The sequence below is a fragment of the Streptomyces sp. NPDC090445 genome (assembly GCF_044769385.1).
GTDB lineage: Bacteria > Actinomycetota > Actinomycetes > Streptomycetales > Streptomycetaceae > Streptomyces.
In genome coordinates, this window is the sequence record NZ_JBIVXV010000008.1 from 57074 (window position 1) to 168066 (window position 110993).

Annotated in this window: 109 protein-coding genes, 5 tRNA genes, 1 pseudogene and 1 riboswitch (2 of these 116 running past the window's edge); of the genes and pseudogenes, 47 read left to right on the forward strand and 68 right to left on the reverse strand. The window is 72.7% G+C overall.

Annotated elements, in window-relative coordinates:
• The 8 genes from ACIQUT_RS18770 to ACIQUT_RS18805 form a co-directional block, all read left to right on the forward strand.
• Nucleotides 1-503 carry the 3' portion of a hydroxymethylglutaryl-CoA lyase gene (locus ACIQUT_RS18770; protein WP_403564027.1) on the forward strand. The gene continues 439 nt to the left of window position 1, outside the view, so the window shows 503 of its 942 coding nt (coding positions 440-942); its start codon lies off the left edge, out of view; the stop codon is at nt 501-503.
• 7 nt (nt 504-510) lie between these two features.
• Nucleotides 511-1671, forward strand: a complete 1161-nt coding sequence (locus tag ACIQUT_RS18775; RefSeq protein WP_403564028.1) for an acyl-CoA dehydrogenase family protein — start codon at nt 511-513, stop codon at nt 1669-1671.
• Between the two features lie 130 nt (nt 1672-1801).
• Nucleotides 1802-2845, forward strand: coding sequence for an ABC transporter substrate-binding protein (locus ACIQUT_RS18780; protein ID WP_403564029.1), 1044 nt, complete (start codon nt 1802-1804; stop codon nt 2843-2845).
• A 127-nt stretch (nt 2846-2972) separates the two neighbouring features.
• A complete protein-coding gene (locus ACIQUT_RS18785; protein ID WP_403564030.1) occupies nt 2973-3887 on the forward strand; it encodes a siderophore-interacting protein in 915 nt (304 codons plus the stop codon).
• Nucleotides 3888-4059: 172 nt separating this feature from the next.
• Nucleotides 4060-5541 carry a pyridoxal phosphate-dependent decarboxylase family protein gene (locus tag ACIQUT_RS18790; RefSeq protein ID WP_403564031.1) on the forward strand — a complete coding sequence of 494 codons (1482 nt, stop codon included), beginning with the start codon at nt 4060-4062 and terminating at the stop codon, nt 5539-5541.
• On the forward strand, nt 5525-6844 hold the full coding sequence (locus ACIQUT_RS18795; RefSeq protein WP_403564032.1) for a lysine N(6)-hydroxylase/L-ornithine N(5)-oxygenase family protein: 1320 nt from the start codon (nt 5525-5527) through the stop codon (nt 6842-6844). Before ACIQUT_RS18790 ends, ACIQUT_RS18795 begins: the two co-directional genes overlap by 17 nt.
• Nucleotides 6841-7425: a GNAT family N-acetyltransferase gene (locus ACIQUT_RS18800; protein WP_403564033.1), complete on the forward strand. Its 585-nt coding sequence runs from the start codon at nt 6841-6843 to the stop codon at nt 7423-7425. The genes ACIQUT_RS18795 and ACIQUT_RS18800 overlap by 4 nt, the downstream gene beginning before the upstream one ends.
• On the forward strand, nt 7422-9203 hold the full coding sequence (locus ACIQUT_RS18805) for an IucA/IucC family protein (RefSeq protein ID WP_403564034.1): 1782 nt from the start codon (nt 7422-7424) through the stop codon (nt 9201-9203). The genes ACIQUT_RS18800 and ACIQUT_RS18805 overlap by 4 nt, the downstream gene beginning before the upstream one ends.
• A gap of 89 nt (nt 9204-9292) precedes the next feature.
• Here ACIQUT_RS18805 and ACIQUT_RS18810 read toward each other — a convergent pair whose 3' ends face one another.
• Nucleotides 9293-10891: a beta-N-acetylhexosaminidase gene (locus tag ACIQUT_RS18810; RefSeq protein WP_403564035.1), complete on the reverse strand. Its 1599-nt coding sequence runs from the start codon at nt 10889-10891 to the stop codon at nt 9293-9295.
• Nucleotides 10892-10942: 51 nt separating this feature from the next.
• Here ACIQUT_RS18810 and ACIQUT_RS18815 point away from each other — a divergent pair, with 51 nt between their 5' ends.
• The 3 genes from ACIQUT_RS18815 to glmS all read left to right on the forward strand — a co-directional run bounded on the left by ACIQUT_RS18815 (nt 10943) and on the right by glmS (nt 14144).
• Nucleotides 10943-11857, forward strand: coding sequence for a DUF4429 domain-containing protein (locus ACIQUT_RS18815; RefSeq protein WP_403564036.1), 915 nt, complete (start codon nt 10943-10945; stop codon nt 11855-11857).
• Nucleotides 11858-11965: 108 nt separating this feature from the next.
• Nucleotides 11966-12241: a hypothetical protein gene (locus ACIQUT_RS18820; RefSeq protein ID WP_403564037.1), complete on the forward strand. Its 276-nt coding sequence runs from the start codon at nt 11966-11968 to the stop codon at nt 12239-12241.
• Nucleotides 12242-12326: 85 nt separating this feature from the next.
• The gene (gene glmS / locus ACIQUT_RS18825; RefSeq protein WP_403564038.1) at nt 12327-14144 is read left to right on the forward strand and encodes a glutamine--fructose-6-phosphate transaminase (isomerizing); all 1818 of its coding nucleotides are present in this window, start codon (nt 12327-12329) and stop codon (nt 14142-14144) included.
• 76 nt (nt 14145-14220) lie between these two features.
• Here the strand turns inward: glmS and ACIQUT_RS18830 are convergent, their stop codons facing one another.
• Both ACIQUT_RS18830 and ACIQUT_RS18835 read right to left on the reverse strand, forming a co-directional pair.
• A complete protein-coding gene (locus ACIQUT_RS18830; protein ID WP_403564039.1) occupies nt 14221-14790 on the reverse strand; it encodes a GPR1/FUN34/YaaH family transporter in 570 nt (189 codons plus the stop codon).
• Nucleotides 14791-14887: 97 nt separating this feature from the next.
• Nucleotides 14888-15418, reverse strand: coding sequence for a universal stress protein (locus ACIQUT_RS18835; RefSeq protein ID WP_403564040.1), 531 nt, complete (start codon nt 15416-15418; stop codon nt 14888-14890).
• 340 nt (nt 15419-15758) lie between these two features.
• On the opposite strand from ACIQUT_RS18835, the gene ACIQUT_RS18840 reads away from it, so the two are divergent.
• From ACIQUT_RS18840 to ACIQUT_RS18855, 4 genes are all read left to right on the forward strand, one after another.
• Nucleotides 15759-16235, forward strand: coding sequence for a hypothetical protein (locus ACIQUT_RS18840; protein WP_403564041.1), 477 nt, complete (start codon nt 15759-15761; stop codon nt 16233-16235).
• Between the two features lie 373 nt (nt 16236-16608).
• Nucleotides 16609-17781 carry a helix-turn-helix domain-containing protein gene (locus ACIQUT_RS18845; protein WP_403564042.1) on the forward strand — a complete coding sequence of 391 codons (1173 nt, stop codon included), beginning with the start codon at nt 16609-16611 and terminating at the stop codon, nt 17779-17781.
• A gap of 115 nt (nt 17782-17896) precedes the next feature.
• A complete protein-coding gene (orn, locus tag ACIQUT_RS18850) occupies nt 17897-18499 on the forward strand; it encodes an oligoribonuclease (protein ID WP_403564043.1) in 603 nt (200 codons plus the stop codon).
• A 106-nt stretch (nt 18500-18605) separates the two neighbouring features.
• Nucleotides 18606-18678 (forward strand) — tRNA-His (locus ACIQUT_RS18855).
• Between the two features lie 68 nt (nt 18679-18746).
• Here ACIQUT_RS18855 and ACIQUT_RS18860 read toward each other — a convergent pair.
• The gene (locus ACIQUT_RS18860; protein WP_403564044.1) at nt 18747-19574 is read right to left on the reverse strand and encodes an NAD(P)H-binding protein; all 828 of its coding nucleotides are present in this window, start codon (nt 19572-19574) and stop codon (nt 18747-18749) included.
• Nucleotides 19575-19714: 140 nt separating this feature from the next.
• Here ACIQUT_RS18860 and ACIQUT_RS18865 point away from each other — a divergent pair, with 140 nt between their 5' ends.
• Nucleotides 19715-20209: a MarR family winged helix-turn-helix transcriptional regulator gene (locus tag ACIQUT_RS18865; protein WP_403564045.1), complete on the forward strand. Its 495-nt coding sequence runs from the start codon at nt 19715-19717 to the stop codon at nt 20207-20209.
• A gap of 46 nt (nt 20210-20255) precedes the next feature.
• On the opposite strand, the gene ACIQUT_RS18870 is transcribed toward ACIQUT_RS18865, so the two are convergent.
• The 7 genes from ACIQUT_RS18870 to ACIQUT_RS18900 form a co-directional block, all read right to left on the reverse strand.
• Nucleotides 20256-20558: a hypothetical protein gene (locus tag ACIQUT_RS18870; RefSeq protein ID WP_403564046.1), complete on the reverse strand. Its 303-nt coding sequence runs from the start codon at nt 20556-20558 to the stop codon at nt 20256-20258.
• Nucleotides 20559-20645: 87 nt separating this feature from the next.
• The gene (locus tag ACIQUT_RS18875) at nt 20646-21356 is read right to left on the reverse strand and encodes an NADPH-dependent F420 reductase (RefSeq protein ID WP_403564047.1); all 711 of its coding nucleotides are present in this window, start codon (nt 21354-21356) and stop codon (nt 20646-20648) included.
• A gap of 128 nt (nt 21357-21484) precedes the next feature.
• Nucleotides 21485-22144 (reverse strand): disulfide bond formation protein B, encoded by a 660-nt coding sequence (locus tag ACIQUT_RS18880; protein WP_403564048.1) that lies wholly within the window; start codon nt 22142-22144, stop codon nt 21485-21487.
• 16 nt (nt 22145-22160) lie between these two features.
• Nucleotides 22161-22325 carry a DUF5993 family protein gene (locus ACIQUT_RS18885; protein WP_403564049.1) on the reverse strand — a complete coding sequence of 55 codons (165 nt, stop codon included), beginning with the start codon at nt 22323-22325 and terminating at the stop codon, nt 22161-22163.
• Between the two features lie 63 nt (nt 22326-22388).
• A complete protein-coding gene (locus tag ACIQUT_RS18890) occupies nt 22389-23813 on the reverse strand; it encodes a sensor histidine kinase (protein ID WP_403564050.1) in 1425 nt (474 codons plus the stop codon).
• The gene (locus tag ACIQUT_RS18895; protein WP_179176199.1) at nt 23810-24499 is read right to left on the reverse strand and encodes a response regulator transcription factor; all 690 of its coding nucleotides are present in this window, start codon (nt 24497-24499) and stop codon (nt 23810-23812) included. Before ACIQUT_RS18895 ends, ACIQUT_RS18890 begins: the two co-directional genes overlap by 4 nt.
• A gap of 179 nt (nt 24500-24678) precedes the next feature.
• Nucleotides 24679-24921, reverse strand: coding sequence for a hypothetical protein (locus ACIQUT_RS18900; RefSeq protein ID WP_403564051.1), 243 nt, complete (start codon nt 24919-24921; stop codon nt 24679-24681).
• 1 nt (nt 24922) lies between these two features.
• Between ACIQUT_RS18900 and ACIQUT_RS18905 the strand changes: the two genes are divergently transcribed.
• The gene (locus ACIQUT_RS18905; RefSeq protein WP_403564052.1) at nt 24923-25138 is read left to right on the forward strand and encodes a hypothetical protein; all 216 of its coding nucleotides are present in this window, start codon (nt 24923-24925) and stop codon (nt 25136-25138) included.
• A gap of 27 nt (nt 25139-25165) precedes the next feature.
• Here the strand turns inward: ACIQUT_RS18905 and ACIQUT_RS18910 are convergent, their stop codons facing one another.
• Together ACIQUT_RS18910 and ACIQUT_RS18915 are read right to left on the reverse strand one after the other, a co-directional pair.
• Nucleotides 25166-26041 carry a spermidine synthase gene (locus tag ACIQUT_RS18910; RefSeq protein WP_403564053.1) on the reverse strand — a complete coding sequence of 292 codons (876 nt, stop codon included), beginning with the start codon at nt 26039-26041 and terminating at the stop codon, nt 25166-25168.
• 166 nt (nt 26042-26207) lie between these two features.
• Nucleotides 26208-26603, reverse strand: coding sequence for a hypothetical protein (locus ACIQUT_RS18915; protein WP_403564054.1), 396 nt, complete (start codon nt 26601-26603; stop codon nt 26208-26210).
• Between the two features lie 286 nt (nt 26604-26889).
• On the opposite strand from ACIQUT_RS18915, the gene ACIQUT_RS18920 reads away from it, so the two are divergent.
• Nucleotides 26890-28182, forward strand: coding sequence for a tetratricopeptide repeat protein (locus ACIQUT_RS18920; RefSeq protein WP_403564055.1), 1293 nt, complete (start codon nt 26890-26892; stop codon nt 28180-28182).
• Between the two features lie 92 nt (nt 28183-28274).
• Here ACIQUT_RS18920 and ACIQUT_RS18925 read toward each other — a convergent pair whose 3' ends face one another.
• Entirely contained in the window at nt 28275-28871 is a 597-nt protein-coding gene (locus tag ACIQUT_RS18925) for a histidine phosphatase family protein (RefSeq protein ID WP_403564056.1), read from the reverse strand.
• A 115-nt stretch (nt 28872-28986) separates the two neighbouring features.
• On the opposite strand from ACIQUT_RS18925, the gene ACIQUT_RS18930 reads away from it, so the two are divergent.
• The 4 genes from ACIQUT_RS18930 to ACIQUT_RS18945 are packed head-to-tail and all read left to right on the forward strand — an operon-like array spanning nt 28987 to nt 33893.
• The gene (locus ACIQUT_RS18930; protein ID WP_403564057.1) at nt 28987-29907 is read left to right on the forward strand and encodes a phosphatase PAP2 family protein; all 921 of its coding nucleotides are present in this window, start codon (nt 28987-28989) and stop codon (nt 29905-29907) included.
• On the forward strand, nt 29846-30976 hold the full coding sequence (locus tag ACIQUT_RS18935; RefSeq protein WP_403564058.1) for a hypothetical protein: 1131 nt from the start codon (nt 29846-29848) through the stop codon (nt 30974-30976). The genes ACIQUT_RS18930 and ACIQUT_RS18935 overlap by 62 nt, the downstream gene beginning before the upstream one ends.
• Nucleotides 30967-32541 carry a hypothetical protein gene (locus ACIQUT_RS18940; protein WP_403564059.1) on the forward strand — a complete coding sequence of 525 codons (1575 nt, stop codon included), beginning with the start codon at nt 30967-30969 and terminating at the stop codon, nt 32539-32541. The genes ACIQUT_RS18935 and ACIQUT_RS18940 overlap by 10 nt, the downstream gene beginning before the upstream one ends.
• 2 nt (nt 32542-32543) lie before the next feature.
• On the forward strand, nt 32544-33893 hold the full coding sequence (locus ACIQUT_RS18945) for an AAA domain-containing protein (protein ID WP_403564060.1): 1350 nt from the start codon (nt 32544-32546) through the stop codon (nt 33891-33893).
• A 103-nt stretch (nt 33894-33996) separates the two neighbouring features.
• Here ACIQUT_RS18945 and ACIQUT_RS18950 read toward each other — a convergent pair whose 3' ends face one another.
• On the reverse strand, nt 33997-34482 hold the full coding sequence (locus ACIQUT_RS18950; protein WP_403564061.1) for a MarR family winged helix-turn-helix transcriptional regulator: 486 nt from the start codon (nt 34480-34482) through the stop codon (nt 33997-33999).
• 41 nt (nt 34483-34523) lie between these two features.
• Between ACIQUT_RS18950 and ACIQUT_RS18955 the strand changes: the two genes are divergently transcribed.
• The 4 genes and pseudogenes from ACIQUT_RS18955 (at nt 34524) to ACIQUT_RS18970 (ending at nt 36253) form a co-directional block, all read left to right on the forward strand.
• On the forward strand, nt 34524-34955 hold the full coding sequence (locus tag ACIQUT_RS18955; RefSeq protein WP_403564062.1) for an NADPH-dependent FMN reductase: 432 nt from the start codon (nt 34524-34526) through the stop codon (nt 34953-34955).
• A gap of 88 nt (nt 34956-35043) precedes the next feature.
• Nucleotides 35044-35391: a hypothetical protein gene (locus ACIQUT_RS18960; RefSeq protein ID WP_403564063.1), complete on the forward strand. Its 348-nt coding sequence runs from the start codon at nt 35044-35046 to the stop codon at nt 35389-35391.
• 212 nt (nt 35392-35603) lie between these two features.
• Nucleotides 35604-36189 (forward strand): annotated as a pseudogene (locus ACIQUT_RS18965) (hypothetical protein).
• Nucleotides 36180-36253: transfer RNA gene (locus tag ACIQUT_RS18970), tRNA-Lys, on the forward strand. Before ACIQUT_RS18965 ends, ACIQUT_RS18970 begins: the two are co-directional and overlap by 10 nt.
• Nucleotides 36254-36320: 67 nt before the next feature.
• Here the strand turns inward: ACIQUT_RS18970 and ACIQUT_RS18975 are convergent.
• Nucleotides 36321-37559 carry a M6 family metalloprotease domain-containing protein gene (locus ACIQUT_RS18975; protein ID WP_403564064.1) on the reverse strand — a complete coding sequence of 413 codons (1239 nt, stop codon included), beginning with the start codon at nt 37557-37559 and terminating at the stop codon, nt 36321-36323.
• Between the two features lie 344 nt (nt 37560-37903).
• Between ACIQUT_RS18975 and ACIQUT_RS18980 the strand changes: the two genes are divergently transcribed.
• The gene (locus tag ACIQUT_RS18980) at nt 37904-39748 is read left to right on the forward strand and encodes a putative bifunctional diguanylate cyclase/phosphodiesterase (protein ID WP_403564065.1); all 1845 of its coding nucleotides are present in this window, start codon (nt 37904-37906) and stop codon (nt 39746-39748) included.
• Between the two features lie 387 nt (nt 39749-40135).
• Here the strand turns inward: ACIQUT_RS18980 and ACIQUT_RS18985 are convergent, their stop codons facing one another.
• Nucleotides 40136-41077 carry a hypothetical protein gene (locus ACIQUT_RS18985; protein ID WP_403564066.1) on the reverse strand — a complete coding sequence of 314 codons (942 nt, stop codon included), beginning with the start codon at nt 41075-41077 and terminating at the stop codon, nt 40136-40138.
• Nucleotides 41078-41295: 218 nt separating this feature from the next.
• Between ACIQUT_RS18985 and ACIQUT_RS18990 the strand changes: the two genes are divergently transcribed.
• Entirely contained in the window at nt 41296-41901 is a 606-nt protein-coding gene (locus ACIQUT_RS18990) for an ALF repeat-containing protein (protein ID WP_403564067.1), read from the forward strand.
• A 212-nt stretch (nt 41902-42113) separates the two neighbouring features.
• On the opposite strand, the gene ACIQUT_RS18995 is transcribed toward ACIQUT_RS18990, so the two are convergent.
• Both ACIQUT_RS18995 and ACIQUT_RS19000 read right to left on the reverse strand, forming a co-directional pair.
• Nucleotides 42114-43799, reverse strand: coding sequence for a glycosyl hydrolase family 18 protein (locus ACIQUT_RS18995; RefSeq protein ID WP_403564068.1), 1686 nt, complete (start codon nt 43797-43799; stop codon nt 42114-42116).
• 258 nt (nt 43800-44057) lie between these two features.
• Entirely contained in the window at nt 44058-45248 is a 1191-nt protein-coding gene (locus tag ACIQUT_RS19000; RefSeq protein WP_403564069.1) for an LLM class flavin-dependent oxidoreductase, read from the reverse strand.
• A gap of 229 nt (nt 45249-45477) precedes the next feature.
• On the opposite strand from ACIQUT_RS19000, the gene ACIQUT_RS19005 reads away from it, so the two are divergent.
• Nucleotides 45478-46236 carry an IclR family transcriptional regulator gene (locus ACIQUT_RS19005; protein WP_403564070.1) on the forward strand — a complete coding sequence of 253 codons (759 nt, stop codon included), beginning with the start codon at nt 45478-45480 and terminating at the stop codon, nt 46234-46236.
• A 147-nt stretch (nt 46237-46383) separates the two neighbouring features.
• Here ACIQUT_RS19005 and ACIQUT_RS19010 read toward each other — a convergent pair.
• The 5 genes from ACIQUT_RS19010 to ACIQUT_RS19030 all read right to left on the reverse strand — a co-directional run bounded on the left by ACIQUT_RS19010 (nt 46384) and on the right by ACIQUT_RS19030 (nt 53930).
• Nucleotides 46384-46457, reverse strand: a tRNA-Lys gene (locus tag ACIQUT_RS19010).
• 67 nt (nt 46458-46524) lie between these two features.
• The gene (locus tag ACIQUT_RS19015; RefSeq protein ID WP_403564071.1) at nt 46525-48243 is read right to left on the reverse strand and encodes an AMP-binding protein; all 1719 of its coding nucleotides are present in this window, start codon (nt 48241-48243) and stop codon (nt 46525-46527) included.
• Nucleotides 48244-48307: 64 nt separating this feature from the next.
• Nucleotides 48308-48901, reverse strand: a complete 594-nt coding sequence (locus ACIQUT_RS19020; RefSeq protein WP_403564201.1) for a lytic polysaccharide monooxygenase — start codon at nt 48899-48901, stop codon at nt 48308-48310.
• 410 nt (nt 48902-49311) lie between these two features.
• Nucleotides 49312-52410, reverse strand: coding sequence for an SPFH domain-containing protein (locus ACIQUT_RS19025; RefSeq protein ID WP_403564072.1), 3099 nt, complete (start codon nt 52408-52410; stop codon nt 49312-49314).
• Nucleotides 52407-53930 (reverse strand): peptidoglycan-binding protein, encoded by a 1524-nt coding sequence (locus ACIQUT_RS19030; protein ID WP_403564202.1) that lies wholly within the window; start codon nt 53928-53930, stop codon nt 52407-52409. The genes ACIQUT_RS19025 and ACIQUT_RS19030 overlap by 4 nt, the downstream gene beginning before the upstream one ends.
• 216 nt (nt 53931-54146) lie before the next feature.
• Here ACIQUT_RS19030 and ACIQUT_RS19035 point away from each other — a divergent pair.
• Nucleotides 54147-54220: transfer RNA gene (locus tag ACIQUT_RS19035), tRNA-Lys, on the forward strand.
• A gap of 119 nt (nt 54221-54339) precedes the next feature.
• Here the strand turns inward: ACIQUT_RS19035 and ACIQUT_RS19040 are convergent.
• The 13 genes from ACIQUT_RS19040 to ACIQUT_RS19100 all read right to left on the reverse strand — a co-directional run bounded on the left by ACIQUT_RS19040 (nt 54340) and on the right by ACIQUT_RS19100 (nt 68050).
• Nucleotides 54340-55098 (reverse strand): class F sortase, encoded by a 759-nt coding sequence (locus ACIQUT_RS19040; RefSeq protein WP_403564073.1) that lies wholly within the window; start codon nt 55096-55098, stop codon nt 54340-54342.
• Between the two features lie 10 nt (nt 55099-55108).
• Nucleotides 55109-55987: a hypothetical protein gene (locus ACIQUT_RS19045; protein WP_403564074.1), complete on the reverse strand. Its 879-nt coding sequence runs from the start codon at nt 55985-55987 to the stop codon at nt 55109-55111.
• A gap of 79 nt (nt 55988-56066) precedes the next feature.
• Complete coding sequence (locus ACIQUT_RS19050) at nt 56067-56846, reverse strand: HAD-IIA family hydrolase (RefSeq protein WP_403564075.1); 780 nt, start codon at nt 56844-56846, stop codon at nt 56067-56069.
• 158 nt (nt 56847-57004) lie between these two features.
• On the reverse strand, nt 57005-58549 hold the full coding sequence (locus ACIQUT_RS19055) for an alkaline phosphatase family protein (RefSeq protein ID WP_403564076.1): 1545 nt from the start codon (nt 58547-58549) through the stop codon (nt 57005-57007).
• Nucleotides 58550-58775: 226 nt separating this feature from the next.
• Nucleotides 58776-59867, reverse strand: a complete 1092-nt coding sequence (locus tag ACIQUT_RS19060; protein ID WP_403564077.1) for a 2-aminoethylphosphonate ABC transporter substrate-binding protein — start codon at nt 59865-59867, stop codon at nt 58776-58778.
• Between the two features lie 79 nt (nt 59868-59946).
• Complete coding sequence (locus ACIQUT_RS19065; RefSeq protein ID WP_403564078.1) at nt 59947-60744, reverse strand: ABC transporter permease; 798 nt, start codon at nt 60742-60744, stop codon at nt 59947-59949.
• Complete coding sequence (locus ACIQUT_RS19070; protein ID WP_403564079.1) at nt 60731-61582, reverse strand: 2-aminoethylphosphonate ABC transporter permease subunit; 852 nt, start codon at nt 61580-61582, stop codon at nt 60731-60733. Before ACIQUT_RS19070 ends, ACIQUT_RS19065 begins: the two co-directional genes overlap by 14 nt.
• Nucleotides 61575-62627: an ABC transporter ATP-binding protein gene (locus ACIQUT_RS19075; RefSeq protein WP_403564080.1), complete on the reverse strand. Its 1053-nt coding sequence runs from the start codon at nt 62625-62627 to the stop codon at nt 61575-61577. The genes ACIQUT_RS19070 and ACIQUT_RS19075 overlap by 8 nt, the downstream gene beginning before the upstream one ends.
• On the reverse strand, nt 62624-63307 hold the full coding sequence (locus ACIQUT_RS19080; protein WP_403564081.1) for a phosphonatase-like hydrolase: 684 nt from the start codon (nt 63305-63307) through the stop codon (nt 62624-62626). Before ACIQUT_RS19080 ends, ACIQUT_RS19075 begins: the two co-directional genes overlap by 4 nt.
• Nucleotides 63304-64425: a TIGR03364 family FAD-dependent oxidoreductase gene (locus ACIQUT_RS19085; RefSeq protein WP_403564082.1), complete on the reverse strand. Its 1122-nt coding sequence runs from the start codon at nt 64423-64425 to the stop codon at nt 63304-63306. The genes ACIQUT_RS19080 and ACIQUT_RS19085 overlap by 4 nt, the downstream gene beginning before the upstream one ends.
• A gap of 129 nt (nt 64426-64554) precedes the next feature.
• Entirely contained in the window at nt 64555-65304 is a 750-nt protein-coding gene (locus ACIQUT_RS19090; protein WP_403564083.1) for a GntR family transcriptional regulator, read from the reverse strand.
• 81 nt (nt 65305-65385) lie between these two features.
• Nucleotides 65386-65919 (reverse strand): hypothetical protein, encoded by a 534-nt coding sequence (locus tag ACIQUT_RS19095; protein WP_403564084.1) that lies wholly within the window; start codon nt 65917-65919, stop codon nt 65386-65388.
• A 988-nt stretch (nt 65920-66907) separates the two neighbouring features.
• Nucleotides 66908-68050, reverse strand: a complete 1143-nt coding sequence (locus ACIQUT_RS19100; protein WP_403564085.1) for an ROK family protein — start codon at nt 68048-68050, stop codon at nt 66908-66910.
• 131 nt (nt 68051-68181) lie between these two features.
• Between ACIQUT_RS19100 and ACIQUT_RS19105 the strand changes: the two genes are divergently transcribed.
• Nucleotides 68182-69324, forward strand: a complete 1143-nt coding sequence (locus ACIQUT_RS19105; RefSeq protein ID WP_403564086.1) for a Gfo/Idh/MocA family oxidoreductase — start codon at nt 68182-68184, stop codon at nt 69322-69324.
• Between the two features lie 130 nt (nt 69325-69454).
• Entirely contained in the window at nt 69455-70651 is a 1197-nt protein-coding gene (locus ACIQUT_RS19110; protein WP_403564087.1) for an ALF repeat-containing protein, read from the forward strand.
• Nucleotides 70652-70775: 124 nt separating this feature from the next.
• Here ACIQUT_RS19110 and ACIQUT_RS19115 read toward each other — a convergent pair whose 3' ends face one another.
• The 4 genes from ACIQUT_RS19115 to ACIQUT_RS19130 form a co-directional block, all read right to left on the reverse strand.
• The gene (locus ACIQUT_RS19115; RefSeq protein WP_403564088.1) at nt 70776-71636 is read right to left on the reverse strand and encodes a fumarylacetoacetate hydrolase family protein; all 861 of its coding nucleotides are present in this window, start codon (nt 71634-71636) and stop codon (nt 70776-70778) included.
• A 173-nt stretch (nt 71637-71809) separates the two neighbouring features.
• Nucleotides 71810-72493, reverse strand: coding sequence for a YidC/Oxa1 family membrane protein insertase (locus tag ACIQUT_RS19120; RefSeq protein ID WP_403564089.1), 684 nt, complete (start codon nt 72491-72493; stop codon nt 71810-71812).
• Nucleotides 72494-72649: 156 nt separating this feature from the next.
• Nucleotides 72650-72913 carry a DUF6412 domain-containing protein gene (locus tag ACIQUT_RS19125; protein ID WP_403564203.1) on the reverse strand — a complete coding sequence of 88 codons (264 nt, stop codon included), beginning with the start codon at nt 72911-72913 and terminating at the stop codon, nt 72650-72652.
• Between the two features lie 195 nt (nt 72914-73108).
• Nucleotides 73109-73945: a class E sortase gene (locus ACIQUT_RS19130; protein WP_403564090.1), complete on the reverse strand. Its 837-nt coding sequence runs from the start codon at nt 73943-73945 to the stop codon at nt 73109-73111.
• Nucleotides 73946-73992: 47 nt separating this feature from the next.
• Between ACIQUT_RS19130 and ACIQUT_RS19135 the strand changes: the two genes are divergently transcribed.
• The gene (locus tag ACIQUT_RS19135) at nt 73993-75000 is read left to right on the forward strand and encodes an SEC-C metal-binding domain-containing protein (protein ID WP_403564091.1); all 1008 of its coding nucleotides are present in this window, start codon (nt 73993-73995) and stop codon (nt 74998-75000) included.
• 9 nt (nt 75001-75009) lie between these two features.
• On the opposite strand, the gene ACIQUT_RS19140 is transcribed toward ACIQUT_RS19135, so the two are convergent.
• The 3 genes from ACIQUT_RS19140 to ACIQUT_RS19150 form a co-directional block, all read right to left on the reverse strand.
• A complete protein-coding gene (locus ACIQUT_RS19140) occupies nt 75010-75468 on the reverse strand; it encodes a very short patch repair endonuclease (RefSeq protein ID WP_403564092.1) in 459 nt (152 codons plus the stop codon).
• Between the two features lie 31 nt (nt 75469-75499).
• Complete coding sequence (locus ACIQUT_RS19145) at nt 75500-76003, reverse strand: hypothetical protein (RefSeq protein WP_403564093.1); 504 nt, start codon at nt 76001-76003, stop codon at nt 75500-75502.
• A gap of 345 nt (nt 76004-76348) precedes the next feature.
• The gene (locus ACIQUT_RS19150) at nt 76349-76888 is read right to left on the reverse strand and encodes a GNAT family N-acetyltransferase (protein WP_403564094.1); all 540 of its coding nucleotides are present in this window, start codon (nt 76886-76888) and stop codon (nt 76349-76351) included.
• A gap of 158 nt (nt 76889-77046) precedes the next feature.
• Between ACIQUT_RS19150 and ACIQUT_RS19155 the strand changes: the two genes are divergently transcribed.
• Complete coding sequence (locus ACIQUT_RS19155; protein WP_403564095.1) at nt 77047-77235, forward strand: hypothetical protein; 189 nt, start codon at nt 77047-77049, stop codon at nt 77233-77235.
• Nucleotides 77236-77400: 165 nt separating this feature from the next.
• The gene (locus ACIQUT_RS19160) at nt 77401-77700 is read left to right on the forward strand and encodes a hypothetical protein (protein ID WP_403564096.1); all 300 of its coding nucleotides are present in this window, start codon (nt 77401-77403) and stop codon (nt 77698-77700) included.
• A 410-nt stretch (nt 77701-78110) separates the two neighbouring features.
• Here ACIQUT_RS19160 and ACIQUT_RS19165 read toward each other — a convergent pair whose 3' ends face one another.
• The 5 genes from ACIQUT_RS19165 to ACIQUT_RS19185 form a co-directional block, all read right to left on the reverse strand.
• Nucleotides 78111-79523 (reverse strand): DUF445 domain-containing protein, encoded by a 1413-nt coding sequence (locus ACIQUT_RS19165; protein WP_403564205.1) that lies wholly within the window; start codon nt 79521-79523, stop codon nt 78111-78113.
• Between the two features lie 787 nt (nt 79524-80310).
• Nucleotides 80311-81018: a DUF1707 domain-containing protein gene (locus tag ACIQUT_RS19170; RefSeq protein ID WP_403564097.1), complete on the reverse strand. Its 708-nt coding sequence runs from the start codon at nt 81016-81018 to the stop codon at nt 80311-80313.
• Nucleotides 81019-81139: 121 nt separating this feature from the next.
• The gene (locus tag ACIQUT_RS19175; RefSeq protein ID WP_403564098.1) at nt 81140-82099 is read right to left on the reverse strand and encodes an ATP-binding cassette domain-containing protein; all 960 of its coding nucleotides are present in this window, start codon (nt 82097-82099) and stop codon (nt 81140-81142) included.
• A gap of 108 nt (nt 82100-82207) precedes the next feature.
• Nucleotides 82208-83008: an ABC transporter permease gene (locus ACIQUT_RS19180; protein WP_403564206.1), complete on the reverse strand. Its 801-nt coding sequence runs from the start codon at nt 83006-83008 to the stop codon at nt 82208-82210.
• A 130-nt stretch (nt 83009-83138) separates the two neighbouring features.
• Nucleotides 83139-83966, reverse strand: a complete 828-nt coding sequence (locus tag ACIQUT_RS19185) for an ABC transporter permease (RefSeq protein ID WP_403564099.1) — start codon at nt 83964-83966, stop codon at nt 83139-83141.
• Between the two features lie 190 nt (nt 83967-84156).
• On the opposite strand from ACIQUT_RS19185, the gene ACIQUT_RS19190 reads away from it, so the two are divergent.
• Complete coding sequence (locus ACIQUT_RS19190; protein ID WP_403564100.1) at nt 84157-86577, forward strand: transglycosylase domain-containing protein; 2421 nt, start codon at nt 84157-84159, stop codon at nt 86575-86577.
• 38 nt (nt 86578-86615) lie between these two features.
• On the opposite strand, the gene ACIQUT_RS19195 is transcribed toward ACIQUT_RS19190, so the two are convergent.
• From ACIQUT_RS19195 to ACIQUT_RS19205, 3 genes are all read right to left on the reverse strand, one after another.
• Complete coding sequence (locus ACIQUT_RS19195; RefSeq protein WP_403564101.1) at nt 86616-86936, reverse strand: DMT family transporter; 321 nt, start codon at nt 86934-86936, stop codon at nt 86616-86618.
• A 33-nt stretch (nt 86937-86969) separates the two neighbouring features.
• Nucleotides 86970-87035: riboswitch (guanidine-III (ykkC-III) riboswitch) on the reverse strand.
• Between the two features lie 98 nt (nt 87036-87133).
• Nucleotides 87134-87478, reverse strand: a complete 345-nt coding sequence (locus tag ACIQUT_RS19200; RefSeq protein WP_403564102.1) for a GroES family chaperonin — start codon at nt 87476-87478, stop codon at nt 87134-87136.
• A 43-nt stretch (nt 87479-87521) separates the two neighbouring features.
• Nucleotides 87522-87842: a DUF3618 domain-containing protein gene (locus ACIQUT_RS19205; protein WP_403564207.1), complete on the reverse strand. Its 321-nt coding sequence runs from the start codon at nt 87840-87842 to the stop codon at nt 87522-87524.
• Between the two features lie 123 nt (nt 87843-87965).
• On the opposite strand from ACIQUT_RS19205, the gene bcp reads away from it, so the two are divergent.
• The 4 genes from bcp to ACIQUT_RS19225 all read left to right on the forward strand — a co-directional run bounded on the left by bcp (nt 87966) and on the right by ACIQUT_RS19225 (nt 90037).
• Nucleotides 87966-88433, forward strand: a complete 468-nt coding sequence (gene bcp, locus ACIQUT_RS19210) for a thioredoxin-dependent thiol peroxidase (RefSeq protein ID WP_403564103.1) — start codon at nt 87966-87968, stop codon at nt 88431-88433.
• 161 nt (nt 88434-88594) lie between these two features.
• Complete coding sequence (locus ACIQUT_RS19215; protein WP_403564104.1) at nt 88595-89242, forward strand: HNH endonuclease signature motif containing protein; 648 nt, start codon at nt 88595-88597, stop codon at nt 89240-89242.
• Entirely contained in the window at nt 89239-89892 is a 654-nt protein-coding gene (locus tag ACIQUT_RS19220; protein ID WP_403564105.1) for an HNH endonuclease, read from the forward strand. The genes ACIQUT_RS19215 and ACIQUT_RS19220 overlap by 4 nt, the downstream gene beginning before the upstream one ends.
• Before the next feature lie 61 nt (nt 89893-89953).
• A tRNA-Leu gene (locus ACIQUT_RS19225) sits at nt 89954-90037 on the forward strand.
• Between the two features lie 88 nt (nt 90038-90125).
• Here ACIQUT_RS19225 and rdgB read toward each other — a convergent pair.
• The 4 genes from rdgB to ACIQUT_RS19245 form a co-directional block, all read right to left on the reverse strand.
• Complete coding sequence (gene rdgB / locus ACIQUT_RS19230; RefSeq protein WP_403564106.1) at nt 90126-90746, reverse strand: RdgB/HAM1 family non-canonical purine NTP pyrophosphatase; 621 nt, start codon at nt 90744-90746, stop codon at nt 90126-90128.
• A gap of 54 nt (nt 90747-90800) precedes the next feature.
• Nucleotides 90801-91181 carry a hypothetical protein gene (locus tag ACIQUT_RS19235; RefSeq protein WP_403564107.1) on the reverse strand — a complete coding sequence of 127 codons (381 nt, stop codon included), beginning with the start codon at nt 91179-91181 and terminating at the stop codon, nt 90801-90803.
• A 156-nt stretch (nt 91182-91337) separates the two neighbouring features.
• Nucleotides 91338-92069, reverse strand: coding sequence for a ribonuclease PH (gene rph / locus ACIQUT_RS19240; RefSeq protein WP_403564108.1), 732 nt, complete (start codon nt 92067-92069; stop codon nt 91338-91340).
• Nucleotides 92070-92245: 176 nt separating this feature from the next.
• Complete coding sequence (locus ACIQUT_RS19245) at nt 92246-92479, reverse strand: PTS glucose/sucrose transporter subunit IIB (protein ID WP_179175925.1); 234 nt, start codon at nt 92477-92479, stop codon at nt 92246-92248.
• Between the two features lie 246 nt (nt 92480-92725).
• Here ACIQUT_RS19245 and ACIQUT_RS19250 point away from each other — a divergent pair, with 246 nt between their 5' ends.
• Nucleotides 92726-94027, forward strand: coding sequence for a PTS transporter subunit EIIC (locus ACIQUT_RS19250; RefSeq protein WP_403564109.1), 1302 nt, complete (start codon nt 92726-92728; stop codon nt 94025-94027).
• Nucleotides 94028-94386: 359 nt separating this feature from the next.
• A complete protein-coding gene (locus ACIQUT_RS19255; protein WP_403564208.1) occupies nt 94387-95598 on the forward strand; it encodes a PTS transporter subunit EIIC in 1212 nt (403 codons plus the stop codon).
• 98 nt (nt 95599-95696) lie between these two features.
• Here ACIQUT_RS19255 and ACIQUT_RS19260 read toward each other — a convergent pair whose 3' ends face one another.
• Nucleotides 95697-96449, reverse strand: coding sequence for an MBL fold metallo-hydrolase (locus tag ACIQUT_RS19260; RefSeq protein ID WP_403564110.1), 753 nt, complete (start codon nt 96447-96449; stop codon nt 95697-95699).
• 225 nt (nt 96450-96674) lie between these two features.
• On the opposite strand from ACIQUT_RS19260, the gene ACIQUT_RS19265 reads away from it, so the two are divergent.
• Both ACIQUT_RS19265 and ACIQUT_RS19270 read left to right on the forward strand, forming a co-directional pair.
• On the forward strand, nt 96675-97097 hold the full coding sequence (locus tag ACIQUT_RS19265) for a hypothetical protein (RefSeq protein WP_403564111.1): 423 nt from the start codon (nt 96675-96677) through the stop codon (nt 97095-97097).
• Nucleotides 97097-97465 (forward strand): DUF488 domain-containing protein, encoded by a 369-nt coding sequence (locus tag ACIQUT_RS19270; protein WP_403564112.1) that lies wholly within the window; start codon nt 97097-97099, stop codon nt 97463-97465. The genes ACIQUT_RS19265 and ACIQUT_RS19270 overlap by 1 nt, the downstream gene beginning before the upstream one ends.
• 189 nt (nt 97466-97654) lie before the next feature.
• Here the strand turns inward: ACIQUT_RS19270 and ACIQUT_RS19275 are convergent, their stop codons facing one another.
• The 7 genes from ACIQUT_RS19275 to clpS form a co-directional block, all read right to left on the reverse strand.
• Complete coding sequence (locus ACIQUT_RS19275; RefSeq protein WP_403564113.1) at nt 97655-98605, reverse strand: PLP-dependent cysteine synthase family protein; 951 nt, start codon at nt 98603-98605, stop codon at nt 97655-97657.
• Entirely contained in the window at nt 98605-98883 is a 279-nt protein-coding gene (locus tag ACIQUT_RS19280) for a MoaD/ThiS family protein (RefSeq protein ID WP_403564114.1), read from the reverse strand. The genes ACIQUT_RS19275 and ACIQUT_RS19280 overlap by 1 nt, the downstream gene beginning before the upstream one ends.
• Before the next feature lie 79 nt (nt 98884-98962).
• The gene (locus tag ACIQUT_RS19285; RefSeq protein ID WP_403564115.1) at nt 98963-99070 is read right to left on the reverse strand and encodes a putative leader peptide; all 108 of its coding nucleotides are present in this window, start codon (nt 99068-99070) and stop codon (nt 98963-98965) included.
• A 77-nt stretch (nt 99071-99147) separates the two neighbouring features.
• Nucleotides 99148-99570 carry a Mov34/MPN/PAD-1 family protein gene (locus ACIQUT_RS19290; RefSeq protein WP_403564116.1) on the reverse strand — a complete coding sequence of 141 codons (423 nt, stop codon included), beginning with the start codon at nt 99568-99570 and terminating at the stop codon, nt 99148-99150.
• A gap of 144 nt (nt 99571-99714) precedes the next feature.
• Entirely contained in the window at nt 99715-101166 is a 1452-nt protein-coding gene (locus tag ACIQUT_RS19295; protein WP_403564117.1) for an amino acid permease, read from the reverse strand.
• A 298-nt stretch (nt 101167-101464) separates the two neighbouring features.
• Nucleotides 101465-102076 carry a DUF2017 domain-containing protein gene (locus ACIQUT_RS19300; RefSeq protein WP_403564118.1) on the reverse strand — a complete coding sequence of 204 codons (612 nt, stop codon included), beginning with the start codon at nt 102074-102076 and terminating at the stop codon, nt 101465-101467.
• Nucleotides 102076-102390: an ATP-dependent Clp protease adapter ClpS gene (gene clpS, locus ACIQUT_RS19305; RefSeq protein ID WP_179175915.1), complete on the reverse strand. Its 315-nt coding sequence runs from the start codon at nt 102388-102390 to the stop codon at nt 102076-102078. The genes ACIQUT_RS19300 and clpS overlap by 1 nt, the downstream gene beginning before the upstream one ends.
• A gap of 80 nt (nt 102391-102470) precedes the next feature.
• On the opposite strand from clpS, the gene ACIQUT_RS19310 reads away from it, so the two are divergent.
• Nucleotides 102471-103799, forward strand: coding sequence for a nicotinate phosphoribosyltransferase (locus ACIQUT_RS19310; RefSeq protein ID WP_403564119.1), 1329 nt, complete (start codon nt 102471-102473; stop codon nt 103797-103799).
• Nucleotides 103800-104387: 588 nt separating this feature from the next.
• Nucleotides 104388-104993: an isochorismatase family protein gene (locus tag ACIQUT_RS19315; protein WP_403564120.1), complete on the forward strand. Its 606-nt coding sequence runs from the start codon at nt 104388-104390 to the stop codon at nt 104991-104993.
• An 84-nt stretch (nt 104994-105077) separates the two neighbouring features.
• Here ACIQUT_RS19315 and ACIQUT_RS19320 read toward each other — a convergent pair whose 3' ends face one another.
• The gene (locus ACIQUT_RS19320) at nt 105078-105395 is read right to left on the reverse strand and encodes a hypothetical protein (protein ID WP_403564121.1); all 318 of its coding nucleotides are present in this window, start codon (nt 105393-105395) and stop codon (nt 105078-105080) included.
• A gap of 133 nt (nt 105396-105528) precedes the next feature.
• Nucleotides 105529-107946, reverse strand: coding sequence for an immune inhibitor A domain-containing protein (locus ACIQUT_RS19325; RefSeq protein ID WP_403564122.1), 2418 nt, complete (start codon nt 107944-107946; stop codon nt 105529-105531).
• A gap of 385 nt (nt 107947-108331) precedes the next feature.
• Here ACIQUT_RS19325 and ACIQUT_RS19330 point away from each other — a divergent pair, with 385 nt between their 5' ends.
• Complete coding sequence (locus tag ACIQUT_RS19330; RefSeq protein WP_403564123.1) at nt 108332-108679, forward strand: hypothetical protein; 348 nt, start codon at nt 108332-108334, stop codon at nt 108677-108679.
• A 27-nt stretch (nt 108680-108706) separates the two neighbouring features.
• Here the strand turns inward: ACIQUT_RS19330 and ACIQUT_RS19335 are convergent, their stop codons facing one another.
• Nucleotides 108707-109381 (reverse strand): RDD family protein, encoded by a 675-nt coding sequence (locus ACIQUT_RS19335; protein ID WP_403564124.1) that lies wholly within the window; start codon nt 109379-109381, stop codon nt 108707-108709.
• 88 nt (nt 109382-109469) lie between these two features.
• A protein-coding gene (locus ACIQUT_RS19340; protein WP_403564125.1) for an RDD family protein crosses the window boundary here: on the reverse strand, nt 109470-110993 show its 3' portion. The gene runs 141 nt beyond the window's last position; the window shows 1524 of its 1665 coding nt (coding positions 142-1665); its start codon lies beyond the right edge, outside the window; its stop codon occupies nt 109470-109472.

The window sequence follows — 110993 nt, forward strand, 5'->3', positions numbered from 1 at the left end:
AGGCGCATGTGCGGGGCTACCTGTCCATGTGCTTCGGCGACCCCTGGGAGGGCGCGGTCCCGGTCCACCAGGTGGTCCGCGTCGCCAAGGCCCTGCTCGACCTGGGCTGCGACGAGCTGAGCCTCGGCGACACCATCGGCGTCGCCACTCCCGGGCACGTACAGGCGCTCCTGTCCGAGCTCAACGAGGAGGGCGTGCCGACCGACCGGATCGGCGTGCACTTCCACGACACCTACGGCCAGGCGCTCTCCAACACCCTTGCCGCGCTCCAGCACGGCGTGACCACGATCGACGCCTCCGCGGGCGGCCTCGGCGGCTGCCCGTACGCGAAGAGCGCGACCGGGAACCTCGCCACCGAGGACCTGGTGTGGATGCTCGACGGCCTCGGCATCGAGACCGGGGTCGACCTGGCCGCCCTCACCGCCACGAGCGTGTGGATGGCCGAACAGCTGGGGCGTCCGAGCCCCTCCAGAACCGTCCGCGCCCTCTCCCACAAGGAGTAACGAAGACATGTCCCTCGACCACCGGCTCTCCCCCGAGCACGAGGAACTCCGCCGCACCGTGGAGGCGTTCGCGCACGACGTCGTCGCGCCCAAGATCGGCGACTTCTACGAGCGGCACGAGTTCCCCTACGAGATCGTCCGCGAGATGGGCGCCATGGGCCTGTTCGGGCTGCCCTTCCCCGAGGAGTACGGCGGCATGGGCGGTGACTACCTCGCCCTCGGCATCGCCCTGGAGGAGCTGGCCCGCGTCGACTCCTCGGTGGCCATCACCCTGGAGGCGGGCGTCTCCCTGGGCGCCATGCCGCTCTACCTGTTCGGCACGGAGGAGCAGAAGCAGCAGTGGCTGCCGAAGCTGTGCTCGGGCGAGATGCTCGGCGCGTTCGGCCTGACCGAGCCGGGCGCGGGCAGCGACGCCGGCGGCACCCGCACCACGGCCGTCCGGGACGGCGACGAGTGGGTCATCAACGGCTCGAAGTGCTTCATCACCAACTCGGGTACGGACATCACCGGCCTGGTCACCGTCACCGCCGTGACGGGGCGCAAGGCGGACGGGCGCCCGGAGATCTCCTCGATCATCGTGCCGTCCGGGACCCCGGGCTTCACGGTGGCGGCCCCGTACTCGAAGGTGGGCTGGAACGCCTCCGACACCCGCGAGCTGTCCTTCGACGACGTCCGGGTGCCGCTGGCGAACCTGGTGGGCCAGGAGGGCCGCGGGTACGCCCAGTTCCTGCGGATCCTCGACGAGGGCCGGATCGCGATCGCGGCGCTGGCCACGGGCCTGGCGCAGGGCTGTGTGGACGAGTCGGTCAAGTACGCGAAGGAGCGCCACGCCTTCGGCCGGGCCATCGGCGACAACCAGGCCATCCAGTTCAAGCTGGCGGACATGGAGATGCGCGCGCACATGGCTCGAATCGGGTGGCGCGACGCGGCCTCCCGCCTCGTGGCGGGCGAGCCGTTCAAGAAGGAGGCGGCGATCGCGAAGCTGTACTCCTCGACCGTCGCGGTCGACAACGCGCGTGAGGCCACGCAGATCCACGGCGGCTACGGGTTCATGAACGAGTACCCGGTGGCCCGGATGTGGCGCGACTCGAAGATCCTGGAGATCGGCGAGGGCACCAGTGAGGTGCAGCGCATGCTCATCGCCCGGGAGCTGGGCTTCTCCGGCTGAATCCGGACATAGCACGAGGGGGCCCTGAAAAAACTTAGGGCCCCCTTACCGTTTTCAGCCAAGGTTAGGCTAACCTTCCCACCGAACGGCCCAGTGGCCGCCCCGGCACGTACTGAAAGCGGACACCAAAATGCCCAAGTCCCGTACCTCCCCCTTCACCCGACGCGGCCTCATCGCCGCCGGCGGTGCTCTCGGCCTCGTCGCGGCGCTGACCGCGTGCGGCGGCTCCGGCTCGGCGAAGGGCGAGGGCGACAAGGACAAGGGTGCGGCGGCCTCGGGCGCCTGGACCTTCAAGGACGACCTCGGCAAGGACGTCAGCCTGAAGGCGCAGCCGAAGAACGTCGTGGCCTACACCGGCACCGCCGCCGCGCTCTACGACTACGGCGTCCAGGTCAAGGGCGTGTTCGGCCCGACCAAGACCGCCGACGGCAAGCCGGACGTGACGGCCGGCTCGATGGACATCTCCAAGGTGGAGATCCTCGGCAACGTCTACGACGAGTTCAACGTCGAGAAGTACGCCGCCCTCCAGCCCGAGCTGCTGGTCACCAACACCTGGGACGGCACGTACTGGTACGTCCCCGAGGCCTCCAAGGACAAGATCCTGAAGCTGGCCCCGGCCGCCGCGGTCGGCGTGGGCGGCGACGCCTCCATGGACAAGGCCCTGCAGCGCACGGCCGACCTGGCCAAGGCCCTCGGTGCCGACCTGAACACCAAGAAGACCACCGACGCCAAGGCCGCCTTCGAGGCCGCCGCCGGCAAGGTCCGCGAGGCCACCAAGGCCAACCCGGGCATCAAGGTGCTCGTCGGCTCCGGCACCGCCGACCTGTTCTACGTCTCCACCCCGAAGACCTCGGCCGACCTGAAGTACTTCGAGACCCTGGGCGTCGAGTTCGTCGTCCCGGAGCAGGACAAGCTCGACCAGGGCGGCTTCTTCGAGAGCCTCAGCTGGGAGAACGCCGGCAAGTACAAGGCCGACCTGGTCCTGCTCGACAACCGCACCGGCACCGCGCAGCCGGAGGACCTGAAGGCCAAGCCGACCTGGACCGAGCTGCCCGCCGTCAAGGCCGGCCAGGTCGCCCCGCGCGTGACCGAGCCGATCTACTCCTACGAGAAGTGCACCAAGATCCTGGAGGACCTCGCCAAGGCCATCCAGGGCGCCAAGAAGGTCAGCTGACCACCGGCCTGACGGCATCACAGGCCTGACGCTACGACCGGCCTGACTGCACGACCGGCCACCGGCGCCGGGCCCGCGGCAACCGCCTCGGGCCCGGCGCCCACCCGACTTCCCAGGGGGACTCCGCATGACCGCCACCGCTCCCGAGAGCGCCGGGGCCGCGGCCACCGAGGCCGTGGCCCACTTCCGCTTCTTCACGATGGAAGTGCTCCGCACCCGCCGCCTCGGCCACTCGTTCCTGCGGGTCACCTTCGGCGGCGAGTCCCTCGCGGGCTTCCGCTCGGGCGGCCGGGACCAGAGCCTGTCGCTGTTCCTGCCGCCCGCCCACCGGGAGCACACCGAGCTTCCGTCCACGGACGAGGACACCTGGTTCGCGGGCTGGCGCGGGATGCCGGACGAGGAGCGCCCGGTGATGCGCTCCTACACCGTGCGCGAGCAGCGCACGGCGGACGGCGGCGCGGTCGAGGTCGACATCGACTTCGTGCTGCACGGGGACTCCTCCCCGGCCTCCTCCTGGGCCGGGCGGGCGGTGACCGGCCGCCGGATCCTGGCGATCGGGCCGGCCGTCGCGGAGAACAAGTCCGTGCGCTTCCAGCCGCCCGCCGGCACCGACGCGCTGGTGATGTACGCGGACGAGACCGCGCTGCCCGCGGCCGCCGCGATCCTGGAGGGGCTCGACGCCGGCATCCGGGTCACGGCCTTCTTCGAGGTCCCGCACGCCGACGACCGGCTCGACCTCGCCGCCCCGGCCGGTTCGGACATCACCTGGATCGTGCGGGAGGCCGGCCCGGGCCGCGCCGGGCGCGTCGTGGACACGGTGCGCGCGGCCGGACTGCCCGCCTCCGAGGCCTCGTACGCCTGGCTGGCGGGTGAGGCCGGCACGATCCGCGCCGTACGCCGCCACCTGGTGCAGGAACGTTCCATCGACCGGCGCGCGGTGCGTTTCACCGGCTACTGGCGCCTGGGTGCGAGCGAGGAGGAGCTCCTCGCCGAGGCGTACGCGGGCCGGGCGCCCAGCGAGGACCCCGGCGCCGCGCTGTAGCGGACTCCCGGCGGCCGCAGGCCCCTTCGCAGCGCCCCCGGACACCTGCAGCCGCTCTTCGGCGGGCCCTGGCTTTTCGGCCAGGGCCCGCCTCTATTTGGCTTGCAACTTAGGTTAGGCTAACCTAAGCACCATCTTCCCCACCCTTCCCCCCCTGCCCGGAGGAAAGTTGATGCGCTCGCATCTCCTGAACGAGACGACCTCGGAGCACTACCGCCGCTCCGTCACCGAGGGCGTCGAGCGCGTCGCGGCCAAACTCGCGACCGTCCAGGGTCCCCACACCGGGATATCGGTCGACGAACTCGCCCCGGTCATCGACGGGATCGACCTGGACCGGCCGCTGGACGACCCGGCCGCCGTCCTGGACGAGCTGGAGGAGGTCTACCTGCGGGACGCGGTGTACTTCCACCACCCGCGCTACCTGGGCCACCTCAACTGCCCGGTCGTCATCCCCGCCGTCCTCGGCGAGGCGATCCTCTCGGCCGTCAACTCCTCCCTGGACACCTGGGACCAGTCCATCGGCGGCACCCTCATCGAGCGCCGCCTCATCGACTGGACCGCCGGCCGCATCGGCCTCGGCCCGGCCGCGGACGGCATCTTCACCTCCGGCGGCAGCCAGTCCAACTTCCACGCACTGCTCCTCGCCCGCGACGAGGCCTGCCGGAAGGTCATGCAGGGCAGCGGGCGCGCCCTGGCCAAATCCGAGGTGCTGCCCCGGCTGCGCATCTTCACCTCCGAGGCCAGCCACTTCAGCGTCAAGAAGTCGGCCGCCATGCTCGGACTCGGCTACGAGGCCGTCATCGCCGTCCCGGTCGACCGCAACCGCCGCATGGACACCTCCGTCCTCGCCCTGGAGCTGGAGGAGTGCGTCCGCGAGGGCCTGTACCCGATGGCCGTCGTCGCTACCGCCGGCACCACCGACTTCGGGTCCATCGACCCGCTCCCCGAGATCGCCCGCCTGACCGCCGAGCACTCCGCGTGGATGCACGTGGACGCCGCCTACGGCTGCGGACTGCTGGTCTCCCCCACCCGCCGGCACCTCCTCGACGGCATCGAGCACGCCGACTCGGTCACGGTCGACTACCACAAGTCCTTCTTCCAGCCCGTCAGCTCCAGCGCGATGCTGGTCCGCGACCGCGACACCCTCAAGCACGCCACGTACCACGCGGACTACCTCAACCCGCGCCGCATGGCCGAGGAGCGGATCCCGAACCAGGTCGACAAGTCCATCCAGACCACCCGCCGCTTCGACGCGCTCAAGCTCTGGATGACCCTGCGCACCATGGGCGCCGACGGCATCGGGCAGCTCTTCGACGAGGTCATCGACCTGGCCGCCGCCGGCTGGGACATCATCGACGCCGACTCCCGCTACGAGGTCGTCGTCCGCCCGCAGATCTCCACCCTGGTCTTCCGCTACACCCCCGAGGGCGACGTGCGCGCCGACCTCGTCGACGAGGCCAACCTGCACGCCCGCAAGGCCCTGTTCGCCTCCGGTGAGGCCGTCGTCGCCGGCACCAAGGTCGACGGCAGGCAGTACCTGAAGTTCACCCTCCTCAACCCGCAGACCACCACGGCCGACATCAAGGCCGTGCTCGACCTCCTCGCGTCCCACGCCGAGCAGTACCTGGGAGAATCCCTTGCAGTCGTCTCGTGAGCCCCGCTCCCCCCGCCGGCCCTTCGATTTCATCGGTGTCGGCCTCGGTCCCTTCAACCTGGGACTCGCCTGCCTGACCGCGCCGATCGACGAGCTCGACGGCCTCTTCATCGAGACGAAGCCGCACTTCGAGTGGCACGCCGGGATGTTCCTTGACGGCGCGCACCTGCAGACGCCGTTCATGTCGGACCTGGTCACCCTGGCCGACCCCACCTCGCCCTTCTCCTTCCTGAACTACCTGAAGGACCAGGACCGGCTGTACTCCTTCTACATCCGGGAGAACTTCTACCCGCTGCGGACCGAGTACAACGAGTACTGCCGCTGGGCCGCCGACCGGCTCGACAACGTGCAGTACTCCACCTCCGTCACCGAGGTCACGTACGACGAGCAGGCGGGCCTGTACGCGGTCACCACCGACCGCGGCGAGACCCACCTGACCCGCCGCCTCGTCGTGGGCACCGGCACCACGCCGTACGTCCCGGCCGCCTGCGGGCAGCTCGCCGGCGACTTCATCCACAACTCCGTCTACATGCAGAACAAGGCGGAGCTGCAGAAGAAGAAGTCCATCACGCTGGTGGGCTCGGGCCAGAGCGCCGCGGAGATCTACTACGACCTGCTGTCGGAGATCGACGTCCACGGCTACCGGCTCAACTGGGTCACCCGCTCCCCGCGGTTCTTCCCGCTGGAGTACACCAAGCTGACGCTGGAGATGACCTCCCCGGAGTACGTGGACTACTTCCACGCCCTCCCGGAGGAGACCCGCTACCGCCTGGAGAAGGAGCAGAAGAGCCTCTTCAAGGGCATCGACGGCGCACTGATCAACGACATCTTCGACCTGCTCTACCAGAAGAAGGTCGGCATGCCGGGCCCCGTGCCCACCACCCTGCTGACCAACACCTCGCTGAACTCGGCGGCGTACGACACCGCCACCGGCACGTACACCCTGGGCCTGCGCCAGGAGGAGCAGGAGCGGGACTTCTCCCTCGACACCGAGGGCCTGATCCTCGCGACGGGCTACTCGTTCGGGCTGCCGGAGTTCCTGGCGCCGGTCCACGACCGCCTCAACTTCGACGGCCACGGCCGCCCCGACGCGGCCCGCAACTACAGCATCGACGTGACCGGCCGCGAGGTCTACCTGCAGAACGGCGCCGTCCACAACCACTCGATCACCTCGCCCGACCTGGGCATGGCCGCGTACCGCAACGCCTACCTCGTCAAGGAGATGCTGGGCCGCGAGTACTACAAGGTCGAGAAGTCCATCGCGTTCCAGCAGTTCGCGGCCCCGGAAGGCACGCACATATGAGCACCACCGAGCCCCTGTATTCCCGCACCGACGCCGCCCTCGGCACCTTCGCCATCCGCCCCCTGGACCCGTTCTCCGACGCGGAGCTGCTCCACGGCTGGGTGACCCACCCCAAGGCGGCGTTCTGGATGATGCAGGACGCCTCGCTGCCGGACGTCGAGCGCGAGTACATGAAGATCGCGGCCGCCGAGCACCACGACGCGTACATCGGCCTCCACGAGGGCCGCCCGGCCTTCCTGATGGAGCGCTACGACCCGAGCGAGCTGGAACTGGTCGGCCTGTACGACGCCCGGCCCGGCGACGTCGGCATGCACTTCCTCGTCGCGCCCAGCGACACCCCGCTGCACGGCTTCACCCGCGCCGTGATCACCACCGTGATGGCGGCCCTGTTCGCCGACCCGCAGACCCGCCGCGTCGTGGTCGAGCCGGACGTGCACAACACGGCCGTGCACGCCCTCAACGAGGCCGTCGGCTTCGTCCCGGAGGGCCCGGTGCAGAAGCCGGAGAAGGAAGCCCTGCTGAGCTTCTGCACCCGCGAGCAGTTCGAGACGGCCACCGGCCTGACGGGAGCGACGGTATGAGCCTCTCCGACGCGATCTCCCACCTCTCCCCCGAGCTGTGGGAGCGGGCGAACCGCGCCCTGGTCCGCAAGGCCCTGGCCGAGTTCTCCCACGAGCGCCTGCTCACCCCGAAGCCGCTCGGCGACGGGTCGTACGCGGTCCTCAGCGACGACGGCACCGTGGAGTACCGCTTCACGGCCACCCGCCACGAGCTCGACCACTGGGCCGTGGACGAGTCCTCGGTCACCCGCCTCCAGGACGGCACCGAGCTCCCGCTGGACGCCCTCGACTTCCACATCGAGCTGCGCGAGGCGCTGGGCCTGAGCGCCGAGGTCCTGCCGGTCTACCTGGAGGAGATCTCCTCCACGCTGGCGGGCTCGGGCTTCAAGTACACCAAGCCGCAGGTGCCGTCCGCCGTCCTGGCGAAGTCCTCGTTCCAGGACATCGAGACGGGCATGACCGAGGGCCACCCCTGCTTCGTGGCCAACAACGGCCGCCTCGGCTTCGGCGTCCACGAGTTCCGCGCGTACGCCCCGGAGGCGGCGAGCCCCGTCCACCTGGTGTGGGTGGCGGCCCGCAAGGACGTCTCCACCTTCACGGCGGGCGCCGGCCTGGAGCACGACTCCTTCATGCGGGCGGAGCTGGGCGAGGAGACCCTCGCGGTCTTCGCGGAGCGGATGGCCGCACAGGGCCTGGACCTGGCGGACTACCACCTGCTGCCCATCCACCCCTGGCAGTGGTGGAACAAGACCACGGTGACCTTCGCCGCGGAGATCGCGGGCCGCCGCCTGGTGCTGCTGGGCGAGGGCACGGACAGCTACCTGGCGCAGCAGTCCATCCGCACCTTCTTCAACACCAGCGCCCCCGAGAAGTACTACGTCAAGACGGCGATCTCGGTCCTCAACATGGGCTTCATGCGCGGCCTGTCCGCGGCCTACATGGAGGCCACCCCGGCGATCAACGACTGGCTGCACCGCCTGATCGAGGGCGACGAGGTGCTGCGGTCGGTGGACTTCTCGATCATCCGCGAGCGGGCGGCGATCGGCTACCACCACCGCCAGTACGAGCGCGCCACGGACCGCTACTCGCCGTACCGCAAGATGCTGGCCGCGCTGTGGCGCGAGTCCCCCGTCGCCTCCCTGCAGGAGGGCGAGCGCCTGGCGACCATGGCCTCGCTGCTCCACGTGGACTCCGAGGGCCGGTCCTTCGCCGGCGCCCTGATCGCCGAGTCGGGCCTGACCCCGGCGGAGTGGCTGCGCCACTACCTGCGGGCCTACCTGGTCCCGCTGCTGCACTGCTTCTACCAGTACGACCTGGCGTACATGCCGCACGGCGAGAACACCATCCTCGTCATCGAGAACGGCGTGGTGAAGCGGGCGATCTTCAAGGACATCGCCGAGGAGATCGTGGTCATGGACCCGGACGCGGTCCTGCCGCCGGCGGTGGAGCGGATCCGGGCGGACATCCCGGAGGACATGAAGCTGCTGTCGGTCTTCACGGACGTGTTCGACTGCTTCTTCCGCTTCCTGGGCCCCATCCTCGCCACGGAGGGCGTCTGCGAGGAGGACGTGTTCTGGCAGGCGGTCGCGGACTGCGCCCACGCCTACCAGGACTCGATGCCGCAGCTCGCGGAGCGCTTCGAGCGGTACGACCTGTTCGCGGAGGAGTTCCAGCTGTCCTGCCTCAACCGGCTCCAGCTGCGCAACAACAAGCAGATGGTCGACCTCGCCGACCCGTCGGCCGCCCTGCAGCTGATCGGCAACCTCAAGAACCCCGTCGCGCCCTTCGCGCGCCGGTAGGCACGAGGCGGGCCCGCCGTGCGACTACGGTCCCTCGCACGGCGGGCCCGCCTCCCGCCTTTCCCTCTTCTCTCGTCTCCTTCCTCCGCTCACTTCTCCCAGGGCACGTCCGGGGCGCGGTGGAAGGCGATGCCCTGCGCGTCCATGCGGGCCGCGTGGGCGGCGAGGCGCCCGCCGTACGCACCCCAGTCCCGCGCGGCCGGGCTCCAGCCCAGCTCCGCCAGGCTCAGCACCCGCGGAAAGGCCATGAACTCCAGGTCGGCCCGGGTCGCGATGGTCTCCGTCCACAGCGGCGCCTCCACCCCGAGGACCGCCGATTCCGGGACGTCGGGCAGGTACGCCCCCGGGTCCCATTCGTATGAGCGGCGCACCGGGACGTAGCCGGCCCAGGCCAGGCCCTGCTTGGTCGCCGTGTCGTACTTCATGTCCAGGTACAGCCGGTCCGCCGGCGACAGGACCAGCGGGTGGCCGGCCTTCGCCGCCGCGGCCACCGCCGCCTTCTCCGCCGCCGCCGTCCGGTCGTGGCCCCAGTACTGCAGGACGGCGCCGGGGGCCGGCCGGGCCGAGGCCAGCTGGTGCCAGGCCACCACCGTCTTGCCGTGCCGTGCGACGGCCTGCTGCGCCCGGTCCATGAACGCCGCGTAGTCCGCGGCCGGGGTCCGGTGGGCCTCGTCGCCGCCGATGTGCAGGTAGCGGCCGGGGGTGAGGGCGGCCAGCTCCCCGAGCACGTCCTCGACGAACTCGTACGTCCGCTCCTTGCCGACGCAGAGCGAGCTGAAGCCGACCTTGGTGCCGGTGTAGCGCTCGGGCGCCTTGCCGTCGCAGTTCAGCTCCGGGTAGGAGGCGAGGGCCGCGTTGACGTGCCCCGGCATGTCGATCTCGGGGACCACGTCCACGTACCGCTCGGCCGCGTACGCCACCAGGTCCCGGTAGTGGTCCTTCGTCCAGTGGCCGCCGGGGCCGCCGCCGACCTCGCTGCCGCCGCCGTACTCGGCGAGCCGGGGCCAGGAGTCGATCGCGATCCGCCAGCCCTGGTCGTCGGTCAGGTGCAGGTGAAGGGTGTTGACCTTGTACTGGGCGAGCTGGTCGACGTACCGCTTGACCTGGTCCACCGTGAAGAAGTGGCGGGCGATGTCCAGCATCGCCCCCCGGTACGCGAAGCGGGGCACGTCGGTGATCCGGCCGCCGGGGACGGTGCCCGGGCCGGACACGGGCAGCAGCTGGCGCAGGGTCTGCCCGGCGTGGAACAGGCCGGCCGGGGTGCGGGCGGTCAGGGTGACCCCGCGCGGGCCGGAGTCCAGCCGGTAGCCCTCCTCGCCGAGCCCCGCGGCCAGGGCGTCGATCCGCAGCCGGATCCCGTCGCCGGCCCGGCCGTGGACCACGGGCAGCGGCAGTCCGGAGGGGCCGCGCAGCTGTTCGGCGAGGAGCTCGCCGACCCGGCGGACCTCCGCCCCGGCGGCCGGGCCGGTCCGGATGACCGTGGCCGCCCCGACGGGGTAGCCGGGGCCCTCGGCGTGTGCGGAGGCCGGGGCGGGCAGGAGCCTCTCGTAGGGGGTGGGGGCGGCGGCGGGGCGGGCCCTGCCGGGGTGGGCGTCCCCGGGTCGGGCTTCGTCGCCGCGGGCGGAGGCGCAGGAGACGAGCGCGCCGAGGACGAGGAGGGTGCCGAGCGTGCGTCGCAGGACTCTCATGGCCCAGGTATAGGCCAACTCCCCTGCTGGGGACGGTGCGAGAATCGCCGGATGGCGGAAATCATCCAGAAGGACGGTACGTGGACCTTCGACGGGGACGCGGTGCGCATCGTGCCCGGTCGGGACAAGGGCGTGGGCCTGCTGCGCCAGACCCTCGGCGAGGTGGTCGTGCCGCTGCGGGCCCTGGCGGGGATCAGCCACGAGCCGGGGCGCAGGACGGGCCGGCTGCGGCTGCGGCTGCGCGACGGGGCGTGCCCGCTGCTGCAGGTGACCGGCGGGCGGCTGCCGGAGGCCTCGGACCCGTACCGGCTGACGGTGGAGTCGGACCGCGGCGGGGTGGCCGAGTACTTCGTGGACGAGGTGCGCAACGCGCTGCTGCTGGAGCAGGTGCCGGCGGGGCCGGTGGACGCGTACCTGCTGGCGGGGCCGGCGGTGCCGATCTCGGTGGGGGCGGGTGACGGGACGGTGGCCTTCGACGGGGACCGGGTCGGCCTGGACTGGAACTGGACGACGGAGGAGGCCAAGAGCTCGGGCGGGCCGCGCGAGTTCCGGGTCGCGGACCTGCGGTCGGTGGAGTGGTCGCCGTCGAAGGGCCTGGACAACGGCTGGATCCGGTTCGGCCTGGCGGGGGCGGCGCCCGCGCCGGCCCCGAAGTACGACCCGTACACGGTGGAGCTGTTCGGCTTCAAGAAGGACCCGCTGATGGCGCTGGTCGCGGCGGCCGTGGCGGTGCGGATGCCGCATCCGGCGGCTCCGGCCGAGCCCGTACCGGTGCCGGCGCAGTCGCCGTCGCTGGCTCCGGGGCTCGCAGCGGAGGCGGTGTCCGCGCCGGCCGGGGCGGGCGGCGGGGAGGACCACGACGCGCTGCTGCGGCGGCTGCGGGAGTTGGGTGAGCTGCATCACGCGGGGATCCTCACGGCGGACGAGTTCGCCGCCGCCAAGCAGGCCGTTTTGCGCCGTTTCTAGCGGTTACATAGCGGATCAACGCATTCCGCAGGCAGGCACCAGCGTGATCCTGCCCGCATTCGGGCAGGATCTTTGCTTTTACCGGGCGTCGGACGTCAATATCTACGAGTGCTCGACCGCCGCCCGTCGTACGACGATCTTGTCGACCACCTGGTGCGCAGCACCGCGCTGCAGCGCGGGGAGGCGGCCCGGGTGGTGCTCGACGTGCTCGCGTACTTCGACGAGACGACCGAGGAATTCGTCCGGCGCCGCCACCGCGAACTGCAGTCCGGCGGAGCCGTCAACGCGGAGATCTTCGAACGGATCGCGGGCGAGCTGCCGCACCGGGCCGTGGCACCGCCCGAGCTGTCCCTGCGACAGCTCCGCCGCATCGTCTACGGCTGACGGCCCGCGCGGCACCGGTCACGGCACACCGGCCGCTCCGGCAGCGGCCACCGCAACACCCGAACCTCAGGAGGGGTAACACTTCATGTGCGGAATCGTGGGATACATCGGCAAGCGCGACGTGGCGCCGCTGCTGCTCGAAGGCCTGCAGCGGCTTGAGTACCGCGGGTACGACTCCGCGGGCATCGTCGTCAACAGCCCGAAGTCCCCGGCGCTGAAGGTCGTCAAGGCCAAGGGCCGCGTGCGCGAGCTGGAGACCCGCGTCCCCAAGCGCTTCGCCGGCACCACCGGTATCGCCCACACCCGCTGGGCCACCCACGGCGCCCCGAGCGACCTCAACTCCCACCCGCACCTGGACACCGAGGAGAAGGTCGCGGTCGTCCACAACGGCATCGTCGACAACGCCGCCGAGCTCCGCGCCAAGCTGGAGGCCGAGGGTGTGGTCTTCGTCTCGGAGACCGACACCGAGGTGATCGTCCACCTCATCTCCCGCTCCCAGGCCGACACCCTGGAGGAGAAGGTCCGCGAGGCCGTCAAGGTCATCGAGGGCACCTACGGCATCGCCGTCATGCACGCCGACTTCGCCGACCGCATCGTCGTCGCCCGCAACGGCTCCCCGGTGATCCTCGGCATCGGCGAGAAGGAGATGCTCGTCGCCTCCGACGTCGCCGCCCTGATCGCGCACACCCGCCAGGTCGTCACCCTGAACGACGGCGAGATGGCCACCATCAAGGCCGACGACTTCCGCACGTACACCACCAGCGGCACCTCCACCACCGCCACCCCGGAGACCGTGGAGTGGGAGGCCGCCTCGTTCGACATGGGCGGCCACGACACCTACATGCACAAGGAGATCTCCGAGCAGCCCGACGCGGTCGACCGCGTGCTGCGCGGCCGGATCGACGACCGCTTCTCCACCGTGCACCTGGGCGGCCTGAACCTGGACCCGCGCGAGGCGCGCGGCATCCGCCGGGTCAAGATCCTCGGCTGCGGCACCTCGTACCACGCGGGCCTGATCGGCGCGAGCCTCATCGAGGGCATGGCCCGCATCCCCGCGGACGCCGAGCCGGCCTCCGAGTTCCGCTACCGCAACCCGGTCGTGGACCCCGACACCCTCTACATCGCCGTCTCCCAGTCCGGTGAGACCTACGACGTCCTCGCCGCGGTGCAGGAGCTCAAGCGCAAGGGCGCCCGCGTCCTCGGCGTCGTCAACGTGGTGGGCTCCGCGATCGCCCGCGAGGCCGACGGCGGCGTGTACGTGCACGCCGGCCCCGAGGTCTGCGTCGTCTCCACCAAGTGCTTCACCAACACGGTCGTGGCGTTCGCGCTGCTCGCCGTGCACCTGGGCCGCATACGCGACCTGTCCGTCACCGACGGCAAGCGCATCATCGAGGGCCTGCGCCGCCTGCCCGCCCAGATCGAGGAGATCCTCAAGGGCGAGGAGGACATCAAGAAGCTCGCCGCCGAGTACGCGGACGCCAAGTCGATGATGTTCATCGGCCGTGTCCGGGGCTACCCGGTGGCTCTGGAGGCCTCCCTGAAGCTCAAGGAGATCTCCTACATCCACGCCGAGGCCTACCCGGCCTCCGAGCTCAAGCACGGCCCGCTCGCCCTGATCGAGCCGGCGATGCCGACGATCGCGATCGTCCCGGACGACGACCTGCTGGAGAAGAACCGCGCCGCGCTGGAGGAGATCAAGGCCCGCAGCGGCCGGATCCTGGCCGTCGCGCACCGCGAGCAGGAGAAGGCGGACCACACCATCGTCGTCCCGAAGAACGAGGACGAGCTGGACCCGATCCTGATGGGCATCCCGCTGCAGCTGCTGGCGTACCACACGGCGCTGGCCCTGGGCCGGGACATCGACAAGCCGCGCAACCTGGCGAAGTCCGTCACGGTCGAGTAGTCGCCCCGCCGCAGGCACCCACGAGAACGGCCCCCGGGACACCCGGGGGCCGTTCCTCGTTCCGCCGTGCGGCAGGTCAGCCCGCGGCGACCGCGCTGCCGCGGGAGGCCTTGCCGAAGGCGGTCGGCCAGTGGGCCAGCGCCGCCGTCGCGCCGTACCAGGTCAGCAGCCCGGAGACGGCGGCCACCCAGCCGGCGGCCTTGGCCAGCCCTCCGCTGTCGGCGAGGGTGCCGGTCGCGAGGAGCAGCAGGGACAGGGTGAGCAGGGCGTACGTGCCCTGGCCGAACAGTCCGCTCGCGGCGCCCGTGGTGAGGGTGAGCGCGAGGAGGGCGAACAGGATCAGGAACAGGCCCGCGGCGTGGGCGGAGACCTTGGTGTCGGCTCCCGCGGCCCAGGTGAACCAGAAGGCGCCGAGGCCCGCGAACGCCGTGCCGTTGAAGCCGTTTCCGCCACGGAACTCCAGGAGTCCGAGGACGAAGAGGCCGAAGCCCCCGACGTAGGTCGCGAGCGAGACGGCGTCCGCCGCGGACACTCCGCCGATGATGCCGGTGTGGCCGATACCGAACGCGAGAAGGGTGAGACCCAGGGCGATGTTCCCGAGGGTCGAAGTCGTGGCCGTGCTTCCCGCAGAGACACCATTGTCCACGGCGGGCTCCCTTCGATCTGCAGTTGTGTGCTGCGTCCCAGCAGCATTTATCTACCCTTTACAGGGGTGCACAACCGCACAATCGATACAGCAGCGGTTACGGAATGACAACGACCGGTCGCTGTGCGCGCTTGGCGAGCCGGCCCGCGACCGACCCGAAGATCCGGCCGACGATCCCGTGCGTGGAGCCGACCACGATGGCGTCCGCCGAGTACTCCCGGCCGACCTCCTCCAGCTCGTGGCAGATGTCCCCGCCCCGCTCGACCAGGATCCACGGCACCTCGGCCAGGTAGTCCGCGCAGGCCAGTTCCAGCCCGAGGACCTCGGTGCGGTGGTCGGGCACGTCCACGAAGACCGGCGGCTCGCAGCCGGCCCACACGGTGGTGGGCAAACGATTGGCCACGTGCACGATGATCAGGCCGGATCCGGACCGGCGGGCCATCCCGATCGCGTACGCGAGGGCCCGCTCGCTGGAGGTGGAGCCGTCGAACCCCACGACGACGCCGTGCCGGAAGGCCGGGTCGCAGGACGGACGCGCCTGTTCCGTCGCGCGCAGTTCGCTCGGCACCTGATCGGCGAGCGGCTTGCGCTTGCGATCAGCGGGTTCGGGGAATTCGTGACCGGCCATGGATGTCTCGGCGAAGTGGTCCTCGGGGGAAGGGACAAGGCGACGGGGCGACAATGGGCGAAATCGACGACTCAGGGTGACGGAGCTCTGTCCGGGAAGCATCTTCCCAAGCCCTTACCCACCAGGGTACGGCGACACTCCTGTCCTGGACAGGGCATGCCGCACTTGGAGAGTGTCCCAGGGAGCATGCCGGAGCGAGGCCGCCTTGGCAATGTCCGCTGTCCCCTACAGGCAGTGACGAGCGCCCCTTGCGCGCCACTCGTGCGCGCAGTGACCGAGCCCCGCCGCACGCCGTTGGACAGGCGTCCGACCGCCCAGGAGAGCCCGCAGGGAGTACGCCGTGCCCGGCCATCCGGTTCACCCCGTCCAGCCCGCTCAGCCGACGCAGCCCGCCCCGTTCGCCGGCACGACCCCCCATGTCACCCCCGCCCCCGTTCACCCGTCCGTGCAGTCCGGCAGGCACTCCCATGACGACCCCACGGGTGACGTGGTGCGCTGGGCGGCGTTCAGCTGCCTGCTGGTCCCGGTGGTCCTCGTCGTGTACGGGAGCACCTTCGGCGGGGCCGTCGTGGCGACCCTGGGCCTGGTCGCCGTCACGGCGGTGTGCCGGCTGATGCTGCGCTGGTCCGAGAAGGGAAGCCGGGGCACCGTGCGGGTCCTGGCCGAGGACCGGCTGCCGGCATCGGGCCGACGCCGCCGGCACTCTCGGGGCGGCAGCGGGACCCGGCGCGGGGGCCGGAGCGCGGGCCGGAACGGGGGCCGGAACGGGGCGCGGCACGGCTGCAACGGCTCCGGCGGGACCCCTCGGAGGGACTGACCGATTCACACACCCACACCCGCATGATTTCAGCCAACTTCGGGACACCATGCCGGTCTTGCCGGAATGCTGTTCCACTCGCCCCACCACCGGCAACGACGGCGTCAGGGGGGCCGGAAGACCCGATGGGTACTGGCCACGGCCGGAGTGTGAGCTTCCCGCTCCGGTAGCGGAGTGGAACGCTTACTGATCGAATGCTTTTCGCCAAGTTGCCAAGTCGACATAGCGCTGCGTGCTGAACTTGTCACGCCGACACCACGGGACGCAGTAGATTCGATCATGTTTTACGGCGGGGGATCCACGTGCAAGGCCGAGGGGAAACGTGCAGGTGCGACCAGACCAGGGAGTCGCGACACCCAAGGGGGGCTTAGCCATGAGCCAGGATTCCACCGCCGTCATCACGGACGCCGGCCGGAAACTTGCGGGGCGTCGCCGCAGGGAGATCGTTGCGGTGCTGCTGTTCAGCGGCGGGCCGATCTTCGAGAGCTCCATTCCACTCTCCGTGTTCGGCATTGACCGGCAGGACGCGGGAGTTCCACGCTATCGACTGCTCGTCTGCGCCGGGGAGGACGGTCCGCTGCGGACCACCGGCGGACTCGAGCTGACCGCGCCGTACGGCCTGGAGGCGATCGCCCGCGCGGGCACCGTCGTCGTCCCGGCCTGGCGCTCCATCACGTCACCGCCGCCGCCGGAGGCGCTCGACGCACTGCGTCTGGCGCACGAGGAGGGGGCCCGGATCGTCGGACTGTGCACGGGAGCGTTCGTGCTCGCCGCCGCCGGTCTGCTGGACGGCCGTCCCGCGACGACGCACTGGATGTACGCGCCGACGCTGGCCAAGCGGTACCCGTCCGTCCACGTCGATCCGCGCGAGCTGTTCGTCGACGACGGCGACGTGCTCACGTCCGCGGGCACCGCGGCCGGAATCGACCTGTGCCTCCACATCGTGCGCACCGACCACGGCAGCGAGGCGGCCGGGGCGCTGGCCCGCCGGCTCGTCGTCCCGCCGCGGCGCACGGGCGGCCAGGAGCGCTACCTCGACCGGTCGCTGCCGGAGGAGATCGGCGCCGACCCGCTGGCCGAGGTCGTCGCCTGGGCGCTGGAGCACCTCCACGAGCAGTTCGACGTGGAGACGCTCGCCGCCCGCGCCTACATGAGCAGGCGCACCTTCGACCGGCGGTTCCGCTCGCTGACCGGCAGCGCGCCGCTGCAGTGGCTGATCACCCAGCGGGTGCTCCAGGCACAGCGGCTGCTGGAGACCTCCGACTACTCGGTCGACGAGGTCGCCGGGCGCTGCGGATTCCGCTCGCCGGTGGCGCTGCGCGGGCACTTCCGCCGGCAGCTGGGGTCCTCCCCGGCGGCCTACCGCTCCGCCTACCGGGCCCGCCGCCCCCAGGGCGACACGGCGCAGGTGTCGGAGATGTCGTCGGGTTCGCTGCCGCACCAGCGCACTCCGCAGCCCCACCGGGCAGCGGCGGCGCTGGCCGCCTCCGGTCCGACGGTGACGGAGCTGTACGCCCCGTCGCGCGTGCTGCGCGAGCACGCGTAGCCCGCAGCGGGCACGGCCCGACCCTGAAGGCCCCTGTACCGGTCACGACCGGTGCGGGGGCCTTCTGCTCTCCCGGCCCGGCCGGATCGGCCGGGCGAGCGCATAAGGTGGACGCATGAACGATCGCATGGTGTGGATCGACTGCGAGATGACGGGCCTCTCGCTGACGGACGACGCACTTATCGAGGTGGCCGCGCTGGTCACCGACTCGGAGCTCAACGTGCTCGGCGAAGGCGTGGACATCGTGATCCGCCCGCCGGACGCGGCCCTGGAGACCATGCCCGACGTGGTGCGCGAGATGCACACCGCCTCCGGCCTGCTCGACGAGCTGGCCGGGGGAACCACCCTCGCGGACGCCGAGGCGCAGGTCCTGGCGTACGTACGCGAGCACGTGAAGGAGCCCCGCAAGGCGCCGCTGTGCGGCAACTCGGTCTCCACCGACCGCGGCTTCCTGCTGCGGGACATGCCCGCGCTGGAGAGCCACCTGCACTACCGGATCGTGGACGTCTCCTCGGTCAAGGAGCTGGCGCGCCGCTGGTACCCGCGGGCGTACTTCAACAGCCCGCCGAAGAACGGCAACCACCGGGCGCTCGCGGACATCAAGGAGTCCATCGCCGAGCTGCGCTACTACCGGGAGGCGGTCTTCGTCCCGCAGCCCGGCCCGGACTCGGACACGGCGCGGTCCATCGCCGCGAAGCACGTCCTGCCCGCCGAGTAGCACCCGCCGGAACCCTCCGGAGGAGGGGTCGGCGGAATAGGGGGAGCGAGCACCCTTCCGGACCCTGTACCCTTTTCTTCGGCCGGTCGGTTTCCGACCGGACATGGTGGGTGTAGCTCAGTTGGTAGAGCACCTGGTTGTGGTCCAGGTGGCCGCGGGTTCGAGTCCCGTCACTCACCCTTCACCGGAGGCCCCGGTCCGCTCGCGCGGACCGGGGCCTCCGGCGTTTCCCCCGCCGCAGGCCGGGTCAGTCCCGGTCACGGAAGTCGTCGGCGTGGTCCTCGACCCAGGTCGCGAAGGACCGGGCCGGGTGGCCGGTGAGCCGGGGCACCTCATCGGTGAGGACGGCGGGAACACCGTCACCCGCGGCCCAGTAGTCGAGGAGTGCGTCGGCGAAGGGCCCCGGTATGTAGGCGGCGGCCTCGGCCTTCCACTGCTCGGCGGTGACCGTCTCACAGGGCACGGGGCGCCCGAGGGCGCGGCCGAGTATGGACAGTTGGTCCGCGAACGTGAGCGACTGCGGGCCGGTCAGGGTGTAGGCGCGCCCGGCGAGGGCGGGGTCGGTCAGCACGGCGTACGCGGCCTCCGCGAGGTCGGCCTCGTGGACCGGGTCGGTGTGCGCGCCCGGGTACGGCAGGCGGACCGGCAGGCCGGCCCGCAGCAGTCCCGCCCAGCCGAGGGCGTTGGACGCGAAGGCCCCGGGCCGCAGCAGCGTGGTCCGCAGCGGCGAGGCCAGCAGTACCTCCTCCACGGCGCGGTGGGCCGCGGCCAGCGGGTTGTCGGCGGCGGACGGGGCGAGCACCGCGGAGGAGGACAGGAGCACGACGTGCTCGACGCCCGCGGCGGTCGCCTCCTTGACGAAGGCGTCGATGCCGGAGGCCTCGGCGTAGAGGAAGACGGACCGGGCTCCGGCGAGCGCTTCGGGGAAGGTCGCCGGATCGGACAGGTCGCAGCGGACCGTGCCGGGGGAATCCGGCTCCCGGGATCCGAGGCGGTGCTCGACGCCGCGGGCGCTCAGGAGGGAGACGAGACGGCGGGCGACGGCGCCTCGGGCACCGGTGACGAGGATGGACATGGCGGAACCTGCTTCCTGCTGTGCGTGTCGGGCTGTGCATGCCTGGATGGCGCTGTGCACGATAGAATCACTACGCGATGCAGATTGTGTACCGAACATTCTCTGCGCCGCGCAATCAAATTTCAGGCATGGAGAACCCGATGTCAACCGATTCCCCCCGTTCGGGTGAGCAGTGGAGCCGCGCCGAGCTGCTCGCGCACGTCGTGACGGAGAGCCAGCGCCACTACGCCGGCTACTCGCTCTTCACCCAGGCCCTCGCCGACCACGTCGGCCTGCACCCCACCGACATGCAGTGCATCGCGCTCCTCGACCTGGAGCCCGGCCCCGTCAGCACCGGCGACGTCGCCCGCCTCACCGGCCTGACCTCGGGCTCGGCCACCCGCCTCGTCGACCGCCTGGTCAAGGCCGGCATCGTGGAGCGGCTCGCCGACCCCAACGACCGCCGCCGCTCCCTCGTCGCCCTGGCCCCCGGCGCCCGTACGCGGATCGGCGAGGCCTGGGAGACCCCGGGACGCGCCTTCGGCGCCGTCCTGGACCGCTACTCCGACGCCGAGCTCGCCGTCATCGCCGACTACCTGCACCGCGCCGCCGAGGTCGGCCGGGACCAGGCCGAGCGGCTCCAGTCCGGCGGCTGACCGGGGACCGAACGGGGCACCGGCCGCTGCGCCTCCGGCGCGCGGCTCAGGCCGGCGAGGAGGACATGGCCGCCAGGCCCTTCGCCAGTTCCTCGCGGTTCATCACCGGACCGATCTCAAACTCTGCATTGAAGTTCAGGAACATGTCCTCCAGCAGCGGCGGCAGCTGCGAGCTGTCCTGGAGGTCGAACACGATCCAGCAGGACCGCACGCCCTCGTGGAGGCCGAAGTAGGCGGCCTCCGGCTTCACCTTCTCCATGAACTTCTGGATCACCGTGGGCAGGGCCCCGCTCTTGATGCCCTCGTTGCTGGCGGCCGTGTCCATGTGGGCCCGGAGCATGACTCTCATGCCTGACTCCTTCCGTCAGCGCCACCCTCGGTGCGGTCGCCGGGCCCGGCAACATCTGCACGCCCGACCGGGTATCAGGCCCCGGGGTCAGGCGTCGGCGCCGGGGACGAGGCCCGTGCCGCCCCTGCGGGCGCCCTGGACGTGGAAGTTGAAGTCGGTGTGCCCGAGGGCCCCCATCAGCCGGAGCCAGACCGGGAGCAGCATCTCGGTCCCGCGGGCCGTCTCGATGCCGCCGAGGTCCAGCACGCTCGTCTCCGGCCAGCCGAACGCGTGCAGCAGCGCCCGTACCTCCGCCTTGGCCTCGGGGTCCTCCCCCGACAGGAACACCGTGTGCTCCCCCGGCACCCGCGCGGGATCCACCATGATCCGGCAGTTCATGGTGTTCAGCGTCTTGACCACCCGCAGCCCGGGAAAGGTCCGCTGGATCCGCTCGCCCAGGCTGTCGTCGTTCACCGGGTCCAGGGTCGGCGGGAACCCCCGGGAGAAGTCCAGCGGGTTCGCGATGTCGATCAGGATCCTGCCGTCCAGGTGCGCGGCGCCGGCCTCCGCGAGGATCGCCACGCTGGCCTGCCCGGCCGTGGCGTTGACGAGGGTCTCGCCGTGCCGGACGGCTTCGGCGAAGCCGGCCAGGAAGACGTCCGCCGCGCCGTGGCCGCCCGCCCGCCACGCGGCGAACTCGTCGCGGCCGGCGGTGGCCCCGGGGTCGCGGGTGCCGATGACGACCTCGTGGCCGAGGGAGTTCAGGCGGGCGGCGATCATGCGGCCGACCATCCCGGTGCCGAGGACTGCGTAGCGCATGGGCGTTCCGATCCTTCCGGTGGTTCCTGCTCTGCCGTGTCCGTACGCCGATCCCTACCCCGGCCCGCACCCCGGCCCGTACCCCGGGTCCCCACCCCGGCCCCCACCCCGGTCCGCACGCCCGCCGGCTACCCGCCCAGGATCCGCAGGTCGTGGAAGAACTCGTAGCGCCGCGGGTCGTCCGGCAGGAACCAGTGGAGCCCCTCCTGCAGGAACACGGCCACCACGCTCACGGCGGCCACCAGCCCGAGGAGCCACAGCGCGAGCAGCCCCGCCGCCCGGTGCGGCCCCGGCCCGGCCGTCGGAACGGCGCGGTCCGCGGTGGCGTGGGCGGAGGCCAGGACGACGCCGACCGCTACGACCGAGGCCTGGAAGAGAACCCACGCCCACACGCCGAGGTGCAGGCCGAGGACCTCGCCGCCGAGCACCCCGCCGCCGTGGCCCCTGCCGCCCGGCAGGACGCGCGGCACCGACTGCCGCCAGGAGGCGAACGAGCCGACGGCGACCGCGACCAGCGCCAGCCCCCAGCCCGTCATGTAGTCGCGGCCCGTCACCGCCCCCTGCGTGAGCGCCGTACGGACGATGTACGCCGCCCCCGTCGCCGCCAGCAGCATGAGCATCCGCTGCACGACGCAGAGCGGGCAGGGCTGCTCCCCCAGCGCGAGCTGGACGAAGAGGCCGACGCCGGCGACACCCGTCCAGCCGAGGGCGAAGAAGCACGCGAACCAGTACTGGACCCGTCCCAGCAGACCGCCCTCCAGCGGGGTCTCCGGGAGGATGCTCTCCATCGTGGCCACGGCGCGGTCAGTGGATCGGGCCGAGGACGGGGCCGCCGGGCAGGTGGTGCGCCATGAGCAGGACCACCGCGGTCAGCGTGAGCCACCAGGCTCCGAGCACGGCCGTCCGCGACGCGTCCCGGCACAGGGCGATCAGCGTGGCGAGGAGGCCGCCGAAGATGAGGGTGTCCATGCCGCGGACCGTACCGACGAACGGCGCGTGCACGCCGAGAGGCGCGCCCCGGCCGCCCGCCGGTTACGTCGGTTGCCCGTCAGCCGCGCCGGTTGCCCACCAGCCGCCGCGCCGCTTGCGCCGGCCGCGGCGCTCCCGCCCGCCGCGCGCCCCGCCGCCGCGGGCCCGGTCGTCCAGGGCGATCCACAGCCTGACCTCGGTGCCGCCGAGCACCGAGCGGCCGATCCGCACATCGCCGCCGGTCCCCTCGGCGACCCGGCGCACGATGTCCAGCCCGAGGCCCGTCGAGCCGTCCCGGCCGCCGTCGTTGCCGCGGCGCAGCGCCGCGTCGGGGTCGTCGATCCCCGGCCCGCTGTCCGACACGAGCACGATGACGGCGTCCCCCGCGTCGTGCACATCGACGGCGAAGGCCGTGCCCTCGGGGGTGTGCCGGAAGACGTTGCCGAGCAGGGCGTCCAGGGCGGCCGCGAGCTCCGGTCGGGCGACCGGGATCCGTACGGTCCGGTCCACGCCGGCGAGCCGCACCTCGCGGCCCTGGTCCTCCGCGAGCGCCGACCAGAACGCCATCCGGTCCCGGATGACCTCGGAGGCGTCGCAGCCCGCCGCGGCGGCGGCTCCGGCCGCGCCGGTCGCGCGCTGCTCGCGGGCGGTGCGGATGATCGTGTCGACCTCCCGTTCCAGCTGCTCGACCGCGGCCCGGGTCTGCTCGGCGGCCGGACCGTCCCCGAGCGAGGCCGTGTTGAGCCGGAGCACCGTCAGCGGCGTCCGCAGCCGGTGCGACAGGTCGGCGGCCAGCTCCCGCTCGTTGGCGAGGAGTTCCACCACCTGGTCCGCCATGGAGTTGAACGCGACGGCGGCCGACCGGAGTTCCTTCGGCCCTGCCTCCGGTACGCGCGCCCCCAGCCGGCCCTCGCCCAGCTGGTGCGCGGCGTCCGCGAGCCGCTCGGCCGGGACCACCAGCCGGGCGCCGAGCCGGTCGGCGACCGCGACCGAGCCGACGACGAGCGCCAGGCCGACGCCGGCGAGGACCAGCCAGGCGGTGGCGACACCGTTGCTGACCTCCCGCTCGGGCACGAGGATCTCCACCACCGCGATGTCCCCGGACCCGAGCGCGGTGGGCTGGAGCAGCGCCGAACCGCCGCGCGCCAGCGGCACCGTCATCGCCCGCCCGAGCCGCCGGGTCTCGTCCACGGCGTGCGAGCCGGCCCAGCCGGCGCCGATCTCCACCGCCGTGCCGCCGCCGACCGGGGGCACGTGGACGGCCATCCGCTGGGCTGCGCCCATCTCCGTGGACTCCACGGCCCGGCGCAGCTGCCCCGGGTCGGTGGTGATGGACAGGGTCGGGCCGATGGTGGCGGCCTGCCGCTCGGCGTTGGAGAACGCCCGGTCGCTGGCCATCTCCTGGACGACCAGCCCGAGCGGTACGGCGAAGGCCACCACCACCATGGCGGTGACCGCCAGGCACACCTTGACCAGGGCCCATCTCACCGGGGCGGCTCCAGCTTGACCCCGACCCCGCGCAGGGTGTGCAGGTAGCGGGGGTTGGCGGCGGTCTCGCCGAGCTTGCGGCGCAGCCAGGACAGGTGCACGTCGATCGTCTGGTCGTCGCCGTACGACTGCTGCCACACCTCGGCGAGCAGCTCGCGCCGGGACACCACCACGCCGGGCCGGCCGGCCAGGAAGGCCAGCAGGTCGAACTCCCGCCGGGTCAGGTCCAGGGCGGCCCCGTCCAGTTCGGCCTGCCGCCGCAGCGGGTCGATGGCCAGACCGCCGACCCGCAGGACCCGCGAGGGCGCCTCCGCGCCGGCGGCGGACCGGGCGCGGCGCAGTACGGCGGCCATCCGGGCGGACAGGTGCTCCACGGAGAACGGTTTCGTCAGGTAGTCGTCGGCGCCGTCGTTGAGCAGCCGGACGATTTCGGCCTCGTCGTCGCGCGCCGTGGCGATGATCACCGGTACGTCGGTGATGCCGCGCAGCATCTTGAGCGCCTCCGACCCGTCCAGGTCGGGCAGGCCCAGGTCGAGGATGACCACGTCGAAGCGGTGGTGGGCGACCTCGCGCAGGGCCTCCAGGGCCGTGCCGACGCTGCGCACCGTGTGCGCGGCATCGGTCAAGTGCCGGATGAGGGCGGAACGTACGAACTGGTCGTCCTCGACCACGAGCACACTTGCCATGAGCCGCACCGTAGTCCATTCGGGCGACTCAGCGGGTGTCGGGCGGCGTTCGGGGCCGGTGGTGCAGTATGGGGGCTGATGCGCCGAGGACTTGTACATGCATTCGCCTGGACGCTGGCGACCGGGGCGGCGGTGACGCTGTCGTGGTGGGGCGTGCACACGGTGATGTCCGGGACGGCCTACGATCCGCCGCTGGCGGTGCCGTTGGCCACGAAGCCGCTGCCCTCGTCGACGCACGGTGCGGGCGCCGGCGGTTCGCCGTCCCCGTCCGCGTCACCGTCCGATTCCGCCTCCCCTCCGCCGTCCCCGTCCGCCTCGGCGTCGCCGTCCGCGGAGGCCTCGTCCGCGAAGCCGCCGCCGAAGGCGTCCCAGGGTGCGCGCCCGTCCGGCGAGCAGGGTGCGGGCGGTGGCGCGGGCGGCACGGTGAAGGCGTACACGGTCGACGGCGGCCGGGTGGTGTTCGACCTCGGCGCGTCCTCGGCCGACCTGGTGTCGGCGACGCCGGACGCCGGCTGGCAGATGCAGGTGTGGAAGCAGCCGTTCTGGATCCGGGTGACCTTCACCAAGGGCGACCGCGAGATGTCGGTCTTCTGCACCTGGAACGGCCACCCGCCGCTGGTGGAGACGTACGAGGGCTGACCGCGTCGGCTCCCGCCGCCGCGCGCCTCAGTGGAACACGGACGGCGGCGGCTGCGGGGAGGCCGTCGCCGAGGCGTCGGCCACCGGGGCGGCGCCGCCGGCGAAGTCGGTCAGGGCGCGCCCGTGTTCGACCCGGCCCGGGTGCGGGTCGCCGGCGACGCGGCGGGTGAACTCGGCCACGGGGAGCTCCCGGTCGGCGGCGGCCAGGACCGCGTTGCCGAATCGTTTCCCCCGCCACACCACCGGGTCCGCGGCCATCGCCAGGTGTGTGAAGCGGGCCGCGGCGGTGGCGATCTGGCCGCGCAGGTGCGTGAGCGGCGGCCCGTCGGCGAGGTTGGCCACGTACCAGCCGCCGGGCGCCAAGACCCGGCGTACGTCGTCCAGGAACTCGGTGCTGGTCAGGTGGGCCGGGGTGCGGGCGCCGCCGAACACGTCCGCGATCACCAGGTCCGCCCAGCCGTCCGGGACCTTCGCCAGTCCGGCCCGCGCGTCCAGCGTCCGGACCCGGATCCGGGCCTGCGGGTCCAGCGGCAGGTGCTCCCGTACGAAGGCCACGAGGGCGGCGTCGATCTCCACGACCTGCTGGGTGGAGCGGGGGCGGGCGGCGGCCGTGTAGCGGGCGAGGGTGAAGGCGCCGCCGCCGAGGTGCACCACGTTCAGGGGCTGCCGGGCGGGGGCCGCGAGGTCGATGAGGTGGCCGATCCGGCGCTGGTACGCGAAGGCCAGGTGCCCCGGGTCGCCGAGGTCCACGTGGGACTGCGGCGCCCCGTCGATCAGCAGGGTCCAGGCCTCGGCCCGCTCCCGGTCGGGCGCCAGCTCCGCCTGCCCGCCGCCCACCTGCCCGACGACCGCCTCGGAGGTTGCGCGCCCGCGCTGTCTGCTGCCTCTGCCCTTGCCTGCCACCACCCCATTGTCCCCGCCCGTACGCCGGCCCCGGCCCGACCCGGAGCCTGACCCGGAGCCCGACCCGCCCGGAGCCTGACCCGGAGCCCGACCCGCCCGGGGCCGCTCGGGAGCCCGCCCCCGCCGCCCCGGGCCCCGGTCCGCCCCGCCCGTCGGCCCCTCGGGCTCAGCGGCAGTTGTCGGCGGCCTCGATCAGCCGGGCCGCCTCGCCGAGCGCCGCCCGCAGCACCTCGGGGTCGGTGACCGCGCCGACGGCCTCCGGCGGGAGCAGCCAGCCGCTGTCCCCGGGGGCGGGCAGGACGTCGCCGAGGCGCATCCCCCGCCCGTTCGTCTGCGTGCAGGCGCTGCCGGGGAGGTCCCAGGCGTCGGCGGTGCCGGGCGGGACGAGGAAGCCGAGGGTGGCGCCGGCATCGTCGTGCAGCACGGGGCCGACGCCGACGGCCCGGCTCGCCGCGGCCCGGCGGATGATGTCGACGGCCTCCAGGCCCTGCCGGGCCGGCACGGTCACCAGGTCCGGTGCGTCACACCCGAGGGGCTGGGTGTTCGTTCCTGCGCTCTCCATGCCGGCCTCCACCACGGGAACCACCCTCATCGATCGCCTACGGGCGGGGCGGGAGTCGCCTCCCACCCCGCAACGGGTCCAACGCAGGCAGGCGTCAACAGGTTCGGCGGCAAGACGCTGCAAAGGATGGCACTTCATGGCAGATCGCGGGTGAGATATCCGGTTTGTAGGCAAACAGTGCATCAACGGGCTGTCCCTGGCGGTACGTTCGGGCCCGCCGGTAGCGGCTCCGCACCGCAGCACCCGCAGCACCGGCAGTGCGTTCCTTGCCAGAGAGGCCACGTCCATGACGGCGTTCCCGCCCTCACCCAACCACACCTTCCGGCGGCTGCGCGGACCGCTCTCCCCGGCCGAGTTCGCGGCCGCGGTCCGCCGCTCCGCACGGGAGATCGGAGAAACGGTTTCCTGCGACGCCCGCTACATCGGCCGCGTCGAAGCCGGGGAGATCCGCTGCCCCAACTACGCCTACGAGCGGGTCTTCCTGCACATGTTCCCCGGCCGGATGCTGACCGACCTGGGCTTCTCCCCGCGCGAGGCGGTCCGCGGCCGCTGGGCGCAGCGCACCCCCGACACCCACAAGGAGAGCGACGTGCAGCGTCGCGCGTTCATGGCGGGCGGTTCCGCCACCGTGGCGGCCGCGACGTTCGGCCTCACCCTGCTCGGCGACACCCGCCGTACGCCCTCCCGCGCCGGCGAGGCCGAGGCCGCCGCGGTCGAGGACGCCGTACGCCAGATCCGGCTGCTGGACGACCGGCACGGCGCGGACGCGCTCTACCGCAGGGCGGCCGCACCGCTGCGGGCCGCCTACGCACTGCTGGACGCGGGGGCGACCCGGCAGTCCACCGAGGACCGGCTGAACGCGGGCGCCGGCGAGCTGGCCGTCTCGGTCGGCTGGCTGGCCCACGATTCCGGGCGCCTCGACGACGCCCGCTCGCACTACGCGGAGGCCCTGGCGACGGCCCGTGTCTCCGGGGACGCCGGGCTGGAGGCGCACGCCTTCAGCAACATGGCCTTCCTGGCCCGGGACTGCGGCCGGCCCCGCGAGTCGGTACGGGCCGCGCAGGCGGGCCGCCGGGCCGCCCGCTCCGTCGGCTCCCAGCGGCTGCTGGCGCTGCTCGCGCTGCGCGAGGCGGGCGGCTGGGCGGGCCTGGCCGACCGCAGGGCCTGCGAGGAGGCGCTGGCCCGGGCGCACACGGAGTTCGCCCGCGGCCCGGCGGACGCGGACCCGGAGTGGATGTCCTTCTTCGGCGAGGCCGAGCTGGAGTCGCTGGAGTCGCGCTGCCGGGCGGCGCTCGGGGAGCACGCCAGGGCGGCCCGGCACGCCCGGCGCGCCGCCGACCTCCAGGACCCCCACTTCACGCGGAACATGGCCCTCTACACCGCCGAGCTGGCCGACAACCTGTCCCGCGCCGGGGCCCCGGACGAGGCCGCCCGGGCGTGCGGCCGGGTCCTGGACCTGCTGGAGGACGTCCAGTCGACGCGGATCCGGTCGATGCTCTCGGCGACGGCCCGCACCCTGGTCCCGCACCAGCGCAGCCCCCGGGTGGGGGACTTCCTGGCCCGGCACGCCGAGGCCTGAGCGGAGCGCTCCGCGGGTGGAGCGTGTTGGGCCGGCGGTCGGCTGCGGGTCCGCTGTGGCCGGGCGCGCAGTTCCCCGCGCCCCTTCGGGGGCTACGCCTCCAGGTGGCCCGTGTCGTTCCAGCGCTCCAGCGCGGGGGCCCCGTACGCCCAGCCGAGCACCGACAGGGAGGTCGGCTCCAGGCGGATGCGGGCCCCGAAGGAGGCGTCGAAGCCGAGCCAGCGGGCGGCGAGGGTGCGCAGGATGTGGCCGTGGGCGAAGACGAGCACGTCGCGTTCGGCCGAGCGGGCCCAGGCGACGACCTCGTCCGCGCGGGCCGCGACGTCGGCGACGGACTCGCCGCCGGGGACGCCGTCGCGCCAGATCAGCCAGCCGGGCCGGACGGCCTGGATCTCGGCCGGGGTCATGCCCTCGTAGTCACCGTAGTCCCACTCCATCAGCAGGTCCCAGGGCTCCGCCCGGGTGCCGAAGCCGGCCAGGTCGCAGCTCTCGCTCGCGCGGACGAGCGGGCTGGTGCGGGCCTCCACGCCGGGCAGGCCGCCCCACGGGTCCCCGGCGAGCCGCTCGCCGAGCAGCTTCGCGCCCCGCCGGCCCTCCTCCAGCAGGGCGATGTCCGTGCGTCCGGTGTGCTTGCCGAGCCTGGACCACGCTGTCTGGCCGTGCCGGGCGAGGAGGATGCGGGGGGCCATGCGGTTTCTCCCGGTTTCGGTGGTCCGTGGCGGTTCGGACGGTTGGATCGTCCGACCATCATCCATCACATGAACACCAGGCAACCCGCGCACCCGAACGGCCGTCCTAGATCGTATGAACAACCGGCAGAAGCCCACCCGCTGGTGGGTCGAACTGCTGCTCCTGGGGCTCCTCTACGGCGCGTACTCCGGCGGCAGACTCCTCGCCCGGGGCGGCGTACAGCCGGCCGTCGACCACGGACTCGCCATCCTCCGCGCCGAAGACCTGCTGGGGATCGCCTTCGAGCGGCCGCTGAACCGGCTGTTCACCCACCACGGCCTGCTCGGCATACCCGCCGACTTCGTGTACGCCTCCCTGCACTACCTGGTCACCCCGGCCGTGCTGGTCTGGCTCTACCGCCGCCGACCGGCGCACTACCGGACCGCCCGCACCTGGCTGGTGGCCTCCACCCTCCTCGGGCTCGTCGGGTTCGCGCTGATGCCCACCTGCCCGCCCCGGCTGCTCGACGCCGCGCACGGGTTCACCGACACCATGGCCCAGTACAGCGCGTACGGCTGGTGGGGCGCCGAGGCCAGCGCCCCGCGCGGGTTCGGCGGACTCACCAACCAGTACGCGGCCATGCCGAGCCTGCACGTCGGCTGGGCCCTGTGGTGCGGGGTCCTGCTGTGGCGCCACGGGCGGCAACCGCTCCTGCGGGCCCTCGGCATCGCCTACCCCGCCGTCACCGTGCTCGTCGTCATGGGCACCGCCAACCACTACTTCCTCGACGCCGTCGCCGGGGCCGCCGTGATGGGCCTCGGCCACGCCGCCGCCCGCGCCGTGTCGGCCCGTACGGAAGCCCGCGCGGAGGCCCGTACGAAGACCCGCGAGGCGGCCCGCGAGGCGGCTTCGGCAGCGGCCGGGGCGCCGGCCCCACCGGCCGGTTTCCGGGGTACGACCCCGATTGTCAGTGGCGGATGGGACACTTCCGCCCGTGAGCTCCTACCCGCACAGCGGCCCGCCCCAGAAGACGACACTGCGGCAGCGGCTCGCTGACCTGCGCGGCCCCGCCGTGCCGCCCCGCCCGCTCGACGCCCGCTCGCTGGCGGCGCTCGCCGCCAACCCGGGCTGCGGCAGACGCGCACTGCTCGACGGGGCCGGTGTGGACAAGACCGCGCTCGCCGCGGCGCTCGGCTCGCCCGCCGCCTTCGGCCAGTCGCAGTTCGCGATCATCCGGGGCAACTCCTTCGAGGCCAGGGTCAAGGCCGACGGCGGGGCCGAGCTGCTGCGGCTCGTCCACCGGCACCTGGGCGGCGGGGCCGAGCCCCCCGGCAGCGGCGCCCAGGTGCCCGACCTCACCGCCGCCGGCCCCGAGGGCCGCGCCGCGCGCACCGCGCTCGCCCTGCGGGACGCCACCGCCGCCGGCGGGTGGACCCTGCTGGACCACCCGATGCTGGCCCTGGAAGTGGCCGGCACGCCCGCCTACCTGGAGCCGGACGCCGTCGTGGTGCATCCCGACGGCCGCTGGACCGTGGTGGAGATCAAGTCGTTCCCGCTGGTCGACGGCGCCGCCGACCCGGCGAAGGCGGGCGCCGCCGCCCGGCAGGCCGCCGTGTACGTCCTCGCGCTGGAGAAGACCGCCGAGAAGCTGCCCTCCGCCTCCGTCGGGCACCGCGTGCTGCTCGTCTGCCCGAAGGACTTCTCCAACCTGCCCGCCGCCGCGCCCGTCGACGTCCGCCGCGAGCGCTCCGTGACCCTGCGCCAGCTGGACCGGCTGACCCGCGTCGACGAGCTGGCCGCGGCCCTGCCCGAGGGGGTCACCTTCGACCCCGCCCGGCCCGCCGAGGAGCTGACCGAGGCGGTCGCCGCCGTCTCCGCCGCCTACGCCCCCGAGTGCCTGGCCGCCTGCGAGCTGGCCTTCCACTGCCGGGAGCGGGCCCGGGCCGCCGGGGAGGCCACCGCGCTCGGCCGCGGCGTCCGCGGGGAGCTCGGGGCGTACACCACCGTCGAGGAGGCCTTGGCGGCCGCCGCCGGCGGGGGCGCCCCCGACGATCCGACCGCCGCCGCGCTGGAGCACGCGGCCCGCCTGCGCGCCGAGGCGCTCCGGGAGGCGGCATGCCGCTGATGGACACCCTCGCCCGGCTGCAGGCCGTGCGCTCGGGCCGGGCCCAGGCGCTGGCGACCGTACGGCACCGGCATGTGCACGAGCGCCCGCTGGTCTTCGTCCCGCTGACGACCGCGGGCGAGACGGGCGCCCCGCTCGGCGCGCTCGTCGGCACCGACCCGGACGAGCCGCGCCTGCTGGTGGTGCCGCAGCCGCGCGACCGCGATCTGCGCTGGGCGTTCCTCGCCCGGCTGGCGGACGAGGTGCTGCCGTACGTGGAGTCGTACGCCGACGAGGTCGAGCTCGTGGAGCGCACCGAGACCGACCCGGAGACCGGCGCCCGCGCCAAGGTGTCGGCCGAGCTGTGCCTGGACGCGCCGCAGCTGGTGGTGCCGAGCCGGGCCGGCATCGACCACGTCCGGCTGCTGGGCCGGTCGATGCGCTTCCGGCGGACCGCCGAGGAGGACCCGGAGAACCCGTATCCGGCGCCCGCCCGGGTGCCGCTGCTGGGCCGCTGGTTCACCCATCTGGGCGAGCGCGCCCGCGTTCCGGGCTCCTCGATGCTGCTGTCGGCGACGGAGCTGCTGGCCCGGCACTGGGCGACCGGCCAGAGCAACCTGGAGGACCAGCACCTGGGCGCGCTGCTGGCCTGGATAGCCCCGCCGGACGGCGTGTCCGGCGCCGCCGCGGCCCTGCGCGCCGAGCAGGGCCGCGACCGGGACGGGCAGCTGCTGGTGCCGCCCGCCGGGCCGGCCACCGACCCGGCCTTCGACAACAAGCTGCTGGCCCCGGCGATGGCCCGGTACGACGCCGCCCGCGCCGCGGGCCGCCCGGCCGGGGTGGCCCGCACCGAGGAGGCCGTGCGGGAGCTGGTCGCGGAGCAGATGCGGCCGACCTGGCGGGCGGTGTGGCAGGCCCTGGAGCTGGTGCGCGGGCTGCCGGAGGCCGAGCGGGCCGAGGAGCGCTGGGTCCGCGACCGCTGGTCGTACACGGGCCACCGCGACCGGATCCGGGCGGGCGAGCCGCCGCAGCCGCGCCGCGACGACGCGGTGACGGCGGCCCAGAAGCTGGCCACCCGGGAGACCGAGCAGGTGCGGCTCGACGCCCAGGAGGCGCTGGACGACCCGCTGGTGATGGCGGGGCGGCGGCTCGCGGGCGAGGCGTTCGCGGGCGAGGTCACCGAGGTCGTCATGGAGTGGACGGAGTCGAAGCGGCCCAGCCCGCGCCCGCTGGTGACGGTGGCCACCGAGGACCGGCCGCAGCTCGCCGAGGGCTCCGGGAGCGGTCCGAAGGTGTTCCGCTCCCTGGAGGGCCGCCCGCAGAGCGCGCAGTTCGTCCGCTGTGAGGCCGACGGCAGCGTGGTGCTGCGGCTGCTGGACAAGATGGGCCGCGGCCGGGAGCCGGAGCCGGGATCGGTGCCGGAGAAGGGCGAGCGGGTGTGCTGGACGCTGTTCGAGCACGACGCGCGCGGCGGCCCGAAGCTGCCCGAACCGGACAAGACCCCCTGGACGCACGGCGGGCCGCCCGGATCCGCGACCGCCGAAGCCTGGCTGCCCGACGCCGTGACCGACGAGGACCTGCTGTGACCGTGACCGAGCGCGCTTCCACGGCCGCCTTCGACCCGGGCGCGGCCGCCGCCGAGGCCACCGCCGCGATCCTGCACGACACGCTGCACGGGCCCGAGCGGGGCGTGGTCGTCGACTCCCCGCCGGGGGCCGGCAAGTCCACGCTCGTGGTGCGCGCCGCCCGCGAGCTGGCCGCGGCCGGCCGTCGGCTGATGGTGGTGGCGCAGACGAACGCGCAGGTCGACGACCTGGTGCTGCGGCTCGCCGACAAGGATCCGGAGCTGCGGGTCGGCCGGCTGCACAGCAGCGACGCCGACGCCTACGATCCGGCGCTGCGCGAGCTGCCGTCGGTGACGCTGTCGGCGAAGCCCGCCGACCTGGCCGAGCTGCCGGTCACCATCTCCACGGCCGCGAAGTGGGCGTACGTCAAGGACGCCGAGCCGTGGCAGCACGCCATCGTCGACGAGGCGTACCAGATGCGCTCGGACGCGCTGCTGGCCGTGGGCGGGCTGTTCGAGCGGGCCCTCTTCGTGGGCGACCCGGGGCAGCTGGACCCGTTCAGCGTGGTCGGCGCCGAGCAGTGGGCGGGCCTGTCCTACGACCCCTCGGCCTCGGCGGTGACCACCCTGCTGGCGCACAACCCGCAGCTGCCGCAGCACCGGCTGCCCGTGTCCTGGCGGCTCCCGGCGACGGCCGCGCCGCTGGTCTCGCGCGCCTTCTACCCGTACACGCAGTTCCGCAGCGGGACCGGCCCCGGCGAGCGGCGGCTCGCGTACGGGGTCCCCTCGGACGGTTCGGGCCCGGACCGGGTGCTGGACGAGGCCGCGGAGGCCGGCTGGGGCCTGCTGGAGCTGCCCGCCCGGCACACCCCGCGCACGGACCCGGAGGCGGTCCGGGCCGTGGCCCTGGTGGTCCGGCGGGCCCTGGACCGCGGGGCGGTGACCTCGGACGAGCAGGCGCCGGGTCCGGTCCCGCTGACGGCCGACCGGATCGCCGTGGGCACCGCGCACCGGGACCAGGCGGCCGCGGTCCGCGCGGCGCTGGCCTCGCTCGGGGTCTCCGGGGTGACCGTGGACACCGCGAACCGGCTGCAGGGCCGGGAGTACGACCTGACGGTGGTGCTGCACCCGCTGTCGGGCCGGCCGGACGCGACCGCCTTCCACCTGGAGACGGGCCGGCTGTGCGTGCTTGCCTCGCGGCACCGGCACGCCTGTGTGGTGGTGGCCCGGGCGGGGATAGCGGAGCTGCTGGACGACCATCCGTCGGCGGAGCCGGTGCAGCTGGGCGTCACGACGAAGTTCCCCGACGGCTGGGAGGCCAACCACGCGGTGCTGGCACACCTGGCGGAGCATCGCGTGTCCTGGCGGCCGTGAGGCGACGGCCCTGAGCCGACGGCGGTGAGCCGACGGCGGTGAGCCGACCGCCGTGAGCCGACCGCCGTGAGCCGACCGCCCCGCGGCGGCCCGGCGGGCGGTTTCAGCGGGGGGTGCGGGGCTTTCGGGTGACGCCCATCCGCTCCCGGAGCAGCTCGCCGACCTCGGCGAAGGTGCGCAGCTGCTCCGGGGTCAGGGCGTCGATGAGGTGGCGGCGTACGGACTCGACGTGGAGCGGGGCCGCGGTCATGATCGTGTCCACGCCGAACGGGGTGAGGACGACCTCGGCCCCGCGCCCGTCGCCGGCGACCTCCTCGCGGCGGACGATGCCGCGCTGCTCCATGCGGGTGAGCTGGTGGGACAGGCGGCTGCGGGACCACTGCATGAGCTCGGCGAGGGCGCTGATGCGCAGCCGGTGGCCGTCGGTGGAGCCGAGGACGGACAGGACGTCGTAGTCGGCCTCGGACAGTCCGCTGTTCTGGGTGAGATCGCGGGCGATCTCGGCGTTGACCAGCGGGAACATCCGCCGCCACGCATACCAGGCGTCCTGTTCGGAGTCGGTGAGCCAGCGCGGCCCGGATTCGCTCATGCGGCCACTCTAACCAAATCGATGACACGTCACCTACATGGTTGACATGTCACCCATCCGCGCGTTTCCATATAGGTGACACATCAACCACCTGTTGCGCCTACGCCATCGAGGAGCCCCGCCATGACCCGCCTTCACGTCATCTCCGCCTCCGTCCGCCCGACCTCCTCGGCGCGCGGTCGCCCGCTGGGCCGCCGGGCAGGCCCGCGCCCACGGCGGAGTGGCAGGGCAAGCCGGTCGGCCTGGTCAGCTACAGCGCCGGACCCACCGGCGGCGCACCGACGGCCGAGATGCTGCGGCCCGTGCTCACCCGGGTCGGCATGCTCCCGGCGCAGCGGACGCTCGCGATCCCCGGGATCCACGAGCTCGTCGACGGGGCCGGCGGCTTCCGGGCCCCGGACGGCGCCGCGCAGGCGCCGGCCGGCATCCTCGACGAGGTGGCGGCGCTGCGGCGGCAGCCGGTCGCGGCATGAGGACGGCACCCTTGCGCGGCGTTGGACAATGGAGGGTGGCCCGGAAGAACCGGTCCCGTACGTCCAGCAGGCCGGCAGGAGGACACGCATGGCAGAGCCCGAGCGGACCGAGCGGAAGCTGCGACCCGCGCCCCTGCTCTTCGAGCCCTCGGAGGCCGCCGCGGACCCGGAGCACTTCTTCGACCTGGAGTCGATCGAGGACCCGCGGGAGCTGCTGGCCCGGGCCACCGAGCTGACGCTCGCCTTCCGGGCGGCGACGGAGCGGGCCATGGAGTTCCAGGCGGTGGCGGCGGCCCAGCTCGCCGATCCGCGGCGGTTCGACCGGCTGGACCCGGCGGTGATCGCGGCCGAGGCGGAGTGGACCGAGGACTACGCCCACAAGATGATCGAGTTCGGGGAGACCCTCCAGCGCAGCGGCGGCCCGGGGACGGCCTAGAGCCGGCTCGGCACCACGCCCCGCAGGGGCGCGGGGACCGCGCGAAACGGGACCGCGCAGAACGGGACCGGGCGGAACAGGCCGGGCGGAACAGGCCGGGCGGACCGGCCCGCGGCATATGCGGGGCGCAACATAGCGCACGCGCACCGCCCGTGTCCGGGTTTTCGGTGACCGCTGGAATTCGGATCGCTACGGGCGGTAAACCGGTCGGCATGACGACGCTGACGACGGCTTCCGTTTCCATCTGTCCCACCCAGGACGCCCGCACCGCCACCCACGTCACCGCGCTGGGCGCCGCCTGGCTCGCGTCGGCCTCGGCCCATCCGCATCAGACCCTCGCCGCCTGGCAGGCCCGCCCGGCCACCCCGGCCGTGCTGCCCTGCGGGACCGCCTTCGACGTCGTCAACGTCCCCGTCGTCCTCGGCCGCCGCATGCTGGACCTGCTGTGGTCCGAGGGGCCGGGCTGCGGGCCGGTCGCCGTGCACCGCGGCCGGATGCTGCTCTTCGCCACCACCGGGACCGCCCACCGGCTGCCCTCGCTGCTGACCTGGGAGGAGTGGGGCGGGCCGCTGCCGGCGCCGCTGTGCCACGGCCACGGCGACGCCGTGAGCGTCCCGCCGCTGGCCGCCGGCCCGGGCCCGTCGCGCTGGCTCGTGGCCCCCGACACCCGCGCCCCGTGGCTGCCCGGACCGGAGACGCTGCTGTGGGCGTACGTGCGGGCGGCCCGAGCTGCGGATATCGATTTTTCCTTCCGGCCGTCCTCCTGCTAATGTCTTCCTCGTCAGCAAGCGCCGCTAGCTCAGTTGGTTAGAGCAGCTGACTCTTAATCAGCGGGTCCGGGGTTCGAGTCCCTGGCGGCGCACCGACGGAAGAAGGCCTCCCACGCGAGTGGGGGGCCTTCTTCGTTGTGCAGGCGCCCTTCCCGTCGGTCATGTGGTGATCTTGACGGTGTAGGCGCCCGTCGCGGTCCGGTCCGCCACCTCGATCCTGATCCGCTCCCCCGGCACCGTGAACGACTCCCCCACCTCCAGCGGCGCGTCCGCCAGCGGCGGGTACACCGAGCGGTCCCAGCAGGCCTCCGTGTCCGGGTGCCCGTCCAGCACCTCGATCGGGCCGCCGCCCGAGGGGGCCTCGTTGCGCACCCGGTAGACCAGGACGCCCTCCGTGCAGGTGTCCCCGTCGTTCCCGGAGGAGCCGCGGGCCTCGACGACGACGGCGCTGCCGGGCCCCGTGCGGACCACCGCGAGCCGGGTCCCGCCCGTGGAGCCCGGCTCCGGGGAGCGGCCGACCGGCTGCAGGGTGTGCAGGGAGGACCCCGACTGCACGCAGTCCACCTGGGACGCGTCCAGCCAGCCCAGCTTCCACTTGTGCCAGGCGAAGAGGTCGGGGGACATGCCGAACTGGCTGCCCATGACGTCCCAGTCGCCGACGTACGTGTCCCAGTCGCCCTTGCCGTCCGTGGGCCGGTGGTAGAGGTCGGGCAGGTCGAAGACGTGCCCGGTCTCGTGCGCCAGCACGTTGCGGTCCGGCGGGTGCCGTTCGAAGACGGTGACGATGCGGCGCAGGTCCGTGCCGTCGGCCCGGATCGGCCGCTCGAAGTTGACCACCTTGGTGGCGTCCGAGTCCACGCCGGGCGCGTCCGGGTCCGCGACGAAGTACACGATGTCGTACCGCGAGAAGTCGACCTCCCGGTCGGCGGCGATCACCGCGTCGCGCAGGTAGGCGGCCCGGTCCCGGGCGGCCCAGTCGCGCTGTATCCCGTACGCGGTGGACGGCTTGGGCATGGTGATCCACTGCGCCTGCGGGTGCGGGGCCAGGCGGAACCGGCCGTACGAGGCCCGTTCGAAGAAGTCGCTGGTGGCCGGGAAGTAGTCGGCGGCCAGCTCCTGCGTGGTCAGGCCGGTGCGGTGGTCGGGGAAGGACAGGAAGACCATGACCGCGTCCAGGGTGCGCCGGGGCTGCGGGTAGGCGCCGTTCCACGTGTCCAGGCCGAGGGAGTGGTGCGCAGCGGTGCGGGTGAGCGCACACGGCCCGGCTCCGGGGTCGGCGGCGGACGCCGGGCCCGTGACGAGCGACATGGCCGCGAGCGCCGTCAGGGAGGTGAGGGCCGCTGCCGCGCTGCGCATACGGGAGCGATCCACTCCCCCGGGTGTCTCCTGTCGCGGCACATCGACCTCCCGTGGTGGATTCGTACCAACTCCTCCCACCCTGAGGCGATTGTCGTACTAGCGCCCTGTTCCAGTGCCCCACACGAGTGAGCGATGCGGCAAGCCGGTGACCTCACAGGTTCACCCTCTTGCTACAGAACGTCACGATCGGTCACGGGAGATCAAGAGAGGTCGGAGGCCGCTCAGGGCTGCGCAGAAACGATCGCGCGAGGACGTGCGACAGCCCGTCAGCACACCGAAGCACCGCCCACCATCCGGCGACGCCGCTGGATAGGGCCGTACGGCTACCTCTATGATCGGCACACTTTCCTGCACGGACACGACGAGCACTGCGGGAGCCAACGGTGAGCGGAACCTCTGACGAAACCGGTTCGGCGGCCGACAGCATCCGATCGGCCATTACGGAGCGTCACCCCGCCGTGCCAGTCATGCCTCCCCCGGCGCCCCGCACCGACTCCGAAATGCGCGACTTCCGGGCCGCTTTCAACGCCGCCCACCTCGCCATGGCCGTCGTCGACCGCAGCGGATGCGTCGTCGCCGCGAACACCGCCCTGGCCGGCCTCCTCGGCACCGAACCGCACGCGCTCGTCGAACAGCGTGCCGCCGACCTCGTGGACCTCGGCGCGGAGGCCCGTACCTGGCAGGCCTACCAGGAGGTGCTGCGCGGCCGGCAGGCCCGCCTGCGCTGCACGCGCCGGCTCAAGCACCCGGACGGGCATTCGCTGTGGACCGAGGTCACCCTCGGCCCCGTGCCCGGCACCCGGGACGTACTGCTGTCCGTCGCCGACATCAGCGACCGCCGCGACCTCCAGGCCCGGCTGCGGCACCTCCAGATGCACGACCCGGTGACCCGCCTGCCCAACCGGACCCTGTTCTTCGAGCGGCTCTCCGCCGCCCTGGAGTCCTCCTCGTACGAGCACGGCGGCACGGGCCGGATCGGGCTGTGCTACCTCGACCTGGACGGCTTCAAGGCGGTCAACGACACCCTCGGGCACCGGGTCGGCGACCGGCTGCTGACCGCCGTCGCGGCCCGCCTCACCCAGTGCGCCGACCAGTCCGGGTACGGGCGCACCGGCGGGCACCTGGTGGCCCGCCTCGGCGGCGACGAGTTCGCCCTGCTGGTCGAGGACTCCACCGGCACCGAGCAGCTCGTGGACCTGGCGCGCAGCGCCCTGGCCGCCGTCCAGGAGCCGTTCGACCTGGCCGGGCAGCGGCTGTCGGTGTCGGCGTCGATCGGCGTGGTGGAGCGGGCCGTGGCCGGCACCTCGGCGACCGGCCTGATGCAGGCCGCGGACACGACCCTGTACTGGGCGAAGGCCGACGGCAAGGCCCGCTGGACCCTCTTCGACCCGGAGCGCAACGCGCACCGGATGACCCGTCAGGCCCTCACCTCCACGCTCCGCCCGGCGGTGGACCGCGGCGAGTTCGAGGTGGAGTACCAGCCGCTGGTGGACCTGGAGAGCGGGGCGGTGCGCGGGGTGGAGGCCCTGGTCCGGTGGAACCACCCGCAGTTCGGTTCTCTGACGCCGAATCGGTTCATCGGCATCGCCGAGGAGGACGGCTCCATCGTCCAGTTGGGCCGCTGGGTGCTGCGGACCGCCTGCCGGCAGGCCCGACGCTGGCAGATCGAGCACCCGAGCGACGCGCCCGTCTTCGTCTCCGTCAACGTCGCGGTCCGCCAGGTGTGGGACTCCGACCTGGTCGGCGATGTCGCAGGGATCCTCGCCGAGACCGGGCTCGCCCCGCAGCTCCTGCAGCTGGAGCTCACCGAGTCCGCGGTGATGGGCTCCGCGGGCCGCCCGCTGCAGGCCCTCCAGGCCCTCAGCGACATGGGGGTGCGGATCGCCATCGACGACTTCGGCACCGGCTACTCGAACCTCGCCTACCTGAGCCGCCTGCCGGTGTCCGTGCTGAAGCTGGACGGCTCCTTCGTCCACGGCTTCCGCTACGACGAGGGCACCCACCCGAACCCGGCCGACGAGACCATCGTCGAGGCCCTCGTCCAGCTCGCGCACCGGCTGGGCCTCACCGTCACCGCGGAGTGCGTGGAGACCGCCGGTCAGGCGGCCCGGCTGCGGCGCGTCGGCTGCGACACGGGCCAGGGCTGGCTGTACTCGCGCGCGGTGGCCCCGGAGCGCATCGCCGAGATGATCGGCACCCGCCCGGGCGCCGGCCACGACCGCTGGTAGACGCCGGCCGGCGGTCTCTCCCCAGGGAGGCAACGGTCGGGAACGCTCATGAACTCCGTTGAGCAGGAGGTGGAGACCAAGGTCTACGCGTCCTGGCGCAGGGTGCGTCAGGCCGAGGATCCGGACGCCTACGTGCGGCGGGTGGTCACCAACACGCATGCGCGGCGGTTCCGGCGGCGCCTGAGAGAGGACCTGGCGCCACCGGGCGAGGACGGGCCGGTGCGGGAGCTCACCGACCACGCCGAGCAGGGCGACCGGATGGCGCGGGAACCACACCCAGAGAAAACTGGGCTGAGCCGACGGAAGGGCACTCCGCCGGCGGTCGGGCGCCGTAGCCGTTCGCTCCTCACGACGGGAGGGCGCTCCACGAGGTGCCGTCGGGGTGCTTCATGCTTCGACGCGCAGCCAGGTGTCGCCCGTGCGGAGCCAGAGGGAGCCGTCGCGGCCTTGGCCGCAGTGGATGACGACCCGCCCGGGCACCCGAAGCCGGCGGCGGCTGGTCACGGCCCAGGTGTCGCCGGTGAGCTCGGCACGTACGAGCTCGACGGAACGCTTGTTGTGGTCCCGCTGCGTCAGTACCGCCCGGTTGCCGCGGACTGCGAGTCCGTCCGGCCGCGGGACGGGGCTGCGGTAACTGGTCACGTCGCCGGTGGACGGGGTGATCCGCGTCAGGAAGGTGCCGCCCTTGTCACTGCTGCCGGAGTACCAGACGAGCCATACCCGTTCGCCCTCGGTCGCGGCGGTGCAGCCTTGCAGTGGGTGGTCGGGCAGCCGCCCTTTGGGAGTCCAGGTCGCCTGGCCCTGGGTGTTCCAGCCCGCAAGGCCCGCCCCTGACTCGGGGTGGCCGCCGTAGATGCCCTCGTCGCCGTAGGCCGTCCAGATGCCTCCGTGGGCGTCGGTGACCAGGGCGGGGATGTCATCTCCGATGCAGAATGCGGCTTCGGGCGAACCCGATGGCGAGAACACCACGGCGTTGGGCTCCCAGAGGCCCTCGGCCTCGTCCCGGAACGTACGGCCGCTCACCAGCAGGAAACGGGAGTCCGGGAGCAGGGCCAGGTGACTCGGCCGCATCCGGATGTCCTCCACCGGGATCCGCCGCTCCTCCTGCCCCGCGACGGTGACCAGCTCTCCGGTGAACGGGACGTCCGGCCGCCACCCGACCCAGCCCTTGGGGTAGTGGCTGCGGTGAAGGTGTCGCCGGTGGACCAGCAGGACCGCCAGCTCCCCGGCGGGCCCGACGCTCCACCAAAGCGCTCGACGCCCCCGCATCACGTCGGCAGCGGGAAGCCGCCACACGTGGTGTACCGAGGCTTCGGAACGAGCGGTCATGGAGAGCAGGTTCATGGGCAGTCGCCTCTGAGACTCCGGGAGCCACGGCCCCGAAGATCGCCACCTTACCGGCCCTCGATCACGGACCGGCGTCCCACCGGCCGACAGGGCCTGGCTGAAATGTTTCGGTCCACGGCCGGGGCGTGTCCCGCCCTTCCTGGGATGATCACGACGCCGACACGCAAGTGGCCGACGCAGTTTCGACCGCAGGGGGATTCATGAAGACCAACCGCATTGCGCTCGCCCTGACCGCTGGAGCCCTCGCTCCGGCACTGCTCCTCGCCACCCCGGCCCTGGCCGCCGGCCCGGCCTCCCCGCCCGCCGTCGGCGTCGTGGCCGGGGCCGCCTCCGACTCCCCGTACGACACGATGTCCGAGACCGACCTGCGCGTCGCGATCCTCCGCATCATCGCCGACCCGGCGTCCGGCAAGGGCGTGAACCGCGAAGCGCAGAAGGCCCTCAACGGCACGGTCGAGGACATGCGGCGCTTCCTCAAGACCGGCCTCGCGATCGCCCAGGACGAGGACAACCGCGTCGCCGTCACCAGGCTCTTCGCCGACCCGGCATCCGGCAAGGCCGTCATCCGCGAAGCGACGAAGGCCATCGAAGGCACCGCCGCCGACCGCACCGCCTTCCTCAAGACCGGCCTGCGTCTGGCCCGCGCCGAGGACGACCGCGTCGCCATCACGCGGATCCTGGCCCGCCCCGGCATCAGCGACGCCCTGCGCGCCGCCGTCATCAAGGCGATCGACGGCACCCCCGAGGAGATGCGGTACTTCATCACCACCGGCCAGTACGAGGTGGCCGGACGCCAGGTGGCGTGACCGGGAGGGCCCGCCGGTTCGGCGGTCGGGCCGGCCGGACGGTCCCAGCCCCGACCCCCTGCCGACACCCTCCCGGCGTCCGGCCGACGGCATCCCCGGCGCGTGGACACGCTCCGGTGTCCGGGATCCCGTAACCGTGTCCCGCACCTCCGCCCCGCACCCGGGCTGGTGGGTGCGGGGCGGGGTGTCGCTCGGCGCGGGGTGGGGGGAGATCAGCAGGCGCCGAGGTCCTTCCAGACACCCCATTCACCGGTGGTGCCGGGCTCCTCGTTCTGCGTCCACCACTGGGCCTTCCACTTGCGGCCCTTGTGGGAGACCTCCGTGCCGCCGGTGTAGACGGTGCCCGCGGCGTACGCCGGGAGGGAGCCGCAGCCCGTGGTGGGCGGCGGGCTGGTCGGGGGCTGCGTGGTCGGCGGGGTGGTGGTGGGAGGCGGCGTGGTCGGGGGCTGGGTGGAGCCGCCGAGGGCGTCCGAGATCTGCTTCAGGAGGGTGGTGTTGTCGTCCAGGCCGAGCAGGGAGTACATCATCGCGCCGGCGAGGCCGCGGCTCTTGCCGTAGTCGACGCGGGCCTGGATCGACTTCTGGTCGAGGCCGGTGAAGAACTCGCCGTCCTTGTAGAAGTACGAGGCCTTGGCCTGGTCGTCCCAGAAGGTGGTGGCCGGGTTGTCGACGATGCCGCCGAGTTCCTTGTAGTGGGCGATGCCGGCCTGCTGGCTGTACGGGCGGGGGCCGGAGCCGCCGGTCGCGGTCTGGGCGAGGCCGCCCGCGGGGCCGGCCGGGACGCCCTTCCAGCCGCGGTAGTAGAACTCGTAGCCCAGGGTCAGCTTGTTGGCGGGGAAGCCTCCGGCGATGCCGTACACCGGGTCGCCGTCGATCCAGGCGTCGATGGCGTTCTTGATGCTGTACTTCTCGGTGCCCGGGGCGATCGGGTCGGTCGGGTCGGCGGGCGAGTTCAGCAGCGGGGACTGGTGGTAGGCGGGGCCGTCGCCGTCCCAGGCGCCGTGCATGTCGTACGTCATGATGTTGGCGTAGTCCAAGTACCGGCCGATCTTGTCGGTCTCGATGTACTTGATCTTGTCCTGGCCGGCCGGGAGGGCGGCGGTCAGCATGTACTTCTTGCCGCCGTTGGCGGCGCCGTACTCGTCGAGCTGCTTGCGGAACTCGGCGAGGAGGAGCGTGAAGTTCTGCTTGTCCTCGGGGCCGTAGTGGTTGCCGAGGTGGCCGCCGGAGGAGCCCGGGTACTCCCAGTCGATGTCGATGCCGTCGAAGATGCCGGCGGCGGTGCCGGGGCCGCCGAAGCCGCCCTCGACCGGGAGGTTGCCCTTGAGGTACTGGTCGACGCAGGAGGAGACGAACTTCTTGCGGGAGGCGTCCGTCTTGGCCGCGTCGTGGAAGTACTTGGAGTAGGTCCAGCCGCCCAGCGAGATATTGATCTTCAGGTGGGGGTACTTGGCCTTCAGCTCCTTGAACTGGTTGAAGACGCCCACGATCGGCTGGTCCCACGTGTCGGCGACGCCGTCGACGGAGTCGGCCGCGCTGAAGGACTTCTGGTAGTCGGCGTAGGAGTCGCCCGCACCGTCGCCCGCATTGGGGTTGTTGTCGTCGCCCGCCGCCTTGTTGGCCATGAAGCAGGTGAGGTTGGTGGGGTGGATGTTGCCGAACGAGTAGTTGATGACGTCCAGCTTGCCCGCGATGCCGCGGGTGTCGAGGTGCTTCGGGTAGAAGGCGTTCCCGTACACGCTCCACTGGTCGTAGTACGCGATCCGGACGTTGCCGCTGCCGGCCGTCGCGGAGGCGTCCGCAGCCTGGGCGGTGCCGAGCCCCGCGAAGCCGGCCATCGCTCCGGCTGCCAGCGCGGCCGTGGCGGCGGCCGCGACGAGGGGTTTACGGATGTGCATGAACTGCCTCCGGGAAGTGGGAGGGGAAGGCAAGAGGTTCGGGTGGAAGAAGTGATAGCGATCACCGCAGGACCCCGTCAATGGTTTGGACCAAACGAGGACTAGACCACTTCGCGCGCAAATCCCCTCGTCAGAGGCGTGCGAGGGCACGGAAAACCGCCCGCCACCCCGGGTGACGAGCGGTTTAAGGGTGCCTTAGGACAAGCTCCCGCAAGGTTTCGGCAACAAACCAGCCGAACTCCGTTTGCCCGGTGGCGATCAGCTCCCGGCGCCCGGCGCCGGCATCCCGTACGCATCTGCGACGAGCTCGTACGAGCGCAGCCGGGCCGCGCCGCTGTGCGCGCTGGCGGTCAGCATCAGCTCGTCGGCGCCCGTGCGGGCGGCCAGCGCGTCGAGCCCGGCGCGGACCTCGTCGGGGGTGCCGTGCACGACGTTCGACATCCACGTGTCGACGAACTCCCGCTCCAGGTCGGAGTATCCGTACGCCGCCGCTTCCTCGGGGGTGGGGATCAGCCCCGGCCGGCCGGTGCGCAGCCGCAGCATCGACAGGGCCCCGGTCCGCACCTGGGCGCGGGCCGCCTCGGCGGTGTCGGCGGCCAGCGTCGAGACGCCGATCAGGGCGTACGGGGCGTCGAGGACGGCCGAGGGGCGGAAGGTCTGCCGGTAGAGGTCGAGAGCGGGCAGGGTGCCGGCCGCGGAGAAGTGGTGGGCGTACGCGAAGGGCAGGCCGAGCTCGCCGGCGAGGCGCGCGGAGAACCCGGAGGAGCCGAGCAGCCACAGCGGCGGGCGGCCGGTCGGCCCCTGCACGGGGCCGGGTACGGCGTGCACGCGGGCGTACGGGTGGCCGGCGGGGAAGTCGTCGTCGAGGAAGCGGGTGAGCTCGGCGAGCAGGCGGGGGAACTCGTCCGCGGCCTCGTCGAGCCGGCCCGGCCCGCGCAGCGCGGCGGCCGTGCGCCCATCGGTGCCGGGGGCCCGGCCGAGGCCGAGGTCGATCCGGCCCGGGGCGAGGGCTTCCAGGGTGCCGAACTGCTCGGCGACGGCGAGCGGGGCGTGGTTGGGCAGCATGACCCCGCCCGAGCCGAGGCGTATCCGGGAGGTGTGGGCGGCGAGGTGGGCCAGGATCACGGCCGGGGCGGAACTGGCCACGCCCGGCATGGAGTGGTGCTCGGCGACCCAGTGGCGCTGGTAGCCGCGGGACTCGGCGAGCCGGGAGAGGGCGACGCTGGTGCGGAGGGAGTGGTGGGCGGTGCTGCCGCTGCCGACCGTGACGAGGTCGAGGACGGAGAGCGGGACCGGTGCGCGGCCGTGGCGGATGCCGCGGACCGGGTCGGGCGCGGGGTGCTGTCCGGCGTCCTGCCCGGCGTCGCCCCCGGCGTCGCCCCCGGCGTCGCCCCCGGCGTCGCCCCCGGCGTCGCGTCCGGTGTTCTCGGGGTCCCCGATGTCACTCACTGTCGCTCCCGTCTCGGTTCGGCATCCGTACGAGGGACTCGAACCGTGAGGGGTCGGCGGGCATTCCCGGCCCCTGGGGGGCACGCCCTTGACCATGGCATATGCCAATGGAGTAGATCGAGGCAGAGGCACGTGATTGAGCCATCAATCTCATCAACAGGCGCTCCACGTGGGCCGCTTGATGGCTATCGTGGTAACGCAAGCGGTAGCAACCTGGTAGGGGGAGACCGTGGCGCTGAAGCCCGAGCCGACCGCGCCGTTCCACTCGGTGCAGTACGCCCTGCGCGTGCTCGAAACCATCGCCCGCCACACCGGCGGGGTGACCGACATACAGATCGCGCGCGAGACCGGACTGCCCGCCGTCCATCTCGCGCCCATGCTCCTCATGCTGCGCAGGGAGGGGTACGTCCTCGAGGTCTCGGACGGCGCCTACGCCATAGGGGACTCGCTCGTCCTGCTCGGCTCGGGGATGAACAGGAAGCAGGCCCTCCAGCACAAGCTGCAGGACACCCTGGACCGACTGCGGGACTCGGTGGGCGCGGCGGTCTACATCAGCCGGTACGAGGACGGCGAGGTGAAGATCACCCAGTTCGCGGACAGCCCGCGCACCCCGAAAGTGCACGAGTGGGTCGACTTCCGGTCCGCGGCGCACGCCAGCGCGGTCGGGAAGTGCCTGCTCACGCAGCTCGACCAGAACGGGCGGCGCGACCACCTGTCCCGGCACAAGATCGCCCGGCTCACGTCGAAGACGATCGTGAACGAGCGGGTCCTGATGTCCAGGCTCGACGCCCAGCCGGCCACGGTTCCGATGCTGGACCTCCAGGAGTACGCGCTCGGCACGGTGTGCGCCGCGGTCCCGATCACCGCCGGAGCCTCGGTGGGCTGCCTCGCCCTGTCGATGCCCGTCGAGCACGCGCACCGGCTGCGGGCCGCCGCGGAGGTCCTGAACCGGAAGGCCGCGCCGCTGCTGCTGTCGCTCACCCTCTGAACCTGCCCTGCGACGCGCCTCACGGGAGAGGGTGCGGCCGGAGCGAGCCGGAGCGGCAGGGAGCGTGAGCGGACGGGGCGGGACGGAGTGGCCTGCGAAAACACTTCGGGCGGCTACCGGTGAACCGGTAGCCGCCCGAAGGACAGGTGCGCCGCCAGGGACTCGAACCCCGGACCCGCTGATTAAGAGTCAGCTGCTCTAACCAACTGAGCTAGCGGCGCCTGCTGACAGAGAAAATACTACCTGGTCCCGAGGGGTGCTCCAAACCAGGTCCGCCGGTCCCGCCGGTCAGCGCTCCAGGAGCTCCGCGCGGCCGTGCGCGGCGTACGCCGCGAGCAGTGCCGCCAGGGATTCCGGGTCGAGCAGGCGGTAGCCCTGCCCGCCGCCCGGAGGCGACCACCAGACCGGGTCCTGGCACCGGAAGCCCGCGCGGCGCAGCGCGACCCGGTGGATCTTGTTGGTGGCGGTGGTCGGCATGGCGTCCACGACGCGGACGTAGCGCGGGGCCATCTTGGTGCCGAGATCGGGCTGGGCGCCCAGGAACGCGGAGAAGGCCTCCGGGGCGAACCGCTCCCCCGGCTTCAGTGCGACCGCGGCCATGACCTGGTCGCCGGCCGCCTCGTCCGGCACCGCGTACACGGCGACCGCGGCCGCCGGGGACCAGCGGGCCAGGATGTTCTCGATCGCCGCGGCGGCCAGGTTCTCGCTGTCGACCCTCAGCCGGTCGTCCGTGCGGCCCGCGAAGTAGAGGAACCCGGCGGGATCCCGGTAGAAGAGGTCGCCGGTCCAGTACCAGCCCTTGCGGGTGCGGGCCGCCTCGGCGTCCGGGTTGCGCCAGTAGCCCTCGAAGCGGATGCCGCCCCGGTTGACCAGTTCACCGATGGCCGCGGAGCCGTTGCGGAGCCGGCCGTGGCCGTCCAGCTCGGCCGGCGGGCACTCGGCGCCGGTGTCCGGGTCGACCACGGCGAGGTCGTCGCCGGGTGCCGCCCGGCCGAGGGCCCCCGGCGGGGTGTCCGGGGTGCGCTGCACGGAGGCGCCGCCCTCGGTGGCCCCGTAGCCCTCGACCAGCCGGACGCCGAAGCGGTCGGCGAAGCGGGCCGCGTCCACTGCCCCGGCCTCCGTGCCGAAGCCGAGGCGCAGGGGGTGCTCGCGGTCGTCGGGGCGGGGCTCGGTGGCCAGCAGGTACTGGACGGCCCGGCCGACGTAGGTGAAGTACGTCGCACCGAAGGCCCGTACGTCGTCCAGGAACGCGGACGCCGAGAAGCGGCGGCGCAGCGCCACCGGGGCGCCGGCGGCGAGGGCGGGCAGCCAGTCCGCGATGACGGCGTTGCCGTGGAAGAGCGGCATGCAGACGTAGTGGACGTCGTCCGGGGTGACCGAGAAGGCGCGGGCCAGGGAGGCGCCGGCGGCGGCGAGCCGGCCCTGGGTGCAGACGGCGGCTTTGGGGGTGCCGGTGGACCCGGACGTGAAGTAGAGGAGGAAGCGGGAGGCGGGGCCGGGGGCGGAGGCGGCTGCGGGGGCGCCGTCGCCGGGCCCGGCGGCCGCGTACGGGGCGAGCAGGGCGGCGTACTCCTCGGTACCGGTCACCAGGATCCGCACGCCCGGCAGGTCGAGGCCGCGCAGCAGCGGGAGGTGGGCGGGCTCGGTGACCAGGATCCGGCAGTCCGTGTGCAGGATGTCGCGCGCCAGCTCGGGGCCGCGCCGGGTGGGGTTGATCCCGGCGACGGCGGCCCCGGCGAGGGCCGCCGCGCCGAGCCAGAACGGGAACTCGGGGGTGTTGTCGAGCAACACCCCCACGTGCGGTTCGGCCCCGGCCGGCAGGAGGTCGGCGAGCAGCGCGGCGCGTGCCGCGCTCTCCCGGGCGGCCTGGTGGCGGCTGAGGACGGTGACGGCACCCCCGTCCGCCGGGTTGCGGTACTTCAGCCCCGGGCGGTGGTCTCCCCATTGGCGGGAGATGAGCTCGGCCACGGTGTGGGGGGTGGAGTCGCCGGGTGTCGTCGTCCGCATGCGGCCGGAGGGTAGCTGACGTGCCGTCAGAATTGAACGCCCGTCGCCCGCCTTCGGCGTGCGGTCAGAATGCGACGTCGGAGCAGGCGTAGAAGGCCATCGGGGTGTCGTAGACCGTCCAGACGGCCAGGATCATGTGCCGGCCGGTCTTCCCGCTCGGCATGGCGCCCTGGTGGACGGTGGTCATGGCGGGCCGGGCGCCGTTGTAGGCGACGGTGAGGAAGGGCTGGGATTCGAGGGCGGCGCGGGTGAGGGGCTTCGTGGGGTCCCAGCCGTTCCTGGTGACGTAGTACTTGATGTCGGTGGTGGCGTGGTTGGCGGTGAACTGCCACCGGAATCCGTAGCCCTGCCCGGCAGTGACCCTGGTGGCGGGCCAGGCGCCGCCGCGCGGGTCGTCGAGCTGGGCGAACTCGCTGTGGCCGCCGGCGCATATGCGGCCGTCGGCCGGGCCGGCGGCCGGGAAGCCCTTGAAGCCCTCGACGCTCTGCGGCTCCCACTGGATGGGGCCGCAGTCGGAGACGGCCCTGTTGGCGCAGAGCTTCTGGCGGCTGATGGGGGTGTCGGTGTAGCCGTGGCTGCTGGCGCCGGGCGCGACGGCGAGCGCGAAACCGGCGGCCACGCCGATCCCGAGGGCGGCGGCGCCTGCGCGTCGGGGCAGGCGGACGGTTCGGCGCATGGGCATGCGGATGGGGCGCATGGGTCGGATGCTCCTTGAACGTGGGGGGAGTTCGGACGACAGAGCGCACGCACGGGTGGGATGGCCGCGGGGGCGGTTCCCGCGGCCGTACCGGGCGTGGCTTCAGGTCTAGACCAAGTCTCAATGTATTGACGGGAGTTGGCCATGTCCAGACCAATGCGGGAACGTTCGGTCCGGACCGGACCCGCCGTCTGCCGCACGGCCGACCCGGCCGCCCCGCCCCTCCTCGGGCGGCGACATCCGGCCGCATGCCGCGCACCGGAGCCGAGGCCGGCGACACGGCTGCGGCCCCGGCCCGCTGCCCGGATCGGGCGGCGGGCCGGGGCCGTGGGGGGGGCGGGCCGGGAGGGGGTGGGGCGTCGGGGAGAGGGCTACTCCGAGCGGCCCGTGTAGAACGCGACGGTGAGGTCCTTCACCAGTGCCTTCCGCTCGTAGTCGTCCAGCTCGACCAGCCCCCGCGACGTCAGCCGGTGGACGGTGTCGTCCACGGCGTCGACGACCGAGGACAGCACGGTGTCCCGGTGCTTGGCGTCGATCGCCGCGACCCTGCGCCGTCGCATGGCCTCGGCGACCTCGGGCGCGTACTCGATGCGCGTCGGCTGGGCCGAGTACACGTCGATCCCGACCGCCTCGGACTCCGCCGCCAGCATCCTGGTCAGCGCATCGCCCACCGCCTCGGCGTCGCGCAGGGTCGGGGCGTCCTCGTGGAAGGCGTCCGCCGGCAGCTGCGACAGCACCCGGGCCATCGCCGACTCCACCTGCTCGGCGAGGTACTCGGTGTGGTCCTCGACCGCCAGCACGGCCCGGGCGGTGTCCTTGACCTGCCAGACGACCTGGACGACGACCTGGAGGGCGAGGCCGCCCGCGTCCACGGCGGGCATCGGCTCGCTGCGCCAGTGCCGCAGGCGTACGTCGACGCGGCGGCGCAGGAGCAGCGGGCTGACCCAGACGAGGCCGGTACGGCGGACCGTGCCGCGGTAGCGGCCGAACAGGGTCAGCACCCAGGCGTGCCCGGTCTTGCCGCGGCCGAGCCCGCCGAGGGCGAGCAGGGCCACGACCCCGAGGAACGCGAGCGGGGGCCAGTGGGTGGGACGCAGCCCCTGGTACGGGCGGGGGGTCGCCCCGAGGGCCGCCTCGAAGACGCCGGGGAGGGCCCCGGCCCGCCAGAACACCGCCAGGCAGCCGGCGAGGGCGAGCGCGCCGACGGCCCCACCGACCCAGCCGGGCAGAACGGGCCCGCTGTGCTCCCTGAGCCGGTCGTCCCCACGGGGAACCCGCCGACCGGCGGGGGCGGGCCGGGCCGTGCGGCGGCGGGCCGGCGGCGTGTCCGCGGCCGGGGTGCCACGGACTGCTCCGCCCGGACGGGACCCGCCGGCCACCACGGGCGGGAAGGGCAGGTGCACCGGCACCTCCGTCACCGCCACCCCGCGGCGCGGCGGGTCGTCCGCGCAGTCCCCGTCCCCGTCCCCGTCTCTGTCCCCGTCTCTGTCCCTGTTCCCGCCGCCGTCGTCCTGCGGGGCGGCGCCGTCCGGCATACCGCGGGCCACGGCCTGCGCCACGAGGCCGAAGACCCCGGGCCCGGGCACACCGCCCCGAACCGGTTCGCCGGAGCCTTGGCCGCCGGGATGGGGCTCGCCGGGGCCGTGGTCGCCGAAGCCGAGTCCACCGGGGCTGTGGTCGCCGGGGCCGTGGTCGTCGCCGGGCGCGGGCTGCGGGAACTCCGGCCCGCCGGGGCAGGGTTCGCTGCCGTCGGCCGCGCCGGGAGCGGGGGCGGGGGCGGGGGCGGGGGCGGGGTGCGGGATGTCGCCGTCCGGCGGGGCCGGTACCCGTACGCAGACGAGCGTGTCGTGATCCTGCCCGGACGAGCCCCCGGCTGGCTCGGTCCCGCCCGGCTCGGTCCCGGCCGGCTCGGCCCCGGCCGGCTCGGCCCCGGCCGGCTCGGCCCCGGCCGACGGCGGCAGCGGTTCGACCGCGACCTGGGTGGGCTCGGCCTGGGTGGGCGCGACCTGGGTGGGCGCGGATGGCGGTTCGATCGCGGCATCGGCCCCGGCACGGGCCGCCGGCACCTCGCCGTGCGTCGCGGGGCGCCCGTGCGACACCGCCAGCAGCGGCGCCGGAACCCCGACGGCCCAGCCCCGACGCCCGGCTCCGACCGGGACCTGGGCCCGCGGTACGGCTGGCTCGGCGACCGGGTACAAGGGCGGCACGGGCACGGAGGCGACGCCGTTCGACCCGGGCACGGCAGACACGGCAGGCACATCGGCGGGCCGGGCTGCACCCGGGCCTTCGCCGCCGGACCGGAACCGGTGCCCGGCGGGGTCGGCCTGCCCGGCGCCGGACGCCATCGTCAGCGCGACCCGGCCGACCCGGCCGACCCGGCCGACCCGGCCGACCGATACGGCTTCGGCGTCCCCGGCCACGCCGCGCGGCGCGGTCGCGGGCGACTGCCCGGCCGAATCCGCGCCGCCTGCTTCGGCGGCACGCTGCCCGGCCGCCGCCGGGCCGGGAACACCGCCCTGCGGCAGGTCCGGACCCGTGGCCCCGGACCGGTCCGGGTCGTGTCCCGTACCGTGCGCCGCAGCCGACCGCTCTTCCGGACCCGTCAGGACGGCAACGTCGGCGTACGGCCGGACCCGGCCGGCGGACACGACAGCCGGACCGGCAGCCCGCGCCGACGCCGCGGCGGAACCTTCGGCGCCGGACCGGTGCGAGTCGCCGTACGCCCCGCGCTGCGCATCCACCGCTGCCGCGAACGGCCCGGTCGGGGTCGCCTGCGCGGCAGCCGTCCGCCCGGCGACGCCCGCAGCCGGGGCAAGTACGTCGGCCTGTGACGGGACCTGGCTCGCGGACACGGCGACGGGGGGCCCGGCCGCAGCAGCGTGCTGCCCGGCGTGGTGCGCGGTGATCAACCGTCCGGCCGAAGCCGCCGGGGCCGGCACATCCGCCTGTGGCCGTCCCGTGCCCGCGGACCGGGCGGGCGCAGCCACGACGGTCGGGCCGACAGGCCGCGCAGGCGCCGCGGCCGGACCGTCGGCGCCCGACCGGTCCGGGTCGTCGTACGCGTCGTCGGTCGGCGCAGTCAGGGTCTCCCGGGCGGCGCGGGGCGCCGCGACCGGCCGCTCGGCCGAGCCCGCCGGGGCCGGGGCGTTGTCCTGCGGTCGGACCGGGCCTGCAGGCGCAGCCGGTCGGGCCGCTGCCGCCGAGGCCACCGCTGCGGCGTATCCGCCCGGCGCGGCCGCGGCACTCGCCTCGGCACCGTGCGGCGCGGCCGGGGCCGGGACGGCGGACCCTGCGGGCGGGGCCGCCGACCTCGGCGGGGTCACCGTCGGGCCGGTGTCGGCCGGGAGCCGGAACAGCAGGCCCGTGGTGTGGGAGGTCGGGGCATGGGGGGAGGCCGGGGGCACGTGGAAGGTGCCGGTGGTGGCAGTGGTGGCGGTGGTGGGCGTGGGGTGCATCGTTGCCTCCGTCATGCGAACAGCCGGCGCCAGGTTTCCGGGCCCGGGTGACCGTTGGCCGCGGCGCCGCGCCAGCCCTGGGCGCGCTGGAACGCCTCGACGCTGCGGCGGTCGGCCTCGCCCCAGCGGGGGCCCGGACCGGCGGGGTAGTGCTTGCCGAAGCCCTTCTCCGTCAGCCGGTGGCCGAGGGCGGCGATCGACGGGTGGGTGGACCCGGGCCGGAACACCGCCGCACCCGGGTAGGCGGGCATGTCGGCCGAGCCCGGACGGACCGCCTCCGCCCCGGGGGACCCGGGGGCACCCGGACGGCCCGCTGAACCGGGAGCACCCGGACGGACCGGGGAACCAGGAGCGTCAGGGCGGGCCGCCGAACCGGGAGCACCCGGACGGCCCGGGGAGCCGGGAGCACCCGGACGGGCCACCGCACCGGGCGCGCCCGGGCGGGCCGGGGAGCCGGACGGGGTGGGGGCGGCCTCCAGCGTCGGGAGGATGTCGTTGCCCTGCCCGTCGACCAGGAGCTGCCAGGTGTGCGGGCCGGGGAGGCCGTCGACGTCGGCCCCCGTCCAGCCCTGGGCGATCTGGAAGGCCTGGGTGGCCAGCAGGTCGGAGTCGGACCACTTCGTGCCGGGCCCGTTGGGGTAGAAGCGGCGGCCGCCCCGGTCGATCAGCATCCTGCCGAGCTCGTAGACGTACTGGTTGTCCGCGCCCGGGCCGAACATCGACAACCCGGGGTAGGCCTTCGACGGGAGCGCCGGATTCGGGTCGGGTGCGGTGGTCCCGCCCGTCACCCCGTTGTACCGGTACGGGACGTACTTCGACGCGTTGTTCCAGTAGCCGTACGGCGTCGCCAGCTTCCGCGTGTTCGGGCGGGTCTGCTCGTACGCGATGTACTGGGTGTGGGTCCCGTCGACCCAGCCGCCGAAGAGGGTGACGTGCGAGCCGTTGTTGGGGTCCGCCGGGTTGTGGAAGAGGAGCATGTCGCCCGGCAGCAGCTCATCCTTCGTGATCTTCGTCGCGAATTTGTCGAGGCTGCCGGTCCATTCGTTCGTACCGAGGTTCCAGGCCATGGACACATAGCCGGAGCAGTCCTGCCGGTAGCCGTCCACCCAGTAGCTGTACATGCTGTACGGGACCTTCGCGTCCAGCCACAGCTGCGCCCGGCTGATGATCGACATGCGGTCGATCCGCTTCAGCGAGGACGGTGCTCCCGGCGCGCCGCCCGGCTTGACCGGGGCGGCCGGCCGCCCGTGCAGCGGGGACCGGGCGCCCTGCGGGGAGGCGGGGCCGTCCCCGTCGCGGTGGTCGGCGGCCGGGGCGGCGTGTGCCACCGCCGCCGGTACGGTCGCGCCGCCGGTCAGGACCACACCCGCCGCGGTGGCCAGCACCAGCGCCCGGCGCGCTCCGCGTGCGGCCGGGTGACCGCCGTCACGGAGCGCTATGGCCGGCGTGCCGGCGAGGGAGCGGCGCCGGTGTACACATCCCGGGCAGCCGCAGTCGCCTGCGGGCTCGTACTCCTCGAAAACGGGCGTCGGCATCGGCAGATGCGTCGGGGGCTGCATCGTCATGCGGGTCCGTCCACTCCCCTGCTCGTCCACTTTTCGGGCAGCCGCATATCTGTCGGGGCATCAGATTCGGCCGCACCCAGACATATCGTGCACGATAAACCCCTTAAACATGGGCTAATCGGACAAGGTGGGCGCGGCTGGTCATGGGCACCCCCGAATGTGGGGTAGAGTTTTCTCTGTCAGCAGGCGCCGCTAGCTCAGTTGGTTAGAGCAGCTGACTCTTAATCAGCGGGTCCGGGGTTCGAGTCCCTGGCGGCGCACCGACAAGAGGAAGCCCCTCGCAGTGAGAACTGCGAGGGGCTTCTTCGTCGTGTTCCTGTGTTCCTCGTGTCGGCCGATGTTCATCGTGTCGGCCGATCGATCCCTCCTCCGGCCCTGACTAAGGTGCCGCCGGCGGTCCGACCGGGGCCCGGGCCGGAGCCCCCGCGGGCGGTGTCGCCGCGGCCGCGCCCCTACCGGTGTCCGCGTCCGCGTCCGTGTCCGCCGCCTTGCCCGTCAGGTAGGCCGAGACGACCACGTTCGCCGTGTACTCCTTGGCCGCCTTGTCGTACGTGCCCCCGCAGGTCACCAGCCGCAGCTCCGCCCGGCCCGCGATCCGCCGGCCGTACGCCTTGTCCGGGTCGAAGTGCGTGCGCTCGTACACCCGGACGTCCTCGATGGTGAACTCGGCGACCGAGCCGTCGGCCCGGACCACGCGGACCTTGCCGCCCGGCTGCGCCGAACTCAGCCCGTAGAAGACCGCCGGCCGGGACGCGGTGTCCACGTGCCCGACCAGCAGCGCGGCCCCCGCCTCGCCCGGCTTCGCGCCCGCCTGCCACCAGCCCACCGCGCCGGGCCGGTCGTACGGGGGCGGGTCGATCGCGCCCCCGGCGTCCAGGCCGCGCGGGACCACCGGGGCCTGGACGCCCAGCGACGGCACGTCGACCCGCACCGGCAGGGACGCGGCCAGCGGGGCGTGCGCGACCGGCAGGCCCGGCACCGGGTACGCGGGCCCGCCCGCCCGGGCGGTCCCCGGCAGCGCCGGCATGCCGGTGATCTCCCGGCCCCACAGCCACAGGCCGAGCACCAGCACCGTCCAGGCGGCGAAGGTCAGCAGCCGCCCGGTCGAGGACGATCCCGGCTCGTCCGCGCCGCTCACCGGCGCGGCCTCACTCGCCGCTGCGGCGGCGGCGCAGGGCGAGGGCCCGGCCCGCGACGGCCAGGGTGGCCGCGGCGGCGAGCACGGCGCCGATCACGGTGTGCGGCAGGCCGGGGCCGTCGTCCCCGTGGTCCTTCTTCGCGGCGACGGTGGCAGTGGCCCGATCCCCGCCGGCCCCGTCGGCCCGCTCCGCGGTCCGGGCCGTCTCCGCGAGCTCCGCGGCCATGCCGCCGCCCCCGGCGTGGACCGGGCCGACCGGCGACCGGTGGGGGTCCGGGCGCTCCCGACCCTCGTCCCGGCCCTCCTCCCGGCCTTCGTCCTGGTCCTTGTCCCGGTCCTTGTCCCGGCCCTCGTCCCGGTCCTTGTCCCGGCCTTCGTCCCGGTCGCCCTGGCCGTGGTCCTTGGCGGGATCCTTGGCCGCCGAGTCCTTGGCGTGGTCCTTGGCGTGGTCCTCGGCAGCCGAATCCTTCCCCTGCTCCTGCCCGTACTCCTGCCCGTTGCTGCCGCGGCGCACGACCTCGACGGATCCGGACAGGTCGGAGTTGTCGCACCGGACCCGGATGTCGTGCCGGCCCGGTTCGGCGCGCGAGCTGATCATCGCGTCGCCGCGCAGCGTCCCGTCGCCGTCGCGGCCGGAGGACAGGTGGACCTCGGCCACGAAGACGGAGGACTTGGCGGTCGCCCAGCGGGCGTCACAGCCGCGGACCCGCAGCTTGGCCTGCGCCCCCGGCGCGGCCCGGTGCGGATCGACCGAGACGCCCCCGCGGTCCTCCTCGCCCGCGAAGAGGGCGGCGGGCACGGACACGGCCGGGCCGGCGGCGACGGCGGTGAACGCCGCCAGGGCTGCGGCCACCCCGCCGACGCGGAGAGCGATCAGAGCACTGCGCATGGTGAACCTCCTCATCAAGGAGGTTCACGTGCGGCGTGCCGCTCCGCATCCGGAGCGACACGCCGTTGCGCCGATCGGCTCAGACAAGATCGACCAGGTCAGCGATGGAGTTCACCGTCCGGGTCGGCCGGTACGGGAACTTCTCGGTGTCCTCGACCGTGGTCAGGCCGGTCAGCACGAGGAAGGTCTGCATGCCTGCCTCCAGGCCGGCCAGGACGTCGGTGTCCATCCGGTCGCCGATCATCGCGCTGCTCTCGGAATGCGCGCCGATGGCGTTCAGGCCGGTCCGCATCATCAGCGGGTTCGGCTTGCCCGCGAAGTACGGCTGCTTGCCGGTCGCCTTGGTGATCAGGGCGGCGACGGCGCCGGTGGCGGGCAGCGGGCCCTCGGTGGAGGGGCCGGTCTCGTCGGGGTTGGTGCAGATGAAGCGGGCGCCGGTGTTGATCAGCCGGACCGCCTTCGTCATCGCCTCGAAGCTGTAGGTCCGGGTCTCGCCCAGGACGACGTAGTCGGGGTCGTGGTCGGTCAGGATGTAGCCGATGTCGTGCAGGGCGGTGGTCAGGCCCGCCTCGCCGATGACGTACGCCGTGCCGCCGGGGCGCTGGTCGTCGAGGAACTTCGCGGTGGCCAGCGCCGAGGTCCAGATGTTCTCGACGGGCACGTCGAGGCCCATGCGGCTCAGGCGGGCCTGGAGGTCGCGCGGGGTGTAGATCGAGTTGTTGGTCAGGACGAGGAAGGGCTTGCCGGATTCGCGCAGCCGCTTGATGAAGGCATCGGCGCCGGGGATCGGGGTGCCCTCGTGGATGAGGACCCCGTCCATGTCGGTGAGCCAGGACTCGATCGGCTTGCGCTCTGCCACGGGATTGTTCTCCGCTCTCGGTGGCCCGGTATGACCTGTGACCACTGACCCGAAAGTGTGGTCCGTGTCACCCTATCGGGGCCGGGCCGTGGACGTGCCGGTCGTCCACAGCCCGGACATCCGGGAGGTCGCCGGGGGGCGGCCGGCGTAGGCCGGGGTCAGCCGAGCTTGACGTTGTCCACCGTCCAGTACCAGTTGTTGCTGCCGGTGTACCGGAAGCGGATCTGTACGTTCGTGGCGCCGGCCGGGATCTGCAGGGTCAGGGACTCGGCCTTGGCGATCGCGTCGGCGGTGTGGTCCTTGACGGCGGTCGGGGTGCCTCCGTTGTAGGAGACCAGGACCTGGGCGGTCTGTCCGGCCTCGTGGCGGTAGTGCGTCTGATAGCCGAGGGTGCGCGTGGTGCCGCCGGCCACCGGCCAGGCCGGGGTGATCAGGGTGGAGTCGAAGCTGCCGGTGTGGGCCTTGTCGTCCCACTCGTCGGAGTCGGCGACGGCGAAGACGTCGCGGGAGCGGACGTTCAGCTCGCGCCACTGGTCGCGCTGCGACTGGCTCCAGAACTCGTCGGTGGCGAAGGCCCATCCGGCCCACTCGGTGACACCGCCCGAGCCCATCCGGGAGTTGTCGACGGACCAGCCGGCCGGCGGGGTGTGCGTGAAGCCCTTCACGCCCGCCGGGATGCCCGTCTCGTCCACGCGGGCCCGGAGGTTGGGGCGCAGGGTGTCGAACGGGTCGCTGTCGTCCGGGGCGCCGAGCGGGATGCCGTCGACGGCGGTTCCGGCCGCGGCGCCGACGTGGGCGAGGGCGGTCGCCGCGACGTCGGCGAGCTTCACGTCGTCGCGTACCGAACCGGCGGGGATGCCCGCGCCCTTGGCGATGACGAAGGTGCCGCGCTCGGCGGCGGAGGAGCTGCCGTGGCCGCCGGTGCTCGTGTGGCCGTGGTCGGTGGTGACGAGGATCTTCCAGTTCTCCCGGTCGTACGTCGGGCGGGCCGCGACCGCGTTCAGCAGCCGGCCGACGAGGACGTCGACGCGGGCGACGGCGTCGAGGTACTGCTGGCTCGCGGCACCGTAGGAGTGCCCGGCGGAGTCGACCTGGCCGAGGTAGACGAAGGCGGCGTCGGGGCTCTGGTCGCGCAGTTCGGCGGCGGCCGCGGCGGCGATCTTCGGGTCTTCGTTGGTGTAGCCGTCGCGGTCGCCCTTGAGGCTGAGGCGCTTGTCGACCTTGGCGGAGAAGATCGGGCCGTTCTGGTCGGTGGAGGTGATGGGCTCCCAGTCGGCGGCCGCGTAGGTGTTGAGCGAGGGCTTGGTGTTCTCGATGCGGGTGAGGAAGTCCGGGTGGGCCGTGTAGTTCTTGCCGGTGAAGGAGTTGTCCTTCACGCCGTGCTTGTCGGGCCAGACGCCGGTGGCGATGGTGGACCAGCCTGGGCCGGAGGAGGTGGCGGCCATCGGGTTGGCGTACAGGCTGCTGCGGGCGGTGAGGCCCTGGGCCATCAGGCCGTTCAGGTACGGGGCGTTGGCGGCCTTCACGCGGTCGAGGACCACCCCGTCGAGGCCGATGACCAGGACCTTGCCGGTGGTGGCGGCGGCCGGCGCGGCCGCCGCGGTGTGCGCGCCGAGGGCGGTGGCGAGCAGGACGATGGCGGTGGCCGTGGCTGTGGCGGTGGTCGCCGTGGCAAGGGCGCGTCCGGGCAGGACAGTGGACACGTACTCCTCCGGGAGTTCGTCGTGTGGGCGCGTGTGAGCGGTGCTTGCCGTGCGGGGGAAGCGGGGGAAAGCAGCGGTACTGCCGTACGGATGGGGTGGGTGCGGCGTACGGGCGTCCATGCGCCGGGTCCGGACCGTCAGGGACGGTGACCTTCGATCCAGACCCGTTATGCAGGCGTTATGCAGGCTGCACGATTCCGGTCCGAGGTGACCGGAAGGCAACCGGTCAGCTTCCGGTTGCCGACTTCCACGCGTCGACGTAGGCCGTGAGGTTCTTGTCGATGTCGGCCCAGTCCGGCTCGAACACCTCGACACCGGTCATCAGCTTCGTCAGCTCGACGGCGTTGGCGTCGGTCGGCTTGACGTCGGTGCGGGCCGGGAAGCCGCCGCCGACCTCGCTGACCAGCCTCTGGGCCTCCTCGCCGAGCAGGTGGTCCAGCAGCTTCCTGCCGTTCTCGGAGTGCGGCGCCTTCTGCACCAGCCCGGCCGCGTACGGCAGGGCGAAGGTGGTGGGCTTGCCGCCGTCCTTGGCCGGGAACCAGATGCCCAGGTTCGGCATGGACTTGGACTGTGCGAAGTTCATCTGGACGTCGCCGTTGGCGACGAGCAGCTCGCCCTTGTCGGTCTTCGGCGCGAGCTTGCTGGTGGAGGAGGACGGGCCGACGTTGTTGGCCTGGAGCTTCTTCAGGTATTCCATCGCCGGCTCCTTGCCGCCGAAGTCGTGCATCGACTTGATGAGGACGGCCGTGCCGTCGCCCGCGACGCCGGGCGTGGAGTACTGCAGCTTGCCCTTGAACTTCCCGTCGAGGAGCTCCTCCCAGGTCTTCGGGGCCGTTTCGACCTCCTTCTTGTTGTAGACGAAGCCGAAGTAGTTGTTCACGACCGACGTCCACATGCCGTCGGTCGCCTTGTCCGCGCCGTTGACCTTGTCGGAGCCCTGCGGGCGGTACGGCTGGAGCAGGCCCTTGCCGGCCGCCTGCTGGATGAACGGCGGCAGCGTGATCAGCACGTCCGCCTGGGTGTTGGCCTTCTCGCGGACGGCGCGCTGCACCATCTCGCCGGAGCCGCCCTCGACGTACTTGACCTCGATGCCGGTCTTCTTCGTGAAGTCGGCGAAGACCCGGTCGTACCAGCCGTCGCCCTTGTCGCTCTTGAGGCCGTCGGCGCTGTAGACGGTCACGGTCTTCGCGCCGTCGCCGCCGGAGGAACCGGAGGAGGAGGACGCGTCGGTGCCGGCGCAGGCGGTGAGGCCGGCGGCGAGGGCGAGGCTTCCGGTGACGGCGGCGACGGTACGCAGGGGCATGCGGTGTCCGGACATGGCGGTTCCTTAACGGAAGAGGAAGAAGAGCATGAAGGGGCGGGGAGCAGGCAGGCAGGCAGGCGGCCGGCCGGCCGGGTCAGCGGTAGGCGGCCTTGGTGCGGATGCGGGAGACGGCCAGGAGGACCAGCAGGGTCGCGGCCATCAGGACCACGGCGACGGCGGAGCCGCTGAAGAGGGAGCCGCGGTCGGTGGCGGCGAAGATCCGGACCGGGAGGGGTGTCCAGTCCGGCGGGTAGAGCATCATCGTGGCGCTCAACTCGCCCATGGAGAGGGCGAAGCAGAGTCCGGCGGCCGCCGTGAGGGACGGCAGCAGGAGGGGGAGCCTGACCCGCCACAGCACGTACGCGGGACGGGCGCCCAGGGAGGCGGCAGCCTGCTCGTACGCGGGGTCGAGACGGACGATCGCAGCCGAAACCGACTGGTAGGCGAACGCCGTGACAAGGATCGTGTGCGCCAGGACGACGATCGAGGACGTGCCGTTGAGCAGCAGCGGCGGCCGGCTGAACGCGACGAGGACGGCCAGCCCGACGACCACCGACGGGACGGCGACCGGCAGCACGAACAGGGCGTCCAGGAACCGCTTCCCGCGCCGCTTCAGCCCGGCCGCGGCCAGCGCGGCCCAGGTCCCGACGGTCAGCGCGAGCAGGCTCGCGGCGAGCGCGGTGACGAGCGAGGTGGTCAGCGCCTGGAGGGATTCGCCGCGCACGGCGGCGGCGTAGTTCCCGGTGGTCGGGCCGGAGGGCAGGGCCCCGGACCAGTGGGTGGCGAAGGACGCGGCCACCACGACGAGCAGCGGCAGCGCGAAGACGGGCAGGAAGAGGAGGCCGAAGACGGCCCAGGCGGCCCAGCGGCCGGTCCGGCTATGCACCAGCACGCTTGCTCACCACCCGGTAGAGGCCGAACAGGCCGACGGAGACGGCGACGTTGACGACGGCCACGGCGCAGGCGGCCGGGTAGTCGGCTTCGAGGATCGCCTTGCCGTAGACGAGCATCGGCAGCGTGGTGACGTCCTTGGCCCCGGTGAACAGGACGATCCCGAATTCGTTGAGGCACATGACCAGCACGAGGCTGCCGCCGGCGGCGAGCGCCGGAAGGGCCTCGGGGAGGATCACCCGGCGGACGATCCGGGCGGGCCGCGCGCCGAGCGAGGAGGCCGCCTCCAGCTGTGCGGTGTCGAGCTGCGAGAAGGCGGCGAGCAGCGGGCGCATCACGAAGGGCGTGAAGTACGTGATCTCCGCGAGGAGTACGCCCCACGGGGTGGCCAGGAAGCGGAACGGCCCCTCGGCGACCCCGAACACATCGCTCCACAGCCCGTTGGCGAGCCCGACCGACCCGTAGATGAAGAGCAGGGCCAGGGTGATGAGGAACGAAGGGAAGGAAAGGAAGACGTCGATGAACCTGGCGACGGCCCGCGCCCCCGGAAACGGAACGAAGGCGATGACCAGCGCGAGCACGAACCCGAGCACCAGGCACCCGACCGTGGCGCCGGCGGCCAGCCACACCGTGGTCCCGAGCGCCTCCCGGAAGGAGCGGGAGGCGAACACGGACCCGTAGGCGGCGAAGGCCCCGCCGTTCTCGGGGCTGAAGGACTCCCGGACGACCAGCGCGAGGGGGTACAGGAAGGCCGGCGCGAGCACGGCCACGGGCGGCAGCGCCCACAGCCCGCGCGGCAGCCGGCGCCCCGCGGCAGCGGACGCGGCAGTCTCACCCATCGCCCACCCCCGCTGCCAGCAGCACCGCGTCCCGCGGCGCGAAGTGCAGGGTCACCCGGTCCCCGAGCGCCGGGGTCTCGTGCAGCTCGGGCAGGTCCGCGGTGACCCGGTGGCCGTCCACGTCGACGTACAGCCGGTGCGTCGAGCCCCGCCACTGCACCTCGGTGATGGTGCCGTTCAGGGTGTTGGGGCCGGCGTCGCCGAGCCCGATCAGGTGCGGCCGTAGGCACAGGGTCGCCCGCGCGCCCGGCACCGCGCGCCCGCGGTCCAGTTGCAGCTTCCGGCCGGCGAAGACCGCCCCGGAGTCGGCGACCGTCACCGGCAGCAGGTTGGCGTTGCCGACGAAGGAGGCGGTGAACTCGGTGCGCGGGGACCGGTACAGCTCCTGCGGGGTGCCGCAGTCCTGCAGCCGCGACCGGTCCATGACGGCGATGCGGTCGGCGAGGGTGAGTGCCTCGACCTGGTCGTGGGTGACGTACAGCATCGACACGTCGGGCAGTTCGCGGTGGAGGCGGGCCAGTTCGGCGAGCATCCCGGAGCGCAGCCGGGCGTCGAGCGCGGACAGCGGCTCGTCGAGCAGCAGCACCCCGGGCCGGATGGCGAGGGCGCGGGCGATCGCGACGCGCTGCTGCTGCCCGCCCGACAGCTCGCGGGGGTGCCGCTTGGCGTAGGCGGCCATCCCGGTCATCTCCAGGGCCTCGGCGACCCGGCCGGGGATCTCGGCCCGCGGGGTCTTCTGCGCCTTCAGCCCGAAGGCGACGTTCTCCTCGACCCGCAGGTGCGGGAAGAGCGCGTACTGCTGGACGACCATGCCGATGCCGCGCTTGTACGGCGGCAGTGCGGTGACGTCCCGGCCGCCGATCATGACCCGGCCGGATGCCGGGCGCACGAAGCCGGCGACCGCGCGCAGCGCCGTGGTCTTGCCCGAGCCGGAGGGTCCGAGCAGGGCCATGACCTCGCCCGGCTCCACGGTCAGGTCGAGCCGGTCCAGAACGGTACTGCCGCCGTAGGCGACACTGACCGACTCGAAACGAATGCCGCTCACGCCCCCTCCAGCAGACCGGGCAACTCGGCGACGGACCCGAGGACGTGAGTGGCGCCGTTCTCCGTCAGCACGGCGCGGTCGTGGGCGCCGGTCAGCACGCCGGCCACGATCCCGGCGCCGGCCCGGCGGCCGCTGAGCATGTCGTACGCGGTGTCGCCGGCAACCACGACGTCCCGTACGTCGTCGACGGCGCCGGTCCGCAGGAACGCGGTCAGCACCATGTCGGGGTAGGGCCGTCCGCGGCCGCCCGCATCCGCGGGGCAGAGGGTGAGGTCGGCGAGCCCCTGCCACCCGAGCGCGTCGAGGATGGCGTCCTGCGTGACCCGTGCGAAGCCGGTGGTCAGCACGACGGTCCGCCCGCCCTCACGCAGCTTCTCGACGGCCTCGCGGGCACCGGGCAGCGGCGCGACGAGGCCGCCGTCGACGAGCTCGGCGTACGCCTCCTCGAACACGGAGTTGGCCTGCCGGGCACGCTCCTCCGTACCGAAGAGCGCCCGGAACACGGAGATCTTCGACTCGCCCATGGTGTCGCGGACGTACCGGAGCCCGGTCTCGAAATCAGCGGAGCCGGGCTCCACGCCGAGGCGTTCGGCGGCGCGCCCGAAGGCCCGCTCGACGAGGCCGCCGTCGGCCACGGTGGTACCGGCCATGTCCAGAACAACAAGATCCACGGGGGTCACCAGCCCATCCCGTCGGCGGATGTCTCGGCGATGGCGGGCGAGCAGGTCATCCCCCGCCCGCCGGGCCCGGTCACGAGCCACACCCCGTCGCGGACCTGCTCACGGTGGACGACCCGCGAGGTGTCGGTGCACTGCGCGTACACCCCGGCCCAGCGGTGGCGGATCCTCGGCAGCGGGCGCCCCAGGAAGGACTCGACGACCTTCACCAGGTGCTCGTACGGCTCCTCGACGGTGTCGAAGGCGAAGGGGTGCTCGTACTCGTGGGTGTCGCCGATGGTCAGGCCGCCGTCCCGGCGCTGGACCATCAGCAGCTGCATCCTGTGCGCGGCCGCCACCGGATCCTGGGCCTGCGCCGCATTCAGCGCATCAAGAGCAGCCCCCCTGTAGGCCGGGTAGTACCGAAAACTGTCGCCATCGGCAACAGACGTCGTAAGAACCTCCCCCAAGGGATCGGTCTGCATCATCTGCAGCCGGACCCGCCGCACCGGCAGCTCGGGCGCCAACTCCCGCACCAGCCCGGACAGCCAGGCCCCGGTGGCCAGCACCACGGCATCGCCGCGATGCACGTCACCGTGGTCGTCCCGGACGCTCGCGGTCCCGACGACCTCGCGCACCTCCCGCCCCGGCAGCCACGTGTACCGCCCGCTCCCCAGCAGCGCCTCCCGCAGATGCACCTGCGCGGTACGCGGCTCGACGGCGGCGTCCCGCTCGCACCAGAGGGCGGCTTCGAAGCCGCCGCGCAGCGCGGGGTTGATCTCCCGCGCCTCCCGGGCGGTGACCAGCCGGTAGCCGCGGGCGGCGGCATCCGGCCGGGCCGCGGCCGCCTCGGCGACGGCGTACTCGGCCGCGTTCCGCACCGGCGTCAGCGAGCCGTTGGCCCGGAAGCCCAGGCCGGGCACCCGGGCGCCGATCTCCTCCCACAGCTCGCGGGCCCGCAGGGCGGTGTCGAGCTCCTCGCCCCCGGCCCGCCCGCTGACCCAGATCTGGCCGAAGTTGCGCAGGGACGCGCCGCGGGCCTCGGCCTCCCGCTCGATGTGGACGACCTCGTGGCCGCGTTCGACTGCTTGCCAGGCGTGCATGGTGCCGACCACGCCGCCTCCGACGACTATGACTCTCACGCCGACCACGGTGGGTGCGGAGCATGGACCTCCGGGGTCCCGCCGACGACGAACCGGTGAACACCCCCAGTCCATCGGACCAGACCCGTTACCACCCCGTGACCAACCTGGCCGCCCGCTACACCCCCCCTAAGCACGCAAATGCGTCGTAAAGCTGAACCGATCCCCCCGGTACAGCGAACGCACCCGCTCCAGCGGCCGCCCGTCCTGATCCCGCGAGAACCGGTGGATGAGCAGCATCGGCAGCGCAGGCGGCGTACCGATCAGCAGCGCCTCCCTCGGCGTCGCAAGCACCGTCTCCACCTTCTCGTCGGCATCCCCGAACGCAATCCCGAGCCGCTCACGCAGATACCCGTAGAAGGACGAATCCGGCAGGAAGTCCCTGTCCAGCCGCGGCGCCCGAGCCACCCGGATGTAGGTGCTCTCCAACCCCACCCGCTCGTCATCGGCCAGCAGCACACGCTCCAGATGCCACACGGCCTCACCGGGCTCGGCGCCGATCCCGGCAGCCAGATCGGGCGGACAGGCGAACTGTTCGAGCCCGATCAGATTGCGGCCGGGCCGCCGGCCCTGGCGCCGCACGCCCTCGGTGTAACTCGCCAGCGACAGCGGCTGCTCCAGCTTGGGCCCGGCCACGACCGTGCCGCGGCCGGAGCGCCGGATCCGACCTTCGAGCAGCAGCTCGCGCAGGGCTTGGCGCACGGTCTCCCGGGACACCACGTAGCGCTCGGCGAGATCACGCTCGGTGGGCAGCAGCCCGCCTTCGCCGAGATCGTCGAGGAGCCCGGCGACCCGGGCCTTGACGACGTAGTACTTGGGAATGCGGCCGTGCTCCGGAATACCGGAACGCACGGGCGAGCCAGGACGGTGTTCTTCCACCCTCGGACTGTACGCAACCCAGGTGTCCCCAACGCCCCGCACCGACGCCCGAGCCCACGCCGCACACGGTGACGCGCACCGTCACCGCACGGAACCACCCGCCCGCCGCAGCCGACGCCCCGCCACCACCAACCCGCCGCCCACCGCCACCACGGCAGCCGCCACCCCGGCCCCGTACGCCCGATCGCGGGGCCCGGTGTGCGCGAGGGACCCGGCCGCCTCGACAACGTCCCCCGACTCGACGGAGAACCGATAGCCGCCCACCTCACCCACCCAGTCGCCGTCATCGGCCCGGCGCTGCACGAGCGCCGCATCGACCACCACGTCCCCGGCGGGAGCATCGGACGCGAACGCCAAGAACACCCGCACGGTCAGCGAGCCACCAGCCCCCACGGCAAACCCGGGAAACGCCGACCCCCCATCGAACACGGCAACGATCTCGTCCCGATCACTCCGCTCCAGACTGACCGGGAACGTCCCGCCCGGGGCCTCGAACTCCATCCGCACATGCTCCGGATGCAGCGCACGCGCCTCGTCCGTGAACACCACGACGGGATGGATGGCGGTGCACTCACTGCCGGTGGTGTTCGTCAGGTCCAGGAACCAGCTCTGCACCCCGCCACCGGTCCGATACACGGCCGGACCCCCACGGATCCGGGCCCCGATGGGGAAAGCACTGCTCTTCCCGTCCCCACAGGTCGCCTGCGCCCGGGACGGCAGCGCGGGCGCAGGCGCGGGCCGCGCGCCACCACCGGTGCCGATGTCGGCGCCCGCGGTCGGGGCGGCGACGGCAACCAGGACGACGGAGAGAGCAAGGGCTTTGCGCAGTCGCATGGCAGACCTTCGCTTCCGCATGGCAGACCTTCGCTTCGCTGCTCGCCGGACGGACTGACGGTCGGACGAGGCGACAATCACCACGGCCTGCCCGCACCCTGCCACGCGCGCGCGACACCCCCACCGCAGCCGCGCCCACACACCCCGGCATTACGCCTGATCGGCCCAGCCAGGGCTAACCACCAGGCCCCGGGCCGGCGGGCCGGCGGGCCACCAGGCCCCGGGCCACCGGGCCACCAGGCCCCGGGCCACCGGGCCGCCGGGCCGGCGGGCCACCGGGCCACCGGGCCGCCGGGCCGCCGGGCCGCCGGCAAACAGCGCCAGGCCCCGGACCACTCGCGGGGGCCACTCGCGGGGGCCACTCGCGGGGGCCACCACCAGGCCACCGGCGGCCCGCCCTGGCCACCGCCCGACTCCCTCACCCCCGAAAGGCCCGCCCCCCGTCAACGGCACCCAACCCGCCGCGTCTCCGACAGAGCCGCATCTGGATCGTGTCCCCCTGGCCGTTCCTCCGGGGCTTCCCGGCTGTCTGTTGGCATTCCGGGGCGGGTCGGTCTGTCAAGGGTGGCCGAAGGCCATCGCTTCAGCGACGCGACGACGAAGGAGGAGCGCCCTTTACAGGCCGGCCCGCACCGGAAGGACAATGGGCGGCCGGGAAACCCCCGGCACGCCACACCCCCGACCAAGGCGATCCCGCTCACCGCAGCCCCGGCCCGACCTGGCCCCCGCCAGCCCCCATCCCCCAGCCCCCCAACCCCCAGCCGCCGACTCACCCCCGCCGCCCGAAGAACGGTGCCAGGGCCAGCTCCGCCGCCCCCTCCGCCACTCCGCCCGCGGCAACGCCGACCTCCGGCGCGGTGCCGCCGAGGCTGCGCGCCTGCAGGACCCGGCGGACTCCCGCCGCGAACACCTCCGGGGCGGAATCCACCACGCGTCCCCCGAGCCACACCCGATCGGCGTCGAGCAAAGCCACCACGTTCGCGGCGCCCTCGCCCAGAATCCGGGCCGCCTCCGGCAGGTCCCCGCGCGCGACCGCCGCCAGGCACAGCACCTCCGCGCAGCCCCGCCCGCCACACCGGCAGGGCGGGCCGTCCAGGCTCAGCACCTGGTGCCCGAACTCCCCCGCCGCCGAGCGCGCCCCGCGGTACACCTCGCCGTCCAGCCGCAGCCCCGCACCAAGACCACTGCCCAGGTGCAGATACAGCGAGGTCCCGGAACCAACCACCCCGTGCCCGCCCTGCCCGAGCCCCGGCTCCGAACCCGAACCCGGCTCCGAACCCGGCCCCCCACCCGCCCAGGGAACCGCAGCCCCCGCATTGGTGTCCTTGTCCACCACCACCGGCGGCGCGTCGGGCCCCAGCCCCTCCACCACCGCCTGCCGCAGCGGGAATCCCTCCCACTCCGGATATCCGGTCACCCGCCCCATCACCCCGGCCCGCCAATCAAGCGGCCCCGGCGCGGCAACCCCCACCCCGAGCAACTGCGACGGGCCTCCCGACGCCCCGGAAACCCGCCCCACCGCCCGTACGACCGCCTCCACCACCGCATCGGGACCGGCCCCGAAGTCCAGGGGGCCACTGCACCGGTCCACGACCCGGCCCGCCAGGTCGACCCGTACCGCCTGCAGCTCGTCGCGGTCCGCGTGTACGCCGACGGCGTGCCGGGCCTCCGCCACCAGCCGCAGCAGGGTCCGCGGCTTGCCGCCGGTGGATGCACCCCGGCCGGCCTCGGCGACGAGCCCCTCCGCCCGCAGCCGCGCCGTGATCTTGCTGACGGCCTGCGGGGTGAGCCCCGTACGCACGGCAAGGTCAGCCCGCCCCAGCCCCGCGACCCCGCCCCCGCCCTCGGCTCCGGCTCCGGCTCCGGCTCCGCGCAGCAAGGCCAGCACGAGGGCATCGTTGTGCCCGCGCAACGCCGGCAGATTCACGCCGCCCGCACCAACCCGGCCCCCGCCGCCACCATGACTGCCCCTGCTACCCCACTCCACCCGCCCATTGTCCACCGTCCTTGCACTTAAGCAACACTGTTGCCAAAGTGGACGCCATGAACCCCACACCCCCCTCTTCCACCCCCACCCCCACACCCACCAACACCTCCACCCCCTCCCCCACCCACCCCCTCCGCGTAGCCGTCATCGGCTACGGTCTCGCCGGATCCGTCTTCCACGCCCCCCTGGTCGCCGCCACCGACGGCCTCGTCCTCGACACCGTCGTCACCTCCGACCCCGGCCGCCAGGCCCAGGCGCGCGAGGCGTACCCGGACGTCCGCATCGCCACCTCGCCCGAAGCCCTGTGGGACCCCCAGGCTCCCGCGGCCTCCCCGGACCTGGTGGTGATCGCGTCCCCGAACAAGACCCACGTCCCCCTTGCCGCAGCCGCGCTGAACGCCGGCATCCCGGTCGTCGTGGACAAGCCGCTCGCCGCGACCGCCGCCGAGGCCCGCGAACTCGCCGAGCTCGCCGACCGGACCGGAACGTTCCTCTCCGTCTTCCAGAACCGCCGCTGGGACAACGACTTCCTCACCCTCCGCCGCCTCCTCGCCTCCGGCGAGCTCGGCGAGATCCAGCGCTTCGAGTCCCGCTTCGAGCGGTGGCGCCCGCAGCTCAAGGGCGGCTGGCGCGAGTCCGGCGCGCCGGAGGAGATCGGCGGCCTGCTGTACGACCTCGGCAGCCATGTCGTCGACCAGGCCCTCGTCCTCTTCGGCCCGGCCGCGCGCGTGTACGCGGAGACCGACGTGCGCCGCCCGGGCGCCGAGACCGACGACGACACCTTCATCGCCATCACCCACACCAACAACATCCGCTCGCACCTCTACGTCAGCGCGACCACAGCCCAACTCGGCCCGCGCTTCCGCGTGCTCGGCTCCCGGGCCGGCTACGTGAAGTACGGCCTCGACCCGCAGGAGGCGGCACTGCGCGACGGGCACCGGCCGGGCGACGGCACCCCGTGGGGTGAGGAGCCCGAGCACCTGTGGGGCCGCCTGGGCTCCGGCGAGTCCCCGCTGACCGGCGGTGGCACCCCGGTCCCGACCCTGCCGGGCAACTACCCGGCGTACTACGCGGCGGTGGCGTCCGCACTGCGCAACGGCGGGCCGGCTCCGGTCACGGCCCACGAGGCGGCGCACTGCCTGGCGGTACTGGAGGCTGCTCGCGTCTCGTCCCGAGACGGCGTAACGGTCGAACTCTGAGACACGGTCGAACTCTGAGACTTAGGTCCCAACCTGCCCACAACACGACTACCGAACGCTGCTCCCGAGCCGAACAACCTATCCTTCACATTCCGACGATCATCACACTTGTGAAGAATGGACTCGCCTCGTGAAGCTGTCCCGGATCGCGTCGGCCGTCGCCACGGCCGCGATCGCCCCGGCCGTCCTGCTGGCCTCGACGGCTTTCGCCGCCGGAGCATCCGCTGCCGTGACGGTCGCCAAGCCGGCGGCTCCGACCGTCCCCGACACGGACCCGGTGAACAACGGGCAGCAGCAGGGCAAGCCGGGCGAGGGCCCGCAGGCAGCCAAGGACCGGGCCGCGATCCAGGCGATCCTGGCCGACCCGGCGACCGGGCCGGGCGTACGCGAGGCCGCAGACAAGGCGCTCAAGGGGAGCGCCGAGGACATGCGGAAGTTCCTCGACGTCGAGTGGGCCAAGCAGCAGCTCTCGGACGACCGCGCGCTGGTCGCGCAGATCACCGAGGCCGGCGGCCCGGCCGTGCGGAAGGCCGGCGACGCCGCCATGGCCGTGAACACGCGCGAGGCGCTCACCGAGTTCCTGCGGAACGGGCAGCACGTCGCCCGCTTCGAGGACGACAAGGCGGAGCTGACGCGCATGCTCCCCGGCGCCGGCAAGGCGGTCACCGAGGCGGTGAACAAGCTGCTGAGCAGCGGGACGCGCGAGGAGGTGCGCGAGTTCGTCCAGACCGGCCAGCACAAGGCCCGCGCCGAGGACGACCGGGTCGCGCTGCAGGGCATGCTGAAGGACGCCGGGCCGGGCCTGAAGGAGGGGATCACCAAGCTCCTCGAGAAGAACCCGACCCCGGCCGAACTGCGTACGTTCATCACGACGACGCAGCACACGCTGCGCGACGACGACAACGCCGTCCTGATCTCGGCGATGGTGAAGGGCGCCGGACCGGAACTGAAGAAGGCCGCGCTCGCCGCCCTCAAGGGAACGCCCGCGGACCGCATCGAGTTCCTCAAGAACGGGCAGCACGCCGCCCGCGCCAAGGACAAGGCCGCCGACAACAAGGGCGCCAAGGACGGCGACGAGAACACCACCAAGAACGGCGGCAAGGACTCCACCACCAAGTCCGCGTCGGACGCCGGCTCCGAAAACGGCACCGGCACCGGTACCGGCACCGCCAACAAGGCGACCGCGCCCGGCAGCTCCGGCCCGCTGGCCAGCACGGGCGCCAACGCACAGCTGGCCGTGGCGGCGGGGGCAGGCGCAGCCGCGCTCGGCGCGGGTTCGGGCCTGCTCTACGCCGGACGCCGCCGCCGCGCGGCGACCAAGGGCTGAGCAGCGCACGAACGCAGCGGGGTGCCCTGAACAGCCCACCCCGCTGCGCCCGGCCGGGGCTCCGTCCCAAATCCCACCCCACCCACCGGCACCCACCGGCACCCACCGGCACCCACAACGCGCCCTACGCGCCCTTGAACACCTGCCGCTGCCGCCCCAGCCGCTCGATCTCCAGCTCCACGACATCGCCGGCCCGCAGATACGGCTTCGGCTCCGGCCGGCCCATGGCGACGCCGGCCGGCGTGCCGGTGACGATGACATCGCCTGGGTAGAGGGTCATGAACTGGCTCAGGTACCGCACGACCTCACCGACCGGGAAGATCTGGTCGGCGGTGTTGCCGTCCTGCTTGAGCTCCCCGTTGACCCACAGCCTCACGTCCAGCACCTGCGGGTCCGGGATCTCGTCGGCGGTCACCAGCCACGGGCCGATCGGGGTGAAGGTCTCGCAGTTCTTGCCCTTGTCCCAGGTACCGCCGCGCTCGATCTGGAACTCGCGCTCCGAGACGTCGTTCACCAGCACGTACCCGCCCACATGGGCGAGTCCCTCCTCGGCGGAGGACAGGTAGCGGGCCGTGCTGCCGACGACGACACCCAACTCGGCCTCCCAGTCCGTCTTCACGCTGCCCCGCGGGATCAGGACGGTGTCGTCCGGCCCGGCCACGGTGTCCGCGGCCTTGAGGAACAGAATCGGCTCGGCCGGCGGCTCGGCGCCGATCTCGGCGGCGTGCCCGAAGTAGTTCAGCCCGATGCCCACGATCTTGCCGATACGGCCGACCGGCGCGCCAATCCGCAGCCCCTCCGCCTCCAGGGCCGGGAGGAGCTCTCCGGACGCCGCCGCCTCCCGTACCCGGGACAGCACGGAGTCGTCGGCGAGCAGGGCGCCGTCCACATCCGTGATCAGTCTGGACAGGTCGCGCAGCGACCCGTCCTGGTCGAGCAGTGCGGGGCGCTCCGCCCCGATCGGTCCGACACGCAGCAGCTTCATGGGCATTCTCCCGTGGTCGAAGGTGGTCGGCCCATGGGCGTGCCCCGGGCCGGACGATGGGGTGCGGCCATCGGAGGATTGGCCGATCCTCCAAGACCGTCGCCCCATCCGCAAGACCCTGTTCACGTACTGGAACGCCAGCCCCTCCTCCAGGCCGTCGACTTGAGGGCGCCCTACGCCCCGCCCACCGCCTCCAGCCGCTCCTTGCGGTACTGGAGCCAGGCCCGCTCGGCGACGGACCAGGCGGTGGTGGTCGCCAGGTACAGCCCGGCGGCCAGCGGCACCACGGCGGCGGTGATCAGCGTCCCGAACGACAGCAGCGGCAGCACGCGACCCACCCGCCGCAGCATCTCCTGCTGCTCCGCACTCAGCTCGACGGCCCCGGCCCCGGAACCACCCCCAACCCCAACCCCAGAACCAGCCGCAGCCGCAGCCGCAGCCCCAACCCCCACCAGCCCGACGGCAGTCCGCCGGGCCCGCACCACACTCCACGCGGCCACCACCGCGATGACCGCGAACAGTGCAAGAAACACCAGCCCCTGCGCCCCGAACACACCCCCGGCCCCGAGCGCATCGCCCCACCGCGCGCTCAGCGGGGCCGCGAGCAGCCGATGGTCCAGCAGTTCACCGGACGAGGTGAAGGCCTGGTACATGAGGAAGAACACCGGCAGCTGCAGCAGCACGGGCAGGCACCCGGCCGCCGGGGTGGCGCCCTTGAAGGCAGCCCTGCTCAGCGGGTGCAGGGCAAGCCGTACGAGGACGGTGAACAGCACGATCGCGGCAGCGGTCGCAGATTCGGCCAGCACCGGCTCCAAGAGCCGACCCAGCTCGACAACAAGATCAGTGAAAACGGACACGCGGGCCCTCCGAGGGGTCTCGTCAAACGTCGAAAACAGACATGCGTTTCGGCGCGACGACCCACGAGGGACGCACAGCACAACTCGACTCGATACGACTCGAATCGAATCGAATCACGAGCGAAAGAAAAGGGAAGCCAGTGAAGCTGCGCGCCCCTACGCGGCCGTCAGGGCAAGACGGCCGGGCGCCCTGGGCCGCGACCGGCCCGAGGCATCGGGATCACGCTGTGGCAGGAACGCCGTGCGCTGCTCGCGATCACGGATCGCGGTGCGTATGCGGTGCGGCGGAACAGGCCGTACGAGCCGCGCCACCAGCGCTGCAGCCCCTACGGTGACGGCAGCGGCGGTGGCCGCGAGGGCGACCACGACGGCACCCGGCCCGCTCTCCCCGGCGAACAGCCAGAGGGCTCCCGCAGCCAGCAGCAGCGGCGCCAGCCGCGAAACGGCAGCACCAACGAGGGAACCGGCCCAGGAGCCACCCCAGGAGGAAACCCGGGAAGAAACCCAGCGCTTCCCACCCTGCTCGTCCACTGAACCCCGCCCCCTTTCCGCTCCCCCGATACTAACCGCCCCCACCGACAACGCCCACGCCAGCCAGTCCACTTGACCGGCGGGTCACCGCACGAGCGTCCCCCACACCACGAGACGGTACTTGGAGGAGTACTCCGGCGTGCACGTGGTGAGCGTGATGTACGCGCCAGGCTCGCCGAACCCGTACTCGGGCCGGACCGTACTCCGCGGCACGGGCGCGATCACCCCGACGTCGCGCTCGCTCGTCTCGGCCAACGTCTTGCGCACGACGTACGCAAACGTACGCCCCTGCACCTCGACGGTCAGCTTGTCCCCGGCCCGCAGCCGGTTGATGTAGCGGAACGGCTCGCCGTGCGTGTTGCGGTGCCCGGCCAGCGCGAAGTTTCCCTCGGCGCCGGGCTGGGCGGTCCCGGGGTAGTGGCCGGCGTACCCCTTGTCGAGCACGGTCCGCTTGTCGACCCCCTGCGCGATGGGCACGGCAACACCGAGCCGCGGAATCCGCAGCACCCCGTACGCGGAAGAAGGCCCCGGCTCACCAGCAGAACCACCGGAACCGGCCCCAGACGGCAACGGCAACGGCAACCCGGAACCCGAACCCGAAGAAGCAGACTCCCCAGCAGACCCCCCAGACGAACCAGGACCAGGGCCAAGACCAGAACCGGACCCAGAACCGGAACCGGACTCACCACCCCAACCCCCGCCCGCCCACCCCCTCTGCAACGCCGCGACCTGCCGCTCCGCCGAGGCAGCGGCCAGCCGGTTGGTCCACCACACCTGGTGCACGACCAACAGCAACACCACCACACCCACCGTGACGGCCAGTTCGGCCGTCACCCACAGCAGGCCCCGCACACCGGCCCGCCCGGACCCGGCTCCCCGGCCGTGCACCACCACACGCACGTGATCCCGCACGGGGCGCACCTTAAGACCTCCCCCGCCAACAGACCAGCAGCAGTACGGTGTGAACCATGCGCCCCGACACGCCTGCCGAGCACATCGCCGAAGCCGAGCGCCTGATCCGCACGGCGACCCGCTACCCCGAGGACCAGGAGCCGCTGCTGCTCCAGGCCGCGGCCCACCTCGAACTGGCCGACGAACGAGAACGGGCGAGCGCGCTCTACGACCAACTCCTGGCCGGCAAGCCGGCCAACGTCCACCTGGTCAAGGCGCTGCAGGCCGCGAACCTGTGGGAGTACGGGCACGAACCCGAGGCCCGCGCCCTCATCCAGGGCATCCGCGCCGCGGCCCCCTCCGACCCGGCGCCCTGGGAGGTCATCGCGGAGGCCCTGGAGGCCCACGACGAGCTGACCGACTCGGAGGAGTGCTTCACCCAGGCGGCCACCCTCCTCATCTCGGACGCCGCCCCGCTGACCCCGGCCACCACGGCCCTCCTGACGGGTCGGCACCGCGTACGCCGCCTGCTCGGGCTCCCGCACGACGACTGGGACATGGTCGCCGACACCCGCCACGCCGGCCCGATCCCGCTGGACGAGCTGCACGACCCGAAGCGCATCTGGGCCCTGGGCTCCGACGACCCGGCGGAGCTCCGCGCCGAGATCGCCCGCCTGCGCGCGGAGCTGGGCGACCGCCGCGCCGCCCTGTCCCGGCCCTTCCCGGTGGCGATCCTGCACTGGCCGCAGCGGGAGCTCGCCGAGCTCCTGACCAGCTACCCGACCCTGGCGGCGGAGTACCCCTCGCACGAGGCGCACCTGACCCGGATCGAGGCGTCCCTGCGCGCCCTGGCCGCCTCGGGCACGACGAACCTCGGCATCGTCACGGCCAGCGTCCCCTCGTACGAGGCCTTCGCGGCGTCGGAGAAGACCTCCCCGGCCTCCCCGTCCCTCCTCCCGGAGTACGCGACGACCCTGGCCGCCCGAGGCAAGGCCACCCCTTGGCCCCCGTCCCCGAACGCCCCCTGCTGGTGCACCTCAACCAAGCCCTACGCCGAATGCCACGGCCGACCGCCCACTGCGTGACCTGAGGAGTCAGACGCGTTCGCCGTGGTCGGTCCGCGCGCAGGCATGGGCCGGCGCGCGGCGCTCCGCCACAGTGGCCTTCACCCGCTCCGCCGCCTCCATGGGGTCCTCGTGCTCCCAGATCCGTACGGACAGCCAGCCCGCCTCCGCGAGACGGGCGTCCGTGTCGATGTCCCTGCTTCGGTTGCCTTCGATCTTCGTCCGCCAGAAGTCGGCGTTGTTGCGAGGCCAGGTCGCATGCTCGGGGCAGCCGTGCCAGAAGCAGCCGTCGACGAACACCGCGACGCGGGCGGGGCCGAACACGATGTCCGCCTCGCGGCGAACCCCCTTCACCGGGCGCCGGTGGATCCGGTACCGCAGGCCGGCGGCATGCAACAGCCTTCGCAGGGCGACCTCGACCCCGGTGTTGCGGCTCTTCTGGCGGCTCATGCGCCGGCGTACCCCGGCCGTCGTCTCGAGTTTTTCCACACCTCCATTGTCGATGTCCGGGACCGCCTGATCAGTGCCCGAGGGGGAACTCCAGCTGTTGGTGGCCGCGGGCTGTGGCTGTGGGTGGGGTGGGGCGGGTGGCCGCCAGGGTCAGGAGGGTGCGGAGGGCCCTCGTGACCTCGTGCGGGGTGTCGCGGATCATCGACGGGGTCGCACTGATCACCAGGATGCCGTGGGACTCCAGGCGGAGCCGGCGGCGGAGGGTGGCCTGCCAGGCGTCGCGGGTGTAGTGGTACTCGGCCGAGTCGATCTCCAGGGCCACGCCTTCGTCCGGCCAGTACGCGTCCGGGCTGGCCAGGAAGGCGCCGTCCGGGGTGTAGAGGCGGGCGTTCCACAGCGGGCCCGGGAAGTCCGGGTCCGTCGCGGCGAGGGCCTCGCGGGCCCGGGCTTCGGCCGGGGAGCGGACCCCGGCCAGGAGTTCCGCCGCCGCGGTGCGGATCGCCGGGCGGCGCAGGAGCCGGGCGGTTCGGAGTTCGGCGTACAGGTCCTGCGGTTGACCTCCGCCTCCCCGCACTGAAGCACGGGGATTCTCCGCCTTGAGCAGCAGAATCGTCCGCTGTAGACGGTGGACGCCGAATCACCCTGGCGGCGATCCGGCTTCTCCTGCCACGCTGCATGGGAAACCACCTTCCCTACCGCCTGAAGGCCGGCACACCCCCGGCGGTCTATCCGGTGGCGGGTGGCTAGGTTGAGCTGCCTGCGGAGCAGGGGTGCCGGGGGGTGTGGTGGGTGTGGCCGGGGGTGGTGGCGTGTGCTCGGGGACGCGGTTCTGCGGTCGGTTTGATCAGGCCGTCGTATGCCCGCTCGGGGCAGCCGGACCCCTGGGTCGGCCGACCCGGTGTCGTCCGGCTCGGGTGCTCTAGCGGCCCGGGTGGTCCGGGGAGAGGAAGACGACCACGGCTGTGCTGCGGGTGCCCGGCAGGGCGGTGACCTCGTGCCAGCCCAGGCGGCGGTACGTGGCCACCGTGTCCACCGCCAGGCGGGAGGTCAGCAGCCAGGCCCGCCGGTCCGGGGCGTCGGCGATGACCTCGGCGAGCAGGGCGCGGCCGGTGCCGCGGCCGCGCGCGTACGGGCGTACGGCGAGCTCGTCGATCTCCAGCGCACCCACGAGGAGGTCCCGCACCCGGTCCGGGCCGAGCTGTGCGGCGACCTGGGCGTACCCGCGGTCGGAGGGGAAGGCGGCCGGGGTGAGCCAGGCCGTGGCGAAGCCGTCGACGCCTGCCGCGGACTGGGCGATCGCCGTACGGAATCCGGGGCGCCGGCTGTCGGCGTGGAGCCGGGCCGCGAACCGGCGAATGGTTTCCGCACCCTCGTTCCACGGCGGGGCCGAGAACACCTCGGCGTAGGCGTCGACCAGTTCGTCCGTGAGATCGAGGACGGCCCCTCCGTAGCAGATCACGATGTCCGCTCCTCTCTCTTCGTCCCGATTGGGGTGGGAGGGCGACTGTATGCCCGGCCGGTATCTCTGGGCGCGTATCGCACGGATCCGGCGAGTGTGCGACAAATCCCCTCCCACGGCTCCGTGTCGGGGGACCGGGCCGCAGCGTTGAGCAGCCCGTGGACAGACTGCTTCGGGCAGCCGGCCGGTGCGCCCTCGCCTTCCTGCTCGTGCTGGGTGTGGTGGCTCTGCTGCCGCGTGCCGTGCAGGAGGCCGTACCGGATGCGGTGATCGGCGGGGCCGTGCTCGTACTCGGGGCGTTGGCTGCCGCGCGCCGGGTGCCGAAGCGGCCGCGTCAGCCGCGTTAGCCTCGTAGGGCGGGCGCTGGCGTACGGGTGTACGGGCCGTGCGCGCGGGTGCGATCACGGGCCTGCGTGCAGGGGCGCGGGCACCGCAGCCCGAGCTGGGACTGCACGGCGCACGCAGACGCACACACCGATACACGGAATCGACGAACTGACGAGGGAGTTGGGATGGCGCGGGTACCGAGTTCCGCAGTGGCGGCCGCCGGGCTGGTCGGCGGTTACGCCGTCGCCCGATGGACCAAGAAGCGCCCGCTGGGCGGTGTCGTCCTGGGCGCGGCCGGGATCGCGGCCGGACGCGAGTGGCACAAGCGCGGCGGCGTCCCCGCGGCGGCCGGGCTCGGGGCGCTGTACCTGGCCGGCTTCGCGGGTGCGCACCCGCTGGCGAAGAAGGTCGGGGCATGGCCGGCCGTGCTCGGCGCGACCGCGGTCGTGGCCACCACCGCCTGGGCCGTGGCCGACCGCGGCTGAACCCCGCGACCGGGGGCTTGCCCCCCGCCCCGCGGCCGGCGAAGCCGAGCACGCGGGTACGGGGCGGCACCCGGGAGGTAGCCGGGGGGCAGGAGCGAGCCGCCTTCCGGGGATTCCTCAGGCGGCCCATCCCGAGGGCAGGGGTGGGCCGTCCCCGTATGCGGCGGGCGCCAGGCCCGGAATGCGCCGACGGGACAGCAGTACCCCGAACGTGCCGCAGTGGCAGCCGGGCCCGACCCGAGAACGGGGACGGGACTGCGTCCCGAGCGCACCGCCGCCAACGGCCGGACCACGGGCAGGAGGCAGGGGCAGGGGGCCGAGCCGCCCCCCGCGGCGGTGGGGGGCGGCGGGAGACGCGGCCGTCCAGTGCCGGCGCGGCGGTGCGATGCGGTGCGATGCGGTGCGGTGCGTCAGGCGCCGAAGGCGCGGGACGTCGTGTGGATCAGGAGGCCCGCCAAGGCGCCGACGACCGTGCCGTTGATGCGGATGAACTGGAGGTCCCGGCCGATGTGGGCCTCGATCTTCCGGGTCGTCTGCTCCGCGTCCCACCCGGCCACGGTCTCCGTGATCAGCGAGGTGATCTCGGCCCGGTAGGTGGTCACCACGTACACCACCGCGCCCTCTATCCACCCCTCCGCCTTGTCCTGCAGCCGCTGGTCCGTGACCAGCCTCGCCCCCAGCGACAGCAGCGACGCCCGCACCCGCAGCCGCAGCTCGCTGCGCTCGTCCTCCGCAGCCGCCAGGATCAGCGACCGGATCGCCGTCCACGCGGAGGCGATCACGTCCTGGATCTCCTCCCGCTCCAGGATCTCGCCCTTCAGCCGCTCCACCCGGGCCCGGGTGTCCGTGTCCGCCTGGAGGTCGGCCGCAAAGTCCGTCAGGAACCGGTCCACCGCCCCGCGCGCCGGGTGGTGCGGCATGTCCCGCATCTCCGTGAGGAAGCGCAGCAGCTCCTTGTACACGCGCTCGCCGACCTTGCGGTCCACGAACCGCGGGGTCCAGCCCGGCGCACCGCCCTGGACGGCACCCATGACCGAGTCCCCGTGTGTCACCAGCCAGTCGCGCGCCTTGGCGCACACCAGGTCGACGACCCTGTGGTGGCCGCCGTCCGCGACGACCCGCTCCAGGGTCTTGCCGATGCCCGGCGCGATCTCGGCGGACTCCGCGCGCCGCGTGATGGCCTCCCCGACGACGGCCTGGACGTCGGAGTCGCGCAGTACGGTCAAGGCCCCGCGCAACGCCGCGGCGAGCTCGGCCGTGACCCGGTCGGCGTGCGCGGGCTCGGCCAGCCAGGCCCCGAGCCGGCGGCCGATGCCGAGGGCGTGCAGGCGGGCGCGGACCACGTCCGGGGAGAGGAAGTTCTCGCCGACGAACTCGCCGAGCGTGGCGCCCAGCTGATCCTTCTTGGTCGGGATGATCGCGGTGTGCGGGATGGGCAGGCCGAGCGGGTGACGGAAGAGCGCCGTCACCGCGAACCAGTCCGCGAGCGCGCCGACCATTCCCGCCTCGGCGGCGGCCCGGACGTAGCCGACCCAGGCGCCGGCGCCGGTGTGCTCCGCCCAGGTGGTGAGTACGTACACCAGCGCGACCAGGAGCAGCAGGCCGGTGGCGGTGGCCTTCATCCGGCGTACGCCGCGGCGGCGCTCCTCGTCCGCCTCGCTGAACACGAAGCCGCTGAGGGTGGGTGTGCGGGCCGCCGGCCCGCCGCCCCGGGCCCGGCCCAGGTCGCTCCTGCCGCCGCTCCGGCCGCTTCCGCGGCCGCCCCGGTCGCCTGCGCTGCCGCCAGGGTTGCCTCCGCTGCCGCTGCCGCCGGCGACGGCCAGTGCCGTGCCAGGGCGCGCCCCTGCGCCGGTTCCGGAGCCCGTTCCGGGCCGCGGGCCGACCGCTGGGCGGGCGCCCCCTCCGGCGCCGCCCCCGGAGCCGGCTCCCGGCGAAGGGTCTGCGCCATGCCCCGGGTCGGTTCCTGGGGTGGCTCCAGGGGTGGTTCCGGGGGTGGTTCCAGGGTCGTTTCCGGGGGTGGCGCCGGAAGGGGCGCCGGTACCGGCTCCGGCACGAGAGCCGGGAACGGCGCTCGGCGCGGGGGCGTCTGCGCCGAGGTCGGCGTCAGACCCGGTTCCCGGACCGGAATCGGCCCCCGAGCCCGGCCGGCCTGCCCCCGGGCCGGCGTCCGGGCCGGCGTCCGGGCCGGCGTCCGGGCCGGCGTCCGGGCCGGCGTCCGGGCCGGCGTCCGGGCCGGCGTCCGGGCCGGCCCCCCTGCCGGCGTCCGGGCCGACGTTCGGGCCGGCGTCCGGGCCGGCCCCCGGGCCCGGACGGGCCGGGTCGGAGTCGGGGGCCGGGGTTGGGTCGACGGGGGTGTCGCCTTCGGGTGCGGTGCGGTCGTTCACATGCTTCTGCCTTCCCCCGGGCGCCGGTTTTGTCTGCATAGCATCCGACTCCCCGCGAGCCCGAGAAGTTCCCGGCGCGCCCGGCGCGCCGTCCTTGAGGCCAGCCCTGAAGCCCTCAAGGCCTCAAGGCCTCACGCCCTGGGACCCCTGGTGCCTGGAGCCCTCATGCCCTCATGCCCTGATGCCTCGGGCCCCCAGGCCCCCAGCCCCTCCGGCCCCGCGCCCTTCAGAGCTCCTTGCGGAGACTCGGGCCGCCCAGGCCCTCCGGGCCCTTGGGCTGCTTGGGCGTCTTCGGCGGCTTGACCTTGACCTCGACCCCGCCCCAGAAGGCGAGGCCCGTCACCACGACCCGCGGGGCGCCCGGCGCCGGCGGGCCCGCGGTGCCCTTCTGGTCGAAGCCGCCCATGATCCCGACGCCCCGTACGTCGAGCTCCACGCCCGGCGGGACGATGATCTCGACGCCGCCCATGATGGCGACGCAGTTGATCACCACCTCGCGCTCCGAGAAGTACGCCTCACGCAGGTCGAGCTGGCCGCCGCCCCAGAACGCCACCGCGTCGAAGCGCGGGGGCACGGTCCAGCCGCCCTTGCGTTCGAACCCCGACATCACGGCCACGGCCGTGCCGGACGCCCCCGCGGGCCTCCCGACGCCGACCCGCGCCGACCAGGAACGGTCGTCGCCCGCCCCCGCCACCGGGAACGGCACGCCGGCCGGCGCGCCTCCCGGCGCCGGCAGGTCCTTGGTCAGCGGCTCCAGCTCGGCGTAGGTGCGCGATGTGTACACCGCCTCCAGCCGCTCCTCGAATTCCTCCATGTCGAGCCGGCCCTCGGCGACGGCGTCGCGCAGCCGCTCCACCACCCGCTCCCGGTCGGCATCCGACGCCCTCAGTTCCGGCACCGGCTGCAAAGGCTTCTGCGGCCCCTCGTCAGTCATGGGGTCCAGCCTATGCAGCCGGGCGCGGGAGTTGTACGGCCCGGACCCCCGTCTTGTCCCCTGATCCGCCCCTGATTCGTCCCTGGCCCGCACCCCTTACAAAGCCCTGACTGCCCGCCCCTCAGCCCCGCCCCGCGTACATCCGCGCGATCACGTCCTCGATGTCCGGCTCCCGTACCGACAGGTCCGACAGCGGGTACTTCGCCGCCACCTCCGCCACCAGCGGCGCCGCCGAGGCCCCTGCCGGGAACGCCAGCCACTGCCGCGGCCCCTCCACCTTGACCACCCGAGCCCCCGGCACACTGATCGCCGGTAGCTCCCGCTCCAGGTCCAGTACGAGCATCCGCTCGCTCTCCCCCACCGACCCCGCCGCATGCAGCCCGGCCAGCGCCCCGTCGTACATCAGGCGACCGTGGTCGATGACCATCACCCGCTCGCACAGCTGCTCGATGTCCTGGAGGTCGTGGGTGGTCAGCAGCACCGTCGTACCGAGTTCCGCGTTCAGCTGCCGCAGGAAGCCCCGTACCTTCGCCTTGCTCACCACATCGAGCCCGATCGTCGGCTCGTCCAGGTACAGCACGTCCGGATCGTGCAGCAGCGCCGCCGCGATGTCCCCCCGCATCCGCTGCCCCAGCGACAGCTGCCGCACGGGCACGTCCAGCAGCGCGCCCAGGTCCAGCCGGTCCACGCAGCGCTCCAGGTTCTCCTCGAAGCGGGCCCGCGGAATCCGGTACAGCCGCCGCATCAGCCCGTACGAGTCCTTCAGCGGCAGGTCCCACCACAGCGTGGTGCGCTGCCCGAACACCACCCCGATCCGGTGCGCCAGCCGCATCCGCTCCCGCGCCGGGTCGATGCCCGCGACCCGCAGCCGACCCCCGCTCGGGGTCAGGATGCCCGTCAGCATCTTGATCGTGGTCGACTTCCCGGCGCCGTTGGGCCCGATGTAGCCGACCACCTCGCCGCGCGCCACCCGGAAGCTGATCCCGTCCACGGCCCTGACCTGGCGTTTCTCCCTGCGCACCAGGCCGGCCCGGCGCCGGACGTCGAAGACCTTCTCGACCCCGTCCAGCTCGATCAGCACGTCCCCGCTCGCGTTCCCCGCATTCCCGGCATTTCTTTCATCTCGCGCGTCTCCTGCGTCTCCTGCATTTCCTGCATGTCCTGCATGTCCCGCACTGCCCACAGCGCCTCAGCTCCCTGTGCTCCGATACGTACGAAGGCCCGCGCGCCAGGCCAGCGACGCGGGCACGGACACCGCGAGCGCCACCACCGGGCTCATGAACGCCAGCCACCCCGGCAGCCCCAGCGGGTCCGGCCGCCCCAGCACGTACAGCGCGGGCAGCCAGTTGACGAAGGCGAGCGGCACGAGGAAGGTGACCCCGCGCAGCAGGTCCTTCGCGAAGATGGTCGGCGGGTACTGGAGCATCGTGGTGCCGCCGTACGTGAAGGAGTTCTGCACCTCCGCCGCGTCCCCGGCGACGAACTGGAACGCCGCCCCGGCCACCATCACCGCCCCGAAGATCACCGCCCCCGCCACGACCATCACGGGCAGCAGCAGGACCTTGGCGAGCGTCCATTCCACGTCCAGGGCCGCCACCGCCCAGCCCATCACGCCCAGCCCCTGTACGACCCGCCCCAGGCGGCGCAGCGCGAACCGGTCCGCCGCGGCCTGGGCGAGCACCGGCACCGGCCGCACCAGCATCGTGTCGAGCGAGCCGTCGCGGATGCGCAGCCCGATCCGTTCGAGGGTGCCGAGCAGCAGGTCGGCGAGGCCGAGCGAGGCCGACGAGGCCCCGTACAGCAGCGCGACCTCGGGCAGGGTGAACCCGCCCAGCGCGTCGATGTGCGAGAACATCAGGAAGATCGCGACGAAGTCGAGCAGCGTGATCGCCGCGTTCCCCACCGTCGACAGCACGAACGACGCCCGGTACGCCATCGTCGACCGGATCCACATCGCCACGATCAGCCCGTAGCCGCGCAGCCCCTCCAGCGCACGCCCGCCCCAGGCCCCCGGAAACCCCCGAACCTCCGGAAGCCCACCACCCCCACCACCCCCACGAATCCCGCGAACCCCGTGAACCCCCCGAACGCCCCGAACGCCCCGAACGCCCCCAACCTCATCAGCCACCCTGGACCACCACCTTCCGCGTCGCGGCCGACTGCACCATCCGCCCCACCGCCAGCAGCACGAACGCCCACCCCGCCTGGAAGCCCAGCGCCCGCACCACCTCCGCGGCCCCCGCATGCCGGCCCAGCAGCACGTCCAGCGGCACCTGGAGCATCGCCGACCACGGCAGCAGCCGCACCAACTCCCCGAAGCCGCCCGGGAACACCGTCAGCGGCAGCAGCATCCCCGAGAAGAAGATCGAGGCCACCGTGGCCATCAGGTTGACCCCCGACCCGTCCATCAGCCAGAACGCCGCCAACCCCAGCAGATAACGCAGCGCGAAACTCACCACCAGCCCCAGCAGCACCGACCCCAGGAACAGCAGCCAGCGCAGCGGATCCGCGGGCAGCGCCAGCTCGAAGGCCAGCGCCCCGGCCACCAGCGGCACCGCACCCCGCGCCACCAGCTGGAACGAGGCCCGCCCCAGGTCGGCGGCGAGCCACCACATCTGCAGGTCCGCCGGCCGGTACAGGTCGACCGCGATGTCACCGGTCCGGATCCGCTCCTGGAGCTCCTCCTGGAAGCCGCCCCCGATCAGCGCGGCCGCCGCCAGCATCGCCTGGCTCACCCACACGAAGGTCAGCGCCTGCGCCTGGTCGTAGCCCCCGAGCCCGGGACGCTCGCCCCACAGCGCGACGTACGTGTACGCCAGGATGAAGCCGAAGACGGTGTTCGTGAACACCCCCGCCGCCGTCGCCGTTCCGTATGTCGCATACCGCCTCAACCCCCCGGCGGCGACGGCCAGATAGAGCCGCGCTCGCCCCGACGCCCGCTGGCGCACCGTATCCCTCCGAATTCCCGCGTCGTTCCCACGTCGTCCCGCCTCGGCCAAAGACGCGCGAGCTTAGTGCGGAGGAGCGATCCATGCGACCGAATTACGCCCGTCCGACGCGTTACGAGCAGCCATCGGGTAGACAGCATGGAGTACTGACAGATCCGGATATTTCGAACCGCTTCGAGGAGTCCCGGCCATGAGCGACCAGTCACCGCCCCCTGGCTGGATCCCTCGTGACCCGGACGCCCCCCGCGGACGGCCCGCCCCGCACCCCGCCGGCCGGCCCCCCGGACAGCACACACCCCCCAACCCGGAGCGGCAGCGCACCGGATGGCGGCGCGCCGTCCCCACCTGGCGCGTCGTCCTGGGCTGCGTCCTGCTGCTGCTCCTGCTCCTCGGCGGCGCCCTCATCGCGGGCTACCTGCTCGTCGACATCCCGCCCGCCAACGCCGCCGCCACCGCCCAGTCCAACGTCTACCTCTACTCCGACGGCTCCCAACTCGCCCGCGACGGCGAGGTCGACCGCGTCAACGTCCCGCTCTCCCAGATCCCCCGCACGGTGCAGGAAGCCGTACTCGCCGCCGAGGACCGGGACTTCCACTCCGAGCGCGCCGTCGACCCCAAGGCGATGGTCCGCGCCGCCTGGAACACCCTCACCGGCAAGGGCAAACAATCCGGCTCCACCATCACCCAGCAGTACGTCAAGAACTACTACCTGGGCCAGGAACAGACCATCAAGCGCAAGGTCAAGGAGTTCTTCATCGCGATCAAACTCGGCCGCGAGAAGTCGAAGGACTACATCCTGGAGGGCTACCTCAACACCAGCTACTTCGGCCGCAACGCCTACGGCATCCAGGCGGCCGCCCAGGCCTACTACGGCAAGGACGTCGGCAGGCTCACCACCGCCGAGGGCGCCTACCTCGCCACCCTCCTCAACTCCCCCAGCACCTTCGACGTCGTCACCCACCCCCGCAGCCGCGACCGCGCCCTCGCCCGCTGGAACTACGTCCTCGACGGCATGGTCAAGAAGAACTGGCTCACCGAGACCGAGCGCACCGCCATCCACTTCCCCGAACCGGGCAAGGTCCGCGCCGCCCCCGGCCTCTCCGGCCAGCGCGGCTACCTCGTCGAAGCCATCAAGGACTACATCACCGAGCACAAGATCCTCGACGAGAACACCCTCGCCGAAGGCGGCTACCGCATCACCACCACCATCGACCGCCGCCACCAGAACGACCTCGTCGACGCCGTCGACGACCAGATGGTCAGCAAACTCGACCCCGAACAGCGCCCCGTGGACCGCTTCGTCCGCGCCGGCGGCACCTCCATCGACCCGGCCACCGGCAAGGTCGTCGCCATGTACGGCGGCATCGACTACACCAAGCAGTACGTCAACAACGCGACCCGGCACGACTACCAGGTGGCCTCCACCTTCAAGCCGTTCGTGTTCGCCTCCGCCGTCCAGAACGACTCCCGCACCCAGGACGGCCGCCCGATCACCCCCGCCACCCTCTACAACGGCGACAACAGGCGCCGCGTCGTCGGCACCCGCGTCCCCTACGCACCCGAGAACGAGGGCCAGATCAGCTACGGCCTCATCCCCGTCACCACCGCCACCGACCTGTCCGTCAACACCGTCTTCGCGCAGATGGTCGTCGACGTCGGCACCGTCAAGGCCAAGCGCACCGCGATCGCCCTCGGCATCCCCGAGAACACCCCGAACTTCACCGCCACCCCGGCCATGGCCCTCGGCACCATGCAGGCCAGCGTCCTCGACATGACCCAGGCGTACGCGACCCTCGCCGACCACGGGCAGTACACCCCGTACACCTTCCTGGAGAAGATCACCAAGGGGGACGACACCGTCCCCCTCCCCGACCGCACCCCGCGCCAGGCCGTCAGCCGCGAAGCCGCCGACACCACCACCTCCATGCTGATCAGCGTCGTCGACAACGGCACCGGAACCGCCGCCCTCGCCGCCGGCCACCCCGCCGCCGGCAAGACCGGCACCGCCGAACTCGACCGCGCCGCCTGGTTCGCGGCGTACACCCCCAACCTGGTCACCGTCGTGGCCATGATGGGCCAGGACCCCGACACCGGCACCCCGGAATCCCTGTACGGCGCCCTCGGCCAGGCCCGCATCGGAGGCGGCGGCTACCCGGCCCGGATCTGGGCCCAATACACGAAGACCGCCCTGGAGGCGACCGACCCCGTCGACTTCGACCTGGAGCTCCAGCCCGGCGCGGCCGCCACCCCGCCGCCCTTCGCCCCGGAAACCCCGGAGCAGCCCGGCGAGGCCACCCCCGGGACACCGTTCCCGCCGGAGGAGCGCCCCGGCCGGCCGACCGGGCCGCAGGACGGGCAGAACCAGGGCCAGGACGAAGGCCAGGACCAGGGGCAGAACCAGGGACAGGACCAAGGCCAAGACCAAGGGCAGGACCAGGGGCAGCAGCAAGGCGGGCAGGACACCGGCGGCCGGACCACAGAGGGCGAGACCACCGGCGGCACCACCACCGGCGGAACCGGGGGCGGCGGCACCACCGGCGCCCCCGGCGGCACGGGCGAAGGCCCGCGCCCCCGCACCCGCACCCGCCCGCCCTCCGAATACCTGGAGTGACACCCGCAGGACCCGGCGACAGGCCAGGCCAGGCCAGGTCAGTGCCCGGAGGTCGCCTTCAACCCGACCACGGCCACCAGCAACAGCACGATGAAGAACACCCGGGCCGCGGTGACCGGCTCCCCCAGCACGGCCATCCCGAGCACCGCCGCCCCGGCCGCACCGATACCCACCCACACCCCGTACGCCGTCCCGATCGGCAGGGTCTTCGCCGCGTACGACAGCAGCACCATGCTGGCGACGATCCCCGCACCGGTGAACACGCTCGGCCACAGCCGCGTGAACCCGTCCGTGAACTTCATGCCGACCGACCAGCCGACCTCGAGCAGACCGGCAACGAGAAGAAGAACCCAGGCCATGACAGGCACCTCCGGGACGAGAACGGAAACGGGGGTGCGTCGTCTTGTCGTCAACCCGGTACGGCGCGTCTCGTCGGGGCGGTTCTTTTCCACCGTAGCAAAGCGTGAGCACGGCAAAAGGGCCGGTGACCGAGGTCACCGGCCCGACGACCAGAAAGGGAAACGATCAGAGGAGACGATCAGAGGCAGAGAAGCGATCAGAGGTAAAGACCGGTGGAGTCCTTCGACCCCTCCAGCCGCTCCGACGCCACCGCATGCAGGTCCCGCTCGCGCATCAGCACGTACGTCGCACCCCGCACCTCGACCTCGGCCCGGTCCTCGGGGTCGTACAGCACCCGGTCGCCCGGCTCCACACTGCGCACGTTCTGCCCGACCGCGACCACCTCGGCCCAGGCCAGCCGCTTGCCCATGGCAGCGGTCGCCGGGATCAGGATCCCGCCGCCCGAGCGCCGCTCACCCTCCGGCGAGTCGGACTTCACGAGCACGCGGTCGTGCAGCATGCGGATGGGCAGCTTGTCGTGGGTGGTGGTGTTGTCGCTCACCCCACGAAACTACCCGCCCGCGCGCAGCCTGTCCGCCGCAGGGTCACCGGCGCTTGCGGCGAGCCGACACCACGACCAGCCCGACCACACCCGCGGCCAGCAGCGCGACCGGCACGATCCGATCCATGCGCGGCGCACCGTTCTCGTCCCGCAGACCGTCCCGCACGTCCGTCACGAAACGGTTCACCGCGACGACCGCCCGCCCCGCCGTGTGGTCGACCGTCGACACGACCTTGGCCTTCGCGTCCCCGACGATCGTCTTCGGGTGCAGGCGCACACCGATCTCGTCGAGCGCCTCGGCGAGCTGCTCGCGGCGGCGGACGATGTCCGCCTCGATCTGTGCGGGGGTCCTGGCTTCCGGCACCGCGCTGCCTCCGTCGTCGTGGTCGTGCCCATGGTCTGGTCGCATGGGGGCGTGATCCGCCATGGACAGTCTGTCAGCTTAGTCTCGTGGCGTAGCGATCCACCTCCCGAGGAGACTGTCGAGATGAGTGAGCGACTCCAGCCGGGCGACACCGCCCCTGCCTTCACCCTGCCCGATGCGGACGGCAACGAGGTCTCGCTCGCCGACCGCAAAGGCCGCAAGGTGATCGTGTACTTCTACCCCGCCGCGCTGACGCCGGGCTGCACCAAGCAGGCCTGCGACTTCACCGACAACCTGGAGATGCTGGCCGGGGCCGGCTACGACGTCATCGGCGTGTCGCCGGACAAGCCGGAGAAGCTGGCGAAGTTCCGCGAGAAGGAGCACCTGAAGGTCACCCTCGTCGGCGACCCGGACAAGGCGGTCCTGGAGGCATACGGCGCCTACGGCGAGAAGAAGCTGTACGGCAAGACGGTGACCGGGGTCATCCGCTCCACGGTGATCGTGGACGAGGAGGGCAAGGTCGAGCGCGCCCTCTACAACGTCAAGGCCACCGGCCACGTCGCCAAGATCATCAAGGACCTGGGCATCTGACGCCCGCCCCGCCCCGCAACGGCCCGCACCAATACGGTGCGGGCCGCTCCGCTTATCGGACACATCCACCCGTAACCGTCCGACTATCGATCCGTTACTCCATGCGAGGGCCGCACGCACGGGCGGTGACCGAGAACGGAAGCGAAGGGGTGGGGTGACCGATGCCGGTGACCCGGTACACGCGGGAACGACTCACGGAGGCGGCACGAACGTCGCGGACGCTGAGCGAGGCGCTGGAGCGGCTGGGGACGGACCCGCGCGGCGGCTCCCGCCGCTACGTGCGCGACCTCATGCGCAAGTTCGGGATAGACATCTCCCACTTCGAGAGGGAAGGGGTGAAGTGGACGAAGGAGGTTCTCTCGGAGGCAGTGGCCGCGTCCACGAACATGTACGAGGTCCTGCGCCGTCTCGGCCTCGCGCCGGTCGGCGGCCACCACACCCACATCAGCAGCAAGGTGAGGGCTTTCGGCATCGACACGTCGCACTTCGCACCACCAACGCGCACCGAGCGCATGCGGGACAACGGCCGCCGCCGATCGGCTGACGAGATCCTGCGCGAGGACCGCTCACCGCATGCCAGTCGCGTTCCGAACACACGGTTGCGGCGCGCCCTCCTGGAGACGGGAGTCGAGGAGCGGTGCGCCGACTGCGGCATCGAGGCCGTGTGGCTGGGCGAACCGCTCCCCCTGGAGATCGACCACATCGACGGCGACTGGCACAACAACCGCCGCGAGAACCTGCGCTTCCTCTGCCCGAACTGCCACTCCACCACGGACACTTACCGCGGTCGCGGCAGGAGGCGGCGATGACTACTGCCAAGTCCTACACGCCCGAGATCCTCGCCGAGGCTGCGGCCCGGTGCTCAAGCATCGACGAGGTGATCGACTTCCTCGGCACGAAGAGGTACGCCCGACTGGACAGCTACCTCGTGGGGCGTTTCTGCACCTTCGGCATCGACATCTCACACTTCGGCCGTCGCAAATACGAGCGCCACACAAAGCCTGACAGCGGAGCTATCCGGGAGGCAGTCGCCGCCTCGCACTCACTGGCAGGGACGCTGCGGCGGCTGGGGATCGCCGCGTCCGGAAGTGCGAAGAACTGCCTCAAGCGCTGGATTCACGAGGACGGACTCTCGACCGCACACTTCCTCGGCCAGGCCCACCAGCGCGGCAAGCCTGGGCCCACACCGCTCAGGCCAGCGTCGGACATCCTCATGCACCACGACGGAACACGACGCACCCCGACCCGACTCCTGCGGCGCGCACTCAGAGAAGTCGGCGTCCCGGAATGCTGCAATCGATGCGGTGTGGCCTCGGAGTGGCGGGGCCGCCCCATGACTTTGGAGGTCGACCACATCAACGGCGACTGGAGCGACGACCGGCTCGAAAACCTCCGCTTGCTCTGCCCCAACTGCCATGCGGTGACCGACACCTGGTGCCGGGGAGGCTCCCGCCGTTGACTCCGGCGACCGACCGCCCCCACATACCTTGCCCGGCCGCTAGGATGATGCTTGTCGCGATGCGGCCGTGTCGTAACAGGCAGCCGAGCGGCGCTTAGAACGCCGTGGGAGTAATCCCGTGGGGGTTCGAGTCCCCCCGGCCGCACACAAGAGCGAAGGCCCGCCGCTGGCGGGCCTTCGCCGTACCGGCCCGAGGTCAGCCCAGCAGGTCGCGGATGACCGGGGCCAGGAGGTCAGCCCAGCAGGTCGCGGATGACCGGGGCCAGGGCGCGGAAGGCCTGGCCGCGGTGGGATATGGCGTTCTTCTCGGCCGGGGTCAGTTCCGCGCAGGTGCGGGTGTCGCCCTCGGGCTGGAGGATCGGGTCGTAGCCGAAGCCGCCCGTGCCGACCGGGCTGTGGCGCAGGATGCCCTGCAGGCGCCCCTCCACGACGCGCTCGGTGCCGTCCGGGAGGGCGAGGGCCGCGGCGCAGGCGAAGTGGGCCCCGCGGTGCTCGTCGGCGATGTCGGAGAGCTGGGCGAGGAGCAGGTCCAGGTTGGCCTTGTCGTCGCCGTGGGTGCCGGCCCAGCGGGCGGAGAAGATGCCGGGGGCGCCGTTCAGGACGTCGACGCAGAGGCCGGAGTCGTCGGCGACGGCGGGCAGGCCGGTGGCCTGGGCCAGGGCGTGGGCCTTGAGGAGGGCGTTCTCGGCGAAGGTGACGCCGGTTTCCTTGACGTCCGGGACGTTCGGGTACGCGTCCGCGCCGACCAGCTCGTGGGGCAGGCCGGCGTCGGACAGGATGTGGTGCAGCTCGGCCACCTTGCCCGCGTTGCGGGTGGCGAGGACGAGGCGGGGGGCGGAGGGCGTCGAGGTCATGGCGCCCATTATCGCGGCGCCGCGCCCGTCCCCTCCGGCCCGCCCGGCCCGGGGTCAGCTCGGGGTGCAGACCTTGGAGATTTCCTTCGCGGCGTCGGCGACGGGGGTGACGTCCGGGGCCTTGTTGCCGCTCTGGATGGAGTCGCGGACGTTCTTGACCGCGGTGTTCATCGAGTCGATCGCCTTGCTCAGGTCGGCGTTGTCCGTCTTGTCGCCGATCTTCTTGAGGTTCTGCTCGATCTTGTTCAGGGCGTTCTGGGCGTCCTGCGGGCTGTTGCCGGCGTTGGAGACGGACTGCTGGAGCTCGCCGACGCCGTCGGTGATGGCCACGGCCGTGTTGGCGCAGTCCATGGCCGTCGAGATCGCGTCGCAGGCCGTCAGGGCCGGGAGCGTCAGTGCGGCGGCCACGGCCACGGCGGCTATGCGGAGCTTCATGCGGGTCCCCTCACGAACACGGATATGCAGATGTGCGGATGCACGGCTGTACGTATGTCTGCGGGCGCACGGCTGTGTCACCGTGCGCCCGTTGGTCACAAGGACGCAGGAGTGCGGCGCGTGGTTCTCGCCGCCCGCGCCCCCGGGCGGTGCGGGTCAGAGCTCCTGGGCCAGGGCGCTGTTCTGGATGGCTTCGAGGTCGGCGCAGCCGCCGGCGGCGAGGTCGAGGAGGGCGTTGAGTTCCTTGCGGTCGAAGGGTTCGCCTTCGGCGGTGCCCTGGACCTCGACGAAGCGGCCGTCGCCGGTGCATACGACGTTCATGTCGGTTTCGGCGCGGACGTCTTCCTCGTAGCAGAGGTCGAGGAGGGGGACGCCGTCGACGATGCCGACGCTGACGGCGGCGACGGTGCCGGTGAGCGGCTTGCGGCCGGCCTTGATGAGCTTCTTGCGCTGGCCCCAGGCGACGGCGTCGGCGAGGGCGACGTAGGCGCCGGTGATGGCGGCGGTGCGGGTGCCGCCGTCGGCCTGGAGGACGTCGCAGTCGAGGACGATGGTGTTCTCGCCGAGGGCCTTGTAGTCGATGACGGCGCGGAGCGAGCGGCCGATGAGGCGGGAGATCTCGTGGGTGCGGCCGCCGATCTTGCCGCGTACGGATTCGCGGTCGCCGCGGGTGTTGGTGGAGCGGGGGAGCATCGAGTATTCGGAGGTGACCCAGCCTTCGCCGCTGCCCTTGCGCCAGCGCGGGACGCCTTCGGTGAAGGAGGCGGTGCAGAAGACCTTGGTGTCACCGAAGGAGATGAGGACGGAGCCCTCGGCGTGCTTGCTCCATCCGCGTTCGATGGTGACCGGGCGGAGCTGTTCGGGCGTGCGGCCGTCGATGCGTGACATGGGTCCGAGCCTAGTGGGTGCGGGGGTGCGCGAAGACCCCGTCGGCGGGGCGGGGCGTGCTCCGGGGACGGGGTCTTCGGCGGTCAGCCTGCTCGGCGCGGTCAGCGTGCCCACTGCGCTCGGCGGTCAGCGGGCTCGGCGGGCTCGGCGCGGCGGGGTGGCCGCGGCGAGGGGTGTCACATCATGTCTTCGATCTCGGCGGCGATCGGGTCGGCGTCGGTGCCGATGACGACCTGGACGGCGGTGCCCATCTTGACGACGCCGTGGGCGCCGGCGGCCTTCAGGGCGGCTTCGTCGACGAGGGCGGGGTCGGCGACCTCGGTGCGCAGGCGGGTGATGCAGCCCTCGACTTCCTCGATGTTGTCGATGCCGCCGAGCCCGGCGACGATCTTCTCAGCCTTGGTGGCCATGTGTCTCTCCCTGAGGTCTGCGCAGAACGGGTCTCGGCGGCCCTGGTCCGGCCAGTGCGCTCCGGTTTGTCACGGTAGCCCACTGTTGGCCCAGCTACGCGAGCGCGGGTGTTGCTTGTGCCGAATGATGACGGTCAGCGGCAACCTGCCTTCCGGTGCGGGCTCATGGAACCGCACCGGAGTGGTCTACACCAGTGTGCCGCACGGGCGCACCTGCCTCAAACAGGCCCGCCAGGGAGGTAGCCGATGAGCGCGAGCAGCGCGGCAGCAGCGCCGCGGCAGCAGGGGTGGAACACCCTGTTCCAGGGTCTGCAGAAGATGGGGCGGAGTCTGCAGCTGCCGATCGCGGTCCTGCCTGCGGCGGGGATCCTCAACCGGCTGGGGCAGCCGGACGTGTTCGGCGTGGAGGGCCTGGACTGGCAGGTGGTGGCCAGGGTGATGGCGGGGGCGGGGGGTGCGCTGCTGAACCCGGACCTGGGGCTGCCCCTCCTCTTCTGTGTCGGCGTGGCGATCGGGATGGCGAAGAAGGCGGACGGGTCGACGGCGCTGGCTGCGGTGGCGGGGTTCCTGGTCTACCGGGGGGTGCTGCATGCGTTTCCCAATCCGTGCCCGCCGGGGACGCGGGACATCGGGCCGGGGTGTATCGGGCCGAACGAGACGTTCGTGGAGTTCACGTACCAGAATCCGGGGGTGTTCGGCGGGATCGTGATGGGTCTGCTGTCGGCGTGGTTCTGGCAGCGGTTGCACCGGGTGAAGCTGGTGGACTGGCTGGGGTTCTTCAACGGCCGGCGGCTGGTGCCGATCGTGATGGCGTTCGTGGCGATCGGGTTCGCGGCGCTGTGCCTGTGGGTCTGGCCGCCGGTCGGCGGCGCGTTGGAGAGCTTCTCGGACTGGCTGGTGGGGCTGGGTTCGTGGGGTGCGGGGATCTTCGGGGTGGCGAACCGTGCGCTGCTGGTGATCGGTCTGCACCAGTTCCTGAACGTGCCGATGTGGTTCCAGTTCGGCAGTTACACGAAGCCGGACGGGACGACGGTGCACGGTGACATCAACATGTTCCTGGCCGGGGATCCGGAGGCGGGGCTGTTCCTGACGGGCTTCTTCCCGATCATGATGTTCGCGCTGCCGGCGGCGGCGCTGGCCATCACGCACTGTGCGAAGCCGCGGCGGCGCAAGGAGGTGGGGGGCCTGATGCTGTCGGTGGCGCTGACGTCGTTCGTCACGGGGATCACGGAGCCGCTGGAGTACTCGTTCCTGTTCGTGGCGCCGGCGTTGTACGTGGTCCATGCGCTGCTGACGGGTGTGTCGATGGCGGTGACGTGGGCGGTGGGGGCGAAGGACGGGTTCACGTTCTCGGCGGGGCTGATCGACTACGTCATCAACTGGGGTCTGGCGACGAAGCCGTGGCTGATCATCCCGGTGGGCCTGGGTTTCGCGGTGGTGTACTACGCGGTCTTCCGGTTCGCGATCACGGTGTTCGACCTCCCCACCATGGGGCGGGAGTCGGACGAGGAGATCGACCGGATGGAGCGGGAGAACATCGAGGCGTAGCGCGGCCTGAAGGGCGGTTCCGCCCGCTGCTCCCGTGGCCCGCGGTCCGGCCGGATCCGGGGGCTTCGGCGCGTTCCGGTTCGGTCTTCGGGGAGTCGGGTCGGGGTCCTGCGGGGAGCCGCGGAGAATGTGGTGGACGCCACAAAAAATCGAAGGTTCCTTATCTAACCCTCACCGTGCTACAACTGGTCTACACCACGCCATTGGTGTAGACCACGCGGGCCATTTCCGGGCCCTCGTCACCCCCGAACGAAGACGTCGCCGTCCCCCGTGCTCCTCCGGCGGCGCCTTGCCCTCTGGAGGAAGTTGTGACCACGGTTGCCGCCCCCGCGGCCGAGAAGAAGAAGGGCGCCGACGCGATGGCTGTCATGCAGCGCATCGGCCGCAGCCTCATGCTGCCCGTCGCGGTGATGCCCGCCGCCGCGCTCCTGGTCCGCTTCGGCCAGGACGACATGCTGGCGGGCAAGTCGATGCCGGAGTTCGTCCAGAAGCTCGGCGGCTACATGGCCGCGGGCGGCGACGCCATCCTCGGCAACATGGCCCTGCTGTTCGCCGTCGGCATCGCGATCGGCTTCGCCAAGAAGTCGGACGGCTCCACCGCGCTGGCCGCGGTCACCGGCTACCTGGTCTTCAAAAACGTCCTCGCCACCTTCACCGACGCGAACCTGCCGAAGGTCGCCAAGGTCGTCGACGGCAAGATCGTGAACGTCGAGGCGCCGGTCAACGCGGGCGTCCTCGGCGGCGTCGTCATGGGCATCGTCGTCGCCCTGCTCTACCAGAAGTTCTACCGGACCAAGCTGCCGGACTGGGCGGGCTTCTTCGGCGGCCGCCGCCTCGTCCCGATCCTCTCCGCCTTCGCGGGCCTGCTGATCGGCATCGTCTTCGGTCTCATCTGGCCCGTCCTCGGCACCGGTCTGCACAACCTCGGCGAGTGGCTCGTGGGCTCCGGCGCCGTCGGCGCGGGCATCTTCGGTGTCGCCAACCGCGCGCTGATCCCGATCGGCATGCACCACCTGCTGAACTCCTTCCCGTGGTTCCAGGCGGGCGAGTACAACGGCAAGAGCGGCGACATCGCCCGCTTCCTCGCCGGCGACCCGAGCGCCGGCCAGTTCATGACCGGCTTCTTCCCGATCATGATGTTCGCCCTGCCCGCGGCCTGCCTCGCGATCGTCCACTGCGCCCGGCCCGAGCGCCGCAAGGTCGTCGGCGGCATGATGTTCTCCCTCGCGCTGACCTCCTTCGTCACCGGTGTCACCGAGCCGATCGAGTTCACGTTCATGTTCATCGCCCCGGTCCTGTACGCGGTCCACGCGGTGCTCACCGGTGTCTCGATGGCCCTGACCTGGGCGCTCGGCATGAAGGACGGCTTCGGCTTCTCCGCCGGCCTGGTCGACTTCGTCCTGAACCTCGGCATCGCGACCAACCCGTGGGGCCTGGCGCTCGTCGGCCTGTGCTTCGCGGTCCTGTACTACGCGATCTTCCGGTTCGCGATCACCAAGTTCAACCTGCCGACGCCGGGCCGCGAGTCCGACGAGGAGCTGGCCGAGCTGCAGAAGGCCGAGGCCAAGTAGGCCCCGCCGCCGGCGCCGTACGCCGCGAAGCCCCCGCTCTCCCGGAAGGGAGGGCGGGGGCTTCGCCGTACGTGGGGGCGGCCGCGCGGCCGGGGCGGTCAGACCTCGTAGACGGCGCCCGCGTGCGCGAGGTCGACCGGGCCGGCGTAGACCGCGCGGGCGTCGGAGAGGTTCTGCCGGGGATCCGTCCACGGCGGGATGTGGGTCAGGACGAGCCGGCCGACCCGGCCGCCGTGCGCGTACTCCCCCGCCTCGCGGCCGTTGAGGTGGAGGTCCGGGATGTCCTCCTTGCCGTGCGTGAAGGACGCCTCGCACAGGAACAGGTCCACGCCGTCGGCGAGCTGCGCGAGCTCCGGGCAGACGCCGGTGTCGCCGGAGTAGGCCATCGAGCGGCCGCCGTGCTCGATGCGGATGCCGTACGCCTCGACCGGGTGGCTGACGCGCTCGGTGCGCACCTGGAACGGGCCGATCTCGAAGGTGCCGGACTTCAGCGTGCGGAAGTCGAAGACCTCGCTCATGGAGCGCTCGTCGGGGACGTCCTCGTACGCGGTCGTGAGGCGCTTCTCGGTGCCTTCGGGCCCGTACACGGGGATGGTGCCGCAGCGGCCGCCCTCGTGCCGGTAGTAGCGGGCCACGAAGTACGCGCACATGTCGATGCAGTGGTCGGCGTGCAGGTGGCTGAGGAAGATCGCGTCGAGGTCGTAGAGGCCGCAGTGGCGCTGCAGATCGCCGAGGGCGCCGTTGCCCATGTCGAGGAGCAGCCGGAAGCCGTCGGCCTCGACGAGGTAGCTCGAACAGGCCGATTCCGCGGACGGGAACGACCCCGAGCAGCCGACGACGGTGAGCTTCATGGAGCGAGAACCTCCGGGACGGTCCGTGGACGGAATGCGGGCCGTGCGTGGGTCGAGCGTAAGGCGCGAAAGGTCAGGTCGCTCCTCCGCGGCAGGCCGTTGTGGGGGGAATCACCTGTGGTGTCACCCGGGGGAGCGACGGTGTGCACGGGCGTGCCGGGGCCGTCGGGGGCCGTCCGGGGGTGGTTGCGTGCCGTGGGCGGCGGGCGCGGCTACCGTCGGACTATGGATACGTCCTGGTGGCCCGCGGCCCTCGCGGTGGTCGCCGTGATGCTGTTGGTGCTGGTCGCGGGGCGTCGGCCGGGGATCGACCGGCGGGCGCCGCCGCCGCACGGGCCGGGTCCGGCGCCGCGGCCGCGGGCGGGTGAGCTGTGGATGCTGGCGGACGGGCGGTCGTGCCTGGTGCTGGCGGCGGCTTCCGTACGGGGTCACCGGGCGCGGGTGGCGTGGATCAGCGGGAAGTACGACGACCGGCGGGCCGGGGTGATCCCGCTGCCGCCGGGGACGGTCGGGGTGACGCCGGGCCGGGTGGGCTACCTGGAGGCGGACCGGCCGTCGGAGGTGTGGGTGTGGGAGTTCCGGTCCCGGCTGGGGCTGCTGGACCCCGCGGTGTGGGACGAGGTCAAGGGACTCGGAGGTGGCGGCTGATGGCAGCGGCGGCGGGCGGGGTGCGGGTGCGGCGCGTCTACGATCCGCCGGAGCCGGAGGCGGACGGGGTGCGGGTGCTGGTGGACCGGCTGTGGCCGCGGGGCCTGGCGAAGGCGGCGGCCGCGGTGGACGAGTGGCCGAAGGCGGTGACCCCGTCCGGGGAGCTGCGCACCTGGTACCACGGGGGCGGGGGCACGCCGGAGGAGTTCCGGCAGCGGTACGAGGCGGAGCTGGCGGCCCCGGAGGCGGCGGCGGAGGTGAAGCGGCTGCGGGAGCTGGCGGCCCGCGGCCCGGTGACGCTGCTGACGGCGGTCCGCGATCCGGAGTCGAGCCACGCGGCGGTCCTGGCGGACGTGCTGTCCGGGTAGCCGCGCCGATGCGCTCCGCGGGTGGTGCGGGGTGGTGCCGTGAGGGGCCGGCGATCGTCTGCGGGCCCGTCGTGGCCGGTCGCGCCGTTCCCCGCGCCCCTGCGGGGCGCTGCCGAACCGCGGCCGGTTTCGCCGCGGCCGCTTGGCCGGTGGCCCCGCCGGGCCCGCGGGTGGCGCGGGCCCGGGGGGTCAGGCCCAGAGCTGGTTCTGGACGGCTTCGATGGCCGCTTCGGTCGTCGGGGCGGTGTAGACGCCGGTCGACAGGTACTTCCAGCCGCCGTCGGCGACGACGAACACGATGTCGGCCGTCTCGCCGGCGGCGACGGCCTTGCGGCCCACGCCGATCGCCGCGTGCAGGGCGGCGCCGGTGGAGACGCCGGCGAAGATGCCCTCCTGCTGGAGCAGCTCGCGGGTGCGGGTGACCGCGTCCGCGGAGCCCACCGAGTAGCGGGTGGTGAGGACGGAGGCGTCGTACAGCTCGGGGACGAAGCCCTCGTCGAGGTTGCGCAGGCCGTAGACGAGGTCGTCGTAGCGCGGCTCCGCGGCGACGATCTTCACGTCGGGCTTGTGCTCGCGCAGGTAGCGGCCGACGCCCATGAGGGTGCCGGTGGTGCCCAGGCCCGCCACGAAGTGGGTGACCGAGGGCAGGTCGCGCAGGATCTCCGGGCCGGTGCCGGCGTAGTGGGCGCCGGCGTTGTCCGGGTTGCCGTACTGGTAGAGCATCACCCAGTCGGGGTGCTCGGCGGCGAGTTCCTTGGCCACCCGGACCGCGGTGTTCGACCCGCCCGCCGCGGGCGACGAGATGATCTCGGCTCCCCACATGGTGAGAAGGTCGCGGCGCTCCTGGCTGGTGTTCTCCGGCATGACGCAGACGATCCGGTAGCCCTTGAGCTTCGCGGCCATCGCCAGCGAGATGCCGGTGTTGCCGGAGGTGGGCTCCAGGATCGTGCAGCCGGGGTACAGGCGGCCGTCCTTCTCGGCCTGCTCGACCATGTGGAGCGCGGGGCGGTCCTTGATCGAGCCGGTCGGGTTCCGGTCCTCCAGCTTGGCCCAGATGCGGACGTCCTCGGAGGGCGACAGCCGGGGCAGCCGGACGAGCGGCGTGTTGCCGACCGCGGCGAGCGGGGAGTCGTAGCGCATCAGGCGGCGCCGCCGGCCACCGCGGGGAGGATGGTGACGCTGTCGCCGTCCTTGAGGGGGGTCGCGATGCCCTCCAGGAAGCGGACGTCCTCGTCGTTGAGGTAGACGTTCACGAAGCGGCGCAGCTTGCCGCCCTCGACGATGCGCTCCTCGATGCCCTTGTGGCGCGTCTCCAGGTCCGCGAAGAGCTCGGAAAGGGTGCTGCCCTCACCGCTCACGGCCTTCTCGCCGTCGGTGTAGGTGCGGAGGATGGTGGGGATGCGGACCTCGATGGCCATGGCAGGCTCCAGTGTGAAGTGGTGCGGGGAGGGGTTGAGGGCGCGCGGCTCAAGGCCCCCGCGCGAGGGGCTGTGGTGCTCAGGCGGCAGGACAGATGCTGCTGGCGAGGCGGCACAGGTCGACGTGCAGCCGCGCCACGAGCAGCAGTCTGCCGGGCGTCTCGATGCTCACGTCGGAAGGAACCATGCGGTCATGTTAACGATTCCCGGTCCGGCGTTTGGAGTGTGATCCCGCATCGTGGACGTATCCGGCTCACATCCTGGTCAGTAGGCCTCGACGACCTCGACCTCTTCCTCGGTGACGACGCCGTCGACGATGCGGTACGAGCGGAACTGGAACTCCCCGAGCCCGTCGGTGTCCGCCGTGGAGACGAGGACGTAGTGCGCGCCGGGCTCGTTGGCGTAGGTGAGGTCGGTGCGCGAGGGGTAGGCCTCGGTGGCGGTGTGCGAGTGGTAGACGATCACGGGTTCCTCGTCGCGGTCGTCCATGTCGCGGTACAGCTTCAGCAGGTCCTTGGAGTCGAACTCGTAGAACGTGGGCGAGCGGGCCGCGTTCAGCATGGGGATGAACCGCTCGGGGCGGCCGGTGCCCGCCGGGCCGGCCACGACGCCGCACGCCTCGTCGGGGTGGTCCGCGCGGGCGTGCGCGACGATCCGGTCGTACAGGGCCTGGGTGAGGGTCAGCATGAGCGACAGGATAAGCAGACGGGCCCCCGCGTACCGAGGTGTGGTACGCGGGGGCCCGCATGCTGGACACACGGCCCGTGGGCCGCGGTCCGGGCGCCGGTCAGGCGCCGGTCAGGCGCCGGTCAGATGCCGGTCAGATGCCGGTCAGGCGCTGGTCTTGCCGACCTTGTTGAAGGCGGCTCCGGCCGGGTTGCGGCGCTTGAGCACGAGGTAGGAGACGCCGAGGACCAGCGCCCAGAGCGGGGCGCAGTACAGCGAGACGCGCGCGTCGGCGTCGACGCCCATCATCACGATGACCACGCCGATGAAGGCGAGGGAGAGGCCGCTGGTCCAGGGCGCGCCGGGCGTCGGGAACGGGGAGGCGGGCAGTTCGCCGCGCCGCACCTTGGCCCGGTAGCGGATCTGGCAGACGAGGATGATGATCCAGGCCCACATGCCGGAGATGGTGGCGAAGGAGACGACGTAGTCGAAGGCCTTGCCGGGGGCGACGTAGTTGATCCAGACGCCGACGAGCATCAGGGCGGCGGAGAAGGTGGTGCCGGCCAGCGGGGTGCCGTTCTTCGTCAGCTTGGTGAAGAACTTCGGGCCCTGGCCGTTGAGCGCGAGGTCGCGCAGCATGCGGCCGGTGGAGTACATGCCGGAGTTGCAGGAGGACAGGGCGGCGGTCAGGACGACGAAGTTGACGATCGCGGCGCCGATGCCGAGGCCCATCTTCTCGAAGGCCAGCACGAACGGGCTCTCGCCCGCCTTGAAGTTGGACCACGGGATGACCGACATGATCATGATGAGGGCGCCGACGTAGAAGACGGCGATGCGCCACGGCACGGTGTTGATGGCCTTGGGCAGGGTCTTCTCGGGGTCCTTGGACTCGCCGGCGGTGACGCCGACCAGCTCGACCGCGAGGAAGGCGAACACGACGATCTGGAGCGTCATCAGCGTCTCGCCGATGCCGTTCGGGAAGAAGCCGCGGTCGTTCCACAGGTTGGAGAACGAGGCGCCTGCGGCGGCGTCGGAGAAGCCGATGGTGAGGATGCCGGCGCAGATCAGGATCATGCCGACGATGGCGGTGACCTTGACCATGGAGAACCAGAACTCCAGCTCGCCGAAGAGCTTCACGGAGATCAGGTTGGCGGCGTAGAGGATGACGGTGAAGATCAGTGCGTACGCCCACTGCGGGAAGCTGTCGTGGGTCCAGTACGACATGTATTTGGCCGCCGCGGTGACCTCGGTGATACCGGTGACCACCCAGAAGAGCCAGTAGGTCCAGCCGGTCGCGTATCCCCAGAACGGGCCGAGGAACTCGCGGGCGTAGTCCGAGAAGGAGCCCGAGACCGGGCGGTACATCAGCAGCTCGCCCAGGGCGCGCATGATGAAGAAGATGGCCAGGCCCGCGATGGCGTAGGCCAGGATGAGGCTCGGTCCGGCCTTCGAGATCGCCTTGCCGGCGCCCAGGAAGAGGCCGGTTCCGATGGCTCCGCCGATCGCGATCATCTGGATCTGGCGGGCGCCGAGTGTGCGGTGGTACCCCTCCCCGCCATCGGCCCCGGTTCCCTCGCCGGGTGCCGTGTGGTGCTGCTCGACCTGCGCTGAGGTCATGTTCTGGTGCGCCTTTCTCCATGCCGACCCGCGCCTTGCTGGCTGCGGATCGGGTCCTCGATCCCCCCGGATACGGATGGAGTTGCACGCCGGCGGTCAGCCGGTTCAAGCAGGCCGGCGGGGACATGGGTGGCGCCCCTTCGGCAGTCGTGAAGATCTATCACGGTTCGAGGACGGCCGAAGGGAGTAAAAGTGGCACTGTGCCCGATAAAAACAGGACAAGAGACAAGAAAACGATCAGATCACGGCATGGCGGTGATCTGATCGTTATCCCGATTTGAGCATGTACTGAGGATCTTCAGAGCGTCTCGATCAGTGTCTCCTGGAGGCCGCCGAGCCAGAGGTACGCCATCACCATCGGCTTGCGCGGATCGTCGTCCGGCAGCCGGTAGAGGGCGGCGCTCTCGTCGTCCTCGGTGATGTCCAGCCGGGCCGCGATCGTCAGCCGCAGGTCGTTGAGGGCGCCGAGCCAGCGCAGCGGCAGCTCGCCGGTGAGCTCCAGCACCGCCGCCCCCTCGTCGCCCGGGGTGAGCCCGTCCAGGCTGCGGACGACGGCCAGTGCGTCCTGGCGCTTGCGGGTGCGCAGGTCGTTCTCGGTGAACCGGCGGAACTCGGCCGAGTGGGCCGCGAGCTCCTCCGGGTCCGCGCCCTCCTGCGGGGAGCCGGGGCCGGGGCCGTAGGCGTCGGGGAAGAGGCGGGCGAGCGCCGGGTCGGAGGGGGGCTCGGTGGGACCCTCGGCGAAGAGGGCGGCCAGCGGGTCGGCGTCGGCCTCCGGCTCGGGTGCGCCGGGGCCGATGAGCTCCAGCAGCTGGACGGCGAGGGAGCGCAGGATGGAGATCTCGATCTCGTCCAGCGCGATGGCGGCTCCGCCGCCCCTGCGGGCTTCGAACATTCCGGTGGTCCGCCCCATCACATCCGGTCCTGGGAGAGGGTCGCCCACAGGCCGTAGCCGTGCATGGCCTGCACGTCGCGCTCCATTTCCTCGCGGGTGCCGCTGGACACGACGGCCCGCCCCTTGTGGTGGACGTCGAGCATCAACTTGTGCGCCTTGTCCTTCGAGTAGCCGAAGTACGCCTGGAACACGTACGTCACGTAGCTCATGAGGTTGACCGGGTCGTTGTGCACCAGAGTCACCCAGGGGACGTCGGGTTCGGGGACCGCGGATGCCTCTTCGGCCGATTCGGTGCGTTCGATCTCAATGGGAGCAACACTCACCCGTCCCATGCTGCCACTGTGACGGGCCCGTCGCACAAACGGGACCCACATTTCGTCACTCTGACGAAATGTGCGCTAGCATCCCTGACATGAACCCTGCGGACCTGGGCCTGCCGGTGGACGTGCCGTCGACAGCGCTCTTCACGGACCATTACGAGCTCACGATGCTGCAGGCCGCCCTGGCGAACGGCACCGCCGACCGCCGCTCGGTCTTCGAGGTGTTCACCCGCCGGCTGCCCGAAGGGCGGCGCTACGGAGTGGTGGGCGGCACCGGCCGCGTCCTCGACGCGGTGGAGAACTTCCGCTTCGACACCGCCGTGCTGGAATTCCTGCGCGAGCGGGCCGTCGTCGACATGCGGACCCTGGACTGGCTCTCCTCCTACCGCTTCTCGGGTGACATCTGGGGCTACCCGGAGGGCGAGGTGTACTTCCCCGGCTCGCCGATCCTGCGGGTCGAAGGCAGCTTCGCCGAGTGCGTGCTGCTGGAGACCGTCATCCTGTCGATCCTCAACCACGACTCGGCGATCGCGGCCGCCGCCTCCCGGATGGCCTCGGCCGCCGGCGACCGGCCACTGATCGAGATGGGGGCGCGCCGCACCCACGAACTGGCCGCCGTGGCCGCCTCCCGGGCCGCATACGTCGGCGGCTTCGCCTCCACCTCGGACCTGGCGGCCGGATTCCGGTACGGCATCCCCACCGTCGGCACCAGCGCACACGCCTTCACCCTGCTGCACGACAGCGAGCGGGACGCGTTCACCGCCCAGGTGGCCTCCCTGGGCCGCGGCACCACCCTGCTGGTCGACACGTACGACGTGGCAGAGGCCGTCCGGGCCGCCGTCGACATCGCCGGCCCCGAGCTGGGAGCCGTCCGGATCGACTCCGGCGACCTGCTGCTGGTCGCACACCGGGTGCGCCACCAACTGGACGAGCTGGGCGCCACCGGGACCCGGATCGTGGTCACCTCCGACCTCGACGAGTACGCGATCGCCTCGCTCGCCGCCGCCCCCGTCGACGCATACGGCGTCGGCACCCAGCTCGTCACCGGCAGCGGGCACCCGACCTGCTCCATGGTCTACAAGCTCGTCGCCCGGGCCGAATCCGCCGACCCCAAGGCGCCGCTCGTGCCGGTGGCGAAGAAGGCCACCGGCGGCAAAACCTCCATCGGCGGCCGCAAATGGGCCGCCCGCCGCCCCGACGCGGACGGCGTCGCGGAAGCCGAAGTGGTCGGGACCGGCCCGGTCCCCGCGGCCCTCGCCGGCCGGCAGCTGCTGGTCCAGCTGGTCAAGGGCGGCGAGGTGGTCGCCCGCGAGCCGCTGGAGGCCGCCCGCGACCGACACCGTGCGGCCCGCGCCGGGCTGCCGATCTCCGCGACGCAGCTGTCGCGGGGCGATGCCGTGATCCCGACCGAGTACGCCTGACCGCCGGCCCGCGGGCCCGCCCCCACCCGGGGCCTCCGCGCGGGCACCCACGCCCCACCGCGCGGGGCCTCGCCCTCACCGCGGGGACCTCGCAGCGGCAGGGCCGCCTGGGCCGCCTGCCGCTGCGCGGAGCCTCTCCCCACCCCGCCCCTTCCCGAAACCGGGGCCCCGCCCCCGGACCCCCGCCGCCTCAAACGCCGGCGGGGCTGAGGATGCAGAGCTCCGCCCCGGACCCTGCACCTCAAGCGCCGGCGAGGCTGGGATTCCGGGCGCTGCGCGCCCGGTGCGCTCAAACGCCGCGCGGGCTGGATTGCGCCGCTGCACGGCAATTCCAGCCTCGCCGACGTTTGAGGCGCGGGGTCCGGGGCGGAGCTCCGCATCCTCAGCCCCGCCGGCGCTTGAGGCGCAGGAGGCCGGAGACGGAGCCCCGACAATCCAGCCTCGCCGGCGTTTGAGGCGGCGGGGGCCGGGGGCGGAGCCCACGGTTTCGGGAAGGGGCGGGGTGGGGGAAGAGCCCACCACGCAGAGGCCGCCGCACAACGCACCACACCCACCAGCCAAGCCAAGCCAAGCCGAAAGGCATGCGACATGCACCGCGCACTGATCGTCGTCGACGTCCAGAACGACTTCTGCGAAGGCGGCAGCCTCGCGGTCGCCGGCGGGGCCGACGTCGCCGCCGCCGTCACCGAGCTCATCGGGCAGTCCACGGCGGCCGGCTACCGCCATGTCGTCGCCACCCGCGACCACCACATCGACCCGGGCCCCCACTTCGCGCAGCCCCCGGTCGGCCCCGACTACGAGACGTCCTGGCCGGCCCACTGCGTGGCCGGCACCGAGGGTGTCGGGTTCCACCCGAACTTCGCGCCCGCCGTCGCCTCCGGGGCGGTCGCCGCCGTGTTCGACAAGGGCGCGTACGAGGCGGCGTACAGCGGCTTCGAGGGCGCCGACGAGAACGGCACCGCGCTCGCCGACTGGCTGCGCGAGCGGCACGTCACCGAGGTCGACGTCGTCGGCATCGCCACCGACCACTGCGTCCGGGCCACGGCCCTGGACGCCGTCCGCGCGGGCCTGCGCACCCGTGTCCTGCTCGACCTCACCGCGGGGGTGGCCCCGCACACCACGGAGCGGGCCCTGGAGGAGCTCCGGGCGGCCGGGGTCGGTCTGGTCGGCACCCCGGTCGTCCGGACCGCCTGAGGGGGCGTGCAGGCCGCCCTGGCGCCACTCGGGCCACCGGCGTCGGCGGCCACCGGCGTCGGCGGCCACCGCGCCGGCCGCCGCTCAGGCGCCGCGCAGCAGGGCCCGTATCGGGTGCCAGAGCTCGCCCGCCTCGTCCGGGACGGCCCGCCACAGCAGGCCGTCCGGGTGGTGCAGGACGGCCGTGACCTCGTCCGGGGTGGGTGGCTCGGTGTTGCCGCGCAGGTACACGGCGCGCAGCCCGAGGTTCCGCAGCCTGGTCAGGGCGCGGGCCCGGTTCGCCGCGTGGACCAGGACCCGTACGGGCCCTGTCCCGCTGTCGCTGCTCCCCGCCGGCCTGGGCAGGGTCAGTGCGACGACGACGCTCCCGTTCGGGAGCCTGGTGAAACCTCCTGCAGGCATGCTGTGCGTCTCCCCCGTCAGCCGGATGTCAACAGTGCTGGTCAACACTGGTCGCTTCCGCATCTAAACGCGATCGGCCGCCGCCCGCTAGAGGGCGACGGCCGATCATGCTGTGACCAGCGGTTTTACCGAATTACTTGGTGGACGGGCCGACCTCGACCGTCATCTGGAGACCGTCGTAGGTCTCCTTCGCGATCTTGATCTTGGTGTTGGTGTCAGTGACCTTCACCGAGCCGGTCGGGTTCTCGTCGTAGTAGTACTTGCCCTTGTGGTCGTCGAAGACGAGGTTCGCGGGCTTCGGCTTCAGGAACAGCGACTCGCCCTTGTTGTGCAGGGTGAACGCGTCCGTCGAGTACGCGCTGAAGGTGGCGTCGTACGGCTGGATCTTGTTGCGCAGCAGGGTGCCGTCCGCCCACTTCATCGGCTTGGCGTTGGCGTCGACCGGCAGGATCAGGCCCTGGCCCGGGTGCTGGCTGGTGTTGTTGTCCTTCTGGGACTTGTCCCACAGCCAGATCAGCAGGCCGTCCTGGTACGGGTAGTGCTCGACCCAGCCCGGGCGGGTGTTGGCCCAGCCGAAGTTGTACGGGCCCACCTTGAGGGTGGAGTCGTACGACACGTAGCGGCGGTTCTCCGCGATGTAGTACTGCTCGTACTCCTTGGTGAAGCCGGCGCCGATGCGGGAGAAGCCCTTGCCGGTCCAGCCGTTGTCGCCGCTCTCGGCGCCGTCGGTGAACAGCGCGGAGCCGTCGGCGGTCAGGGTGACGGCGTCGGCCGTGAAGCCCTTGCCGCCCGCGCCGCCGTCCGTCTGGTAGCGGAAGCGGAGGTCGAACTTCTTGCCGGCGTAGGCGTCCAGCGGGAAGTTCAGGTCCTGCCAGCCGCCGGAGACGTCGGTCAGGGCCGGGGCGCCCGCGGCGTCGACCGGGAGGGCCTTGCCGTTGGCCGTGCCCGCGAGGGCGGTCCAGGTGGCGCCGCCGTCGGTGGACACCTCGGTGTAGAGGTAGTCGTAGTCCTTCTCGATGTCCCACCAGCCCTTGAGGGACAGGGCGGCGGACTTCTTGCCGGTCAGGTCGACCGAGCGGGTCAGGGTGTTCTTGAGGTCGTCACCCATGCCGCTCCACCACTGCGAGGAGCCCTCGGAGGGGGTGGTGATGTCGGTCTTGACCTTCTTCTTCGGCAGCTCGACGACCAGCGCCTGCTTGTCCTTGGTGTTGTACTCCGCCACACCGAGCTTGTGGGTGGACTTCGTCGCGGCCTTGGCCGTGTCGTAGTTCAGCCAGCCCAGCTGGAGCTTGTCCCAGGCGGTCATGTCGCCCGGGAGGTCGCCTATGGAGTCCTTGCCCTCGCCGAGCCAGGAGCCGGCGGACATCAGGGACCAGAAGCCGACGCCGTTCTCGCCGCCGCCGGAGGTGTCGTACAGGTCCGGCAGGCCGAGGTCGTGGCCGTACTCGTGGGCGAAGACGCCGAGGCCGCCGTTCTCCGGCTGCATCGTGTAGTCGCCGACCCAGATGCCCGTGTCGCCGATCTGGGTGCCGCCGGCCTTGTTGTTCTCCGGGCCGGTCTTGCCCGCGTTGGTGCCGTAGGCGTACCAGCGGTGCGCCCACAGCGCGTCCTTGCCCTGGACACCGCCGCCGGCCGACTCGTCCTCGCCCGCGTGGACGATCTGGAAGTGGTCGATGTAGCCGTCGGGCTCGTTGAAGTTGCCGTCGCCGTCGAAGTCGTAGCGGTCCCACTGGTCGTACTGGGCCAGCTGCGCCTTGATCTGCGCGTCGGTCTTGCCGGCCTTCTTCTGGGCCTCGACCCACGCGGTGACGCCGTCCTTGACGGTGTCCCACACGTTGGAGCAGTTGCTCTGGCCGCAGAAGTTCGAGCCGTAACGGGCCTCGTTGTACGGGATCTTGACCCAGTCGGAGACCTCGCCCTCGACCGAGTAGCGGCCCGAGGAGGTCTTCTCGTAGTAGGTCTTCAGCGAGTTGCCCTTGCCGAAGTACAGGTCCTGGAAGTACTCGCGGCTGAAGTCCTTGCGCCAGGCGGTGCTGTTGTTGTTGGCGCGGTCCGGCTGCGCGATCTGGTTGCGCAGCGGGCCGGGGGTGCCGCCGAACTTCACGACCGGGGGCTTCGGGCCCTCCGGGCCGTCCGGGTCGAACATGGTCTGGTTGTCGACCTGGTCGCCGAACTCGACGAGGATCGTGAAGATCTTGTCGGTCTTCTCGCGGCCGAGCTCGACGTACTTCTTGTCGTCGAGCTTGACGACCTTGGAGGCGCCCCGCTGCTCCACGCCCTTCTTGCCCGCCAGCACCTGGTCAAGGGCAGCCTCGCGCGCCTGCGCCTGCTGCTTGCTGAACGGACCTTCGAGGTCGTGCTTGACCTTCTCCTTGGCAGGAGCGGTCGGGTCCTGCTTGTCCACGGCCGGAGCACCCGCGGGAGCGCCCCACGGGCCGTTGTCGGCCTGGGCGGTGGTGGCGAAGAAGGCGCCGGAGGCCGCGGTGGCGGCCAGGGTCACGCCGATGGCCGCCGTGCGCAGCGCACGCCGGCGGTAGGAATTGCTGGTCACTTGATGTCGTTCCCCTCCCGCGGCCGCGACACAGGTCGGAACGTCTCCGAAGGAGTGGGGGGTTCCGCGCGGCGCGCGTCTCAAGTGACGACATTTGACCGGAGAGTCTAAAGAAAAGACAGACCTTGACTTCTTCCTTACAACTGCACTATGCGGTCGGGGAGTTCCGCTATCCGGACGTTACGCGGCCATACGGGACGAAGGGCGCGCCCGTCCCACGATGTGGGACGGGGCGTGACCCCGTGCGCCCCCCGTGCACCGGGCACCGTGGGTCAGGTCACGCTTACGGCCCGTTCCGTCCGGGCATGCCCTGAACATGGAGTCGCTTGACGCGCGACCCCGTTGAGCAGACTCCCCCACGCCCGCCTTGAGGACGGAACCCGCCATGCCGCGCCCGACTGCCGCCCAGTTCCTCTACGGGTCCGCCGCCGTCGTCGCCTCGACGATCGCCATGCTCCTGCTCTCGCAGACCGGCTCCGGAGCGGGTGTCGCGGTCATCACCACCGCCGCCCTCGCCCTCGGCCTGCTCGTCGCGCTCACCGCCGCCGCCCCGCGCGGCCGGGGCCGGCACGCGGCCTGCGCCGGATCCGCCGCCGGCGGCCGGCCGGAGGCCGCCACTGTCACCGAAGTCACACCCCTTCCGGCGCCCGAGGGCACCGGCCAGGACACGGCGGCGACCGCCCGGGTGCCCGAACCCCGGGCGGCCGCTGCCGAACAACCCGTCCACCACTGAGGCCGGCCGGGGCACCGGAGAGAGCGGTCAGGCCGTCCTGACCACCACCGTTTTGGCGATCTTGTCGTGCAGGCCCTGCCTGTAGGGCTTGTCGACCAGCATGGAGATGACCAGCGCGATCGACCAGAAGAAGAGGCTGAGCCAGCAGCAGATCAGCCCGGGCACCCAGATCATGGCGGCGCGGGTCAGGGCGGGGCCCGCCGCCGGGACGCTTCCGTCGTTGAGCATCGCGACGCGCAGGCCCAGCATCTTCTTGCCCAACGTCTGACCGCTCTTCTGATGGAACCACCAGTCGTAGAGAACGAAAGCGGCGATGGCGATCAGGCCCGCGGTCAGCGCGTTGCGGGAGGCCTCGTCGCCCTCGGCCCGGTACCAGTCGATGTCGACGGCCAGCCCGAAGATGAAGAACAGCGGCACCGCGACAATGATCACGTCGATGATCCGCGCGCCGAGCCGCCTGCCGAAATCGGCGAGCGGCGGCATGCCCGCGAGCGGGTCGGGCATGCCGGAGCCGGAGCCCGAGCCGAAGGGGTCGCCACCGCCGTACGGGGGCGGCGGGGGCGGATAGCCGCTGCCGCCGGGCCCGCCGCCGTACGGGCCGCCCGGGGGTGTTCCGTTCGACGGGGGCGGCGGGCCCTCGGGTCTCTTGCGGAAGGGATCGTCCTCGGGCGGCTGCTCCGGCGGCGGCTGGTCGGTGCTCATGCCCCGAGTCGAACCCGGCCCCGCGGACGCTGCAACGCGGCGGAGTCCGTTCGGGGGAGGCCGCCCCGGCATGCCTCCTGAGGGGTGGTCAGCGGGCCACGTACGTCCCGGCCGCCCTGTCGTGCGGGCCCCGGCGGCGCGGCCCGTCCGCGAGGCACCACAGCCCGCCCACGGGCCCGAGGAACGCACCGACCAGCCAGCGGGACAGGGCTGCGCCGAAGCCGGGCGGGCGGTACGTCGCCGTGGACAGGACGCGGACGCCGAGGAGCTTCTTGCCTGCGGTCCGGCCCCAACGGGCGGTCGGCAGCACCTCGTAGAGCAGTCCGAAGACCACGAGGGCGCCCAGGACCACGCCCGCGTACCCGGCGATGGTCGCGTCGAGCAGCCAGACGGTGGTGGCCCTGCCGCTGCCGCGGGCCGCGTCCACCTTGGACTGGAGGTGGGCGGTGGCCGCGGGGACGAGGGGCCGGGCGGTGGCCGCGGCGACCGCGCCGAACACCAGGGTGTCCAGGGCGCGGGCCGCGATCCGGCGCGCCGGCCCGGCGGGGCGTACGGCCCGCTCCGCCATCTCCTCGAAGACGGCCCGGCCGGTGGTGCGCGCCGGGGCCGGGGCGGGGGCTGCGGGGGCCGCCGGGGCGGGGGCCTGCCGGGGCCCGGGAGCACCGTGCGGGGCGGGGGCCTCGTGGACGGCCCGGGACGCCTGCGCCCGCGCCGGAGCGGGGGCGGGTGCGGGGGCGGGCGCCTCCGCGGCGGGGTAGCCCCGGACGGGCGGGGGCACCGGGGACGGGGACGCGGTCGAAGCGGGGGCCACGGCGGACACGGGGGGTACGGGCGAGGCGGGGGGCGCGGGCGGGGCGGGGGCCTCGGGAGCCGCGGGGAACGCGGCGGCCCCGCGGGGGGCGGCCGCCGCCGGGAACGGCCGGGCGCCGGGCAGCGACTCCGGGCGGGGGGCGGCGGGGGCGCGCCGCTCCGTCGCCGCGGGCCACGAGGAGGTCATCCCGGAGTCGGCGCCGCTCCCGGGGACGGTGGGCCACGCCGTGGCCGGGGCCGACGGCGCGGCATCGGCGGCCGGGGAGGGGGCCGACAGGATGCCCACGCCCTGGGCGGGGTGCCGCTCGGCGGCTGCGGCGGCTGCGGCCGGGGTGCGGGCGAAGGAGACTCCCGGCCCGCGCTCCGGCCGCCCGTCGGGGCGCCCGTCGGGGCGGCGCTCCGAGAGGGCGTCCAGGCGGCTGCCGGGGCTGCCGTCCGGGCCGCTGCCCGCGCCCCGCGCACCGGCCCCGGCTCCGCGGGCCGGCGGCTCCGGCTCGGGGTGCGGGCCGCGGCCCGGGGCGGCGCCCGCGGGCCGGGTGGGGGCGTGCCCCGCGTCGGGTTCCGGCTCGGGCCGGCCGGCGGGGTCGCTGCCGCCGCCCCAGGACACCCGGTGGTCGTGCGGCCCGCCGAAGCCCGACTGGCGCAGCGGATCGGCCTGCCAGGCGTCGGCGCGGGCCGACGGCGGCGACGGCGCCGCTGCCGGCAACGGCTCGGGGACGGGTTCCGGCTCGGGTTCGGGCAGTGCCTCGGTCACGGAGGTCTCGTCCGGGAGCGCCGGGCCGGGCCGGTCGACGGGGACGGG

Excerpts from the sequence above, each read along its gene's own strand:
- ACIQUT_RS18925 (WP_403564056.1), bottom strand. The coding sequence starts at position 28,871 with ATGGCCCCCCGCATCCTCCTCGCCCGGCACGGCCAGACAGCGTGGTCC.
- ACIQUT_RS18815 (WP_403564036.1), top strand. The coding sequence starts at position 10,943 with ATGGCGGAAATCATCCAGAAGGACGGTACGTGGACCTTCGACGGGGAC.
- ACIQUT_RS19335 (WP_403564124.1), bottom strand. The coding sequence starts at position 109,381 with ATGAGCACCGACCAGCCGCCGCCGGAGCAGCCGCCCGAGGACGATCCC.
- orn (WP_403564043.1), top strand. The coding sequence starts at position 17,897 with ATGAACGATCGCATGGTGTGGATCGACTGCGAGATGACGGGCCTCTCG.
- ACIQUT_RS19260 (WP_403564110.1), bottom strand. The coding sequence starts at position 96,449 with ATGAAGCTCACCGTCGTCGGCTGCTCGGGGTCGTTCCCGTCCGCGGAA.
- rdgB (WP_403564106.1), bottom strand. The coding sequence starts at position 90,746 with ATGACCTCGACGCCCTCCGCCCCCCGCCTCGTCCTCGCCACCCGCAAC.
- glmS (WP_403564038.1), top strand. The coding sequence starts at position 12,327 with ATGTGCGGAATCGTGGGATACATCGGCAAGCGCGACGTGGCGCCGCTG.
- ACIQUT_RS19025 (WP_403564072.1), bottom strand. The coding sequence starts at position 52,410 with ATGACGGAGGCAACGATGCACCCCACGCCCACCACCGCCACCACTGCC.
- ACIQUT_RS18985 (WP_403564066.1), bottom strand. The coding sequence starts at position 41,077 with ATGACCGCTCGTTCCGAAGCCTCGGTACACCACGTGTGGCGGCTTCCC.
- ACIQUT_RS18860 (WP_403564044.1), bottom strand. The coding sequence starts at position 19,574 with ATGTCCATCCTCGTCACCGGTGCCCGAGGCGCCGTCGCCCGCCGTCTC.
- ACIQUT_RS19310 (WP_403564119.1), top strand. The coding sequence starts at position 102,471 with ATGAACCCTGCGGACCTGGGCCTGCCGGTGGACGTGCCGTCGACAGCG.
- ACIQUT_RS18805 (WP_403564034.1), top strand. The coding sequence starts at position 7,422 with ATGAGCCTCTCCGACGCGATCTCCCACCTCTCCCCCGAGCTGTGGGAG.
- ACIQUT_RS19235 (WP_403564107.1), bottom strand. The coding sequence starts at position 91,181 with ATGAAGCTCCGCATAGCCGCCGTGGCCGTGGCCGCCGCACTGACGCTC.
- ACIQUT_RS19255 (WP_403564208.1), top strand. The coding sequence starts at position 94,387 with ATGGCTGTCATGCAGCGCATCGGCCGCAGCCTCATGCTGCCCGTCGCG.
- ACIQUT_RS18950 (WP_403564061.1), bottom strand. The coding sequence starts at position 34,482 with ATGAGCGAATCCGGGCCGCGCTGGCTCACCGACTCCGAACAGGACGCC.
- ACIQUT_RS18785 (WP_403564030.1), top strand. The coding sequence starts at position 2,973 with ATGACCGCCACCGCTCCCGAGAGCGCCGGGGCCGCGGCCACCGAGGCC.
- ACIQUT_RS19330 (WP_403564123.1), top strand. The coding sequence starts at position 108,332 with ATGCCGCGCCCGACTGCCGCCCAGTTCCTCTACGGGTCCGCCGCCGTC.
- ACIQUT_RS18800 (WP_403564033.1), top strand. The coding sequence starts at position 6,841 with ATGAGCACCACCGAGCCCCTGTATTCCCGCACCGACGCCGCCCTCGGC.
- ACIQUT_RS19300 (WP_403564118.1), bottom strand. The coding sequence starts at position 102,076 with ATGGGGCGGACCACCGGAATGTTCGAAGCCCGCAGGGGCGGCGGAGCC.
- ACIQUT_RS18920 (WP_403564055.1), top strand. The coding sequence starts at position 26,890 with ATGACGGCGTTCCCGCCCTCACCCAACCACACCTTCCGGCGGCTGCGC.
- ACIQUT_RS18990 (WP_403564067.1), top strand. The coding sequence starts at position 41,296 with ATGAAGACCAACCGCATTGCGCTCGCCCTGACCGCTGGAGCCCTCGCT.
- ACIQUT_RS18780 (WP_403564029.1), top strand. The coding sequence starts at position 1,802 with ATGCCCAAGTCCCGTACCTCCCCCTTCACCCGACGCGGCCTCATCGCC.
- ACIQUT_RS18885 (WP_403564049.1), bottom strand. The coding sequence starts at position 22,325 with ATGGACACCCTCATCTTCGGCGGCCTCCTCGCCACGCTGATCGCCCTG.
- ACIQUT_RS19105 (WP_403564086.1), top strand. The coding sequence starts at position 68,182 with ATGAACCCCACACCCCCCTCTTCCACCCCCACCCCCACACCCACCAAC.
- ACIQUT_RS19285 (WP_403564115.1), bottom strand. The coding sequence starts at position 99,070 with ATGGTTCCTTCCGACGTGAGCATCGAGACGCCCGGCAGACTGCTGCTC.
- ACIQUT_RS18870 (WP_403564046.1), bottom strand. The coding sequence starts at position 20,558 with ATGAGAGTCATGCTCCGGGCCCACATGGACACGGCCGCCAGCAACGAG.
- ACIQUT_RS19245 (WP_179175925.1), bottom strand. The coding sequence starts at position 92,479 with ATGGCCACCAAGGCTGAGAAGATCGTCGCCGGGCTCGGCGGCATCGAC.
- ACIQUT_RS18865 (WP_403564045.1), top strand. The coding sequence starts at position 19,715 with ATGTCAACCGATTCCCCCCGTTCGGGTGAGCAGTGGAGCCGCGCCGAG.
- ACIQUT_RS18940 (WP_403564059.1), top strand. The coding sequence starts at position 30,967 with ATGCCGCTGATGGACACCCTCGCCCGGCTGCAGGCCGTGCGCTCGGGC.
- ACIQUT_RS19030 (WP_403564202.1), bottom strand. The coding sequence starts at position 53,930 with ATGCCGACGCCCGTTTTCGAGGAGTACGAGCCCGCAGGCGACTGCGGC.
- ACIQUT_RS18960 (WP_403564063.1), top strand. The coding sequence starts at position 35,044 with ATGGCAGAGCCCGAGCGGACCGAGCGGAAGCTGCGACCCGCGCCCCTG.
- ACIQUT_RS19170 (WP_403564097.1), bottom strand. The coding sequence starts at position 81,018 with ATGACTGACGAGGGGCCGCAGAAGCCTTTGCAGCCGGTGCCGGAACTG.
- ACIQUT_RS19045 (WP_403564074.1), bottom strand. The coding sequence starts at position 55,987 with ATGCGCAGTGCTCTGATCGCTCTCCGCGTCGGCGGGGTGGCCGCAGCC.
- ACIQUT_RS19015 (WP_403564071.1), bottom strand. The coding sequence starts at position 48,243 with ATGCGGACGACGACACCCGGCGACTCCACCCCCCACACCGTGGCCGAG.
- ACIQUT_RS18895 (WP_179176199.1), bottom strand. The coding sequence starts at position 24,499 with ATGGCAAGTGTGCTCGTGGTCGAGGACGACCAGTTCGTACGTTCCGCC.
- ACIQUT_RS19135 (WP_403564091.1), top strand. The coding sequence starts at position 73,993 with ATGCGCCCCGACACGCCTGCCGAGCACATCGCCGAAGCCGAGCGCCTG.
- ACIQUT_RS18810 (WP_403564035.1), bottom strand. The coding sequence starts at position 10,891 with ATGAGAGTCCTGCGACGCACGCTCGGCACCCTCCTCGTCCTCGGCGCG.
- ACIQUT_RS19250 (WP_403564109.1), top strand. The coding sequence starts at position 92,726 with ATGAGCGCGAGCAGCGCGGCAGCAGCGCCGCGGCAGCAGGGGTGGAAC.
- ACIQUT_RS19280 (WP_403564114.1), bottom strand. The coding sequence starts at position 98,883 with ATGGCCATCGAGGTCCGCATCCCCACCATCCTCCGCACCTACACCGAC.
- ACIQUT_RS18835 (WP_403564040.1), bottom strand. The coding sequence starts at position 15,418 with ATGGCCGGTCACGAATTCCCCGAACCCGCTGATCGCAAGCGCAAGCCG.
- ACIQUT_RS18930 (WP_403564057.1), top strand. The coding sequence starts at position 28,987 with ATGAACAACCGGCAGAAGCCCACCCGCTGGTGGGTCGAACTGCTGCTC.
- ACIQUT_RS19115 (WP_403564088.1), bottom strand. The coding sequence starts at position 71,636 with ATGAAGCTGCTGCGTGTCGGACCGATCGGGGCGGAGCGCCCCGCACTG.
- ACIQUT_RS19195 (WP_403564101.1), bottom strand. The coding sequence starts at position 86,936 with ATGGCCTGGGTTCTTCTTCTCGTTGCCGGTCTGCTCGAGGTCGGCTGG.
- ACIQUT_RS19315 (WP_403564120.1), top strand. The coding sequence starts at position 104,388 with ATGCACCGCGCACTGATCGTCGTCGACGTCCAGAACGACTTCTGCGAA.
- ACIQUT_RS19275 (WP_403564113.1), bottom strand. The coding sequence starts at position 98,605 with ATGCGCTACGACTCCCCGCTCGCCGCGGTCGGCAACACGCCGCTCGTC.
- ACIQUT_RS18790 (WP_403564031.1), top strand. The coding sequence starts at position 4,060 with ATGCGCTCGCATCTCCTGAACGAGACGACCTCGGAGCACTACCGCCGC.
- ACIQUT_RS19320 (WP_403564121.1), bottom strand. The coding sequence starts at position 105,395 with ATGCCTGCAGGAGGTTTCACCAGGCTCCCGAACGGGAGCGTCGTCGTC.
- ACIQUT_RS19160 (WP_403564096.1), top strand. The coding sequence starts at position 77,401 with ATGGCGCGGGTACCGAGTTCCGCAGTGGCGGCCGCCGGGCTGGTCGGC.
- ACIQUT_RS18845 (WP_403564042.1), top strand. The coding sequence starts at position 16,609 with ATGAGCCAGGATTCCACCGCCGTCATCACGGACGCCGGCCGGAAACTT.
- ACIQUT_RS18880 (WP_403564048.1), bottom strand. The coding sequence starts at position 22,144 with ATGGAGAGCATCCTCCCGGAGACCCCGCTGGAGGGCGGTCTGCTGGGA.
- rph (WP_403564108.1), bottom strand. The coding sequence starts at position 92,069 with ATGTCACGCATCGACGGCCGCACGCCCGAACAGCTCCGCCCGGTCACC.
- ACIQUT_RS19290 (WP_403564116.1), bottom strand. The coding sequence starts at position 99,570 with ATGCTGACCCTCACCCAGGCCCTGTACGACCGGATCGTCGCGCACGCC.
- ACIQUT_RS18775 (WP_403564028.1), top strand. The coding sequence starts at position 511 with ATGTCCCTCGACCACCGGCTCTCCCCCGAGCACGAGGAACTCCGCCGC.
- ACIQUT_RS18995 (WP_403564068.1), bottom strand. The coding sequence starts at position 43,799 with ATGCACATCCGTAAACCCCTCGTCGCGGCCGCCGCCACGGCCGCGCTG.
- ACIQUT_RS19220 (WP_403564105.1), top strand. The coding sequence starts at position 89,239 with ATGACTACTGCCAAGTCCTACACGCCCGAGATCCTCGCCGAGGCTGCG.
- ACIQUT_RS19070 (WP_403564079.1), bottom strand. The coding sequence starts at position 61,582 with ATGGGTGAGACTGCCGCGTCCGCTGCCGCGGGGCGCCGGCTGCCGCGC.
- bcp (WP_403564103.1), top strand. The coding sequence starts at position 87,966 with ATGAGTGAGCGACTCCAGCCGGGCGACACCGCCCCTGCCTTCACCCTG.
- ACIQUT_RS19060 (WP_403564077.1), bottom strand. The coding sequence starts at position 59,867 with ATGTCCGGACACCGCATGCCCCTGCGTACCGTCGCCGCCGTCACCGGA.
- ACIQUT_RS19265 (WP_403564111.1), top strand. The coding sequence starts at position 96,675 with ATGGATACGTCCTGGTGGCCCGCGGCCCTCGCGGTGGTCGCCGTGATG.
- ACIQUT_RS19215 (WP_403564104.1), top strand. The coding sequence starts at position 88,595 with ATGCCGGTGACCCGGTACACGCGGGAACGACTCACGGAGGCGGCACGA.
- ACIQUT_RS18875 (WP_403564047.1), bottom strand. The coding sequence starts at position 21,356 with ATGCGCTACGCAGTCCTCGGCACCGGGATGGTCGGCCGCATGATCGCC.
- ACIQUT_RS19270 (WP_403564112.1), top strand. The coding sequence starts at position 97,097 with ATGGCAGCGGCGGCGGGCGGGGTGCGGGTGCGGCGCGTCTACGATCCG.
- ACIQUT_RS18915 (WP_403564054.1), bottom strand. The coding sequence starts at position 26,603 with ATGGAGAGCGCAGGAACGAACACCCAGCCCCTCGGGTGTGACGCACCG.
- ACIQUT_RS19295 (WP_403564117.1), bottom strand. The coding sequence starts at position 101,166 with ATGACCTCAGCGCAGGTCGAGCAGCACCACACGGCACCCGGCGAGGGA.
- clpS (WP_179175915.1), bottom strand. The coding sequence starts at position 102,390 with ATGGGACGGGTGAGTGTTGCTCCCATTGAGATCGAACGCACCGAATCG.
- ACIQUT_RS19190 (WP_403564100.1), top strand. The coding sequence starts at position 84,157 with ATGAGCGACCAGTCACCGCCCCCTGGCTGGATCCCTCGTGACCCGGAC.